The following is a 115,343-nucleotide window of genomic DNA, read 5'->3' as shown; positions in this document are numbered from 1 at the left end:
AATTTACGACTTTATTTTGAAACACGCAAGGAATTCATAGAAAAGTTTTAGAAAAAGTTATCAGATAGTATTGGGGATAGCAAAATCTTTACTTTTTTACCTTTAAAAATCCCATAAAAACCTCAGCGACGAGGAGCAGATACGCAAAATCAAGTTCCTGCCGACCTGCTCAATGACCCAGAGATTGGAAAAGCCGTAGAAGATCTTGAAGTTTCCGGCTTTACAGATGCCGAACTCAGAGCCTACGACAAGTTTTGGGATTCGGTAAGTGTTGAAAGAACCCTTATAATAGCGGAGATATTGATGACAAAAATTACCATATAATCAAGGGTCTATACGCCACCTTTTCATCGTGGCATATAGACCCTTGTCGTTTCCCGTGAGGCGCAATGTGTACCAAACCTGTTAATTATAAGATCTGTACAGGTCGAAATAGTTCATCATTTCTCGCGCTGTGCGAATCGGCAAGCCTCGATGAGTTTCTGCTTCAGCTTGCCACGGCCAGCCATCACATTTTTATTTTGCTTCAACACGCTGCTAGGCCAGCCATTCTCGAAGCAGGTCACACAGAGATACTCCGAGGTCTGGGCATCTTGGTCAACTGCCTTGTCTATCTCCTTCTTAAACTCGTCGTCCAAGTCGTTGATGATGCCATCATGATCCTTGCCGTCCTCGGTCTTCTTGCTCTTCAGTCCTTCCGTGATGGCACCCATCAGTCCGCCCATCACCTCCTTCACGGTCTCCTTTGGTATCACGCTGACCACCTCGCAGGAGATTGTGTAGTTGCCATTCTTCTCTAGGCTGGCATTGATATAAGTGTCGTTGGCGTAGCTATCCTTGGTGGCATCCTCGTGCTCGTGATGCTCGCCCACGGCATATTGGTTTCCGTGCCAGGCGAAGAGCAGTTTCAGCTCCTCCAGGTAGCCCTCCACCAACCCGTCGGTGTTAGCCTGGTTGCCTATCTTCATGAAGTCAAGACCTATCGCCTTCTTCATTGCCTGCATGATGGGCATGGCGGCGATGTCCTTCATGCTCGCCTTGAAGAGAGCCTTTGCCTGCTTCTTGATTTTCGAGAGATTGGTAATCTTGGTGATGCGACCGTATTCATCGGTTTCAAAGTTGACGGTGGTGCCTATCACGCTCTTGGCGGTGCGCTCCGCTACCATAGCCATCATCTTGTCCCGGAAGTTGTCACCCACCGAATCGGCCTTTACGTCCAGGAAGGTGTAGCTCATCTTATAGCCCTTGCTGGTGGAATCGTTTACCACGAGGCGCACCTGGGTGGATACGCCGAGCGTCTTCACTGTGTCCTTGCCGTTCACCTTCCACTCATTCTCATATATCCAGTATTCGCAGGTGTCGCCCTTGCAGAAGTAGGCCACCACATTCACCACCGAGTCTTCGCCAGCTGTGTCCACTTCCAACGTGTCGGAGTTGTTCGATAGCCATTGACTATCAGCGATTTTCTTGTCAATCGATACCGTGTCCTCTACCTTAGGCGACATTTCTCCGCCCTTCACGATGCCATGGTTGGCGAGCAGTCCGCAAGCTATCATGCAGCTCATCACTATCAACGAGATTTTCTTCATAAGTTCATTTTTTATGTTGTTTATTCTTTAAGTTTTTATTCCTCGCTGCAAATTTACGATTTTTTTTCATACCTGCAAGAGTTTTCTTAGAAAATTACGCTAAAAACTGCCGAATAGCTTAAAATGAGCTATTTATGAGTCTTTCACCTCAATAGAGGTAATGATTTGGCAACAGTCCTAAATTCTGCTATCTGCATACGTTTGCTGCCTAACAACTCTTTTCGGCTGCAAAAATACAAAAAAATAATGAATCTAAGAATTTTATTAAACAAAAAATATCAAACAGAGTAATATGTTGCAAAAAGCACGGTCTTACTAGTAGTCTGTAAAGTCTAAAAGTTGAGTAAAACGTCGTTCGTCACATACTGATGATTGATGAAATATCACACGTGCCTTACTAAACTTTTAGACTTTACAATCTACTAGTTGTTTATTTTGCGAAATACGTATTTACAACATTTGTTGTTGTATTTTGCAATTTTAGCAACTTGTCGGTAAATTCTAAAACTTTAAACTTAACAGGGAAAGTTTTTGTACCCTTTCCTTCTGATGGAAAAATAACATAAAATGTTTCTACGTTTTCCTGCTGTATTAAGTATGGCTTCTCTATAGTATGAGTCTGTCCATTAAAGGAGAAACTAGTTGTGTATGTCGTATCTTTGAATATAAGATTCGAAGTATAAGACTTTCCTTTTGGCAATTGCAACTCCCATTTTTTACCTTTTAAGCTGTCGATTTTAAATGATTGTGCATGAACTAATTGCCCATTTAGGAACAATAGAGAAATAAAAAAATATTTAAAAATTAACTTCATATTTATTTAATTACTTTATACCTGTTAATACTATATTATAATCTTGTAAAAAATACCCAGCATTAACTGAGTACATACAAGCAAGCTCAGGGTCCATATAAATAGCAGCACCCGTATTGGAGTTATATCCTACACATAACACATTATGGGCAGAGCTTTCTATTTGGCTATTTACATCAGTCATGACGGGATGCTTGGCATCTATTGCAGACTTATAATTTGTAAATGTTTGAGTTTTAAAGAAATGTGTTACAAAAGGCTCGATATAATCCAAAGAAACACCATCAATCAAAGGATTTGAATTATATGTTTGTGTACTCCATAATTGATGTTACGCAGGCATTAGGTATTTGCTTTGCCATTGTTGTTGGCAAACTACTTTTGACAAAGACATCACCTTTTGTTTTGAATATTTTGTCGGGTTATAAATTATTTGAGTGGAAATCTGTTCTTTCGACACATTGTCTGGCTCGATTAAATCAGTCCCTTCACATGCGACCAAAAAAGTCACAGGAATAAAAAATAACAAATGTTTTATCTTCATATACATTTTCCTTTCCAAATGGTTTCGTCATTCAATTCTTGCACTTGTAGCAACCATTTTTAAACCTACAAGATTCTATATTTTTTTGCAAATTTACAAAAAAATATTTTAAGTGTTGAAAAATTAAAATTATTTATCCTTTTTAACAATCTATCTTTGTTTGTTTTTATACACAACTACTTCTCTTGTCTTGTAATTATTTGGATGCAAAGTATGTTTAATGGTTAAGTTTTTCGAAAGAAGAGCATTTTTTGTTTTGCGTATAATTTACGTTAAATTTTATAGGATTAAAGTACAATGATAACATTTTTACTCTATCTTTGCAAAATAAACATTTAATTTTCAATAGTTATGAAACATTTATATGGTTCTTCTCAAATTTTGGTACATTTATGTATCTAAGTTTGAGGAGACCTTTATCTGCAAAAGAGAAATCGATGCTCTTCCACCCATAATTCGCTTTGCGGTCTTTATCTTGTTGACCGAACCTTCAAGGATTCCATTGTTCAATTTGCTAGCAATAGAATTATTGATGGCGGAATAGTCCTTAATCAGTCCTTTGGCAAACTTTTCCATTTTCTCATTACCACATCCTATGACCATGTTAATCCATTTGTACAAGTTCATTTTGACCTCTCCGCTCAAAATGCCTTGAAATGTTGTTATATAATAGGCTAAATCGGTAACATGCAAGTCCTGCAGAAACAATCTGACAGTCTCCGTCTTGGTTTTCCAGTTGAAGTGAACTATTGAATTCCAAAGGTCATACTCTTCGTTCCTGATAGTTGCCTTTGCAAGAAATGCCTTGTAGGCATCATCGTATGCCTTCCAGTCTTCCTTCCATTTTCCTCTCAGTAGAAAAAGAAGTCTTTTCAGTATTTCTTTCTTCTCTGTAGAATGTAACCCCTTGGTAACCACAGAGTAATCCAATGACTTTTTACAGAGAATCCTATTTGTAATAGATTCTATGGCTTTGTAAGCCCTTAGTTGCGTTGGGTTGAGCAAGTCCTCATATTTGGTGTTCCTTAGCTTTCCCATCTTAAATCCATCAAACCCTGTTTTGTCATGGATTTCACTCAAAGTCAGTCCTTGCCTTGCATAAAGATCCATGAAAGTGTTCCATTCAGTCATTTTCTTGATTCTTCTTGCATCCTTGCACATCGATTCCAAGACTGCATATATGCTGTTATAAAGCCAACCTCTACTTATTTGTGGCTTAATGGGACCAACTAGACCTTGAGTCAGCAACTCCATTCTCTTATGCAAAAACTCCTGCAGAATCTTTGGAAAGACTGCGCTCGTCAAGTCTTCAATGACATGGAATTTGTCTGTGATAGCATGTGCTGATGGGGCTCCTTGCTTGATAGCCTTAATGAAGCATCGTCCCCTATCACGAGTGATAGTATTGACTTTCTTGTATTGTTTCAAGACATTTGCCACAATCGAAGAATCTCTAGAGTCTATCAGTTCCAAAATCTCGCCTGTGTCATGGTCTACGATAACACTGCCATAGGTATGTCTCTTTCTCTTGGCAAAGTCATCTATGCCTATATTCCTGGCAGTCCTGTCTGGAAGTCTTTGGATCTTTTTCAAATGATTTATGCAAGTATTTGGACAGCAAGTGATTCCCATCTTTCTCATGACCTTGGAGGTCGACACAGATGACATATGTATATGAAGCAGGTTCATCAACTCTATGCATCTTACACTGAATCTTGCATATTTGTTTAGCCACTTCGTCTGTTGCTCTACAAATATATGTTTATCAGACTGGCAGTAAAAACGGCGCATGTAAAGGGTGAGAACAAACCGTTTACACCCTAAAGGACACATCGTGACCGTTCTCTTTTGCCAGCCACGGGTATGAGTGGTTTTCTTGCCACAACGGTCGCAGAAGGCATGGGTAGCCGTACTCACGAGAACCATTTTGAGTTCCGTGGAAGAGAAGTCACAACTTGCGATAAAAAAGCCATCTATGGCAGGAAAAATGTCCATAAGAAGTTTTTCTCCGACCGTAGAAGCATTTATATCGGATTTTATTTGGTTGTTTCTTATCTTTTTTATAATTTTGCATCTGTTAGCGATTGTATCCATTGTAAGTCATATTTTATGATCACTTTAAACTTACATATTTTTGGAGACAATCGCTAATTTTTTATATTAAACTTTCTCAAAAATATTGCTCCTTCATATAAAATATGGGGCTTTGTACTAAAATTTGAGAAGAACCATTTATATTTTTTTCTTATAGTGTCATTCTGTTCATCATTACTCAGTTGCACTAATGATGACAGCTTTCTCGCTCATGATTTTGAGACTCAGCAAAATCGTGCTTTGTCTATTTACACCGGAAACTACAACATCTATCAGATTGCTAAAAAGGTGTCATTACCATCGGCTTCCACAACCAAATTAAACTCAGTAATAACAAATTGCTGTAACGACTATCCTGTTATTAAGTGGCTACATAATTATGCAAAAGATAAAAAATACAATTTTTCAGATGTAAATATTACATCTAAAGGCATGAATGGGAATCCTGCTGCCTATGACCATAGTACAAAAATCCTGTCATTTTTAACAAGCAATGCTATAAATAACACAACTTATCCAGAAGAGTTCATACATATGAACCAAGATAATGTGTATTTTGGAGGAATTGGCACATATGAAAAAACTGCCATGCTAAATATAGAGTTCGAATCAAAATTCATTGTAAGCGGCTCCGCGTTTATACCTTGCCCTTTATCGTAAAAGTTCTTACCTTTGCACCATAATTTTAAAAGCAACGAAATTATGAGAGCAACAGAACGTTATGAGAGGGCATGGAATGCCTTCCAGATTCATTTGAATCATAATCCAAAAGCCAGTTTGATTCCTTTTTTAAAGGAACGGCATGTAAACCATCGCTCGATGCATAGATGGATGTCAGAGAAAGGTTATTCTGTTAGGTTAGCCAAACAGCAGATTCGTCTGCTTCAGGCCGAAGCCCGTAAGGAATGTTCCGAAGCAACAGCCAAGGACACTGGGATGATGTTCCTTCCCATGGAAATGCCATCCGATTCCGTCTGCCCGGAAAATTATCTTTTCGGCATAACCTTAACCTTTCCCAATGGAACGATAGTCACCATCAAGAAAGGTAGTGCCAAATCAGTCATGCATCTGATGAAACTTTACGAGAAGGAGGACTTGCTATGTTTGGATTAAACGAAAACACCCAGTATTACGTCTGCCAGCGATATGTCCGAATGAACATGGGCATAAATGGCCTGTACCAGATTGTGAGGACGGAGATGGAGCTGCCGCCACTCGGTGGTGCCGTCTTCATCTTCTTCTCCAAGAACCGCCAGCAGGTAAAAATGCTAAAATGGGATGGCGACGGTTTCTTGCTGTATCAGAAGCGACTGGAGCGAGGAACCTTTGAATTACCATTCTTTGATCCCCAAAGCAAACAATGCAAAATGCCGTACAAGACGCTATCTGCCATCATGAGCGGAATTTGCCTGAAAAGTATGAGATATAGGAAACGGCTTAATCTATAGGCGCATAAGATTATATTTAATGAACTGTGTATCAATAAGATAGAAAAATAAATATCTAAAAATCCTTGCATATCTCGATATTTTTTCGTACCTTTGCACTATGAAAAAGGACGAAATTATAGTACTTTTAAAGAAACAGCTTCAGCTTGCAAACGAACAGCTTCAGCAAGCTAATGCTACGGTGAGTTCATTGACTACACAGGTCAACGAACTCATTGAACGTATAAAGTCATTAGAAGAATTACTCGTCCAGAAAGGAATCGCCATTGACAAAGCGAATCGTCAGAACAAGGCACTCGGCAAGCTCGTTTCAGGCAAGAAGTCCGAACGTCAGGAAAAGAATCCACAAGACTCGATGACCCAGGAGGAATTTGACAAGAAGAAAACAGAGCAGGCCGAAAAGAGAAAGGCACGCAAAAACAACGGAGCCAAGCGTGACATGCATTACGAGATGAAAGAGGTGCATGTTACGATAGATCCAGTCATGGATGCAGAGTTTTTGAAGACGTTGCGTCTCTTCGGAACTCGTACCTGTATACGTTACAGCATGGAACCCATCAAATTCATCAAGACCGTGTATCACATCAACACTTATACTGATGGAAGTATCATGTATCCGGGGAAAACTCCGCCGGCTCTGTTGTTGAATTCTTCCTATTCACCTTCCTTTGCAGCAGGACTCCTGCAGATGCGATACATCTATTCCATGCCGGTAGAGCGAATCATCAAATACTTTGCCGACAATGGGTTTACGTTAAGGAAAGCCACGGCAAACAAACTGATTGCCAGAAGTGCCGATGTACTGGAAAACTTCTATAAGGCTATCTGCCAAGTAGTGTTGCAGCAGGATTATGTCTCGGCAGACGAGACATACCATAAAGTGCTGTTAGCCAAGACAAAGCCTACGGACAAGGGTTCGAAGAAAGGCTACTTCTGGGCTGTAAGTGCGCCTAAACTGGGACTTGTCTTCTTCGTATATGAGGATGGATCACGCTCTGAGCAGGTCATACTTAACATATTCTCTGATTATAAAGGTACCATACAGAGTGATGCATATGCTCCTTACCGGAAACTGGAGTCGGATGCTTATCCTGACATTATGAGAATCGCCTGCCTGCAGCATGTCAAGAGAGATTTCATCGACTGCGGCAAGGAAGACAAGGATGCTCAGGAGGTCGTAGATATCCTCAACAGATTTTATCGAGAAGACAAAAAACATAAGGTTGGGGTAAATGGATGGACCGTTGAAGACCATCTAGCCTATCGGCAGTCATATGCACCGGACATTTTGCAGGATTTATTGGAGAAACTGGAGGAAATATCTTCCAGGAAAGATTTGCTGCCCAAGTCTACCTTGGCGCAGGCGGTCGGCTATGCCCTTAATGAATATAATGCCATTTGTGACATCTTCAAAAGAGGTGATACGGCTCTCGATAACAACTACATTGAGAGAATCCAGAGATACATATCACTATCTTTTACCTTTGCACCTGGAAACAAGTTTAAACGAATTGGTTAACGGGTGTTAAGGTGAACTGTATGTCACTCTAGAATATCACTATTTTTTGATTCAGTCCTTCGCCAAGCCAAATGTTTTCTTGTTTCCATTTAATGCTAAAATGTCAATAATATGGATAAGGAACTTTACTTTGGCGTAGATGTCTCCAAGAAGACTCTCGACCTTGCTTATTATGATGGTGAAACCATCGACTGGAAGAATGCTCATATTAAGGTGAGCAATGATGATGCTGGGTTCAAAAAGATTGGCTCCTGGGTCGCAAAGGTAGGAAAAGACTTCGATACCTTTTTGTTCTGTATGGAATATACTGGACTCTATAACCAAAACTTCAGATTATGGCTGGAATCCAAAGAATATATCTATGGTATGGTGGAACCTCGCAAAATGCATCGCTTCGAGCCAGACTTGGATGATGACCAGCGCTCTCTAGACCGTATCAAGACTGATGAACTGGATGCTTTCAGAATAGCAATCTATTGTGAGCAGAACCACAAGAAGATTCTTCGCAATCCCTCCAAACTTCCTTCACCTGTCTATTTCAAGTTGAAGAGATTGCTGGCAGAGCGTAAGCAGAACACCAAGCAGTCAACTCTCTATAAGCAGCAGCTTCATGATATCAGCGCATACGATACAGACTTATCCGTTGAACGCAAGAAACTCCTGCTGAAGAACATGCAGGAAAACCAGAAAGCAATAGACAAAGAGATTGACAGCTACATGAATGAAGATACAAGCATCAGAAAGAATTACAATCTGCTGACCTCCATTCCTGGCATTGGTCGCATCATAGCGTTGGAAACCATTGTATTGACGGAAAATTTCACTGCAATCAGCAATCCTCGCAAATATGCCTGTTACATAGGAATAGCCCCTTTTAAAAAGGAATCTGGTACCTCAGTAAGAAAGAAAACGGGGGTTTCCAAGAAAGGCTTTTCTGAAGCCAAGGCAGACTTATCCATAGCTGTCCTTTCCGCCATAAGGAACAATCCTTCAATAAGAGACTATTGGATACGCAAGAGAAAGGAAAAATGCGGTGGCATCGTGCTCAATGCCGTCAAGTTCAAGCTGGTCCTTCGTATGTTTGCCGTGATAAAGCGTGGAACACCATATGTGGAGACAGATGCATATAAGAACTAAAATGCAGCAAAAGTGAACTATCGCACTTCTTAGAGCATAACTATTTCCCGACTAAGTCTTTTGTCTGCGTTTTTTTCACTACCTTTGCCGGAGCATCTGAAATGGAAGGAACTCCGGACGGGGGTAGTGAACTATTTTGTCTTAGACAAAGACCTTTCCCTGATCTAGTCTCCCCAGCCTGAAATGCCAGGTCAAGTGCCGTTTAGGGAATTAGCCGTGGAAGCTTTTAAAAGATGTGGCTTACCCTGACATAGAGAGCTCCTTCCTACAAAATGCGGTACAAAGGTATGAAAAATAAATCATTTATCGGCATCGACATCTCAAAAAATGTCATTGACGTATCAATTTTCTGTGAAGAAACCCCAATTAAGGACTTTTCTCACGATGTATTCAACAATTCCCGCAAGGGATTTGGCGAAATGTGCACATGGCTCAAGAAGAATCATGTGGTTCTCTCGAACAGTCTCTTCGGAATGGAGTTCACCGGCAGCTATTCCATGGAGCTGGAGAAGTTTCTTAATACCAGGAACTATCAGTTCTGCATGCTCTCCACCCATGTGGTAAAGCATTATCCCATGGGGCCCAAGGACAAGAGCGACAAGATTGACTCTGCCAAGATTGCAGACTTTCTCTATCGCTATAATGGTACTGAATGTGTCAAGCCTTATAATATGCCTGACAAGACCATGCAGAGACTCAAGGCACTGATGAATGAGCGTAAGTTCCTGGTGGAACAGCGTACATGCTTCATGAACAGAAGACAGCTATGCATCACAAAGGAAGATGCCCAGTTATATGATGGCTACATCAAAAAATTCAGCCGTGACATTGAGAACATCGAGTTGGAAGAACAGAAGTTGCTGGCTACAGACGATAGCCTCTTGTCTACTTACAAGAATCTTCTGACAATACCGGGAATAGGCTTCGTCAATGCCATAAATGTCATTGTCATTACCCGAAACTTTACCGCTTTTGAAACAGCAAGGCAATATGCCAGTTATGTCGGCGTGGCACCGCACTTCCGCACTTCAGGCACCAGTGTGAAATGGCGTCCCCGACCTTCAGCACGCTGTGATGGTCAGGCGAAAGCAGATCTATCCATGGCGGCCACAGTTGTTGTACAATATGATGCAGAGTTACAATCATTTTATAACCGTAAATTAGGAGGTAAGCAAGATTCAGACACAAAACGCAAGGCATTGAATGCCGTTAAGTTCAAACTTGTTCTCAGAATGTTCGCTATAGGTAAGCAGAACAGAAAATGGGAACCGTTGGATTCAAAGAGCAGCAATGAAAAACTTGCAATATCATAAGTCCGAAACAAGTGAACTATAGCAGTCTGTGCTACTGCCATTTAGAGTCTTGTAAAGACACAAACACGGATAACTAATTAGGAATCTAGCCACACGCTATTAAAAGAACGAGTTCCGTGTTGATTTGTAACAGAAAAATCATTTTTGACCATTTCTGCTACCGATATTTTAGTGCCTGTATGTTCCAAAATACCTCTTTTGTATTTATTAACACAAAAAGTTGCTCAAAAATTTGGCTATGTCTTAGGAATCAAGAAGAAACTCAATGTTCTTTGGTTCGCACGAAGGAGCAAGCCGGGCGGCTATCCTATATTCTATCGCAATCTCATGCAGGCTGAATGGCATTAATCTGTTTGAATACATATGCGACGTAATAGAAAAGACTGTAGAATGGCAACCCAATACCCCATTAGAAAAATATAGAGACTTACTTCCTGACCGATGGAAAAAGCAGCAACAGCATTAATTTAATCAGCTGTTACTGCTTTTTTTTGAATTATGCAAGGTATAAACGCGGAGCCGCTTACAATTCATTCAAGATGTTATTCATGCGCCTTATGGAACACAGTTAGTTGGTTCTGGCAATAAGTATTACAATTCATATATCAATTGGGTGTATTCATTTAATCCAACATCTTCATTTCCAAATTTTACCGCAGTAGAATCTGGTTATAACAATATTTCTTGGTGGCAATTTGCTCAGGACTTCAAGGAAAGTTCTCCTTCTCCTTACAAAGATTACGTTATGAGCAATGTGCTTGTAGCAAAACTTATAGATATTATAGGGAATAATTTTGGCAAAAATACAAAAAGTATCGCTTTGGCTAGTTCAAAAAACAGTACAATCTTACCCCAAAGTTTCAAATATAAAGGAAAAACATTTATAGTAAAAGAGAACATTATCAAAAATGCACAAAACAAAATCTCTTTTGCCAATATTGCTGTATCTAGTACTTTAAAAATCAACAAATGTATCCCTGTAGATTCTATAGTCAGACAAGTATTCTCAAAAGAACGTATAAAGTATCTAGCCGAAAGAAATGAAAAAATCATTTGCTTAACTGTATTTGATGGTCAAAGTGGAAAAATAGAAGAAGTCAGTTTTTCTCTGACTTTTGCACCTGATATTACAGAAAAGGAAATTTTTAATTTAGAGCAAATTATAAAAAATCAACTTTTTTCTTTTGAAGATACAAATACTCAAGAACATTATAGATTTGTACAAGCTATAGATTTTACATTGCTGAACAAATGATATAAACCTGTTGACGATTTCTTACTCGCCAACAGGTTTAAATTTAAATCACGCATACGTAGGGACGATTGCTGGATAAAAAACATTCAAATATATCTGTATAGGCGTTTAGAGCTTACAAAAACTTCACATAGAATATCAAACTGGTTGATTTTCAACAGAAGTGTTACAAGTGATACCTAAGACTTTTAGTGGTTTTTATGAAATAGCTGCACTATTTATTGCAAGATACACTCATTCTCAATGTTTTAGGTAGTGTGTACTAAATACCCATGCAGACAAATATATTTTGCTGCGTTGGCTCTTCTTAAATTTTATTACATTTATGTATATAGGTTTTGGGAGACATTTACCGCTATACATAAAATGGAGTTCTGGAGACTATCAAATGGTTCTTATCATTAATTAGAGAAAGATTTTGTACTAAAATTTGAGAAGAACCTTGCGCGTTTGTTCCTTGCTCCTTGCCATAAGATACAAATCTGATTATAATCGAAAATGATGATTTCTTCTATCTTTTGAGATATTCCATTGCTCCTTGAACCATTCTATAATAGGCTGTCTATTGATATACAAAAACAGTTGGTTCGGCTTGGTAGAATCAGAAAACACCTTGATTTCCGCATTCTCCACATTGAACTTTCTTCTGTGTTCCTCGGAATAGAGTGAACCGCTAAAGTTGAGTGCCTTTCCGGTCAGAAGCACTCCGATTTGCTCGACTGTGAATCCTATCTTCCTGCACAGGTCTTCCATTTGCAAGCGTGCCTCCAACATCGGGAACCAACGCTTGGCTTTGCGGATGATGTCGTTGAGCATCGTTACCTCCGTGGAGTGCTTGCTCTCCAAATTCGCGACCTCCGATTGGTGCTTCCGCTGCATCTCGTCAAGTTGTTTGCTGTGACTGTCCTCCGTTCGCTGAATTTTCTCATGGAGTTCGTCAATGTATTGCTCTCGGTCTGTCACAAGCTCGCACAACTTTCGGTTGTGTTGCTCCACCTCCTTCAATTTTCCACTACCCAAAAGAGAACCAATCTTCGACACAAAGGCAGTCTTGGCTTCCGTCTTGGCTGCCTGTAGCTTCTCCGTGTTGATTTCACTCTTGGTCTGTTTGAGCAATCGCTCCGCTTCCTCCACATCGGATTGCAGCAGTTTCATGCAGTTTTGGAGTCTCTCCGTCTCTCGTTTGATGTTGCGGTAATACTGTGTCGTGGTGGTATGTCTCGCATCTGATCCACGGACACCTCGCTTCAAGCCATACTTGCCCATGGCTTCAGCGTAGCTGTCGTGATAGCCAATCATTTTGTCTCGGTTGAGCACATCATCGGCAAACAGTCTCACGGCATTGGCTTTCTTGCGGTATGTCCGCTTGCCCTCTTCCGTAGGTTTGCTTCTTGCCTTTCTCCGCTCGCCTATCACTATTGGAACGATGGAGGCATGGAGGTGTGGCGTGTGCTCGTCCATGTGCAGAACAACCGAAACAACATTTTCCTTGCCAAACGTGTCTTGTAACCATTTCAAGCTGTCGTTGCACCAATCATCAAGCTGCCCATTGGCTGCGATGTTCATCATGTCCTCGTGCGTTCCAGACAGCATGGTTCTTATCACCCTCACCTGGTCGTTGGTTATCTTACGCTTGATGCCTGCCGTCTTGATGCGGTGGGCGATGGCTCTGTTGCCCTTGGCATCCCAGATAGCCTTGGTAACGCTCTGCTTGCAACTGAACTGTGCGATAGTTCCGTTGATTGTCACACGTCCCATGATAGGGACAATTCCGTTTCTCTCCTTGCTTCCATTTACATAGAAGACTGTCTTGAAAGTGCATCTCATAATTCTTACTTTTTTGTTCGGTGCAAAATTAAACTATGAGAGTTGCATGGCAAAGCCAAAACCTACGCAGAATGGGGAAATATGAACCGCCACCGTTAAAAATGCTTATTAGGGCGTTTCCATTGGGTAATGATTTGAAAGCGTTTCTACTTCTCTAATCTGCTTTTTCCTCATTTCCTTGTCACTGACAACTAAAGCCAAAGACTGCCACAACCACTTGAAACTCAAAACAAATGCTCTATTTTGCTATTTTTTGCCTTTTTAGGCGTTCTTTTCTTTTAAAAATTGAGAAAATGGGCAAGTTGTCAATAGAATCAGGAGAAGGATAGAACTGGAGAACGGGAGTATTGCAAGGAGCTACCGTAAAAAGATAAGGGATATCGTGAAACGCGACGTAAGGGATAGGAAAACAGTATCTTTTTACCGGCGATAATGACTCAGTTCCTCAGAACTCAGTTCCTCAGTTTTGTTCTAGGGGGTATACTTGATGGTTACAAATTGTAAGTAATTATATTTTATTATATATATAATATATATTATATATATAATAAACTTCTAAATTAAGATAAAAGTGAAGGGTCAGAGAAAAACTGAGGAACTGAGTTCTGAGGAACTGAGGGAGATTTCTTATGCCATTTTGTATCTTTCTATTTTATTGTAAACAAAGTATTTAAGTGCGCAACTCTATGTTTTCCTCTCTGAAAAAGTATGAGTCGCGGGGCGCAAAACGGCAAGTTAGATTGTTTAACAGGTTTCGGATTGAAAGTGTGCTGAAAATCGCGCCTTATCACACGCTGAAATTTGGTGGCATCGGGAAATTGCAGTATCTTTGCATCGTCGTTCGAAGAAAGGCTGCACTCGACAAAGCGTAACCCACAAAGTTAACAATTTATTAACCCTTTAAAAAATTAAGATTATGGAAGTAAAAGGAACATTGAAATATCGTAAAGTACAGCGCACACCTCAGACTGGTGAAAACGCAGGTAAGAAGAAGTGGTATGCGGCTGCGGTAACTGACCGCGAAGTGGACTTCGAGGGATTCGTATCGCATATCTCTGACAACGGCTCGCCTTACTCACGAGGTACCATCCACGGTGTGCTGATGGATGCACTCGACCATCTGCAGGAGCTGATTCTCGACGGCAAGAGCGTGCGTCTCTCTGACCTCGGATTGTTCTCCATCGGTATGAGCTCCAAGGCGGAGGATACCAAGGAGAAGGTGACGGCTGCCAGCGTGGAGGGCGTGCACCTGATTGTGAGAAACACGAAGAGCTGGAGCAATACTGAGCTGCGCAAGAAGTGCAAGATTCAGGAGTACGGCGGCAATATCGGCACCGACGGAGAGGGCACCACAGGCGGTGGTACTACCGGTGGCGGCACTGAACAGGGCGGCGGCGACGGCACCAGCCAAGGCGGTGGTACGCAGGGCGGCGGCGACGGGCTTGAATAAAGCCCTCGCCTGAGGGCGGCAAGTAGAAAGCTAGCGTATCCCCCTCGCCAAGTTAATATTAACATATAACACTTAACATTAAAAAATAATAATAAAGATGATGAAAGCAAATACCTGGAAAACGATTTTGCAGATTGCAATCTCCTTCCTCACAGCCATCGCTACTACGCTCGGAGTTACCAGCTGTAGCGTGTAAAAAAAAGATGTTTTTAAATTCTGATTCGACATAGCAAAGCCCCCGGTGCATCACGCATCGGGGGCTTTTTTTACTTTTTTACCTTTAAAAGCCTTTTTCCTTAAAAACTCCTTAAACTTTGCTTCTCTCTGCAATATTTTTAGTAACTTTGCACCCAAAAGTTAGTATAGAATATGAAAATAGGAATTATCGTTGCGATGGACAAGGAGTTCGCGCAACTCAAAACATTATTGACCGAATCGCAGGTTGAGAGAAAAAACTATAAGGACTTCGTTATCGGAAAGATAGGCAATAACGAGGTGGTGATGCAGCAATGCGGCATCGGTAAGGTGAACAGTACCATAGGTGCCGTAGAAATGATTGACAACTATCACCCTGACCTCGTCATCTCTTCAGGCGTGGCTGGAGGCGCTGATATCAACCTCAACGTGACTGAGGTGGTGGTGGCAACCAACTGCGTTTACCATGATGCCTATTGCGGCGAGGAATGCGAATTCGGACAGATTCTAGGCATGCCTGCTTTCTTCAAAACACCTAAGGAATATGTGGAGAAGGCACTCGCCATCAACAACCTGCCGGGCAACAGGCACCCGAAGATCCACGCCGGACAGATTGTGAGCGGCGAATGGTTTGTAGACAGCAAGGAGAAGATGCGCTCTATCCTGGAACACTTCCCTCAGGCGATGGCGGTGGATATGGAGAGCTGCTCTATCGCCCAGACCTGCCACATCTACAAGACGCCTTTCATCTCCTTCCGCATCATCAGCGATGTACCGCTGAAAGATACCAAGGCACAGCAGTATTTCGACTTCTGGGCTAAAATGGCTGAAGGCTCTTTCAATGTTACCAAGGCTTTCCTCGAAAGTCTGTAAACTGTAAATTATCAATTATCAAGATGAATAAGATTCCAAGTTTTACAATCAATCACAATAAGCTGCTCCGCGGCATCTACGTGAGCCGTAAGGACGAAGTAGGCGGAGAAGTCATCACAACATTCGATATCCGCATGAAGGTGCCTAACCAGGAGCCTTGTCTGCACAACGGTGCCATCCATACCATCGAACACCTGGCTGCCACCTATCTGCGCAACGACGAGGAGTGGAAGGACCGCATCATCTACTGGGGACCGATGGGATGCCTCACGGGCAACTATCTCCTTATCAAGGGCGACCTGGAGAGCAAGGACATCGTGGAACTGATGAAGCGCACCTTTAAGTTTATCGCCGATTTCGAGGGTGAGATTCCAGGACAGGCGGCAAAGGACTGCGGCAACTACCTGCTCCACGACCTGCCTATGGCGAAATATGAAGCCAGAAAATATCTGGATGAGGTGCTCTGCTGCATCAGGGAAGAAAACCTCATCTACCCTACCCAGGATTAGAAACAAAAAATATGGCAAGCTTACCACTTAAGCTTGCCATATTTTTCTTTATACCAAAGTTGCCAGCCATTGACCAGATTCTGCCATACTACATAGGCACCCGGTGCTACGGCAGCAAGAGGATTCAGGAAGGTGAGGGTGAGCCAGATGCCCACTACCGTATTCTTCTGTCCCAACGCCTGACCGGCACTGATACTCGCACCGAAATGCCTGCCTACCGCCTTGCCGATGGCAAACTGGAGGAGACATACCAGCAGCGGTACAAAGAGCAGCAGAAGCATCGTTACGCCCGATACCTCGGCATGGAGCATGTTGCGAACCGTTTCGCCCATCAGTATCGTGAGGTTGAAACACCACATATAAAAGCCTAAATCCTTTACATTCTTCACCTTATCCACCCATTTTGGCAGGAACCTGCGGCTCAGCAAGGCAAGCAGCAGAGGCACCACCAGCACGGTAGTGACATTGCGGAACACCATCGCACTCATCATGAGGAACGATACGTCTGCCCCTTTCTCTACCATCGGGAAAAGACTCGGAATGATGACCATCGTAAAAATGTTGGCGATGACCGTATAAGTGGTCAGCGAACCGATACTGCCGCCCAACTTCTCCGTAACCACAGCCACGGCGGCTGCCGTAGGACAGATGAAGCAGATGAAGGCACCCTCGAGAATCAGTTTGGTACTGTAATCTGAACCGAACTCAAAGATGAGCACCACCATCATCAATGCCAGCGAGGTACGGATGAGCTGGAGGATGAAATGCCACGCCTTAGGCTTCATCTCCTTGATTTCTATCTTACAGAAAGTAACATAGAGCAGTGAGAACAGCACTACCGGCATCAGACTTACCAACCTCGGACCACAATAATCGCCAATGGGCACCAGGAAGGGCACATTGGCGAATATCAGGTAGCCCAATGCTCCCATAACCAGGGAGCAGGGCAATGAAAACTTTCTAAAAAATCTCCACAAAAACATATCTGTTTAGTCTTTGTTGCTGCGCTTGCGCTTCAGGTGATCGAGCTCGATCTTGCGCATACGCATGTTCTTTGGAGTTACCTCTACGTACTCGTCCTCACGGATATACTCCAGGCACTCCTCAAGACTCATCACGGTCTTAGGAATGACGCGAGCCTTATCGTCAGAACCGGAAGCACGCACGTTGGTAAGCTGCTTAGCCTTGGTTACGTTGACTACCAGGTCGTTGTCGTGAACATGTTCACCTACAACCTCGCCTCCGTAAACCTCCTCACCCGGGTCGATGAAGAACTTACCGCGATCCTGCAGCTTATCGATGGCGTAAGCAAAGGCAGTACCGGTTTCGAGCGCAATCATGCTACCGTTAGAACGGCGGCTGATTTCACCCTTGTATGGCTGATACTCCTTGAAGCGGTGAGCCATGATAGCCTCGCCCTGAGAAGCGGTAAGCACGTTGGTACGCAGACCGATGATACCACGTGATGGGATATCGAACTCGATGTCTACACGCTCGCCCATGTTCAGCATTGAGGTCATATCACCCTTGCGGCGGGTTACCATATCAATCATCTTAGAAGCAAACTCCTCTGGTACGTTGATGGTCAACTCCTCTACAGGCTCGCACTTCACACCGTCAATCTCCTTGTAGATAACCTGAGGCTGACCTACCTGGAGCTCATAGCCCTCGCGGCGCATGGTCTCGATGAGTACAGAGAGATGGAGCACACCACGGCCTGATACAATCCACTTATCGGTAGAATCCTCGTAAGGCTGTACGCGGAGAGCGAGGTTCTTCTCGAGCTCCTTGTTCAAGCGCTCCTGGATGTGGCGTGATGTACAGAACTTGCCTTCCTTACCGAAGAATGGTGAATCGTTGATGGTGAAGAGCATACTCATGGTAGGCTCATCGACAGCGATTGGAGGCAGTGGCTCAGGATTCTCGAAGTCGCAGATGGTATCACCAATCTCAAACTTCTCCAAGCCGACAACGGCACAGATATCGCCTGAATCTACATGATCGGTCTTCTTATGACCCATACCCTCGAAGGTGTGGAGCTCCTTGATCTTGGTCTTCTCCTGGGTTCCGTCGCGGTGGCAGATGGTAACGTTCATGCCGTCCTTCAATGTACCGCGGTGTACACGACCTACGGCGATACGACCTGTATAAGAGCTGTAATCGAGAGATGTGATAAGGAGCTGAGGAGTACCCTCGAGCTGCTTAGGAGCTGGGATAACCTCAATAATCTTATCGAGCAGATAATCGATATTGTCTGTTGGATGATTATAGTCCTCGCCCATCCAGCCGTTCTTGGCAGAACCGTAAACTACAGGGAAGTCGAGCTGGTCTTCTGTAGCATCGAGGTCGCACATCAGGTCGAACACCATCTCGTACACCTCTTCAGGGCGACAGTTAGGCTTATCTACCTTATTAACAACAACGATAGGCTTCAGTCCGAGCTGCAATGCCTTCTGGAGCACGAAACGGGTCTGAGGCATTGGACCCTCGAAAGCATCGACGAGGAGGAGGCATCCGTCTGCCATGTTGAGCACGCGCTCAACCTCACCACCGAAGTCAGAGTGTCCAGGAGTATCGAGGATATTAATCTTAGTACCTTTCCAGTTGATAGATACATTCTTTGAGAGAATGGTTATACCACGCTCGCGCTCCAAGTCGTTGGAATCGAGCACTTCGCCGCTGTTATCCTGGCCGTCGCGGAACAGCTTACCGGCGAGCATCATCTTGTCAACCAATGTAGTCTTACCATGGTCAACGTGTGCAATAACTGCAATGTTTCTAATGTCTTGCATTTTAATTTTTACCTTAAATACTTAAATTTGGGTGCAAAATTACAAAAAAATCCCGAAATGTTTGCATAATTCGGCAAAAAGTTGTATCTTTGCACCGCATTTTTAATGAAACCGCCGTGAGGAAGGTCATCAGATGCACAAAATTAAACATATTCATATTTTATTAAATTAAGTTTTTACAGCTATGTATTTAGACAAAGCAAAAAAAGAAGAGATCTTTAGCAAGTACGGAAAGTCTAACTCTGATACTGGTTCAGCTGAGAGCCAGATAGCATTGTTCTCATACCGTATTGCTCATTTGACGGAACATGTTAAGAAGAACCGTAAAGATTATACTACAACACGTGCGTTGACACAGCTTGTAGGAAAGCGTCGTGCATTGCTCGATTACTTGTATGATCGCGACATCAATCGCTATCGTGCTATCATCAAGGCCCTCGGTCTTCGTAAGTAATCAGCTTAGGCAGACACATTGCTTAACAGAACAGAATCCCATCGTTCGCAAGAGCGATGGGATTTTTCTTGCTTACTCATAAATAAAAAAAGAATATGATTCATTTCTTAGAACAGCACTTTGTAGAACTTGTAACCATAACCAGCATCATCTATCTGACGCTGGCAACCATCCTGTTGCTCTACCAGACACCTGATACGGCCGTTTACAAAACTTTCCGCAGATCTAAAAGACTGATGGCAGGCGGAATGATGCTCATCAGCCTGAATATATGGATCTGGATAGCTTCATTTACAGGAAGCTGGACGGAATATAACAACTGGGTTCCCTGTTTCGACATCATCCTCTTCTATCTGATGGGCATCTGCTTCAGCTTCTCGCTCAGCAGTCTGCTCGACCCTCATTATATCTCCCGGAAGCGCTGCAGGACGATAGCCGTAAAGTTCACAATGACGGCTTTCTTCGCCCTTATCGCCATGACAGATGCGCTGAAGGCATACCAGATACCCCTGCTGCTTATCGCCCTGATAGGACTGCTGGAGATGCTCATAGGGCATATCTACTACTTCAACAAGTGCTATCTGAGAAGCAACGCCCTCTTCGAAAACTACTTCTCGAACGAGAAGAGCCATTTCATCAGATGGCTCAAGGTGAGCCACTGGCTCTTCTACGGCATGCTGATACTGGGCGTGATATCCATCCGTACGGGTGCCCTGTTCAACTGGCTGGTGCAATTCTATGTGGTGGGCATGAACCTCTATATTCTGGTAAACATCATCAACTATGCCTCAGAATACGAGACGCTGATGAAGGCAGACTGCGATAAGACGGAAGAAGAAAAGAGCGGAGAAGCCAGTCCGAAGAAAGCCTACATCGAAACGCTGCGCCCTAGAGTAACGGAATGGATTCAGGAGAAATCGTATCTGAAGGACCAGTTCACGATAGATGATCTTGCCACCAGGCTGTATACCAACAAGACCTACCTCTCCTCCTTCATCAAGGAAGAATTCGGCATGAACTTCAGCAGTTGGATAGCGAGTCTGCGCCTGGAAGAAGCCAAGAAAATGATGAGCGAGCATCCTGATGCCAAGCTGAAGGATATCGCCTACAACGTAGGTTTCTCCTCGCTGCCCTACTTTTCGAGCGTCTTTGCCAAATCAGAAGGTGTTACGCCATCTGCCTGGATGAAAGAAATCAGCAGGAATAAAGAAAGATAAGAAACAGGAAACGGGCTGGGAGCGAAAAAGCTCCTAACCCGTTTTTGTATACTTACTAAAATTAAATTACTTAAGTATCTCCTTCAGCGGTTTCATCACGAATTCACGCTCCTCCATCAACGGATGGGGAACCTTGAAATCGGGCTCATCTATCACCAAGTCATCTATCATCAGGATATCAATGTCGATGATGCGGTCCTGGTATTCGCCATCCACCGACTTCATAGTGCGCCCCATTTCGCGCTCTATGCGCTGCGTAGCCTCCAGCACCTGGCGCGGAGCCATCGTGGTGAGAACCAGCACACAGGCATTGATGTAGTCGTTGGGCGATGAATAACCCCAAGGCTTGGTTTCGTAAAGAGCAGACTGGCGCTCTACCACACCAATCTGCTCTCCTATCTTTTCTATTACCTCGCGAATGTTGCGCTTTCGGTTGCCCAAATTCGTACCGAGACTTAAATATACCTGATACATACTTATTCACACTTTTATAAAATTGTGGATAACTAAGCTAAAACCCAGAATATCAACAACTTCTATGTACATATAAACTGTTTATACCACTGTTTAATCTGGAAGCATCAACAAAGAATCACCATAGCAGCCAAACATATAGCCATTCTTCACAGCCATCTTGTATGCCTCGTAAACCAGGTCGTAACCGCCAAAGGCTGCAGTACTCATCATCAGGGTTGACTCCGGATGATAGAAATTGGCTACGGCACAGTCAGCAAGACCGAAATCGTATGGAGGGAAGATGAACTTGTTGGTCCATCCATCGAAAGCCTTCATCATACCATCGGTACCTACAGCCGTTTCTGTTGCCTTCATCACACTGGTACCGATAGCGCAGACGCGATGGCCGGCAAGCTTGGTCTTGTTAACCAGATCGCATGCCTCCTGGCTAATCATCATCTGCTCAGAATCCATCTTGTGCTTGGTAAGGTCCTCCACCTCAATATCGTGGAAGTTGCCCAAACCGCAATGCAGGGTGATATAAGCCTCGTTGATACCGTTGATTTCCATACGCTTCATCAGCTCGCGTGAGAAGTGAAGACCTGTAGCAGGAGCAGTAACAGCACCCTCTACCTCAGCGAAAACACACTGGAAATCGTCCATATCATCCTCTGTAGCATGATGATCCTCACGGGCATCGATAACGTAGCGTGGGAGCGGAGCCTCGCCCAGAGCGAAGAGCGAACGCTTGAAGACATCATGACTGCCATCCTCATCATAGAGGAAACGGAGGGTACGGCCACGGCTGGTGGTATTGTCGATAACCTCGGCAACCATCTCGTTGACATCATCGAAGAAAAGCTTATTGCCGATACGGATCTTGCGGGCAGGCTCTACCAATACGTCCCAAAGACGCATCTCAGGATTGAGCTCGCGGAGCAGGAACACCTCTATCTTGGCATCGGTCTTCTCCTTGGTACCGTAAAGACGGGCTGGGAAAACCTTGGTATTATTGAAGATGAAGGTATCGCCCTCTTCGAAGTAATTCACGATATCCTTGAACTGCAGGAATACTGGATTGCCATCGGCATCAACCATATCCTTGCCGTTTTCATCTTTCTTGTACATCTCGATGGTTTCACTCTTCTTGTGGAGAACCATGAGTCGGGACTCGTCGCGGCGAGTAATCTCGAATGTACGTTCACCACTAGCCGTTTTTACCACGTGCTTTGCCTTATGTGGATAAAGTGCCACCTGATCTTTTGGCAACTTAAAGTTAAATTGTGATAGCTTCATGTTATATTATTTATTACTTGGATGACTGAAGGCTGTCTTCGAGAGGCTGCTCATCAAGCCATTCCTGGAAATGTTCAAAACTGATGCAGTTTTCTACTGCGAAACTTCCTGCCTTGGTACGGCGGAGGGCGGTAAGATAGGCACCGCTATCCAGAGCTCTGCCGATATCACGGGCGAGGGACCGGATATAGGTTCCTTTGCCACAAACCACACGGATGCTGGCGGTCTTCTGCTCATCGTTATAATCGGTGAGTTCTATCTCGTCTACGCGCACGGTCTTCGGTTTGAGCTGTACCTCCTCGCCTGCGCGGCGCAAGGCATAAGCGCGGTCGCCATTCACCTTTACGGCGCTGTAGGTAGGCGGAACCTGCTGAATCTCGCCCACAAACTGTTTGAGCGTTTCCTCCACCAGCTGGCGGGTGATATGCTCCGTAGGATAGGTGTGATTCACGCTGTGTTCCATATCATAGCTGGCGGTGGTAGCACCGAGCTGCAGGGTAGCTGTATACTCCTTGGTATGGGTCTGCAGCTGTTCTATCTGCTTGGTACATTTGCCGGTGCAGAGCACCAGCACGCCAGTAGCAAGGGGATCGAGCGTACCGGCATGTCCTATCTTCACCTTAAAACCGAGCTTCTTGCTGAGCAGATAGCGCACATGCGCCAGGGCTCCGAAACTCGACATGCGATAAGGCTTGTCGATGGCAATAATTTCTCCTTTTCTGAAATCCATATTTTATGTTTAGTCAACCATCTGCATATCTACACCGCAAAGGCTGCAGATGATAATGATAAGTCCTACTACGATACGGTACCAGCCGAAAGCTGCAAAACCGTACTTGGTGACATAATTGATGAAAAACTTGATGGCGAGAATGGCAACGATGAATGCTACCACTGAGCCTAATATCAATGTGAACAGGTTGTTGCCCTGGGTGAGCAATGAGCCGCCGCCATGGCTGATGAGCTTATAAACCTCGAGACAGGTGGCGCCAAACATGGTTGGCACTGCCAGGAAGAATGAGAACTCGGCTGCTGCCTTGCGGGTAAGACGCTGGGACATACCACCTACGATGGTTGACATGGAGCGCGATACACCAGGAATCATCGCTATACACTGGATGAAACCGATAATCAGGGCACGCTTGTAAGTAAGCTTGGTCTGTTCGCTGCCTTTATTGAATATCTTATCGCAGAAGAGCATGAAAATACCGCCGATGACAAGCATCCAGCCCACCAGCTGTACATTGCCAAGGTTTGACTCGATGAAATCATTGAAGGCAAGACCCAACACCACGGCAGGCACGGTACCTACAACCAGACGGGCATAGAAATCGAACATCGCCTTCAAATAGGTCTTCTCACCGGTCTTCACAGCCTCTGGATAGAAGAATCTCTTCCAATACAGACAGATGACAGAAAGGATGGCGCCAAACTGGATGATGACAGTAAAGGCGTTGACAAACTTATCCTGGATATCTACACCCAGCAAATTTTCTGCTATAATCATGTGGCCCGTACTGGATACAGGCAAGAACTCGGTCAGTCCCTCTACGATAGAGATAATGATAGTCTGAATAAAATCCATCTAATACTAATAATAATATGTATATTAATTATAAATTATTCATTGTCTTTCGGCTTGTGTATCACCGCATAGATGATTGAAAGGAAACCTATCAATGTTACGGTTGGTGCTACAACGATACGACGAGTGCTGAAAATATCAGTATCGAAGGTATGCTCGTTAGAACCGGCACCACTCATCAGCAGAAAACCGATGATGACAATCGCCATTCCGATGCCTAACAAGATAAAGTTCATCTTGTCGAATGCTAAATTCTTCTTATCCATTTTTTTAATGTTGAATGTTGAGTGTTGAATGTTGAATGTTGAATGTTGATAGCAAGATTGCTATAAACTATTAACTTTTAACTATTAACTAAATCTTATAAAGGTCTCCTGCCTTCATCTTCAGGAACTTATTGACTGAGATGCAGGCGCAGAAGGCGGTGATGATGAGTCCGAAGAGGAAGACCGAACCACCGGTGATGGCAAGTTCCTGCCAACCCAGGACGTTCATCAGTTCAGGTTCGTGGAGGGACCATGCATAGAGACTACCGCCCAGGAAACCGTCTGCCAGCAGGGCTGAAACAACGCCCACAAGCATTGCCTTGCGAAGGAACGGACGGCGGATAAAGCCCCAGGATGCACCTACCAGCTTCATCGTATGGATGGAGAAGCGGCGGGCATAGATGCCCAGACGAACCGTATTATTGATCAGCGAGAACGAGATAAAGGTAAGCAAGGCGGCAACAATCAGCAATCCGATACTGATCTTTGCCAACGAATTGTTCACCTGCTCTATCAGGTCGTGCTGATAAGTAACCTCAGTAACACGTGGGTATGCCTTCAGTTCCTTGGCAATCCACTTCAGAGAATCATTATTCGCGTAATCAGCCTTCGTCGTAATCTCTATGGAAGGCTGGAAAGGGTTGACACCGGCAAACTCGCTCGGGTTGGTGCCCAAATCACGGGTAGCCTCTTTCAGTGCCTCTTCCTTGGTGATATAAGTCAGCGTATTGACGTAAGGTCTTGCATTCAGACGCTTGCACATCTGCAATCCCTCCGGATTAGTCATATCCTGTTCGAGCATCACCTGCACCACGAGATTCTCCTTCACATAGGAAGAGAGATTGCGTCCCATGAGGACAGAGAAGATAACCAATCCCAACAAAATGAGCACCATAGCGGTACTGATACACAAAGTAATGACCTGCAATCCACGATGATTGCTAGGCTTATATTGTTTCTTTCTCATTTTAAAAACCTTTACTAACTTAAATCTAAAAGGGCACAATGACCCAAATTGTCTGCAAAGATACGCATAAACGAAGAGATTACAAAATAAAATTGCATTTATTTACATTTATTCAATTAATTAATGGGAGAAAGCAAATGAAAGAACAGGAGAAAGAATCTGATAAACCCGAGATAAAAACTATGAAAACCTAAATGTATTTGTTGATTGAACTAGCAGAAATCTTCGTTCATAGACATTGAACGGACATTCAAAACTTATGAACGGACATTCAAAGTCTATGAACGGACATTCAAAGTCTATGAACAGAGATTTCAACCAGATAAAGCAACTGTTCTTATCAGATTATCTCCATTATCCAATTAAGTAGAGAAGCAAAAAGGGCCAACCTCACGGCCAGCCCTTCACATAATAAGTAAAATTCAAATAGGTATGACTTGAATTTACTAAATGAAAATTTACTATTCGGGATGGTAAATCCCTTTATGTACATTCATTACATCTTAGTGATGACACCCTTCTCTGAACTCTCCAGGAACTGGATGATGTTCTGAATCTCCGGTCCATCTGGCACCTGATCCTTGATCTGGTTGATGGCATCGAAGAGGGATGTCTGACCATGGAATACCAAACGGTAGGCATTCGCAATGTGCTTGCGAACCTTCTCGGTAAGCTCGGCTGCTTCCATGATGATGGTGTTAGGACCTGCATACTTCACAGGCTTTCCACCGGCAATGATATAAGGAGGAATATCCTTAGAGAAGGTAGTACCTGCCTGAATCATCGCCAAGTCGCCTACTCTAGTCTTGGCGTTCTCTACTACAGATGTTGAGTAGATGACACCGTTACCAATCACGCAGTCGCCTGCAATCTTGGTACCATAACCGAATACGCAACCATCTCCGATTACGGTATCGTGAGAGATATGGGCACCTTCCATCAGGAAGTTGTTGTTGCCCAGAATGGTCTTGCCGCCCTTATGGGTACCACGGTTGATAACCACGTTCTCACGGATGGTATTGTTATCGCCGATTACTACCTCACTCTCCTCACCTGTAAAGTGGAAGTCCTGTGGGAGCGCAGCGATAACGGCTGCCTGAAACACCTTATTATTATTACCCATGCGAGTACCGTTCATGATGCTCACGAATGGATAGATGGTACAGTTGTCGCCGATGACCACATCGTCCTCAATATAGGCGAATGGATATATCTTGCAGTTGTCTCCAATCTTAGCCTTTGGAGAAACCTCTGCCTTTGGACTTATTATACTAGCCATAACTATAAACTATTAATTATTAACTATAAACTACTTAGCTCCTCCACCCAATGCATAGTAGAGATTTACTACTGCCTGCATCTTGTTGAAGTCATCAGCTACCTTAGAAAGCTGTACATTGAGGAGTGAAGACTGTGCCTGGATGATTTCAAGGTAAGAGCTGCCTGCAATACCCATCAATTCCTTGGTAGATTCTACATTCTTCTCGAGTACATCGATTCGCTTCTGCTCTATCTTGCTCTTCTCATCAGAGTAGTTGTAGAGAACAAGCGCATTGCTCACCTCGCTACCAGCCTTCAGCACGGTATTCTGCCAGGTATTGTAAGCCTGCTCATACTGCATCTTAGCCACCTTCAGACCAGCGATGATTCGGCCGTTCTGGAAGATTGGCTGAGTAAGAGAACCTACAGCTGAGAGCAACCACTTGCCAGGGTTCACGATGCCCATACCACCTGAATTGGTGAAGGCACCTGTACCAGAGATGGTGATAGATGGATAGAACTTGCTGCGGGCGGTCTCTACGCCATAGAAGCACTGGGCAAGATTCATCTCGGCAGCGTGGACATCGGCACGGTTGTTGAGCAACTGGATGCCTACACCTGTTGAGAAATTAGATGGAAGACTTTGGTTATCCAACTTGCCACGGGCGATGCTATGTGCCTGGTCGCCGATGAGAAGACTCAGAGAGTTCTCTGTCTCACGAATCTGGCGCAACAGATCGGTCTTCTGGGTCAATACTGAATAGTAGTTTGACTCAGCTGACTGGATGGCTGGTGTACGGTAACCCATCTTGAGATCATGCATCTTCTGCATCGTCTCCCAAGTTTCCTTGGTCAGACCTTCCATATTGTTAACCAGCTCCACCTGCTTGTCGAGCATCAGCAATGTATAATACATATTGGCGATGTTGGCGATGAGGTTGGTCTTGACAGATACCTGATAGTCCTGCAACTGGAGCAGCGCCATCTGGGCACTGCGCTTCTGAGAGAGCAGATTGCCGAAGAGGTCTACCATCCAGCTGGCTGTAACAGGCATCGTGTAAGTCTTGGTAGCAGCGTTGCCGTCCCATGAAGCGATGGTTCCCTGAGGAGTGAAAGCCAGAGAAGGCACGAAAGCCAACTTGGCACACTTCAACTGCTCTTCAGCCATCTTCACGTTCAAAGCCGCATTGAGGAGGTTGACATTGTTTTCCAATCCCTTCTCGATGAGCGACTGAAGCTGAGGGTCGGTAAAGACACTGCGCCAAGGGATATTGGCGAAGGTAGTAGTATCCTTTACAGCCAAAGTATCTGTATCAGAAGCTACATCGCGAACGATGCCGCTGGTCTTCACATCCGGACGCTCATACTTTCCGTAGAGAGTCTTGCAGCTGCTCAGAGAGAGCGCTGCGAGACCCAATATGATGATATTTAAATTCTTTTTCATTGTTTCCTTTGAAGTTACATTGCGTTATTACTTCTTCTCGATACCCTTCATTTCGTGAGCGGCGTTGGCATACTGCTCCAATTCGGCAGCTACCTCCTCGTTCATCTCGTCCTCGAACTTCATTGGGGTCAACTTCTCCTGCAACCACTGGAAGACTGCGAAGAGAGCAGGAACCACGAAGATCTGACAGATAGTACCAATCAACATACCACCTACTGCGGCAGCACCCAGGGTCTGGTTACCATTCTTACCTACACCAGATGCGAACATCAGAGGCAACAGACCGATAACCATCGCCAGAGAGGTCATCAGGATAGGACGGAGACGGGCACCGGCACCTAAGATAGCAGAGTACTTGATAGCCATACCCGTACGACGACGCTCGAGGGCGAACTGTACGATAAGGATGGCGTTCTTTGCCAACAGACCGATCAACATAATCAACGAAATCTGCATGTAGATATCGTTAGAGTGGCCAAAGATATTGGTGAAGATGAACGAACCTGCCAAACCGAATGGGATAGACAATACTACAGACAATGGCAAGATGTAACTCTCGTACTGGGCACTCAAGATGAGGTAAACGAATACGATACAGAGTGCGAAAATCAAACCTGTAGAGTTGCTGGATTCAGCCTCAGAACGGGTCAAACCAGAGTACTCATAACCATAGCCTTCTGGCAATGTCTGCTTGGCAACCTCAGCAATCGCCTTCATACCGTCACCGGTAGAGTAACCGCTGTTAGGCGTTACAGATACATCCATAGAGGTAAACAGGTTGAAACGTGTGATGTTAGATGGACCATAAACCTTCTTCAAGTTCACGAACTCGCTTACTGGAGACATGGTGCCATCAGCACAACGAACGTAAATCTTACTCAGATCATCTGGACGCATACGGCTCTCAGGACCAGCCTGAATCATCACACGGTAGAGCTTACCGTAGGCATTGAAGTTAGATGCGTAGAGACCACCGAGGTAACCCTGCATGACAGACAATACTGAAGATGGAGAGATACCAGCCTGCTTGGTCTTGGCTACATCTACATCTACCATATACTGAGGATAGTTAGGGTTGTACTGAGTCTGAGCGGTCTGAATCTCAGGACGCTTGTTCAACTCAGCCAGGAACTTCTTCACATTGTCATAGAACTTGTTCAAGTCACCACCAGTCTTATCCTGCATAGTCATGGTGATACCATTCTGTACAGAGAAACCAGAAATCATAGGTGGAGCGAAGGCAAGAACCTGTGCATCCTTGATGGCAGCAGTCTGCTTGTAAATCATACCCAACACAGAAGTGTATTCCATTGGGTTGACAAACAATGCCTCAATACCGCCACCGGTACAAGCCTCCTTGATACGGTGGAAGAATCCACCCGGACGCTCCTCGAATGGCTTCAGCTTCACGATGATGGTACCCTGGTTAGAACCGGCACCGCCGATAAAGCTATAACCCATGATGGCGTTACGGGTTGCGATGGCTGGGTTGTTAGCCAGCATCTTATCTACCTGCTTAACCACCTCGGCAGTGCGTTCCTGAGAAGTACCAGGAGCTGTAGAGATACAAGCGAAGATAGTACCGGTATCCTCATCAGGCACCAGACCCGTCTTGGTAGTACCCATCAGGGCAACCAGACCTACGATGCTGACAGCCACGAGGCTACCAGCGATGATGCCATGATTGATAACCCACTTGACACCACCTTTATATTTATTGGTAATCTTATCAAACTGATAGTTGAATCCAGCGTGGAATCGGTCGATGAAAGACGTCTTCTTCTCGTGACCCTCCTCGTGTGGCTTCAGCAACACGGCACAGAGTGCAGGAGACAAAGTCAACGCATTGATAGCCGAAATAACGATAGATACCGCCATGGTTACACCGAACTCACGGTAGAAGTAACCGGAAGTACCACCGATGAATGATACAGGAACGAACACGGCAGACATCACCAATGTAATAGAGATGATGGCGCTGGAAATTTCGTTCATCGCATCGATAGATGCAGTAAGAGCACTCTTATAACCCTGGTCGAGCTTGGCGTGAACCGCCTCGACCACCACGATGGCATCATCGACCACAATCGCGATAGCCAGCAGTAGGGCGGACAGCGTAAGCAGGTTGATGGAGAATCCGAAGATCCAGAGGAAGAGGAACGTACCGACCAGAGCCACAGGCACAGCAATCATAGGAATCAGCGTAGAACGGAAGTCCTGCAAGAAGATATACACTACGATGAACACCAGTACCAGGGTGATGATCAGGGTGAAGATAACCTCCTCGATAGATGCGAACAAGAACTCGGTAACATCCATCAGGATGACATTCTTCAACCCAGGAGGATAGCTCTTCTCCAGTTCATCCAACGTCTTCTTTACATCGCTTGCAATCTGGGTAGCGTTGGATCCGGCAATCTGCTGAACCATACCCATCACGGCAGGCTGACCATCATTGAGCAGGTTTACATTGTACTGCAAACCACCCAACTCAATCTTGGCAACTTCGCCCAAACGGAGCGTCTGACCGGAAGTATTACTCTTGATAAGAATGTTCTCATACTCCAATGGAGTCTTCAAACGACCCTTGTAACGCAAGGTATATTCATACTGCATATCAGTGCTCTCACCAAAGCTACCAGGGGCAGCCTCGATATTCTGCTCTGCCAAAGCCTGAGAAATATCAGAAGGAACCAGTCCGAACTCCTTCATCTTCTCTGGCTTCAACCAGATACGCATAGAGTAGTTACGGGTAGAAGGGCTCTGTACATCACCCACACCATTGATACGCTTCAACTGAGGAATGACGTTGATCAGGGCGTAGTTGGTAACAAACTGGTCGTCGTAACGGCCGTCGTCTGTGGTCAGAGCGAACATCATGACGTTAGAACTCTGACGCTTGGTTACGGTGACACCCACCCTGGTAACCTCGGCTGGCAACAGAGACTGCGCCTGAGATACACGGTTCTGTACATTGACCGCAGCCATATCTGGGTCAGAGCCCTGCTTGAAGTAAACGGTGATGCTGGCATAACCAGAGTTAGACGCAGAAGAGGTCATGTAGGTCATGTTCTCCACACCGTTGATACTCTCCTCCAGAGGAGCGATGACAGAGTTCAACACCGTCTGGGCATCAGCACCCTGATAGGTAGTAGATACCGAGATGGTAGGCGGCGCGATATTCGGATACTGCTCGATAGGCAGCGATACCAAGCCGATAATACCCAGCAAAACGAAGAAGATGGAAACCACCGTCGAAAGTACTGGGCGCTTTATAAAGTTTGTAAATGACATAATTTACTATTTTTCTTTATACCTTAATATATATTACTTCTTGCCGCCCATAGCAGTAGCAAATGCGTGAGCATTGTCCTGAGACTCACTCAACTTGGCAGCCTCTGCAATCTTCTGGTTGTAACGTTCCAGAGTGATAGGCTTGATCTGCTGACCATCGGTCAACTTAGTGATACCCTTCAATACGATGCGGTCGCCTACATGGAGACCAGAAGTTACGATATAGTTCTTGCCATCATCCTGTGGATTTACCTTGATCTCAGAATACTTCACCTTGTTATCCTTGGTTACGATATAAACGAAGATCTTATCCTGCACCTGAGAGCAAGCCTCCTGAGGAATGACGATAGCACTGTTCTGATCGTTAGGAACCACGATAGAACCTGCACCACCACTCTTCAGCAACTTCTCTGGGTTAGCGAAGTGAGCGATGAGAGAGATAGAACCGGAAGTAGCATCGATGACACCACTCATCTTAACCACCTTACCCGGGTGATTATAGATAGAACCGTCTGCCAACTGCAACTTGACAGCTGGGAACGCTGCGATGGCTGCCTGAATGCTACCATTGGTCTTAGACATGCTCAGAATCTGAGACTCAGAGAGTGAGAAGAATACCTCCATAGTGCTGATATTGGAAACGGTAGTAAGAGCCTGACCAGAAGCACTTACCAGAGCACCTACCTTGAAAGGAAGACTACCTACTACACCAGCAGAAGGACTGGTAACGGTACACCAAGCCAACTGCTCGCGAGCTGAAGCCAATGCTGCCTCTGCCTGAGCTACCTGAGCCTTAGCTGTTGCATAGCTGTTAGCTGCTGTAGAGAGTTCGTATTCACCGATAATCTTGCTATCATACAACTTCTTGTTGTTCTGATAAGTCAACTTAGCTGTATTTGCCTGTGCCTTAGCTGTATTTACAGCAGCAGCAGCAGAACGGACAGCAGCCTGATAGGTCTCGCTATCAATAGAGAACAAAGCCTGACCTGCTGAAACAGTCTGTCCCTCGTGTACAAAAACCTTAGTGATAAAACCAGAAACCTTAGGACGTACCTCTACATCCTGGATACCCTTGATGGTAGCAGGATAGGTAGTCTGCAATGCGGCGCTGGAAGTACCGATAGTAGCCACAGCGAACTCATCGTCGCCGAAGTTAGGCAGACCGCCCTTCTTACTTCCACCACATGATGTCAACGCAGCAAGAACACAAACTGCTGCAACAAACAAAACGCTTTTAATTTTCATACCTATTTTTATATTATAAATTTATTATTTAATCTTTTATCTTCTCTTATTCAAAAGTTCTTTCCGTCCTCTAACGAAAACTTTTGTATGCCTTTAAGTTTTAAAAGCGCTGCAAAAGTACTAATAATAAATGAATAACGGCTCGCAAGGAGCCGTTATTTAACAAAAATTATTCTCTATTTTGAGTTTTCTGCATTTACCAATCCCATCTCCTGAGCCTTCTTCATCAGAAGTTCCATCAACGGTTCACGCTCATTAGCCACCTTATTATCCAATACAGCATCCTTGAGATACTGCTTCAGGGTGCCTACCTCGCGGCAAGGGGTAAGATGGAACATCTCCATAATTTCATTACCATCGATGCATGGCTGGAGAAGTCGCTTATAATCACGTTCCTGCAGATCGACCAGTTTCTCGCGCACCATCTTGAAATTATCCAGGAAGCGCTGCTTGCGTACCTGGTTCTTGCTGGTGATATCAGCCTCGCAGAGCGTCATCAGGTCGTTGATGTCATCACCGGCATCATTCAGCAGACGGCGAACGGCACTGTCTGTAACCTCCTCATCAGCAATCACAATCGGACGCATGTGGAGTTCTACCAGCTTCTGCACATATTTCATCTTCGCATCCATCGGAAGTTTCATACGGCGGAAGATACCTGGAATCATCTTTGCACCTATTATATTATGGCTGTGGAATGTCCAGCCGATGTTGTTATCCCAGCGCTTGCTCTTCGGTTTGCCGATATCGTGGAAGAGAGCAGCCCAGCGGAGCCAGAGGTTATCAGAATGCTTGCAGACATTCTCGAGCACCTCCATCGTATGGTCGTAATTATTCTTATGAGCCCTGCCGTTTCGCGTTTCTACCTTGTCCATCGCCACCAGTTCTGGCAGAATGAGATCGAGCAAACCTGTATCTTTCAGGTAATAGAAACCGCAGCTTGGGTGCTTGGAGAGCATAATCTTGTTCATCTCGTCGCAGATGCGCTCAGCACTGATAATCTTCAGGCGCTCAGCATTACGTGAGAGCGCATCATAGGTCTCCTCCTCAATCTGGAAATTGAGTTGGGTAGCGAAACGCACACAACGCATCATACGCAGCGGGTCGTCAGAAAAAGTGATATCCGGGTCGAGCGGAGTGGCAATAATGCCATCTTCCATATCGTAGACACCATCAAAAGGATCTACGAGTTCTCCAAAACGGTCTTTGTTCAGGCAGATAGCCATCGCATTGATGGTGAAGTCGCGGCGGTTCTGGTCATCCTCCAGCGTTCCATCTTCCACAATAGGCTTTCTGGAATCGCGCTGATAGCTCTCCTTACGGGCGCCGACAAACTCCACTTCAGTATCCTGATATTTCACTTGTGCAGTTCCGAAATTACGGAACACAGAGAGATGCGCCTTTCTTCCGAGCATCTTCTTCAAGGCAGAAGCTACCTCTATACCGCTACCAACCACAACGACATCAATATCATTGGAAGGTCGCTCCAGGAAGAGGTCACGCACATATCCACCTACTACATAACACTCCACAGACAGCCCATCTGCTGCCTCTGAAATCTTATGAAATATATCCTTATCCAGTATCTGTGCCAGTTCGGCATTGGTCAAATTTCTCATACTCTTTTTACTTTCGGGGTGCAAAGTTACTGCAAATCGAAGACAATACAAAATAAAAAAAGATTTTTTTTGTTTTTATTGTTGAGATGCAGCGTAACTTATCAAAAGTTACTGCAAATCGAGCGAAAAACAAAATAAATCGCGATTTATTTTTTCTTCCGAGTGCAGCGTAACTTATCAAAAGTTACTGCAATTTAAGCGAAAAACAAAATAAATATTTGGCTATTTCACAATAAATGCGTAAATTTGCACCGAATTTCGAAATTATTATGGCAGATTTATTGAAAACAGAACAGCAGTTTAAGGATGTCATGAGTGAATGCAGGACATTATTTGAGAAGAAGCTTCATGATTATGGAGCCTCTTGGAGAATCTTGCGCCCTTCTTCTCTGACAGACCAGCTCTATATCAAAGCGAAGCGCATCCGCTCGCTCGAAATCAAGAAAGAATCTTTGGTTGGCGAAGGTATCCGTCCGGAATTCATCGCCCTTATCAATTATGGTATCATAGGACTCATCCAGCTCGAAAAGCCTTTCGTGGATGAGGTGGATATGACACCCGAAGAGGCTATGAAACTATACGACCTCCATGCAAAGGAGGCACTGGAGCTGATGCTCAGGAAGAACCATGACTATGATGAGGCATGGCGCTCGATGAGAGTCAGCAGTTATACCGACTTCATACTGACCAAGATTCAGCGCGTAAAGGAAATTGAAGACATCGCCGGCGCTACCCTCGTTTCTGAAGGTATTGATGCCAACTATATGGACATCATCAACTATGCCGTCTTCGGTGCCATCAAAATGAGCGAGAAGTAAAAATATAAAATGATGAAGAATAAGGCAACTCACATATTAGCAAAGATAGCGGTCAATATCGGGCGACTGCTGATGGCTATAACCTTCATTTTCTCAGGATTTGTGAAGGGAATTGATCCATTAGGCACGCAATATAAGATAACCGACTATCTGGAGGCGCTGCACATCGACTGGATGTTCCCCGACTGGAGCACCCTGGTGATGTCGGTATTACTAGCCACTGCAGAGTTTGCCATCGGTATCTTCCTCCTCTTCGCCATCCGACGGAGACTGATGAGCAAGATCACCCTTGCCGTGATGAGCGTGATGACGCTGATTACCCTGTGGATCGTTATCGCAGACCCAGTAAAGGATTGCGGATGCTTCGGTGATGCCGTAGTGCTCACCAATATGGAGACATTCATCAAGAACATCATCCTCCTGATATTCGCCGTCCTGCTTTGGAGAAAGCCGCTGGAGATGCAGAGACTCATCTCGAGACAGACCCAGTGGGTGGTGATCAACTACACCTTCCTCTTCTCCATCGTGATGAGTATCTGGAGTCTGTGGTATCTTCCGCAATTCGACTTCCGTCCTTATCATATAGGTGTCAACATCGCCAAGGGCATGGAGATACCGAAAGGAGCCAAGCAACCCAAGTTTGATACCACCTTCATCCTGGAGAAGAACGGAGAGCGGAAGGAGTTTACGATAGACAACTATCCCGACTCTACCTGGACCTTCATCGACAGCAAGACGGTTCAGACCGAAGAAGGTTACGTACCTCCAATCCACGACTTCAGCATAGCTGATGCCAAGACGGGAGAAGACATTACCCAGGAAGTGATTCACGATAAAGGCTATACCTTCCTCCTGGTTTCGCCACATCTTGAATTTGCCGATGACAGCAACTTCGGCAATATCGATGAGATTTACGAATATGCCAATGACCATGACTACCGTTTTCTCTGCCTCACGGCAAGTACGGAGAAAGCCATCAAGCACTGGCAGGACATAACAGGAGCGGAATATCCCTTCTATGTCACAGACGAGACTACGCTGAAAACGGTAATCCGCAGCAACCCAGGTCTTCTTCTGCTGAAGAACGGAACCATCATCCAGAAATGGAGCCACAACGATTTGCCTGACATGGCAGAGATTGGTGACAAGCCACTGGAGAAGACCGAGATAGGCAAGATGCCGGAAGTAAGTGCCGCCAAGAAGATAGCCGGCATCATCTCCTGGTTCATCATTCCACTGGTACTCCTCACCATTGCCGACCGGCTCTGGGCTTGGGGCGCCTGGATCAGAAAGAAAGAGAATTCGAACAGAATATTATCAACTTTTAAAAAGAAAAGAAAAATGAGAAAGAAAATTGTAGCAGGTAACTGGAAAATGAACATGAACCTGCAGGACGGTGTTGCTCTCGCCAAGGAGATCAACGAGGCATTGGTAGCAGACAAACCAAACTGCGACGTAGTAATCTGTACTCCATTCATCCACTTGGCTTCAGTAGCTCAGGTTTTGGATTCAGAGATTGTAGGTCTTGGTGCAGAGAACTGCGCAGACAAGGCTAAGGGTGCTTTCACTGGTGAGGTTTCAGCAGAGATGGTAAAGAGCACAGGTGCTCAGTATGTTATCCTCGGCCACTCAGAGCGTCGTCAGTACTATGGCGAGACAGCAGAGATCTTGAAGGAGAAGGTAGAGTTGGCTTTGGCTAACGGTTTGAAGGTTATCTTCTGCTGCGGTGAGACTCTCGAGGAGCGTGAGGCTGAGAAGCAGAACGAGGTAGTAAAGGCTGAGTTGGAAGGTTCAGTATTCCACTTGAGCGCTGACGCTTGGAAGAACATCATCCTTGCTTACGAGCCAATCTGGGCTATCGGTACAGGTAAGACTGCTACTTCTGACCAGGCTGAAGAGATGTTGGCATACATCCGCTCTATCGTAGCAGAGAAGTATGGCAACGAGGCTGCTGAGGAGACTTCAATCCTCTACGGTGGTAGCTGCAAGGCTAGCAACGCTCCTGAGCTCTTCGCTAAGCCAAACATCGACGGTGGTTTGATCGGTGGTGCTTCTTTGAAGGCTGCTGACTTCAAGGGTATCATCGACGCTTGGAAGAAGTAATCTCATAAGGATATTACATTTCCCGAAGGGATGCCTTCTCGTGAAGCGCATCCCTTCATTCTTCATTACACCTTATTATATATAGAGATCCAAAAATAAGGTGCTGTTTTAAAACAAGATGACAAAAAAATAAAAGGAATAGTCATGAAACAATTCGTCACATTATTGATTATGATCCTCTGCTCAACATTCACAGCTAATGCGCAGAACTACCTGGACCATCTCAAAAAGAAGGAACCGGGAAAGGGTGTTGTAACCGTGAACCAAAGTAAGGCGATTGATGAACTGGTAAACGGCAAACAAGTGATTCCACAAGACGACAAGACTAAGACTACCCCACAGAAAAAAGAAAAAGAGCCTGAAACTCAGCACAAGCAGGGTCCTGATTCCCTGAAAAAGGCTGAGCCACAGCATCGTGAGGCAACCCGAGAGAATGCCCACGTGAACAATGCCCAAAAGGCAGAGAACAAAAACGAAGAAAAAGAGACACCTGTAGTGGATATGCGCAAGAAAGTGATGCGCAAAAGCTATAAGGTTACAGGATATAGAGTACAGGCTTTTGCTGGCGGCAATTCACGTAACGACCGTCTGAAAGCAGAACGGACAGGCAACCAGCTAAAAGTTCATTTCCCAGAACAGCCGGTTTATGTTCATTTCTACTCACCAAGATGGATTTGCCGAATGGGCAACTTCCGCAGCTTAGCTGAAGCCCAGAAGATACTCGCCAAGGTTCGCTCCCTGGGATACAGACAAGCATGCCTTGTAAAGGGACTGATTACGGTACAGTACTAGTTAATAGTTTATAGTTGATAGTTAACAGTTTACAGCATTGATGCCGTAGGTCTAACTATAAACTATTAATTGTAAATTATTAACTATTTATTAAGAATTATAAAATAAATAAGATGAATACAGAAACAGAATTTCGCGAGGGATTGGACGAACTCGCAGAACACTATACTGAAGTATTAAAGCTCTTGGGAGAAGACCCTGAACGTGAAGGACTTGTAAAAACGCCGATGCGAGTAGCCAAGGCTATGCAGATACTGACTCGTGGCTATACACAGGATGCACACAAGGTATTGACCGATGCCCTCTTCGAAGAGAAATACAACCAGATGGTCATCGTGAAAGATATTGATTTCTTCTCGATGTGCGAGCACCACATGCTTCCTTTCTATGGCAAGGTGCATGTAGCTTATATCCCAAACGGAAAGATTACCGGTCTGAGCAAGATAGCCCGTGTGGTTGATATCTATAGCCACCGTCTCCAGGTACAGGAGCGTCTTACCCAGCAGATTAAAGACTGCATTCAGGAAACATTGAATCCTCAGGGTGTGATGGTTGTGATAGAAGCCAAGCACATGTGCATGCAAATGCGAGGTGTAGAGAAACAGAATTCTATTACCACCACCAGCGACTACAGCGGAGTTTTCAATTCACTGAACACCCGCCAGGAGTTTATGAGTCTGCTGAGAGGAGAAACGAAGAGAATTTAAATATAATGATTAGTTATTAGTGATAATCGTTAGAGTCCATAAGTAATCACTAATCAATACTAAATAATCAATAATCACTACTAAATAATCAATAAACACAATGTTAAGGTTTATATCATGGAATGTAAATGGCCTGCGCGCTTGCGTAGGCAAGGACTTCGAGAACCAGTTTAAGGAACTCGATGCCGACTTCTTCTGCCTGCAGGAAACAAAGATGCAGGAGGGACAGCTCGACCTTCTGTTTGAGGGCTACGAGAGTTATTGGAACTACGCTGAGAAAAAAGGATACTCTGGTACAGCCATTTATACCAAGCACAAGCCTTTGAGCGTAAGCTATGGCATGGGCATAGAGGAACATGATCATGAAGGCAGAATCATCACGCTGGAATATGACCAGTTCTATCTCGTTACCTGCTACACCCCAAATTCTCAGACAGAACTCAAGCGCCTGGATTATCGCATGACTTGGGAAGACGATTTCCGCAAGTTTCTGAAATCTCTTGATGCCAAGAAACCAGTCGTCATCTGCGGCGATCTGAATGTAGCACACGAAGAGATAGATATCAAAAATCCGAAGACCAACCGCCGCAATGCCGGTTTCACCGATGAGGAGCGCGAAAAGATGACCGTTCTTCTGAATGATGGCTTCACCGACAGCTTCCGTTATCTCCACCCTGATGAGGTTACCTATTCGTGGTGGTCATACCGTTTCAAGGCCCGCGAGAAGAATGCTGGTTGGCGTATCGACTACTTCCTAGTATCCGACCGTATCAAGGAACAGATTACAGAAGCTAAAATTCATACTGAAATCATGGGCAGCGACCATTGTCCGGTAGAAGTAGATTTAACGTTCTAATCCTACCTTTCATCCAACATCAATAAGAATAATCAGAAGAGGGTGTGTCATAAGTTTATGATTCACCCTCTTCTTGTCGTTGGTAAATATAGGTCATTAAAAAAGGGGATGCACCTTCCTCACGGAAGCCATCCCCATATTGGTCATATCAACATAAAATTTTAATTTATATAAGAGAGATTTTCTTCTAATTCAATGAAGTAACAAAACTAGATAGTTGCTTATTTCTGATTACATGAACTGCTTCAACTCAGAGAGATTTCTCTTCTCAGAAGAACCGTCCTTATAAGTTACCATAAAGTAATCGTGAACAGACTTGCCATTCTTGAACTGAACGACAGCTACACCGCCTTCACGGAGCTGGAGTGTGAAGTAGCCTTCGCGCTTGCCATTAACATACTTGCCATGCCACTTCTCCTTACCATTCTTATAATAGGTAGTAACCTCACCATTAAAGATAGTATTGCGATCGTTGCCGAGGTCGATAAAGCTATAACCACCTTCAGCACGGAGATTACCGTTCATGTAGAAGTCCTGGAAAACGTCCTTCTTGTTAAGGCCTGAACCAGTAGTCATCAGCAGTCTGTAATAACTAGCCTGATCTGCACTGGTTACATTACTCATATTTTCTGCATAGAAAATAGTGTCAGCTACAACTGTTGCATTCTCTACGTGCTTACGACCGAAAGCTGCTATGGTCATCAAAGCCATCAATGAGAATAATATCATTCGTTTCATATCGTTTATTTTTAGGATGTTATTTTTATTGTCATTGTTTCTTTTTCTGGTGCAAAGATACAACGATTTCCGAAAAGTTCATAATTCCTTAACGCTATTTTATCTTATTTTTTGGTCAAGTTATACTTTTCGCTTTAGAACGCACACAATCTTACAATTTGCAATTTCATAGCCTAAAATTTCGCATATTGCACGAACGCTCACCTTACAAAACGCCATTTTTATGGAGTCAAGTTTACAAAATGTAACTAAATTGATATACATCAAGAAGATGGGAGCACAAGTTTTTTGGCATTTTGAGAAACTTTTTCAGGATATTTCTCGCCTATCTTCTTTTATTTTTGTATTTTTGCACGAAAATATATAATATAAGGTACGCGCATGAGAAAAATTCTTTATTTCATGATCGCCCTCACCGTTTTCAGCTTTGCATCATGCAAGGATACCGAAGGCTCTATCGGCGACCCTATCAGATCCAACGGACAAGACCGTGACACAGATATCATTACAGGCGATGATTATGTCTATCATCTGCCTGTCATCTTCCATGTCTTCTACAATAACACCACGCAATACATCAAATATACCCGCCTCAAGGAGATTCTCTCCAACGTGAACGAACTTTATCAGGGTGATGTTTACAACTATCAGATGGATACCATCCCGAGCGAGAACCTGCATATCCTGTTCGAACTGGCTGAAAAGGATGAGAGCGGCAAGAGGCTCAGTACACCAGGTGTGGAATATATCAAGGTTCCAGAACCGGAGTTCGACTGCGAGAGTTTCATGAAGGACAAGAAGTATGTACAGTACTGCTGGGACCAGAACAACTACATCAATGTGATGGTATATGCCTTCAAGAAGACCGATGAGAACAGCACCACGCTGGGCATCAGTCATCTGCCTTATCAGGTAGGCGGCTATCCACAGATAGACGGTTTGAGCAATGGCAAGAACTACCCGCTGAGCAAACCGGGCAAATTTCCATATTGCGTTTCGCTCAATTCAATCTATGTGGGAAAGAAGAATGAAGGATCCCGGTATACAGAAGACAAGTATAACAGGAAATATAAATCCAATACAGCGGATCCGAATGCTACACTGGCTCACGAATTGGGTCATTATCTGGGTCTCTTCCACAGTTTCTCAGAAAAGACTGTGAAAGGCAAATCAGAGGCTGCCAATGATGATGACGACTCTGACTATTGCGATGATACGCCTAGCTACAACCGAATAGCATACGGCAAATGGCTGACAGAATATATCAGTAATGCACAAGCCATCAAGAAGGATTCTCTCACCTTGAGAGATGTGGCCAAACGCACCAACAGCAAGGGTGAAGAATGGCAGTCAGACAATCTGATGGACTACTTCTTCTGTTACAGCATGCGATTCACCCCAGAACAGGCAAACCGCATCCGTCAGGTTCTGTATTATTCGCCTCTGATACCGGGTCCGAAGAAGATTCGTCCGAGAACCCGTGCATGGGATGAGATGCCGGAAACAGAAGATGACCTCCCAATCCGATATGCCAAAGAGCAGGCTGTCTGCATCAAGGACATCCGGTTACTGAAGGCTGAGAAATAGAAAAATCAGAAAAAAGAGTATTAAAAGAAACAGAAACAAGAAGAAAATGAAATATACAATCAAGGCTCCACGCCAACTCAATGCAAGTATCAACTTGCCAGCTTCCAAGAGTATCAGCAACCGTGCATTGGTAATCAATGCCATGGCGGAATGCAAGTTGCAGCCCCGCAACCTGAGCGATTGCGATGATACAGAAGTCATCATTGCGGCACTGCGCGATATGCCTGATGTCATCAACATCAAGGCTGCCGGTACTGCCATGCGCTTTATGACCGCCTATCTTTCTGCTACACCGGGCGAGCATACCATCACAGGTACCGAGCGCATGCAGAACCGCCCTATTGCTATCCTGGTAGATGCCCTGCGTTACCTCGGAGCTGATATACAGTATGAAAAGAAAGAGGGCTATCCTCCACTCCACATCGTTGGTAAGCCACTGGAAGGTGGACATCTCGAAGTGGTGGGAAACATCAGTTCGCAGTATATCTCGGCACTGCTGATGATTGGTCCGATTCTGAAAAACGGTCTGGAACTGAAACTGACGGGCGAGATAGCATCACGTCCTTACATCGACCTCACGCTGTGGACGATGCAGAACTTCGGAGCCAGTGCCGAATGGACCGATGTGGATACCATCACCGTAAAGCCACAGCCTTACAGCTGCGTAGCCGACTACACCATCGAGAATGACTGGAGCGCTTCTTCTTACTGGTATGAAATGATGGCGCTGAACGGAAACCCTGATTCTGAGGTAAGACTCGAAGGCTTGTTCGACAATTCCAAACAGGGCGATTCTGTCGTGAAATACATCTTCAGTCTGCTGGGCGTGAAATCAGAATTTGAGAACCGTGATGTTCTTTCTCCTGTCAAGTTGAAAGTCCAGCGTTGTCTCTTGCCTCGTTTCGACTACGATTTCAGCGGTTCTCCAGACCTTGCACAGACCATCGTTGTAGCCTGCTGTGCCCTGGGCGTAAAGTTTAAGTTCACCGGTCTTGCCAGTCTCAAGATCAAGGAGACCGACCGCATCGAGGCATTGAAGAAGGAGCTGAAGAAGGTGGGTTACGTGATTTATGACGAGAACGATAACACGCTGATTTGGGATGGCGAGACCTGCGAGCCTAGTTTCGAGCCTATCGATACCTACGAGGACCATCGCATGGCACTAGCCTTCGCCCCTCTTGCCTTCAAGTTCCCTCAGATAGAAATCAACAATCCAGAGGTGGTGAGCAAATCCTATCCTCATTATTGGGAAGACCTGAAGAAAGTTGGGTTTGAGATAGTTGAAAGTTAATAGTTAATAGTTAACAGTTTATGCTATATTTAGTTTTGGCCCTGGTGGTCCTAGGCTTGATAAGCGCCATTTTCGGCATCATCTCTCATCGCAAGGGAGAGGATGAAGAACCGCTGCAGGAAGGAGTTTCGTGCAATACCTGCAACGGAGAGAACTCCAAATGCGAACAGGAATGCTTGATGGAAGCCGCCACCAAGGAAATAGAATACTACGATGACGAAGAACTAGACCGGTTTGCAGGAAGAGCTGCCGACGACTATACCGATGAGGAGGTAGAGGAGTTCTCGGAAGTGCTCTATACGATGCAACCGGAAGAGGTGGCGGGATGGAACCGAAGTCTGATACTGAGAGGCATCAACCTGCCCAACCAGATTAAAGACGAAGTCATCAGTTTTTTAAGTTAAACATGCAATGCGCAAAGTTTAAAGTTCAAAGTTTTAAGTTCAAAGTAAAGACATGGATATACTGCAATATACATTTTTTCAGAACGCGCTGATTGGCGCCCTACTGGCAAGCATCCTGTGCGGCTTTGTAGGCACCTACATCGTCACACGCCGGCTGGTTTTCATCAGCGGTGGCATTACGCATGCCTCTTTTGGCGGCATCGGTATCGGCGTATTTGCAGGCATCAACCCCATACTCTCTGCCATGGTATTCGCCATTTTGAGTGCCTTCGGCGTGCAATGGGTATCACGGAAGAAAGATGTGCGCAAAGACTCTGCCATCGCCATGTTCTGGACCCTGGGCATGAGCGTGGGCATCATCTGCTGCTTCCTTACTCCGGGATTCATGCCCGACCTGCCCTCTTTCCTCTTCGGAAGTATACTTGCCATCGACAGCACAGACCTCTGGCTTCTGGCAGGTCTCACCCTGTTTGTAGCATTGCTGTTCATCTTTCTGTTGCGTCCTATCCAGACCATCGCATTCGACAGCACCTTTGCCAAATCGCAACATCTGCCGGTTACAGCGATAGAATATATGATGATGACGCTCATCGCCATGACCATCGTGGCAACCATCAAGATGGTGGGCATCGTACTTGCCATCAGTCTGCTCACCATACCACAGATGACAGCCAACCTCTTCACCTACAGCTACAAGCGCATGATAGGAGCCAGCATCGTGATAGGCTGCATCGACTGCATCGTAGGCCTCTATGCCAGTTATCTACTCAATGTGCCATCAGGTGCAACCATCATCTTCGTCAGCATCATCCTGTTTGCAGCAGCAAGGATACTGGCAGCCAGAAAGCACTAAGGCTTTCACACGCCCTAAAAGAAAAATTTTAAATAAAGAAGAAACTTATGTTGAAGCATTTCCCATTCAGAAACCTCTTGCCAGCTATGGTTGTCCTTGCCTTTGCAATGACCATAGCAGGATGCTCTACGCAGAAGAATACGGCGAAGAGCAGATGGTGGCATGCCTTCAACGCCCGATACAACACCTATTATAATGGTACCGTAGCCTATATAGAAGGCTCGCTCGAAAAGGAAAACGGGAATAAGGATAATTACTCTGAAATGATTCCTTATTATACTGTGGGCAACAAGAACAGCCGCGAACTGGGCAAGTCGAACTACGACCGCGCCATCGAGAAATGTGAGAAAGCCATTCACCAGCATAGCATCAAGCGCCGCCCGGTATGGGACAAGAAACGCCGCAAGACAGCCAAAGACCTGGAATGGCTGCAGCGCCGTGAATATAATCCTTTCCTCTGGAAGGCATGGATGCTGATGGGCCGTTCCCAGTTTTTTGAAGGCGATTTCCAGTCGGCAGCAGCTACATTCGCCTATATGAGCCGTCTCTACGCCACCCAACCCGGCATTTACGGCAAGGCACGTGCCTGGCTCGCCAAGAGTTATCTCGAATCGGGATGGATATACGATGCCGAAGATGTAATCCGTAATATCGAGCGCGATTCCATCCACTGGCGTGCCCAGAAGGAATGGGACAAGACCTATGCCCTCTACTATCTGAAGACCGGACGCTATCAGGAGGCCGTTCCGTATCTCCGCAAAGCCATCGGCTATGAGATGCGACGCAAGCAGAAAGCCCGCCTCTGGTATCTGATGGGACAGGTAGAAGCACTACAGGGACATACCCAGAATGCCTACCGTGCCTTCAAGCATGTCATCCGTCTCAATCCGCCTTACGAACTGGAGTTCAATGCCCGCATCTCCATGACCGAGGTACTGGCAACCAACAACTCCCGGAAGATGGTATCTAAATTGAAGCGAATGGCAGCGAGCGACAAGAACCAGGAATATCTCGACCAGGTTTATTATGCCATCGGCAACATACATCTCAACCAGGGCGATACCCTTCAGGCTATTGCAGCATACGAAAAGGGTGCCGCGAAATCAAGCCGAAACGGAGTAGAGAAAGGTGTATTGCTGCTGCATCTGGGCAATGTATACTGGCAATGCCACCGTTATGGCGATGCCAAGCGATGCTATGATGCTGCCATCGGACTCCTGGACCAGGACCGCAAAGACTACAAACAGCTCTCCGACCGTTCGAAGGTTCTCGATGAACTGGTGCCTTATACCGACGCCATCTATTTGCAGGACTCCCTGCAATCGCTTGCCCGCATGAGCGAAACAGAACGGAATGTCGCCATTGACAAGGTGATAGATGCCCTGAAAAAGCAGGAAAAGGAAGAAAAGAGAAAACTGGCAGAACAGCAGGGCAACTCCGACTTCGGCAGAAACAACGGCAATGGTTATAATAGCAGAAATAACAGGAATCAGGGAAACAGCAATGCCTCATCCGGCTTCGGAAACGGAGCCATGGGCAACGGCGGTTTCGGCAACACCAATACCTGGTATTTCTACTCCCAATCTGCCGTAGCCCAAGGCAAACAGCAGTTTGAACGCCTCTGGGGTAAGAGAAAGAACATAGACAACTGGCAGCGGAGCAACCAGACCGTAGTAGCCGATGCCAAAGGTGTAGAAGAAATGACTGATGAACAGCGCGATTCACTCCTCAACGAGGCACAGAAAAAAGACCTTGAGAAGGAGAAAGAGAAGAACCTGAGTGCAGAAGAAGATCCGCATCAGCGTGCCTACTATCTCGCTCAGATTCCGCTCACCGAAGAGAAGATGGCAGAAAGCAATCAGATTCTGGACGACGGACTGCTGCATGCCGGCATCATTCTGAAAGACAAACTCAATGATCTGGACGAAAGCGAACGCATGCTGCAGCGACTGGTAAAGAAGAACGCAGCATACGAACATCTCGATGATGCCTACTATCACCTCTACCTGCTCTACAACATCAGGAAGCAGCCAGCCATCGCCAGCCGCTATCTCGACCTGTTGAAAGCGAATTATCCGGAGAGCCAATGGACCGCCCTACTCACCTCTCCTTATTATGAAGAAGATGCGAAGATGGGCATTCATCTCGAAGATTCGCTCTATGCTGCCACCTACGACGCCTTCAAGGCTAACCTATATAATAAGGTGGTACACAACAGGGCTATCTCTGACAAGCGCTATCCTGAAGGAGCCAACCGCGACAAGTTCCTCTTTATCGGCGGACTCACCCAGCTCCACGAGGGTAATATCCAGGCATGTCTCGATGATATGCAGCAGGTGGTAGAGAAATATCCGAACAGCCGACTCAGCGAAATGGCGGGAATGATTCTCAACGGAGTGAAAGCCGGCAGACAGCTCAAGGGCGGCACATTCGACCTGAGCAATGTATGGTCGCGCCGCAACGCCGTACTCAATGATGACGTCAAATCCAAAGCAAAAGTATTCAGCATTGAGCGCAACGAGCCGTTCGTCTTCATGCTCGCCTACGTTCCTGATTCTGTGAACGAGAACCAGTTGCTCTTCGAGATGGCGAAATATAATTTCACCTCCTATCTCGTGCGTAATTTCGACCTCGTCATTGACGAGCAGAATGATCTGCACCGCATGCAGGTAAAGGGCTTCCGCAATTACGACGAAGCACGCCAGTATGCCAACGACATCTACCAGCATCAGGCCATCACCCAGCTTCTCTCAAAGGGAGCCCGAGGCATCGTAATCAGCGAACCAAACCTCCTGCTGCTGGGCACCAGTCTGAGCTACGACGACTATACCCTCTTCTATACCCAGCATCTGGCACCGCTGAAAATCAGCAAGGACCCACTGCTTGAAGAACCGGAGGAAATCATCCAGCAGGAAAAGACTGATGATTCTGAAGAAAATGAAGAAGAAACCGGAACTGCCGAAAGCGGAACAACCGGAACCCAGGGAACCGATGCGGATATAAAGGAAGAAAAAGCGCCAAAGACAGCTTACGACAACGACGACAGTCTGGATTTGGACAGCGAAGAATATGATTTAGATGGATTTTAGTGGAATGCCGAAGAAATCATGGAAGATACCTTCGTATGGCTCTGGAACAACCGAAGCACGCTGGAAGAGGCAGACAGCGTAAAGCCGCTCTGAGCCGCAAGGGCTACTGAGGTATGGGCACAGCACAGGCTCAGACATATCATGAATGAACTGAAAATATGTCTCATACGGGTTTGGTTTAAAACTGCTTTTAGTTATTTCTACAAAGAACAGAAGAAGGTAACTAGGAAGGGTACAGAAAAGTCGACACAGAAACCATGGAAGATGGAAACGATGATGAAACTCTCGCCCGAATATCGGGTGATGATAGGCAACGTTGTATCCATGGTCGTAGCTCCACCTACACTGATAGGTGCCAGTTTGCCGAAGTATTTTGCCAACAGCGGAGCACACAGCAGGGTGAGAATCTCGCGGCAGATGTTGGCAAGAAGGGCGATGGTTCCCAGTTCGGCGCCCCTGGATTCGGTGATGAAGATACTCGAAAGAGAGTAATATCCGAATCCTGAACCTATAGCCAGACAATCGGTAAACTGGCGGTGGCTCAAGATGAGAGATACGGCGGCACAACCTGCCAGCGTACCCAAAATGGTCATCACAGGGAGCATCATCAGACGGGGATTCACCTTCTTGAAACTCTTCAGCACAGAGGTATCGCAACCGATGCTGATACCTACGCAGAACATCAGGCAGCAGAGTGCATAATAGCTCACGTCGCTATCCAGAAGACCTGCCGGAATCACATCACACAAGCCTACGATGATACCCAGAACAAAGAAGCTTACGATAATCAAACTGCCTTTCATGCCTTGCCTCCTTTCCCGGTTTCAGCGTGAGCCGACGATTTAGCCTGCTTTGCTGTAACATACTTCCACAATGCCCAAGCAAAGAGCGCACTACCCAGACAGCCTCCCAAGGTCAGGGCTATCGCCTCAAGTCCCAGGGTCTGAAGACCGCTGATGATACGAGGGTTAGAACCTACCTCGATACCGAGCAGGAACAGGAGTACCCATATCAGCGCCGTGATGATACGGCCGATAAAACTCATTTTCTTGTTGCGGAGCAGATAGCCGGTACCTATTCCGCATAGCATAATCATTACTATCTTGAGCATTGTTTCTTGTTTTTCTTCTTTTTATTGTTCGTTTTTATGAATTACCTTACCATAAAAAACGGATTCCCGATCGTATTATTGCTTAATAGACAAACTTTTTAAGTAATTGCGTCTGATCATAATGCTTACGTTTAGTTATACAAATAAGTTTTAATTAACCTATGTTTTTAGGTTTTGTCACAAGGTAATACAAACGTTTTCATAAAAAGTACCAAAGAATCTTCATCATTAACTCTCTTTAACACGAAGTCGTGTTCCTCATTCCATTTTTCTTTGTACTTTAGCACCCCGAAAAGAAAAAGGATATAAAATATGAGCAACGGACTATTACTTTGGATAGACGACGAGATAGAACTTCTCAAGGCACACATCATCTTTCTGGAAAAGAAAGGATACGAGGTGCAGACGGTAAGCAACGGCCCTGATGCCATTGAACTTTGCCGCCAGCAAACCTTCGACCTCATCCTGCTCGATGAAATGATGCCGGGACTCAGCGGACTGGAAACCCTGCTACGCATCAAGGACATCCAGCCTTCCACACCGGTAGTGATGTGCACCAAGAGCGAAGAAGAAAACATCATGGACCAGGCAATCGGTTCAAAGATAGCCGACTATCTGATCAAACCCGTAAACCCGAACCAGATTCTGCTCTCGCTCAAGAAGAACATTCACCGCAAAGACATCGTGGCGGAGGTGACGCAGAACGGATACCAGCAGGACTACCAGCAGATAGCCATGCAGATGATGGAATGCAGAAGTGCGGAAGACTGGATGGAGATTTACAGGCGACTGGTAAGCTGGGAACTGAAGCTGAGCGATACGGCAAGTCCGATGGCAGAGATGCTGGGCATGCAGAAGGAAGAGGCTAACCAGGGTTTCGCCAAATACATAGCCAAGAACTATCTTGACTGGGTGAGTCCCGACAACAGAGACCGCCATCTGATGAGTCCCGACATCTTCAAGCGCAAGATATTCCCGCTGCTCGATGAGGGCAAGAAGGTGTTTCTGATTGTGATAGATAACTTCCGCTATGACCAGTGGCGCATGCTGGCTGAAGACATCGGCGACCAGTTCGACATCGACGAGCAGCTCTACATGAGCATCCTTCCTACCGCCACGCAATATGCGCGCAACACCATCTTCAGCGGCCTGATGCCGAACAAGATAGCCGAAATGTTCCCTGACCTCTGGGTAGATGAGGACGAGGAGGAAGGCAAGAACCTCAACGAGGCGCCGCTGATACAGACCCAGATAGAGCGATTCAGAAAGCACTATACCTTCAGTTATCACAAGGTGAACGATTCGCAGGGTGCCGACCGCTTTCTGGAGCATTACAACGAATGCCGGAACTACGACCTGAACGTGCTGGTGATTAACTTCATCGACATGCTCTCTCACGCGCGTACCGAATCTAAGATGGTGCGCGAGCTTGCCAACAACGAGAGTGCCTACCGCAGCATCACGCAGAGCTGGCTCCGCCATTCAGTTCTCTCCGAGCTCTTCAAGCTCCTTTCGCAGAGCGATTATCAGGTAGTGCTCACCACCGACCACGGCAGCATCAGGGCATCGAAACCAATCAAGATTGTAGGCGACCGCAATACGAACACCAACCTGCGCTACAAGCTGGGCAAGAATCTGGCTTACCAGAGCAAGGAAGTTTTCACCATCAAGGAGCCTCAGCGTGCCCAATTGCCGGCACCTAACCTGAGTACCTCGTATGTATTTGCCACGGGCGACAGTTTCTTCGCCTATCCAAATAATTACAACTATTATGTGCAATACTACAAGGATACCTTCCAGCACGGCGGCATCTCGATGGAGGAAATGCTCATACCGCTCATCACGCTGACACCTAGAAAAAGGTAATGATTGTCAGTTAACAGTTAATAGTTGATAGTTAACAGTTTATAGAAAACATATATGAAGATAAAAATTGACTCATTAGACACGATCCATGAAGCAGCCAAGGAATTTCTGCAGAACATGGGCGACGGCAAGGTCTTTGCCTTCTATGGCAAGATGGGAGCCGGAAAGACAACATTTGTAAAAGCCATTTGCGAAGAACTGGGCGTAGAAGATGTCATCACATCTCCTACCTTCGCCCTCGTAAACGAATATACAGCGGGCGACGGCTCACCTGTCTACCACTTCGATTTCTACCGCATCAAGAAACTCGATGAGGTTTACGATATGGGCTACGAAGATTATTTCTACAGCGGCAACCTCTGTTTCCTGGAGTGGCCGGAACTGATAGAAGACCTGCTGCCGGAAGACTGCACCAAAGTGACTATCACCGTCGAAGAAGACGGAACAAGAAGCGTAGAATGGTAAGTCACCGACAGCCCCGAAAATGCGTCCCGACGTAGACTTTACTACGTCCCGACGCAGTTCTCATTACGTCCCGACGTAGCAAAGTCTGCGTCGAGACGTATTTTTATCCCCCTCGTGGCGCAGTTTGAAAGGCAGGAAAAAGAACAAAAAAAGCATCTGGCTGAGAATATGTTTTCTCAAGCCAGATGCTTTTATCATTTCCTATCCGGGCTGATTACAGGAGAGCCTGGAACTTCTCGGTGAGGGTTGCCTTAGAGGCTGCGCCAACAAACTTATCTACCAGCTGGCCACCCTTGAAGAAGAGGATGGTAGGGATATTACGAACACCAAACTCCATAGCGATGTCGTCGTTCTCCTCTACATCACACTTGCCTACTACCAACTTGCCGTCAAACTCCTCAGCAAGTTCTGATACGATAGGAGCAATCTGGCGGCAAGGACCGCACCATGTTGCCCACAAATCTACTACCAATGGCAGTTCGCCATTCTTGTAGCTCTCGAAATTCTCGGTTGTAATTGTTACTTCCATTTTTCTATACTTTTATATATTAAAACTAAAATTATCTCTAATTGATCTGATAGCTCATCTTAGGATGCTGCTCGATATACTGGATGAGGGCATGGCCTACACCCACCGTATGCTCACGGGCACGCATCAGCAGATAGGTATTGCTGTCAACATCATGTATCTGGAAAAAGAGCTGCGCCTTGCCCTCGTCATTCTCCAGAATAGTCTGCAGGTCGCTAACCATCGTTTCATCTATCGCATCGCTCTCCACATTGATGGTAAAGCGGTCGATGCGGTTCTCCTTGACCGTCTGCAGATACTCTACATTGCCTATCTGGAAATCGAGATAGTTGGCATTGCCGTAACGGGAAACGCACTTGGCGGTAATGTAGATGGTGCTGCCTTCAACCATGATGCCGCGCCACTTGCCCCAGTCCTCGCCAAAGAGAGCCAGCTCGCCTGAACCCTCAAAGTCTTCAAGCGTAACAAAACCGCACGGCTTGCCCGTCTTGGTAAACTTCGACTTCACACCCGTGATGATGCCGCCCAGCACCACATCCTCCTTCTTTGCCAGTTCCTGCTTGTCGCCCAGTTCGGAACAATGGGTATTGCAGAGAGAATTGAGGATGATGCTGTACTCATCGAGCGGATGGGCAGAAAGATAGATGCCCACAAGCTCGCGCTCACGGTTCAGACGTTCGATGGTGCTCCAGCTCTCAGCATCAGGAATAGGCGGCGTAGCTATCTCTATCGCCTCGGTACCGCCAAAGAGTGAGTTGGCAGCCTCGTGCTGTTCCTGCTGGAAGAGCTGACCATAGCGCACCAGCGTATCGAGGAAGGTTTCGCCCTTGTTGTTCTTGCCGAAGAACTGCTCGCGACGGATGCCGAAGCTGTCGAAACCGCCACTCAGCGCCAAGGTTTCGAAAGCCTTGCGGTTCACGCTGGAGTAATCTACACGCTCGGCAAAATCGAAGATGCTCTTATAAGGTCCGTTCTTCAGTCGCTCTGCCACGATGGCATCGGCTGCCGGAGCACCCATACCCTTGATGGCTGAAAGACCGAAACGTATCTCTCCATGCTCGTTCACACCGAACACGCGGTAACTCTCGTTCACATCCGGACCCAAGGTCTTGATGCCCATCGACTGGCACTCCTCCATCAGCTTGGTGATTTCGGTAATCTGTGCAAAGCGTCGGGTCATCAGCGCCGCCATATATTCGGCAGGATAGTGCGCCTTGAGATAGGCAGTCTGGTAGGCTACCCACGAATAACAGGTGGCATGAGACTTGTTAAAGGCGTAGGAAGCAAATTTCTCCCAGTCGCCCCATATCTTCTCCAGCACCTTCGGGTCGTGGCCGTTCTCCTGTCCCTGCTTGATGAACTTAGGCTTCATCGCATCTACGATAGCCTTTTTCTTCTTACCCATCGCCTTACGCAGCGCATCAGACTCACCTCGGGTGAAGCTCGCCAACTGACGGGAAAGAAGCATCACCTGCTCCTGATAGACCGTGATGCCGTAGGTATCCTTCAGATACTTCTCCATACACGGGATATCGTAGGTAATCTCCTGCTTGCCGTTCTTGCGGGCAATGAAATCAGGGATGTAATCCATAGGTCCCGGACGGTAGAGGGCATTCATGGCGATGAGGTCCTCGAACACCGTAGGCTTCAGCTCACGGAGATACTTCTGCATACCCGGCGACTCGAACTGGAAGGTTCCGATGGTCTGACCGCGCTGATAGAGCTGATAGGTCAGCTCGTCATCGATAGGGATGGTATCGAGGTCAACGACATCGCCCGTAGTCTGCTTGACAACCTTGCATGCCTCCTTCATCTCGGAGAGGGTCTTCAAGCCCAGGAAGTCCATCTTAATCAGACCGGTGGTCTCGATGACATGGCCGTCGTACTGCGTTACCGCCGTCTTCAGTCCCGGGAAATCAGGGTCATCAGCAGTAGATACAGGCACCCAGTTGCTGATAGGGTCGCGGCAGATGATGAATCCGCAGGCATGGATACCCGTGCCTCGGATGGTTCCCTCGAGCATCTTGGCATACTTGATGGTATTGCTCTCGCGCGGATCGTTGGAGAACTCTGCCTCGCGCAGCTCTGGGGTATATTTGATGGCATTGGTCAGGTTCATCTTGGCACCGTCAGGCAAACGGTCTGGGATAGCCTTGCAGAGTGCATTCGCCTTATCCAACGGCAACTTCTCTACACGCGCCACGTCCTTGATGGAGTTCTTCGTGGCCATGGAACCGTAGGTAATGATATGGGCACAGTTCTCATGACCGTACTTATCCATTACCCATCTCAGCACCTTGCCTCGGCCGTCATCATCAAAGTCGGTATCAATATCCGGAAGGTTCACACGGTCTGGATTCAGGAAACGCTCAAACAGGAGGTCGTACTTCAATGGGTCAATCTTGGTAATGCCCAAGCAGTAAGCCACCACCGAACCTGCCGCAGATCCACGTCCCGGGCCCACCATCACGCCGAGTTCCTCGCGCGCCGCCCTGATGAAGTCTGACACAATGAGGAAGTAGCCCGGGAAACCCATGGTCTTCATCACGTGGAGCTCGAAGTTTACATGCTCGTCTACATTCTCGGGCAGCGGGTCGCCATAAAGCTTTTTAGCTCCCTCGTAGGCAAGGTGGCGCAGATATTCTGCCTCAAACTTGATACGGTATATCTTATCGTAACCACCCAATCGGTCGATTACCTTCTGACCTTCCTCTGGTGGCAGCGGGTTCTTGCCGTTCTCATCAGAGGTAAACTCCTTGTAGAGATCTTCTTCTGATACCTTCTGTCGCAACTGCTCCTCGGTACCGAAACTCTCCGGAATCGGGAAGAAAGGCATGATAGGACCATGGTCGATGCTGTAAATCTCCACCTTATCCAATACTTCGAGGGTATTGGAAAGCGCTTCGGGGATATCCGAGAACACCTCGTTCATCTCCTGGCGGGTCTTGAACCATTCCTGCTTGGAATAGCGCATACGGTTAGGGTCGTCGAGATCCTTGCCGGTAGCGATACAGAGCAGATGGTCGTGAGCCTCGGCAGTCTCCTTATCCTCGAAGTGGCAGTCGTTGGTGCACACCAGTTTGATGTTAAACTCCCTTGCCATCTTGATAAGTTCCTTGTTGGCACGCTGCTGCAACTCGTAAGCCTCGCGGTTGGCAAGCAGACTTGGATCATCGGGCACTTTATGTCGCTGGAGCTCGAGATAGTAATCATCGCCAAAGAGGTTGTGGTACCACTGGCAAGCCTCGCGGGCTCCTTCCAGGTCACCATGCAGAATCTTGGATGGCACCTCGCCTGCAATACATGCCGAACAGACGATGAGGTCTTCATGATACTTCTCCAGATCGGCACGGTCGGTTCGTGGGCGCATGTAGTAACCATCCACCCACGAATTGCTCACCAGCTTGATGAGGTTCTTGTATCCATTATAATTCTTGGCAAGTACAATGAGGTGATAACCGCTCATATCGCCCTTATCCTTCTCTCGGTCGGCTTTGGTTCGGCGTGCCACATACATCTCGCAGCCTATGATAGGCTTGAAAGGTTCGAGTCCCTCCTTCTTGCGGTCTTTATTAATCTTGCCGCAATAGTCGGTGAGTTCCTTGATGCCGAACATCACACCGTGGTCGGTTACCGCCATACCCTTCATGCCGTCCTTGATGGCCTTATCTACCAGATGCGGTATCTTCGACTGGCCGTCGAGGATGGAGTATTGGGTGTGTACATGCAAATGAACAAAATCTTCCATTATCTGTTTAAAATTCGAATTTTGACAACAAAGTTACGGCGAAATATTGAAAAAGCCAAAAGAAATATGCGAAAATATTGAAAAAGGTAAAAGAAACCCACAAAAAATTTGCAAAAGTGATAAAAATGACGTACCTTTGCACCAATAAAAACTTAATCCTACCATATGGGACAGAAAATAAAGAAATTAAAGAAGATAAGATTGCACCGCGAAGGTACCGATCAGCTGGTTACCGGAGCGATAGCGTTAGTAGCCATTGCGGCTATATTGTGGACAACCTTAGACAACAAGATTCCGTTCTGGGCTTTTGTTGTTGTGTTCGGTACGGTATATGGTATCGTGCTCAACTTCTACCGTTGCCCTATCAGATACCTCAACGTAGAGGATACTTCGAAACTGGTAGTAGCACCAGCCGACGGAAAGATTGTGGTGATAGAAGAGGTGGAGAATGCTCCCTACTTCGGTGACCGCCGCCTGATGATTTCCATCTTCATGAGCCTCTGGAATGTTCATGCCAACTGGTTCCCGGTAGACGGAAAGGTGAAATTCGTGAAGCATGTGGACGGCAACTACCACAAGGCATGGCTGCCTAAGGCTAGCGAGGAAAACGAGCATGCCGACGTGATGATTACCACACCTGAGGGAGTGGATGTACTCTGCCGACAGATTGCCGGTGCAGTGGCACGCCGCATCGTAACCTATGCCAAGGAAGGGGAAGAATGCTTCATCGACGAGCACCTGGGATTCATCAAGCTGGGTTCACGCGTGGATGTCTACCTGCCTGTAGGTACAGAAGTATGCGTAAAGATGGGACAGTCAACTACTGGCGACCAGACCATCATCGCCAAATTGAAATAACATATTGACAGATAGAGGGCAAGCCGGAACATACTTCCGGCTTTCACTCTATCATAATATACTGTAAAGAAATGAGTATCAAGAAACATATTCCAAACACGATAACCTGCTGCAACCTGGTTTCGGGCTGCATCGCAACATCGTTTGCCTTCGGCGGGAACCCAAAGATGGCATTGTTATGGATTATCATCGGAGCCGTATTCGACTTCTTTGACGGCATGAGCGCCCGCCTGCTGCACGTTTCATCGCCAATAGGCAAGGAGCTGGATTCGCTGGCAGATGACGTAACCTTCGGTGTGGCTCCTGCCACCATCGTATTCTCACAACTCTTTGTGATGGAATATCCGGGTTTTCTGGAGCCTTTGCGCCCATGGCTGCCTTACGCAGCCTTCATCATCGCAGCCTTCTCGGCATTGCGACTGGCTAAGTTTAATCTTGATGAGCGCCAGACTACCTCTTTCATCGGTGTTCCTACACCAGCCAACGCCCTGTTCTGGGGTTCGCTGATTGTGTTCAATCCAAGCTGGCTCGAAGGATATTCATGGTCGGTATTCATCATTCTGGCTCTGATTCTCATCACCAGCTATCTGCTGGTTTGCGAGATGCCTCTTTTCGCCTTGAAGTTCAAACAGTGGGGTTTCAAGGGCAATGAGGTAAAATATGGCTTTGCCGCGCTCACCCTCATCATCCTCGCTACTTCGGTAGCACTCGATGGTCTGACCGGTTTCCTCACCGGCTGGTGGCTTGTCATCGTGGCATACGTCATCATCTCGGCGATTATTTATCTGAAGAAGACGAAATAGAAGAAATCCCCTTTATTGGGATATTTAGGTATTTATGTAGATTATTAATTGAAAAATGCGGCTAGATGTGAATCCAGTCGCATTTGTTTTTTCTTCCTGTTGAGAGAAGTTTAGTTGTGTACGAGCGTACCGATCTCCTCACCATCCATCACCTTCTTGAGGTTACCTACAACATCCATATTGAACACGTAGATAGGAAGGTTGTTTTCCTTACACATGGTGGTAGCAGTCAAATCCATGACCTTCAAGCCCTTGGTGTAAATCTCATCATAGGTAATGTCCTTGAACTTGGTAGCTGTAGGATCCTTCTCTGGGTCGGCGGTATAGATGCCGTCTACACGGGTACCCTTGAGCATCACGTCAGCCTCGATTTCGATACCGCGGAGAGAAGAACCGGTATCGGTAGTGAAGTATGGACTGCCTGTACCTGCAGAGAAGATGCAGATATAGCCTGCCTCCATCGCCTCTATCGCCTTCCACTTGGTGTAGAATTCGCCGATAGGCTCCATGCGGATGGCAGTAAGCACCTTGTTCTTAACGCCCAAGGCTCCGAGTGCGCTGCTCAATGCCAGGGAATTGATAACGGTAGCACACATACCCATCTGGTCGCCCTTGACACGGTCGAAACCCTTCTGGCTTCCACTCAAACCGCGGAAGATGTTACCACCACCAATCACTATGCCTATCTGAACGCCCATCTCATGGACCTCCTTTATCTGCTTAGCATAATCACTCAGGCGCTCTGGGTCGATGCCGAAGCTCTGCTTGCCCATCAGACTCTCGCCGCTCAATTTCAAAAGAATTCTTTTAAACTTTGCCATTTTATTTTAATTTACAATTTACAGTTAACAGTTTATAGAGCGTAGCCTCCTATAAACTATTAACTAGAAACTAGAAACTATTAACTATTAACCAGGAACTTGATTTCTCCGAACGCATACGAGCGTATTACTCCCTTCTTGTCATGAAGGATGAGATGACCATCGTCCTCCACCTCTACGAAGGCGCCCTCGAACTTACCGTCCTTATCCTCATACCAGTGATAGCCCTTGCGACGGTAGAGAGAAAGATGATAGATGCCCGACACATCCATATAGTCGGCACGACGCAGAAGTTCATAGTATTTGCAGAAAGCCTCAATCACCTTCTGCAGCACCTCTTCCCTATCCACCTCATGGCCTAGAATCTGAGCCAGAGATACAGGGTTGGGCGCATCGCTGTGGAACTCAGTCTGATTGACATCAATGCCGATACCGAAGATGCAGCGCTTGATGCCCTTGGAGTCGATGGCAGTCTCTATCAGCGTGCCACTGATTTTCTTGTCATACCAGTACACATCATTCGGCCATTTCAGCGTAATGCCGTCCGTATAGGAATCAAGAGCGTCCTTCACGGCGAGCGCACCAGCCTCGGAAAGGAGGAACTGCTGGCGCAAAGGTACCCACTTAGGACACATCATCATACTGAAGAGGAGGTTCTTGCCCGGCTCACTCTCCCAGGTATGCACGCCCTGTCCCCTGCCCGATGTCTGATAATCAGCAACGGCAATGGTCAGCGCATCTTCATCGTAAGTATCCAAATTCTTCAGGAAGGCATTCGTGGAATCCACTTCCTTTAATCGTATAATCTTCTTTTCCATGTCTATATAATAATGTATAGCGAATCACAACGGGTTATCCAATCAGCAACGGGTTGAAGGCATCCACAAGATGCTCGATGCGTTTCACCTGATGCCCTACCCCTACCACGGTAACAATATCAAAGCGAAGTTCTTTTTCCACCTTCTGTTCCTTGACGTAAGTATTGGCGGCTATTGCCAGATTACGCATCTTCCTGGCATCTACGGCTTCCTCGGGCTGCTGGTATTCTTCACCCGAACGGGTCTTGACCTCTACCACAACCAGCGTCTTACCATCCGGCGAAACGGCAAGGATATCCAGATCCCGCTTGCCGGCTTTCCAGTCTCTGTCGATGACGACATAGCCTTCATTCTCGAGATAGAGCGTAGCCTCGTCTTCTCCCCATTTGCCTAATTCATTATGCTCTGCCATAGCCTATTTTCTTTATTTTGCACCAAAAGATGCTTTTACCTTGCAAAAATAACAAAAAAAGTCCACACTTCAAACTTTTTTATGTAATTTTGCACGAAAAACAATGGAAGATATCAAGAATAAAGACGAAGCATACATGCGCCGTGCCCTGATGGAGGCTCAGGCGGCATTCGATGAAGACGAGATTCCGGTAGGCGCCATCATCGTTTGTAAGGACCGGATCATATCGCGAGCCCACAATCTTACGGAGATGCTGACCGATGTTACGGCTCATGCCGAAATGCAGGCCATCACTTCGGGAGCCAACATGCTGGGAGGAAAATACCTGAAAGACTGTACCCTCTACGTTACGGTAGAACCCTGCGTGATGTGCGCCGGAGCGCTGGGATGGGCACAGATCAGCCGCGTGGTATATGGTGCCAGCGACGAGAAAAGGGGGTATACAAAATATGCGCCCGATGCACTGCATCCTAAGACGACAGTTACATCGGGCGTATTGGAAGATGAGTGCCGCGCACTCATGCAGGATTTCTTTCAGAGAAAGAGATAATTACTTAACAAGCACTACAAGATACTTGCTGGTGCTCCAGAAAATCTGTGGATTGGTGATGCGGAGCGTATACTGCTTGTTGGCATCACGTACCAATGCATAAGAGCTGGATGGGTGGGTAGTGAGCAACTTAGCCGACTTTGACATCAACTTGATTTCAGAAATGTTGCGGATATCAACCTTGGTGAAATAACTCTTGTTGAAATTACCGGTCATTACCTTACCACCTTCCATGATATGCTGCTCCTTCAACTCCTTCTTGGTACCGAATACGTACCAGGCAGTGTTGAGCTGCTTGTCCTGTGCATTGATTGTCTCTGTCTTCTGGCTGCTTTCAGTAGTAAGACGAGAGGTCTTGGTATTCAGATTGTTGATAGTCTCGTCGAGCGCTGCAATATGAATATCCTTCTTATCTAACTCCTCGCGAAGCGCCTGGAGTTCCTTATCCTTCTGTGCAATCTGCTCCTGAAGGTTTGCGATGGTCTTCTTCAACTGGTCAGCCTGCAAAGAGCTGTTAGCCATCTGCTTCTGCAGTTTAGCCAGGAGTTCGCGGTTCTGCTGCATACGGGTAGCGATGAACTGAACATCCTCCTTTAGCTGCTGTCTCTTACTGGCACCCTCACCGTTCTTCAGGAGAGTTACTCTGTGCTCAGCCTCACTGATCTGGTTCAGACCATCCTGGATTTCATTCAATGTACCCATCATATCGTTAATTTCGCTATCCTTCTGAGCGATGATACTGTTTAGCGAATCATTCTGCTGATTTGCCAAATCCTGGGTGTTGTTCTTGCCGTTGTTGCAACTGGTCAAGCAAAAAGCAGCTAAACATGCCGCAAATAATAGCTTTTTCATAATCATTTTTCTTTTTAATGTTTGATTTAAAAAATTATCTTTTCGCGTAAAACGCGTCGCTTCCTATACTTTATTCATTACTTTCTTCATCCCTGCGAGCCCCGTTTTTCTTCTGCCGGCGCTCTTCACGCTTCTTTTCCTTCATCTCCTCCTTGAGCTGTTTGGGATCTTTTCCTGCCAATACAATGACAAATTCGCCCCTTGGTTCTGTCTCCTCAAAATGAGCGATGACCTCGGCAAGCGTACCCCTCACACTCTCCTCGTGGAGTTTGGATATTTCACGACAACAGCTCACCAGTCTGTCATCCCCGAAAACCTCGGCAAACTGCTGCAAGGTTTTCACCACACGATAAGGCGACTCATAGAAAATCATGGTGCGCACCTCATCCTTCAATGATTCAAGATAGGTCTGTCTGCCCTTTTTCTGCGGAATGAATCCTTCGAAGCAGAAACGGTCACATGGCAACCCCGAAGAAACGATGGCCGGTATGCATGCCGTAGGTCCAGGCAAAGTCTGCACCGTGATACCTGCCTTGGCTGCCTCGCGGGCGAGGTAAAAACCAGGATCGCTGATACCCGGTGTTCCGGCATCGCTGATCAAGGCAATGGTTTCGCCACCCTTCAGTCGCTCTACGATGGCAGAAGATGTGCCATGTTCGTTAAACTTATGGTGAGCCACTAATCGATTTCTGATATCGAAATGCTTCAGCAGGACACTCGATGTTCGAGTGTCCTCAGCGAGTACCAAATCCGCTTCTTTCAGTATGCGAATGGCTCGCATTGTCATGTCCTCCATGTTACCAACTGGAGTCGGAACGATGTATAATGTGCCCATACTGACTGCAAATGTAGTTAATTAATCTTTCATAGCAAAAAAAAAACGCGTTTCTTTGCATTTTTTAAAACCTTATTATTAATTTTGCCCCCGAAATGACAGAAAATCTAATTGGGGAGGCGCACCGTCCCGGAAGAATTGAAGTGGTGTGCGGATCGATGTTCTCCGGAAAAACAGAGGAATTGATCCGAAGAATGAAGCGTGCGAAGTTCGCCAAGCAGAAGGTGGAAATCTTTAAGCCGGCGCTTGACACTCGTTACTCCGAGGAAGATGTAGTGAGCCATGATCAGAACTCTATCCGGTCTACTCCTATTGAGTCCTCTGGATCGATACTGCTATTGGCTTCTGATATCGACGTGGTGGGTATCGATGAAGCCCAGTTCCTGGACAATGGACTCGTGGAGGTATGCAACGAACTCGCCAACCGTGGCGTGAGAGTCATCGTGGCAGGACTGGATATGGACTTCAAGGGAGTTCCCTTCGGTCCGATTCCTGCTCTCTGTGCCATCGCCGACGAGGTGACCAAGGTTCATGCCATCTGCGTAAAGTGCGGATCGGTCGCCTATGTGAGCCACCGGTTGATCAATAACGACAAACGGGTGCTTCTGGGCGAGAAAGATGAATACGAGCCGCTCTGCAGAGAATGCTACCAGAAGGCGATTCTTAATGAAAAATTATAACAAAAGGAACAGTTATGGGAAAGGAGATTACATTTGATAAATTTATAAGATGGGCGGGTGTTACCCTCATCGTACTGGCCGTGCTCTACATGACCAATTATCTGAGCAGCGTACTGCTGCCATTTTTCATTGCATGGTTTTTCGCTTACCTGCTCTATCCGGTCGTGAAGTTTATCGAAAACAAACTCCACATCAGAATACGTGCGCTGTCTATCCTCATCGCCATGGGAACGGCTATCGCTGTTATAGGAGGCGTGCTGTGGCTCATCATCCCTCCGATGATTGACCAGTTTGACAAACTCGGTGAGGTGTTGACACGATGGCTGCATCAGACGACTCATACCAACAACCTGACGGCGCTGATCAAAGACTGGCTGCAGGCCAACCAGGAACAGATAGAGCTTTTTCTGAAAAGCAAGGACTTCAGCGATGCCATCAAGACCACCATGCCTAAGGTCTTCTCGGTAGTCAGCCAGACGGCCACGGTACTGATGAGTATCGTGGCATCGATGATTACCTTATTATATATGTTCTTCATCCTGCTCGATTATGAGACGCTGACAGCCAACTGGGTGAGAATCTTCCCTAAGAAGAACCGTCCGTTCTGGAGTGCGCTGATGAAGGATGTGGAGCGCGAGCTCAACAACTATATCCGTGGTCAGGGACTGGTAGCGCTCTGTATGGGCATCATGTTCTGCATCGGTTTTACCATCATCGGTTTCCCGATGGCGATAGGTCTGGGTATTCTCATCGGCATCATGGACCTGGTTCCGTATCTCCATACCTTCGCCCTCATCCCTACGGCATTCCTTGCCATGCTGAAGGCTGCCGACACAGGTCAGAACTTCTGGCTGGTATTCGGTCTGGCAGTTCTGGTGTTCTGTGTGGTGCAGGTCATCACCGACATGGTAGTTACCCCGAAGATCATGGGTAAGGCGATGGGATTGAATCCAGCCATTCTCCTCTTGAGTCTCTCGGTTTGGGGTGCACTTCTGGGCTTCCTGGGATTGATTGTAGCCCTTCCGCTCACAACGCTCATCATAGCCTACTGGCAGCGGTATGTAACGAAGGAGAAGCCGCAATATCATGAAGAAACGGGCGAAAATGTCCCGATTTCAGATAAAAATGAAGAAAATCAGTAAAAATATGGCAAAATATTTGGTTATTTCAGATTTTTGCCGTACCTTTGCACTCGCTTTTGAAACATAAAGCAGAAGATTGACTCGCTAGCTCAGCTGGTAGAGCACAACACTTTTAATGTTGGGGTCATGGGTTCGAGCCCCATGCGAGTCACAGATCTTCAAGAAAAAGGCTTTCCATTACGGAAAGCCTTTTTTTGTTATATCCTATTACCGGATACTGCAGAAATTCCTTTTTAAAACATTTCAGCCTTAGCCTCTACCCTCTTCTCAACATCATCCGGAAGCTGAGGGAAGAAATCATAGCCGGTGATACGCTCCACTTCATCCACTGAATTTACGAATTCCGTCTTCTTTCTGCCTTTCTGCGACTGGTTACGGCAGATAAAGCCGATGGCTTGCGGATTCTTGCCCGTATGAAGAACCACCTTGAAGAAGGCATCAGGCACTACCACCTTGTTCTTACCCAACTTGCGATGCTCCTTATCCAGAAATATCGGTCCGCAGACAATATAAACCTTACCATACTGCTTCGCCCAGTTGCGGCACTGCTGCTCTATCGTGTTCCATACCCCCGCATTCAGACTGTGGTTCTGCGGACACATATTGGTCATCAGGAAACATTCATCCATCGCCTGCTGACTCCATTTGTTGTCACCAGCCGGACACATGTGTCCCCTGTCCAAACCACTGTTGTAATAATCCGCCAAAGTACCCACGGGTGCCGGCATCTCCTCATCATCAGCAAACTTACCGCGCGGCAACTTACCAGATGCATGCTCCCCTGTCAGCACCCAGGCTACCCAATTCGGCTGTCGCGTATCATGATTATAAGATACCGTATAAGCCAACCGATGCTTGATGGTTTCAGATACCTTTAACTTAGATACCGGAATCTCCAGCCCCTGCGCCTCCAGATTCGCATCCTCTCCAGCAGTTTCCTGCTTATTCTCTGCAGACGGTTCATCGCCCGCAGCATCAGCAGCCTCCTGCTTGTTCTCCTTCACAACAAGTGCCTGATCTTCTGTTGCCAGCGAAGAAACCTTCGGCAAGACAGAAAACGCCACTACTGCGGCTATCGCCAACAGCCAAATCTTAAATGTACCTACTTTCTTTTTCATATCAGATTCATCATTAATTCATTTTCCATGAGACTCTGAGTCTACACGATTCATTCCGCTTTTAGGTGAATAATCCCTAAAATCTCCACAAAAGTAGTATTTTTATGCGAAAAAGAGAAAGAAAATCATAAATTTCTTGCGTATTTCAAAATAAAAAACTAACTTTGCATAGCTATGTAAGACAAACCTAGACTTAATACAGTAAAAAGCTCAAACAACTAAGAACTGAAAGTCAGAGGTTACGATACATTGGCAAAAGTGCTCTATGAAATGGACAAATGAAGAGCATTAACAGAGATTAACTAAAAGTGATGCAAGTTTCCCGCCTTTTCTTGTTTTATACAAGAACTGAAGTGCCTCGGGCAACTATATCGAGGTGCATTTAGGCTGAGAAATATGAGAAAATAAGAATCAAAACATAATAGCAAAATGAAAAAAATCAAATTATTCTCAATTGTAGCTGCCTTCGTTGCAGCTTTCGCATTCACTTCTTGTAATACAGGCGATGATAACAACAGCTATTATCAGCCGCTCACACAAGCAGAAAAGGATCTTTGCTATCTCAAGACAGCAGGTGTCCACAATGGTAAACTCGCTTATATGAGCGATGAGCATGTTACTGAAAAAGGTACAAAGGAATACATCGACACCTTAGACGTTGCTACAGAAATCTATGGAAATGGCAAAGACACTGTAATGACTGTTCGCAACTTCCCTGTAAAGATTCTCGCCCGTTACATTCCTGAAAATGCTGACACGAAAGACCTGAAGGAAGCATTGAAGAAATATGAGATGCCGGTTAACTTCAAGAGTGTTGTAACCTACTATACAGTTACACCAGTCCTTCAATTCTTGCTCTATCCAGAAACAATGACAGTAAATTTGGAGTATGGTGGTGCAACTCATAAGGTCAATTTCTATGTTTATGCTAATGCATATTACATTTACAATTCAGGACTGGTTGACAGTAAGACCAGCAAGTTGGAAGCTTATTTTGCTCTTTATGGTTACGAAGTTGATCCAAAGGATGAGAAGAATCCAAAGCCTATAGTTTTCAGCTATAATATAGCAGGAAAACCATATACTGGAGCACAGATTAAGTTCTTCGAGCCACAAAGTTCAGAGCAAAAGAAATAAAGAAGTTAGAAACTTACAATATATATGTTAATACTCTCTTAAAAATTAAACAAAAAAAGAAAACTATTAGAGGCGCAGTCTTCGTGAGAAGGTTGCGCCTTGTTGCATTTATACAAAGAATGCTTTTATTACTTACTGAACTTCCTGATATGCGAAGTTCAGTTATTTGATCAATAATGATGTTAATTTCATTCAAATATTTGGCGTTATCAAGATTTTGAAGTATATTTGCATCCAAAGAATTTAAAACTACTTTAGCAACCAGATCTTATTCCAACAAAGATTAAGGATATTGTTAAATTTAAAATAATTAAGGATTATGAGTGAAAGTGAGATTGAGGGCTTTATCAACAAAGTTGAATCAGGCTTAGTTGAAGCTCAGCATGATATGTTGGTAGAAAAGGTTTTATCATTCTTTTAACTAGAGTCGCCCTTTGCGGCATGGATTTTTTAAACAGATGATTATGAAGCAGGTAGAAGAAAGATACATCAGCTTGCTGACCGACTTCGGTTTCAAGCGAATTTTTGGAACAGCAATGAACAAGGATTTGCTCATTTGCTTCCTCAACAGCTTGTTTAATGGCAGACAGGTTGTGAAGGACGTATCGTATCTGAATCCAGAGCATGTGGGAGATGTCTATACCGACCGCAGAGCCATCTTCGATGTATATTGCGAGGGCGAAAACGGCGAGAAGTTCATCGTAGAAATGCAGAATGCCTACCAGACGTATTTCAAGGATCGCGCCCTTTTCTACTCAACCTTCCCTATCCGTGAACAGGCACCAAAGGGGAATGAATGGGATTTCAAGCTCAATCATGTCTATACCGTAGCCCTGCTCAACTTCAGCATGAACGAGGATGCATTCGACAAGGAGAAAATCCGCCATCATGTGCAGTTGTGCGACACCGCTACCCACAAAGTATTTTACGAAAAGCTCGAATATATTTATGTAGAGATTTCCAAGTTCAACAAACCCCTGGAAGAACTGGATACGCTCTACGAGAAGTGGCTCTATGCTCTGAAGAACCTCTATAAACTTACCCAGCGCCCTAAAGAACTGTGCGACAAAGTTTTCGACCGCCTCTTCGAGGAAGCCGAGATAGCCAAGTTTACTCCGCAGGAAATGAGGGAGTACGAGACCAGCAAGATGGCATATCGCGACATCAAGAATTCCGTAGACACTGCTAAGCGTGAAGGTATAGCTGAAGGTATGGAAAAGGGCATGAAGGAAGGTATGGAAAAAGGTAGAGCAGAAGGCAAACATGAGGCCAACACAGAAACAGCACAACGATTGCTGGCAATGGGACTTTCTGCCGAACAGGTTGCCAAAGCTACCCAGCTGTCTTTGGAAATCATTAAGAATCTGAGCAATTCATAAAAAACAGAAAGCGGAGATGTAGATTACGAATGTCACCATATAATCAAGGGTCTATATGCCACGATGAACCATCTATTTTAAAATTCTATAGCGCAAAGTTACGGTTTTATTTTCATATCTGCAAGAGATTTCTGGGAAAAGTTGCTGAAAAAGTTAGAGAATGGTGAGTGTTGAATGTTGAATGTTGAGTGTTGAGTGTTGACTGAAAGAAATATGACGACAAAGAAAAAGGGCGCATCCGGATTGGATGCGCCCTAACTTGTTAAATAAATTCGGAGGGATTCTGCTCTTGAAAAACCCTCTTAATGGAAGAGAATCAGGAAGCATCCAGGAGGTACTGGAGCTTCGTGGCATCAAAACACGGACAGGCTTTCTGAACGCCAGGCAAATCGCGATGACCCAGGATGGTCCGGATGCCCGGAAAACGGTGGTGAAGATCCAGGATAAGATGCTTCATCGCCTCCTTCTGCTTAGGAGTGCGGGTGTCGCTGATGCAGCCCGATGGCGAAAGACCACCCTCGTAACAGATGCCTATGCTGTGCGCATTGTAACCGAGGGCATGAGAGCCCATACGCTCTACCGGGCGACAGGCATGAACCACTCCATCCAGCGTGATGTAGAAATGGTAGCCGATGTCAGTCCAGCCGTTGTTATGCACATGGTCGTAGCGCAGCATCTTCATCGTATAACGGTGATCGCAGCGGCTACCGCTGCAATGCACCACTATCATATCGATGTCTCTCATAGGCATCACTCTAAAGTCCACCTGCCGAAACGCCCAACGCCCCGAGGAGAGCTGTCAGTACGGTTACTGCAAACTTGAGAATCTCATTCCATTTCTGCTTGTTCTTTTCTGTCATAATCTATTCTGTTTTAAAAGGTTAATTATTCTAATCCGTCTCCTGTGTCACCGTTGCCAGCGCTACCCGTGCCGCCGGTCTGCTCGCCTGAGGTGTTGCCACCCGTGGTATCGCCGCCTGAAGAAGCATTGTCCTTGGCAGGCTTTTTCTTAGCCTCCTCGATGTCGAGGGTCTTGGCACCCTCCTTCTCAGCCTTGAGGGCAGCCTTCTGTACGGCACGTGATGCAACCTGCTCAAACTCCATACCTACGAAGATGTTGGCAAGATCGCTGCCCGGGATAAACTGGATGTTCACACCCTTGATGTTGATGTCGCTCTTAAATTCGGCTGCAGTTGCAGCACCCTCACTGGTAAGCTGGAGGCGGAACTTGCCCAACTCGCCGAAATCAATCTGGTTGCCTCGCTGCAACTCGATGATCATGTTCTCCTGCATACTGACCAGAACGGCTGTTACATCCGCATAGGATACAGTGGTCTGCATAGCGATCAACTTCGCAAACTTCTTGAGCGAAATAGACTCGTTCATCTGAGCACGTGCGTAGAACTTAGGAACTCCTGCTTTGTCGCCAAATTTTGACGCAAGCTTTACTAAACTGTAATTAATTGCCATAATACATAAAATTTTAAAATTGTGAATAATCATGTTGTGCACCGGTCTCTTCCCGAATGCTGATACAAAGATACAACATCGGCGGAGCCCCACTTGTCCACTTTGGTACGATAAGTACCTGTTGTGCACTATTTGGCTCAATTACGTATACTTTTGCATGCAAGCGTATGCAGCAGAATACTGATATGGTTCAGTCAGCTACCCCAGATGGTTCTGTCAGCGAGTCAAGACGTCTCGATAAATCGACGGATACGACTCCGTTAGCCTACGTTGTCGAATCCTTAACCCGACGCAGTCGAATCCTTAACCTTGTCCAGCCGTCTGCGTAACCCAGTGCAGCCATATCCTTAACCCAGTTCACCCACATCAGTTGGTAAACGGAAACACATCGTTTGTTTACCTCATTTGAGTGTTCAATGACTACCAGGGAGAATTAGCCTTTCGGAGGGTACCATGAGGGCCAATAATAGGTACCATCAGGGCCAATTATGTGTTTTCTGATATGCCCAAATGACTACCAGGGAGAATCTTAAGAATACAATACACTGAATATCAGACAGTTATGTGCAGATTTTTCTTTCCTATACTATACCAAGTATATTATATATATACATTTACATCAATTACACTATACGTAATACGGGAGGAAAAAGATTTTTTTTTCAACAAATCAGCTATTAAAATGCATTTTTTCTCTTCAAAAAATTGCATAAGTCTGAAATTAATATTACTTTTGCATCATAAAAAATATAAAGCTTATGAATTATTCCCAACGTATGTACAGCAAGACCGAGCTGGGTCTGCCCTACTTTCCCGACACAACCGACGGGGCGACAGCGCGCCGTCATATCATGGTATGGATTAAGCGTTGCGAAGCCGGGGGCATAAAGAAAGACCGCCAGGCGTTTCTTTCTACACCTGGCGGTCTTGATATTTCACAGAATAAGAACTTAGTTTTTCTTCCAAAGCTTGGTCATATCCTCCAGTGTCTTACCCTTGGTCTCAGGAACGAGCTTCCATACAAAGATGGCAGCGAGGATACAGATAACACCATACAGGCCATAGGTGAACCAATAGCCCAGGCTGTTAGCCATCGGAACGAAAGAGGTAGAAACAATCCAGTTGAAAATCCACTGGAAGGCTACGGCAATCGCTACGGCAGCACCACGAATGGTATTAGGGAATACCTCGGCAATAAGTACCCAGCAGATTGGTCCCCAAGAGAACATGAATGATGCTGAATAAACCATGATGGATACCATGCACAACAACTGCAGATTAGGATTACCGAAGGTGATGGCTACACCGATGGCACCCAATGCCATGCCCAGAGAACCGGTAATGAGCAAAGGCTTACGTCCCAACTTCTCTACCGTAAAGATGGCTACACAGGTGAAACCGAGGTTCACGATACCATTGAATACGGTCAATACCATCGGATTGTCAAAGCCCATAGCCTCATAGATACGAGGAGCATAATAGAGCACGGCATTGATACCTACAGCCTGCTGGAATACAGAAAGCATCACACCTACGAAGATACAGAGCACACCGTAAGTAAGCAGTTTCTCCTTCTTCTCTGTAACCGTATTCTTGATGTCATCCAAAATCTTCTTAGCCTCCTCAGCACCATTGATGCGAGCCAGGATACGCTCAGCCTTCGCATCCTGACCAACCATGGCAAGATAACGGGGAGTCTCAGGAACAAAGCAGATAAGCAGAGCAAACAAACCCGCAGGAACCATCTCAGAACCAAACATATAGCGCCATCCGGTTTCAATAGCCCAGGCAGCCTCGCCACCATTCAGAATCTGGTTCATACCATTGCCCACACTCTGGATAGCAGGAGCAATATGATCGCCAAGAATGAAGAAGTTGACGAAATAAACCACCAGCTGACCGAAGATGATGGCAAACTGGTTCCAGCTGACCAACATACCACGGATGTTACTAGGCGCAATCTCACCGATATACATCGGACATACAGCAGATGCCAGACCCACACCGATACCGCCAATCACACGATAGAGGTTGAACACGATGAGAAGCGTAAGATTAGGTTCGCCCTTTGGCAACACCAAAGACTCAGGACACATAGATCCCCATGCAGAGATGAAGAACATCACACCCGCAAAGATCAGCGAACGCTTACGGCCCCAGTTAGAAGCCAGCACACCCGAAAGCGCCGAACCGATGATACAACCAATCAGAGCACTGGAAGAAGTGAATCCATGCCAGAAATCGGTATAAGTGAAATCCTCAGCACCCATGAAGAATGCCTGCAAACCCTTCTCGGCTCCCGAGATTACCGCGGTATCATAACCGAAAAGCAAGCCGCCCAAAACGGCTACCATCACAATTGAAATAAGATAGGCTCTAGAGCCTGTTTGTTTTTGTTCCATTATTTTTTTAGGTTTAAATTTTAATCACTTTTCTGTAGAATAGCGTAGCATTTACCGGCAGGAAATCTTCTTTTTCATGCCAAAAATCAATCTCCACCTAATAATATACGTTTTTTCTTTATAAATATTACGTTCAACATGCGGTTTTCCCCTATTTTTTTTGTAAATTTGCACCAAAATAAGAAGAAACATAGAATTTAGGTAATATGAACATAGCAGATTTTCTACATCAGCAGGGCGATAAGCGAGGCTTTTCGTTCGAGGTTTTACCTCCGCTGAAAGGTAACGGAACAGCAGCACTCTTCCGTACCATCGATGCGCTGAGCGAGTTTGGTCCTCGCTTTATCAACATCACTACGCACCATAGCGAGTATGTATACAAGGAACTGGAAAACGGTCTCCTCACTCGCCAGCGTGTGCGCCGCCGCCCGGGCACCGTGGCCATCGCAGGCGCTATACAGAATAAGTACGACATACCTGTCATCCCTCATATTATCTGCAGCGGTGCTACGAAGGAAGACATCGAGTACGAACTGCTCGACCTCCAGTTTCTGGGCATCAGCAACATTCTCGTTCTGCGAGGAGACAAGGCGAAAGAAGACCGGCAGTTTACACCAACCGAGAACGGTCATACCCATGCCACCGACCTCCTGAAGCAGGTGAATCAGTTTAACGATGGTTTCTTCTTTGACGGCACACCCATCAAGCACCCGGGCGACAAGTTCTGCTGCGGTGTAGCCTGCTATCCGGAGAAACATGAAGAGGCGCCAAACCTCGAAATGGATATGCAGCATCTGCTGGAGAAACAACAGTTGGGCGCAGCGTATGCCGTTACCCAGCTCTTCTACGACAACGAGAAGTTCTATGCTTTCGTTGAAAAGGCTCGGCAGATAGGCGTAACCATTCCTATCATTCCTGCCATCAAGCCTTTCGCCAAGTTGAGCCAGCTCACAGTAGTGCCGAAAACCTTCCACTGCGATATTCCTGAAGAACTCGCACAGGAGGTATTGAAATGTAAAACTGACGAAGATGCCAAGCAGCTCGGTATCGAGTGGACTACCGCTCAGGTGCAAGATCTCTTCGAACATGGTTACAAAAATGTTCACTTCTTCACCGTATCGGCTGTAGACAGCGTCAAGCAAATAGCAAAAATACTGTTTTAAATGCAAAGAAATGAAGTTATAGGTCAGCAAGAAGTATGGAACCGGCTCATGGAGATGGTTCAGGAGAACCGTTTGCCCCATGCGCTGATGTTCTGCGGCCCGCAGGGTTGCGGCAAACTGGCGATGGCACTGGCTTTTGCCAGCTATCTTCTGGGCGATTCACCGATGCTCAGGAAATGGGAACATCCGGATCTCCACTTCACCTTTCCTACCATCAAGACCGCCAATATGGGCAGCGAACACAAACCGGTGAGCCTCGACTTCATCAAGGAATGGAGAGAGCTGCTGCTTTCTAAAGGTCCCTACATCCAGATTAGCGACTGGATGCTGAAGATGGGCAAGACGGATGCCGACTATAACAAACAGGCTATCATCACTGCCGAAGAAACCGATGCCATCTCTCACGAGCTGATGATGATGTCGAGTCAGGGCGGATATAAGATAAGTCTGATATGGCTCCCGGAACGTATGAACATACAGAGTGCCAACAAGATACTGAAACTGCTGGAGGAGCCGCCACGCCAGACGGTGTTCCTGCTGGTAAGCGAGAATCCGGAACTGCTGCTCGAAACCATCAGAAGTCGTACACAGCGTATCGACTTCAAGAAGATAGAAACCGCTGAGATGGAAAAAGCGCTGACGGAACGGAGAGCGCTGGAGCCAGACATGGCACACCGCATAGCCCGTATCGCCAACGGCAACTGGAACCTCGCACTCGAAGAACTGGATGCAGGAAATGAAAACCGGCAGCATCTCGACATGTTCATCATGCTGATGCGACTGGCTTACATGCGCAAGATAGGTGACCTCAAGAAGTGGACCGATGTGATTGCCACCTTCGGAAGAGAAAAGCAGAAACGCATGCTCGACTACTTCATGCACATGCTCAGAGAAAGTTTCATGTACAACTTCCGGAATCCAGAACTGAGCTACATGACGCAGGATGAGGAGAACTTTGCCAAGAACTTTGCCCGCTTCATCAACGAGGCAAACATCATTGACATCTCCAACCTCTTCGAAGACAGCAAGCGCATGATTTCGCAAAATGCCAATGCCAAAATCGTTTTCTTCGATATGGCGCTCAAAATCATCGTACTCCTGCTAAGGAAGTGAAGAGTGAAGAATTCAAATGAATAACGGGGCAGATGCCTGGTCATTATTCATTGTACATTATAAATTAGACATTATAAATTAGACGATCGTGGATTACAAAAATATGAAATTCAGGATGTGTAACGGCTGCGACCGTGGTCTGTGCGCTAAGGGCGTAGGAAGACAGAACAGACAGCTCAACACATACGACTGGCTTGCCGATGTACCCGGCAATGCAGAAAGTACTGACCTCGTGGAGGTACAGTTCAAGAATACCCGTAAGGGATATTACCACAATGTGAATAACCTCGACCTGAAGAAGGGCGATATAGTGGCGGTAGAGGCTAACCCGGGTCACGACATCGGTGTGGTTACGCTGACCGGAAGACTGGTAAAACTTCAGATTAAGAAGGCAAACCTCAAGTCGCAGGATGATATCAAGCGTATCTACCGTATCGCCAAACAGGTGGATCTTGACAAATGCAAGGAGGCTAAGAGCCGTGAACACGGCACCATGATCCAGAGCCGCCAGATAGCCAAAGATCTCGGACTGAAGATGAAAATAGGTGATGTAGAATATCAGGGAGACGGCAACAAGGCTATCTTCTATTACATCGCTGACGAACGTGTGGACTTCCGCCAGCTCATCAAGGTTCTTGCCGATACCTTCCATGTGCGCATTGAGATGAAACAGATCGGTGCGAGACAGGAAGCAGGCCGCATCGGTGGAACGGGTCCTTGCGGCAGAGAACTCTGCTGCGCTACCTGGATGAAGAACTTCATCAGCGTTAGCACCAATGCAGCACGCTACCAGGACATCTCTCTGAATCCTCAGAAACTTGCCGGTATGTGCGCCAAACTGAAGTGCTGTCTCAACTACGAGGTAGACAGCTATGTAGAGGCTAGCAGAAAGTTGCCTCCTAAGGATGCCGTACTGCAGACTGCCGACGGTGATTTCCATCAGTTCAAGGTGGATATCCTGGCAGGTCTTATCACCTACTCTTCTGACAAGAACCTTGCTTCCAACCTCGAAACCATCAGCATCGAGCGTGCCAAGGCTATCATCGAAATGAACCGTCAGGGCGAGAAGCCATTGAGTCTGCTGGAAGACGGTAAGGCAAAACCTGTAGCCAAGCCAACCGACCTGCTTGCCGAAGCTGATTTGAGCCGCTTTGACAAGGCTAAGAAAAAGAAGAAGAAGAAGAACAATAAGAACAAGGGACCTCGCCAGCAGGAGGGAGACAACAAGTCGCAGAAGAACGAGAACCGCGCGCAGAATGGCGACAACAAACCTCAGAAGAATGAAGGCAAGTCAAACAACCAGCGCCGCGACAACCGTAATCAGGGCAATCATCCTAAGGGTGACAACCGCCAGCCAAGAAACGACAGACGACCTAACAAGGGAAACAAACCACAGGGTGGAAACAAGCCGCAAGGTAACAACACCCCTCAGAATGGCAACGCCCCACAAGGCAATAACGCCCCACAAGAATAAAGAATAGGAGCTAGAAAAAGATGAAAAAGACTGTTTATTTCATCGTTTTGACAGCGATTGTTCACATTCTCTCTGCCTGCAGCGGTTCGACCGTATACGATGAGTATGCCCATACACCGATTGCAGGATGGGAGAAGAACGACACCCTATCATTCGAAGTATCACCTCTACTCGAGCCCGGGCATTACAAACAAAGCCTAGGACTTCGCATTACAGGTGCCTACCCGTTCATGGGACTTACGCTCATCGTAGAACAGACGGTTTATCACCGAAACAGAAAGATACCTGGCGAATGCAAGATAGATACGGTCAACTGCCAGCTGATTGACAACAACGGCGTGAGCAAAGGACAGGGTATCAGCTACTATCAGTATAACTTCCCTATCAACATCTATCAGATGCATCAGGGCGATTCCATACACGTAGCCATCAGACATGATATGAAAAGAGAAATCCTGCCCGGTGTGAGTGACATCGGCATCAAGATTTCAAAGATACAATAAAAAAAGAGTGAACAGATTCATCAACAATCTGTTCACTCTTTTTTTTAACTTCTCACTAAGTTCCTTCCCGCATCAATTCTTAAGAAGATGAAAAGAAGGATGGTGAATCCCCATAACGAACTGCCACCATAACTGAAGAACGGCAGCGGAATACCGATAACCGGTGTTAAACCCAACACCATTCCCACATTAATAAACAGATGGAAGAGGAATACCGACAGGACACAATAGCCGTAGATACGCCCGAATTTATAAGGTTGCCGCTCAGCCAGATGCATCAACCGCAATATCAAAGCCAGGAAAAGCAGCAGCACGCCTGCCGAACCGAGGAAACCTTCCTCCTCGCCTACCGTACAGAAGATAAAGTCTGTATCCTGCTCAGGCACGAACTTCAGTTTGGTCTGCGTTCCATTGAGGAAACCTTTGCCCTGAAGTCCGCCGGAACCAATGGCAATCTCACTCTGATGCACGTTATATCCCGCACCTGCCAAATCTTCATCCAGTCCCAGCAGTACGTTGATACGCACTCTCTGATGAGGTTCCATCACATGATTCAACACATAATCGGCAGAATAGAAGAAAGCGATACTTCCCAACGAAAAGATTGAGATGAGGAAGTAATTCCGGAACCGGGTTCTCAGTCCCTGATAAACCAGGAATCCGATGAGCATAGCACACAGGAAGAGTTGGATCCACACAATGTCGAACGGAATGACATAGGTAGAAAAGAGCACGAAGAGCAGCGTAATGCCTACCGAATAGGCAAGGATCATCAGTGCCTGTTTCCTATCGCCCGTATAGGAGTTCACCATGCCAGCCGTAAAAATCTGCACCAGCAGAAGCACTACAAACTTACCCACAGAAGTATAGGTATCCCACATCATCACGTTCTCATACTTCACACCCACTACGAAGTAAGCCACCATCGACACGCCGGTAAAGAGAATGGCACCCGGCATTCCTTCGCGGTAAAGCATGAGGAAGAATGAAAGATAAACCAGGGCAGAACCCGTTTCGCGCTGACCTACAATACAGAGCATCGGCAGAACGATAATGCCTACGGCTGCCATGAAATGCTTCAGGTTCTGCATACTGAAACCATAGCTTGACATAAACTTGGCTACCGCCAGAGCCGTAGCAAACTTACCAAACTCAGCCGGTTGCAGTCGGAGCGGTCCCAACACCAGCCAGGAGTGGGAACCCTTGATGCTATGCGGATTGAATATCGTAGCAAAGAGCAAGAGTATCAGGACGCCATAGATGACATACGAGAAGGTATCGTAAAACCGGTCATCAAGCAGCAGGATTACCAATCCCAGTGCTATGGATGTGCCAATCCATATAATCTGCATACCCGAGCGGGCACCCAGACTGAATATCTCGTTGTCACCATAGTTATAGCTGGCTCCACAGACGCTCACCCATCCGAAGATGAGGAGTACCAGATAAATACCTATCGTCCACCAGTCAAGTGAAGCAAGCACACTAGGTTGTTTATTATCGATCATAATCTATAAACTATTAACTGAAAACTATCTACTGCTTAATCCGTAGGCGATTCTACGGGCCTGCATCTCTGCAGCCCTATGCTCAGAATCAGGAGATAACTTACCCTTGAGATACTGTTCCATCATCAGACCACCGATAGGCACACCATAGTCAGCACCCCAACCACCATTCTCTACATACACGGCAATGGCAATCTTCGGGTTGTTCATCGGAGCAAAGCCCATGAATACAGAGTGGTCATGGCCACGGTTCTGTGCCGTACCCGTCTTGCCGCAAGGTTCGAAATCGTAGCGGCCGAGCATCTTACAGGTTCCCTTCAGCGCCGAACTTCTCATACCGGCTACCACATAGTCGTAAGCCCGGCGGGAAGCCTTGGTATAATGGCGTCGGGTATAGAGCGTATCAAGCGGTTCGCCCTTTACCTTTCTCACTACATGAGGCACATAATAGTATCCCCTGTTGGCAATGGTAGCACCCAGGTTAGCTATCTGCAACGGCGTGAGGTTAACCTCACCCTGACCGATAGAAATACTGATTACCGTCAGTCCGTTCCATGAACCATTATAAGCCTTATCATAGAACTGTGCATTCGGAATCAGACCGCGTTTCTCGCCAGGCAAGTCGATGCCCAACTTATATCCGAATCCCATGCTCACCATATAATCTTTCCATACGGTCATCGCATTCTGTACGCTGCCATACTTCTTGCGGTTACCTATCATATAGTAAAGACCCCAACAGAAGTAACCGTTACAAGAGGTACTGATGGCATCAACCAGTGCAATAGGCGACGGGTGACCATGACAGCCCACATGCAGACCCTTATAAGAGAAACCATGATTACATGGGAATGCTGTTCCCGGTGTGATGATACCTTCAGTAAGATAGGTCAGCGCCTGGCTGGTCTTAAAGGTAGAACCCGGAGGATACTGACCCTGAATACTACGGTTCAGGAGCGGTTTCCAAGGATTATGCGAGAGCCACTTGTGCATCTTACCGCGGTTTCTACCCACCAGACGTCTTGGATCGTAAGAAGGAGAAGAAACCATAGCCAGCACATCGCCCGTTCTAGGATCGATGGCAACGATACTGCCGATTTTACCCTGGAGCAGACGTTCGCCCAAGGCTTGCAACTTGACATCCAATCCCAGCGTCAAGTCCTTTCCTGCCACAGGCTTCCGGTCGAGTTTACCATTCTGATAGCTACCCTGTATTCTTCCGTGGGCATCTCTCAGCATGATCTTCACACCCTTCTCACCACGCAGCTGCTTCTCATAAAACTTCTCGATACCCAGTTTTCCGATATAGTCACCAGCCTGATAGTAGTCATCATCTTCAATATCGCTTTGCGAAACCTCACCCACATCACCCAGCACATGGGCAGCATAAGGATAGGTATATTCTCTGACGGTACGTTTCTGGACATAGAAACCGGGGAATCGGAACATCTTCTCCTGGAACACACTGAAATCCCGGTCGCTCAACTGTCCCATAAAAAGCTGCTGGGTATAGCGCGAATAGCCCGGATTTTTAGAGCGGTCCTTGATATCGTTCATTCGCTTGATAAAAAACTCTTTCGTGATACCCAGCGAATTACAGAAATCCATCGTATCAAGCCTGCCGCTCTCCTCGTTCATGACCACCATCAGGTCGTAAGACGGCTGATTATATACCAGCAGCTTACCATTACGGTCGTAAATGGCACCACGGGCGGGAAACTCAATATGCTTCAAGAAGGCATTACTGTCGGCATTCTTCTTGTAGTCGTCACTCATAATCTGAAGCGTAAACAGACGAATCATGTAAATGACCACAATAGCTGTGGCCACTCCACCGATAACGAATCTACGTTTTTCAAGATTGTAATCCAACATACCTTATTATATATAGCAAACTAAAAATCGTGTTCTTTTCTCTCTCATCACTTATCCGGAATCTTACTTTCTGAAACTTTCTGTCGCCATCACCAATATATAAGTGATAACCGTACTTCCGCCTATACATTCCAACCAGTGAACCCAATTAAAGAAATTGAATGTTTCAAGTGTAAAGAACAATAGATTATAAACGAGAATGATGAAGAATACGTACCAGCAATATGCACCTACGCCGATAGAACGCATGGACGGTTCCAGATCGTCGGCGCTGTCACGCGGTACGAAAAGTTCAAACAAATAAGGTTGTAGCAGTCCTACGGCAGTCATCGAAGCTGCTGCAACACCTGGCGTATTGGCAAATACGTCCACACAAAGCCCCATCATAAAGCACCACAATAACACCGCCCATTTAGGATGGTTGCGGCGGAAATGCAGTACCATAATGATATACAGCAAGGGGGTGGCACAATTGAATAGATGAATATGATTAAACACCAATCCCTGTACCAGCACGAGCACCACAAAGGTAGCTAGTCTTTTCACTAAATCTATACTCATTGCTTTTTATATCCTCTTACTATACGTCATTATTGATTATTGTCTCCATTTGTTTCGATGCTATCCTGTGCTGCACGCATAATCTCCAATCGCTCTTTCATGGCGGCATCTTCAATTACACATACATCACGCAGACGGGCAAAATCGGTAGAGAGGCGAAGTTGTACGCGATACGACAGGCCATCGGCGGAGTTGAACACGTGCAATATCCTACCTACTCTCACTCCAGGAGGAAATACAGCAGAATAGCCACTCGTTACCACATAGTCACCCAATTTAAAGTGAGCATGACGTGGCACCTCTTCCAGATAGGCAAGGTCAGACACACCACCCTTCCAGCGCAGATAGCCAAAATAGCCTCTATTCTGAATCATACAACTGATGTTCGACTTCGTGTTCAATACCGGAATCACGATAGCGTAATGTTCTGCCACCAGATACACGATACCCACAACACCCGTACCGCTGATTACACCCATATCCTTGTGGATGCCATCCGCGCTACCCTTGTCAATTGTCATCAGGTTGCCGGGTTTATCGACACTATTCGCCACTACCTTAGCCGGAATCAGACGATAGTTTCTCAGCAATGCAAACTGGTCACGATGGTAGATGCTGCTATCCTTGGTCACGCTCACGAGACTGTCAGAAAGTTTCTGCACCTCCTGTTCGAGATACGCATTGCGCTGTGTCAGTTCCTGATTCACCTTGGTAAGTGAGAAGAATGTTTCCACATTCGCATCCCATTCATACAACTTACCCGTTACGGCATTAGCCGAGGAGAACCAGGCACTGCCCTGATAGCTGTTATACTGAAACAACAGCACCATACTCACCACCTCAAGAATCAGGAAGACAAACCAATGGTTGTATTTCGCTAAAAACTCTAAAAGGTTGCGCATACTTTATTCTTACTATTAGAATAAGTTCTGATTATCTCATCAAGAATGAGAAACGGTCTACATTCTTCAACGCAATACCAGCACCCTTGGCAACACTGTGCAATGGATCTTCTGCAATGTGGAATGGGATATTGATCTTATCCTGCAAACGCTTGTCGAGACCGCGGAGCAAAGCACCACCACCAGAGAGCCAGATACCATTCTTCACGATATCGGCATAGAGCTCAGGAGGTGTGTTCTCCAATGCTGAGAGCACAGCGTTCTCAATCTTTGCCACGGTCTTATCCAGACAGTGAGCAATCTCCTGGTAGCATACAGGCACCTCCATAGGCAACGCTGTAATACGGTTAGGACCATGTACGATGAAGTCCTCTGGAGCCTCATCACCCAGATCGGTCAGAGCTGAACCCACATGAATCTTGATACGCTCAGCCATACGCTCAGAAACCTTCACGTTGTGCTGACGGCTCATATATTCCTGGATATCGGCAGTAAGGTCGTCACCGGCTGTACGGATTGAGTTGTTCGATACGATACCACCCAATGAGATGACAGCGATTTCGGTAGAACCACCACCTATATCAACAATCATATTACCCTCTGGAGCCTCAACATCGATACCGATACCGATAGCGGCTGCCATTGGCTCAAAAATCAAATATACATCACGCCCGTCGGCATGCTCGGCAGAGTCGCGCACAGCACGAAGCTCAACCTCGGTAGAACCAGAAGGTACACCGATAACCATACGGAGTGAAGGAGAGAAGAGACGGCTACCAGTATGAACCATCTTAATCAATCCACGCATCATCTGCTCACAGGCAGTAAAGTCGGCAATCACACCATCACGCAATGGTCTGATAGTACGGATATTATCATGAGTCTTCTCGTACATCATCTTAGCCTTCTCGCCCACAGCAATCATCTTGTCGGTGCGGCGGTCAAGGGCTACAACAGAAGGTTCATCCACTACAATCTTATCATCACTGATAATGATGGTATTGGCTGTTCCCAAGTCCATTGCGATTTCCTGAATAAATGAAAAAAATCCCATTTCGTTTCTAAAATCTATATTATTTTAAGCTTAAAATTTTCTTTTTATTTAAGGAGTTAAGGAGTTAAAGGAGCATAGAAGCCACGGCAACAGTCTGTCATATACCGGGGAGGAATCCCCGCAGACACTTGTCCTGACTTCTTCCACTTCTTAACTCCTTAACTACTTTATTTTTCCGAGAGTTTACTTAGCAAACCATGCATGGATTGCAGTATCGTAGTGAGAGCTTACACCGAATGCACGCTCTGCAAACATCTTGCGGTCTTCGATATCAGTCTCAGCACCCTTCTTCTTCAGGATATCGAGCAATACGCCGTATTCAGTCTTGCTAGGAACGATCACCACGTCCTTGAAGTTTTTGGCACCTGCACGAATCAAAGAGATACCGCCAATATCGATTTTCTCGATGATATCAGCATCGCTAGCACCGCTAGCTACAGTCTGCTCGAAAGGATACAAGTCTACGATGACGAGATCGATAGAAGGGATTTCGTATTCCTTCATCTGCTCCTGGTCACCCTCGTTGTCACGGCGAGCCAAGATACCTCCAAATATTTTAGGATGAAGAGTCTTTACGCGGCCACCCAAGATAGATGGATAGGTAGTGACCTCCTCAACTTTCTCGCATTCATAACCCAAAGATTCGATAAACTTCTGGGTACCACCAGTACTCAGGAATTTTACACCCTCTTCATTCAACTTGGCGAGCAATTCGTCCAAGCCATCCTTGTGGAAGACAGACACCAACGCTGTCTTGATTTTCTTTGTTTCAGCCATTGAACTTATAAATTATAATTTATGATGGTGCAAAGGTACGAAGATTATTTTGATTACACAACATTTCCCCCCATAAAATAGCATTATTTAAAGGATATTTAAAAGATAATTGAGAGAAATCAAGAAATAAGCAATCTGAGCGAATTCTAATCCTATCATTTCTTCGCGTACTGAACTTTCGCCAGTAAGCCCCACATGTCCTGAAAGGAACCTGGGCCTTCAGCCCGTACTCAAACCGCCTTCTTCTGTCATTCTGTCCGGAAATATATCTTATTTCTATCTTTTATCTATTCAAAACAAGACAGATTGTCAGTAAACCATTGATTTTCAACGAATAGGCATAAGTTTCGCTAAAGGATGGGAGGAACGCACCGGGAGGTTTCCGAAGAGGAGATTCCGGAGCTCATCCGAATAACACAAATAAGAATATATAATATAAGAAAGGAGATATTAATATGACATTCGACAAATTTACAATCAAGGCGCAGGAGGCAGTACAGGAAGCCGTAAACATTGCGCAGCGAAATGGTCAGCAAACCATCGAACCGGTACATCTGCTTAGCGGTATTCTTGAAAAGGCTACTGATGTGACCAACTACATCTTCCAGAAGTTGGGCATGAACGGACAGCAAATCGCCATGCTCTTGCGTCAGGAGATGCAACATCTGCCTCGTGTGCAAGGCGGCGGTCAGCCGTACCTCAGCAACGAGACTAACCAGATACTGATGAATGCCGAGGATACCGCCAAGAAAATGGGCGACGAGTTCGTTAGCGTAGAACCTATCCTGTTGGCTATCGTACAGGGCAATTCTACTGCTGCACGTATTCTGAAGGATGCTGGTGCAAATGCCAAAGATATGCTCGCTGCCATCCAGGCACTGAGACAGGGACAGAACGTAAAATCACAAAGCGCAGATGATAACTATCAGAGTTTGGAGAAATATGCGAAAAACCTTGTAGAACAGGCTAGAAGCGGCAAGCTGGACCCAGTTATCGGACGTGATGAGGAAATAAGAAGAGTACTCCAGATTCTGTCACGAAGAACCAAGAACAACCCTATTCTGATAGGTGAACCTGGTACAGGTAAGACCGCTATCGTAGAAGGTCTTGCCGAGCGTATCGTACGTGGCGATGTACCGGAGAATCTGAAGAACAAGCAACTCTATTCTCTCGATATGGGTGCGCTGGTAGCCGGTGCCAAATATAAGGGTGAGTTCGAGGAGCGTCTGAAGAGCGTCATCAAAGAGGTAACCAACGCCAACGGCCAGATTATCCTCTTCATCGATGAGATTCACACGCTGGTAGGTGCTGGCGGTGGCGAGGGTGCCATGGATGCTGCCAACATTCTGAAGCCAGCCCTGGCTCGTGGTGAACTGAGAGCCATCGGTGCTACTACCCTCAACGAGTATCAGAAGTACTTCGAGAAGGATAAGGCGCTGGAACGCCGTTTCCAGACCGTCATGGTCAATGAGCCTGACGAGGTAGACGCCATCAGTATCCTCCGTGGTATCAAGGAGCGCTACGAGAACCATCATAAGGTACGTATTCAGGATGATGCCTGCATCGCAGCCGTCAAGTTATCAGAGAGATACATCTCTGACAGATTCCTCCCTGATAAGGCTATCGACCTGATGGATGAGGCAGCAGCCAAACTGAGAATGGAGCGTGACTCTGTACCAGAAGAACTGGATGAGATTACCCGCCACTTGAAGCAGTTGGAGATTGAGCGTGAGGCCATCAAGCGCGAGAATGACCAGCCTAAGATTCAGCAGCTGGATAAGGAAATTGCAGAATTGAAGGATCAGGAGCATGACTTCCGTGCTAAATGGGAAGGCGAAAAAGCGCTCGTCAACAAGATTCAGCAGGATAAGCAGGAGATAGAAAACCTGAAGTTTGAGGCTGAACGCATGGAGCGCGAAGGCAATTACGAACGCGTAGCTGAAATCCGCTACTCTAAACTGAAGGCGCTCGAGGATGACATCAAGAAGATTCAGGGGCAGCTGAAGAGTACACAGGGTGGCGCAGCGATGGTCAGAGAGGAGGTTACTGCTGATGATATCGCTGAGGTTGTAAGCCGCTGGACCGGAATACCAGTAAGCCGTATGATGCAGAGCGAGCGTGAGAAACTGCTCCATCTGGAGGAAGAACTCCACAAGAGAGTCATCGGACAGGACGAGGCTATCACCGCTGTAAGTGATGCCGTTCGCCGCAGCCGTGCCGGTTTGCAGGATCCTAAGCGTCCTATCGCCAGCTTTATCTTCCTCGGTACTACCGGTGTAGGTAAGACGGAACTTGCCAAGGCGCTGGCTGAGTATCTGTTCAATGACGAGTCGATGATGACCCGAATTGATATGAGTGAATATCAGGAGAAGTTTAGCGTAACCCGTCTGATCGGTGCGCCTCCAGGGTATGTAGGCTACGATGAAGGTGGTCAGTTGACCGAGGCTGTACGCCGCAAACCATATAGTGTGGTACTCTTCGATGAGATAGAGAAGGCGCATCCTGACGTATTCAATACCCTGTTGCAGGTATTGGACGATGGTCGGTTGACTGACAACAAGGGTCGTGTAGTCAACTTCAAGAACACCATCATCATCATGACTTCCAACGCAAGCCGTGAGATGTTGCGCAAGACCTTCCGTCCTGAGTTCCTGAACCGTATTGATGATATCATTACCTTCAAGCCGTTGACCCAGGAGCAGATTGCCGAGGTTGTAGAACTTCAGATGAAGCGAGTAAAGAAGATGTTGGAGCCTCAGGGCTTTGAACTTCGCTGGACTCCTGCAGCTATCCAGTATCTGGCAAAGGTAGGATACGACCCAGAGTTTGGTGCCCGTCCTGTAAAGCGCGCTATCCAGGATTATGTCTTGAACGACTTGAGTAAGAAGATTCTTGCAGAAGAGGTTAGCAGAGAGAAGCCAATTACCATCGATCATACAGATGCAGATGGATTGGTCTTCAAGAACCAATAATTCCAGCAGATAATCTATCCGCAGGATACAGGTTTTAATCATAAAGATAATGGGTGACAGATATCAAATCTGCCACCCATTTTTTATTTTACAGAACTTTAGCAAGTTATTTCTGTTTTATATCAAACTGATAAGATCCAGAGGCGAGCTCCAAATGATGGAGTTCCTTATCAGCACTTACGTATCTGACTCCCGATGCCTTTTTCAACGGCTTACCATTCTCTGAAATGAAAGAGACAGCAGGGGCAGGCAAGTAGAGAGAGGCTGTCGTATTGGCAGGAACCGTAAACTCATAACGGATACCGGAATCAGTATATTGCCAACGGCTTCTGATTCTGCCATACATTGAATCGTAATAACCCTCAGCATGAGTAATGCCACGCGTAGGGTCAACCTCCGGCTTCAGGATGAAATGCTTGAAACCAGGCGATTTCTCATCACGGCAGATACCGAGAGAGTAATTGTACATCCACGATGCTACAGCTCCAAAAGAATAGTGATTGAACGAATTCATACTGTTGTTCTCACCAAATCCATCCTTTACTGTATAAGAGTTCAAACGCTCCCAAATCGTCGTGGCTCCATTCTTTACAGGATAAAGCCAGGAAGGATAACCCTCGTACTGCAGCAAACGGTAAGCCTCCTCGGACATACCATTATCCGAAAGTGCCTTACTGATCCAAGCGGTACCGATAAAACCCGTCAGGAGCGAATAAGCAGGATAACCGGCCATCGGAGTCTTGATGGCTGCAGCGAGATGAGCCGCCATCTTCTTCTGTAAGTCACCATCTACCACATGGAATGCCAAAGGAAGAGCATAAGATGTCTGGGTATCAATCAACTGTCCCTTGCGCTCAGCATCATACCACGAACAGATGGTCTTACCTGTAGCCTCATCAACGAATGTTTTCCTGAAGAAAGCCCTGCGCTCGTTCGCCAACCGGGTCAGCCATGCCGCATCCTCAGTCTTGCCCAAAGCCTTTGCCATCTGAGAAAGAATATCCAGATCGAATATGAAATAACATTCCCATACGAGCGACTTATCATCTTTTTCATAAGACGGACTGAGCCAATCGCCCAAATCGCCCCACTGATGATGCTGTACGATAAGTCCTGTTTTCTTATCCACATACTCATCCAGCACAAACTGGATATAGCGTTTCATCGATGCGTAATGTTCAGCCAACATAGCCTTGTCGCCATATTGCTGGTAGAGCTCCCAAGGCAAGGTTACACCGGCACTTGCCCATAACAAGCCACCGAAGCCACAATTGGTTGGAGCTACATCTGGATACTGTCCCTTAGCACTCTGCAAATCACGGACAGAGATAAGATAGCGGCGCAAGAACTGGGAAGCATCGGTAATATATGTAGCAGAACGCCCGAATACGGAAATATCACCCATCCAACCCAGACGTTCATTACGCTGAGGACAATCGGTTGGAACAGACATGAAATTAGAACGCGTAGACCATACCGAATTGAGCCACAAGCGGTTGATATCAGAACGGGAGGTAGAATATTGCGAAGCCTGCTCATTCATCGAACTCACTACGATCGCCTTTATCTGGTCTGGCGCTACCGGAGCATCAACACCCGTAATCTCAAGATATCTGAATCCATGAAGGGTATATCTAGGCGAGAAAGTCTCTTCACCTCCCCTGGCTACATAAACATCCTGCGAAGTTGCCACACGCAGATTCTCGGTCATGATCATGCCTACATGATCATGATAGGCTGGCAAATCAGGATATTTGATTTCGGCTGTACGGATCTTTACTTCCGTGCCAGGTTTCAAACCTGAGAAATGTACCAGCGGAACACCCGCCATATTCTGTCCGAGATCATAGACATAAACACCCTTGCGCGGTTCTACACAATTGAGAGCCGTCAGGGTATCAACAGGCATGATTGCCTCTGCCATATCAGGAAGAAGCTGGAAATCCTCAGAAGTCTTGAAATCTGATTCCTTCACTTCTACAGCAGTCTGCCAATTTCTGTCATCGAAATGAGGCATCGCCCATCCTTTGCAGTCTTGTTCCTTGCGTGCATCATATACCTCACCCATAAAGAAACTGCCATATCTTACAGCGCCATCATCATAGCTTTTCCAGGTTGCAGGATCGGTAACGATGGTTTGCTGTGAACCATCCTCGTAGGTTATCTGCAACTTTGCCATTAACGACTGCCTGTCGCCATAGAAATTCCAATTTCCGGTTACATAGGTGGCACCACCACTCCACCATCCTTCGGAAAGGACGGCTCCGATAGCATGCTCACCCGACTGCTGAAGCAAAGAAGTTACATCGAAGGTCTGGTAAGTATGAGTATGGTTATACTCTGTAGTACCAGGGTTGAAATAAGCTTTACTTACTGCCTTACCATCTATATAGATGTCGTAGATTCCGCGGGCAGTAGCATAAAGACGGGCTTTTCTGACTTTTTTGCCGGAGGTAGCGAACTCTGTACGAAGCATAGGCGCAGTATTCTCCTTAAAGGCAAAGATGCCAAGCGCACCTTCTTTCTTTCCATCTACAGAGAGCTGATTGGCAGAGAGTTGGTTGGCAGAGAGCTGGCTGGCAGAGAGTTGCTGTAAAGGAGCAGCTACCACATTCTGAGGCGATTTAAAGTTTCTTACCTCAATATGACTGAAAGTAGCCTTCTGACCTTTAGCCACGTAATATCCCCAATCGACTAGCATCGGATAGGCAATATAGTTATTACCCTGTTCTCCGGTAGGATTCAGAATCAGACTTCCTACAGAATGTTGTTTGCCATCAGTATCGATTTCCACCTTTTCACCAACAATTTCCTTTCCATCCAGGAAGAGAGTTGCCGCACCGGTATCCATCGAAATATCTATCTGATGGGCAGCATACTGGTTCTGCCTGTTGATAACCGCAGTAGGAATATCGTAGGAAACCAAAGGTGCGGCATCCGTCTCGCCAACCTTGTAGCCCCGACGATAGAAATTGATACGGGCAGGCTTCGACTTTCTGAGAGGCGCAATATCAAGTTCTACGCGGATATAAGAAGAATCCTTCGCATTGGATACCCCTAAGAGATTCTTATTGCGATCCATCAGTCGGGGATCGTTGGCACCGAAGATGAAGGAAGCTGCTGTTGACTTCGATTTCTTATCGAGTTGCAGTTCGTAATGAAGTCGGAAGGTTGGGAAATAAGGGGCATAGAACATCACGGGAGCATTGCCTCTTCCTATCCATTTAGCACCTTCCCAAGCCAGATATGTTCCTTTTCCGGCTGTCGCGACAGGATGGTTATAGTCTGTACCCAGCACCAAGGCTGTTTCAAAAGCAGAAGAAGCCTGCAGCTCTTCGTTTTTCTGATTCCAGACTGTAAGATGCCACTGGTAGCGGGTAGAAGGGCGAAGCGATTCGCCAGCATACTGTATGCCTAGCGATTCGGTACTTTTCACCTTACCCGTATTCCAGACTTCCTTACCCGTTTCATCAATAACAGATATCCGGTAAGCACTCTGCAGATTTCCTCTACTTTTGTCATCAACCTCCATCTGCCAGGCAAACCGAGGATGCATGACACCTACTGCCAGTGGAGTATTCCGATATTCCACTTTCAGATTCTTCAGCCATGTGGCTGCATGTAATCCAGATGGCAGCATCATACTGACCATCCATATTCCGATAAATTTCATACGCTTTTTACTTTGAACCTTGAACTTTCTAATTAGCAAAGACAGCTGTTTTTATTTTTCACTTCATCCCTACTCCTTTATTTTCCCTGCCTTCTTCACAATTTCATCAGCCACCTGCGGACCATTATTCTGCCAGACATTATTAGGACCGCAGGCGTTTTTCAGGAATTTCTCTTCTGGCGTCCAGTTATCTTTCAGGAGAATATTAGAAGAACCCTCATCAGTATAGAGATAGAAATAATGATGAGGATCGTGTACGTAGGAAGGATGGAAGATATCCCGCACTACATTCTCTGAAATAACCGTGTTTGGCTGGTTGCCAAGTGTGTAGATGCCAGCGCAATCGTACATATGGGCAGCATAGCGCTCGATAAGATTGGCATGAATGCGATTATCATGCATCACAACCAAATCGCGATTCCAACCCCATCCCATACTGATAGCCGAATAACTGACATCATGAATATAATTATGTTCGATGTTCATGCGGCTGACGTAACCCAAAGCGATAGCACAGGTACCCCACTCCTCGTTTGTAACATCAGAGAACTCGCAGTTCCTGACATGCAGTCCGCTGCACACCTCACGCAAATCCTGCGGACGATAAGGCAGATGCGTCTCCAGACCGGCAGGCGAAAAGCTGCCACATACCAATCCATTCATCGCTATATCTTCGAAGGTGCTGCTAAGTACTGCTCCATCCCGGCAACCCTCAACAAAATCGAGACCATCGCCACCCAGATGTCCAAAAGAGCATGAATCGAAAACCGCTCTGCTTGCATAGCGCAATTCAACAGCAGCAGCGGGTCTGCCAAGCCAATCCTGATTATCTAGTTTATGGTTGTTCACACGGTCGATACTAGGGCGCAGTTTGTAACCTTCGGTAATGAACATTCCCGCCTGCAAAGGTACATGTCCCTTGTAAGAAGGGCGGTTCCATGTTGTAACTTCAAAGTTTACATTTCTGAAAGTAACAGCATCCACCATTTTTTCTCTGGTTCCCTCGAATTTCACCAACGTTTCCAAAGCCGGCGCCGCAACATCCATACGCTCCCCTTTCCTAGGCATATAATACAGTTTATGCGTACGGATATCATGATACCATTCGCCCGGTTTATCCAGAAGAGGCAGCGCATTCGAGATAAAGAAAGGAGAATTGTGCTCACAATTATACATAGGTGAAGGCCAAGGACGTTCAAACTGAATCTTAGCCTCAGGATCGTGGAAAGATATGGCAGCAGAATCGCCCTGAATACGGATGTTTCTGATGCGCAGATAACTTACCTCCCACATCTGATGCAGCGTCATCTCTGCATATCTTGCATCCGGTCGGATGATGCTGTTACCCGCCTTATCCTTAGCACCCGTCAGAAGCTGACGAACAGCAGAAGCCGGAACCCAGATGACGCGTTTCTTCTTGTCTACCCATCTGATGCGCGGCATCTGATTGAAATCACTCACGCCACGTGCCCTATCAGCCCGCGAGTGATTCACCCAGAGATGTCGGAAATTCATAGGACATCCATTGAAATCAGGCACATCAGCCACCAAATATCTGCCCTGTTTCTTCCATCCGGTAACAGGTACGGCTCCTGTAAGTACCGTACCTGCCGAATGCTTTACCGAAGGCGTTCCCTCAAAACAGAGATGACTGTCTTCCGGACGGAGCACCAGAGGTTCATAGAGTCGGTATTGCCCCGCCTGCATTTTAACTACTACCGAATCTGCCTGTCTCAATCTTCTCATCTCGCGAGCCTTGCGAACCGCATCAGCGAGAGAAGAATCTGGTGATACTTGCACATAGCCTATCTTCTTATTTTCTGCAGAGAGAGCGAGGCTGAAGCCCAGCATTCCCAGCAATAGGATTCTTCTTAATTTCATAACTAAAAAAAATTATTTTCTAACTGAAAGCCAAACCGACATTTCCACATCACTACCCCGATTATCCCAGGCATAATAAGGAATGAGCGTAACATTTACTTTTTTCTGGGCAGGAGCAAGTGTACGGTAAAGCTGGTTCTTCTGCCAGGATGCTGCAGTTCCCTTTTCAGCAAGCAGCGCCTCCCCCTGGAGCGCAACAAACTCGTGACCGTCGATCGTCTTTTTTACTTCAGTCCATTGGATATCAGCAGGAATCACGATATCATTCACGCTTACCCTACCATACTTATCTTTGCAGGAAGCAGGAACAGAAGAAGCATCGATATCCACATTTTCCAAACAATAGACAATAGGTCCGCGCATCACGGCTATCTGGTTCTTATTCTCTTCAACCAAAGGGTTAGCCTCCACCAGACGAGGTTTCATATCAAATGTTCGTTCTACGAGGGTTCCCTTCTTCCAACCAGTCTGTCTGCCTTTTGAATCAGTAGCAGAAATCGCCTCATATCTACCCTCTCCCGGCACGCGGAGCATCAAGGTTCTGATATTCTTAGCCTTGTTGATGCGAATGGAAACCTTGCCATCATAAGGATAACCTGAAGTCATCTCCATATCAACATCCTTTGTTTTCAGATGATTATCACCATACATGTTCACCCACAAAGTATCCCCTTTCACGGCATAAGCATACTCCTGCGCTTCGCAAAGTGCACGAAGGGTGTTAGGTGGACAGCAGAAGCAACTGATATACTTCTGGCGGGTTTTCGGCCAGCGCATCACATAAGGGAAATCGCCCGTACGGCGCAGGGCCTGAGTATAGAAATATCGGGTACCATCGAGCGAAATGCCCGGCAAGACTCCATTCAGGAGTTCGTTTTCTACCATATCCATATAGCGGGCATCAGCTGTGGTTTCGAGCATACGCCAGGATAAGAAGATATTACCAATCTGCGCACAGGTTTCATTATGCGAAGTCTCGTTTGGCAACTGATATGCTCTGCCGTATGCCTGGTGAATCTGCTGAATGCTAGGCTGATCGTAAGTGGTTCCATCAGGTGACACACCATCATAGAGGGCACCGCATCCACCTGTGATATAAATCTTGCGATAGGTGATATCATCCCAGATACTGGACAGATTCTTCATGAGTTGCTTCTCGCCTGTTTCGGCATAGAGATCAGCTACACCCGCATAGAGATAGTTGGCTCTCACCGCATGCCCCATCGCCTCATATTGCTCACGGAAAGGATGGCGATCCTGATTGTGATCTTCACCATTCTTCACTTCATCACGAATGGCTATCAATCCCTCTGCCAGTTCCAGATAACGCTTGTCACCGGTAGCACGGTACATCTCTGAAGCTGCCATATAATGAGAAGGACAGATTGCATTGCGCGCCAACTCATCGCGCTGGTTCTTCAGAAAATCATAGAGAAAATCGGCTGCCTTGAGTGCACAGTTGAAGAGAGTCTTCTTGCCTGTGGCACGCCAATGTACGATACCGGCAGTCATCAGATGTCCCAGATTATAGGTTTCGAAGTTGAGACGGCTGGCAAAGGCTCCTTTCTCATCTTTTCCTCCTACTGTGATACCGATTTCGGCTTCATCTTTCCGGTCTTTGAGAGCATGCGTATCGATGCCCTTATGGCGCTCATCTATCACCACAGGGGTATGGATATAACCATCGGCACGCTGTGCCTTAGCTACTTCGGCAATAAAGCAATCCATCAGGGCATCTAGTTTCTGATCATGGGTTACTGCATAAACCGAAGCACATGCCTCAAGCCATTTATACATATCGCCATCATGAAAAGGAGGTCCCCAATGTTCGCCTTCAGCATCGCCCGCCGCAATCTCGAAATTACGGAAGCCGTGCGATACCTCGGGTGTATCCCAGGTTTTCCACATATCCCAAAGCGAGGTTTCTGAAAAGACCTTGAATCGGCCACCCCAAAAACCGCCTGTCCAACGGGTACTTCCCAAAGGCATATTTACCATTCGGGCTTCCTTGCTGTGGCTCATATCTACCAGTCCATTGTGCTGTGCCATGACTGGGGAGGTAAAGGCAGAAAAAGCAAGAAGACCTGCCATCATCCACTTTCTGCTGTAGTTTGCTGTCATCATTATTGTTATTCGTTTAGTTTTTAATTTAGTTTTAAGACGAAAAAAGGGATGATTTTGTAATCACCCCTTTTTATTTATTATGTATTGTTTCTGCGGATTCATTACCGGCGATGAACAGCATTCTAATTGATGATAATACCGCCATTTGGCTGAATCACAACCTTTGCCTTACCATTCTTGCCTACTTTCAAGGTCTTCTTTACCGAAGTGTAGAACTTCTCACCCTGTTTCTTTGGCTGATCGGTAAGATATTCCACAGTCTTGCCAGCGAACATAGGCAGATTGAGGGTCAGGGTGAGCGGCTTGTCTGTAGCATTCAAACCACCGACAATCCATTTTCCGTTATTGATTGCTGCACCAGAGCCGTTCTCTTGAGACGCCTTACGGGCTACAACCGCATACTTCGTAGGATATCCTGCGATAAACTTCACATCGTCCCATGCTGTAGGCAAGCCCTTCAACCAGTCCAATTCCCATTGAGGAACATCCTGAAGATTGTTAGGATAGAGACAAACACAGTTTACGCTGCTCTGATTGGTGATAGCGGTTGCCATCTCGAAGACATTACTTGTATAGCGCTGATGACGGCTCTTGTTATCTCTTGAAAGATATTTGTTCATCATCACGCCACCCCAGTCGAAGCTGGCTACAGCATTTCTTGAGAACGGATGCATCGTCATCTCGAAAGCCTCCTTTTTGGCATGATAATCGGTGAAATATACATTCTCAGAAGCCAATGCTGCCTCGCTGGAAACATAGTTAGGATACATGCGCTCCCAACCTCTAGGCATGGTACAACCGTGGAAGATCACCTCCAGACCATAATCGTTGGCATCGCTCAGAATATCTTCGTAGAGTTTCATCGTCTCCTGCTTGTCACCACCGAAGAAATCAACTTTGATTCCCACAATACCTATCTTCTTCATCCAAGCCATCTCCTTCTTGCGGGCGATGGAATTGTTCATAATCTGACGTGGAGTCTGTGGAGCATCATTCTCGAAACCATTCGAATTATACCAGAGCATCAGACTAACCTGCTTGCTCTTGGCATACTGAGCCAATTTCTCAATCTTGTCACGACCGATGCGCTGGTCCCACCAGTTGTCTACGAGGATAGCCTCATAGCCCTGAGCCGCAGCAACATCTATCATCTTCACCTGGTCATCATAGTTGATACTCTCATCCTGCCAGATCAGCCAGCTCCAGGTATAGCGTGAAGGCTTATACTGCTGAGTTGGCTCATACAGAGGTTCTACCACATCGTAAGGGATGGTAGTTTCTACTATAGGAGCCAATGTGGTGCCAACGGTAATGGTACGCCATGGTGTTTCGCCCGGCAAAGGTATACCGGCATATTCTGAACCGATTCCGTTGTTTTCACCTTTCTGAGGGAAAGCTACCGTATATCCCTTCGCTGCATCATAATCAGAAAGTCTGCTGGCTGGATATGCACTCGATACTCCTGTTTCGCTGACCAATGCCCAACCGTCATTACCCACCTTGAAGAGACAAGGGAAGGTATAGCCCACACCAAACTGCGACTTCTTTGTCATCGGAGCATTCGGAGTATATTCTTCTTCGTAAGATGGTTTGGTTCGTTCCCAACCAGTCATCGGACCGATTTGAGGGCAGAGGAAAGTGGTGGTCTGCTCAGGGAAATTGAAACCGCTCACCTCATTATATATAATCACCGACTTAGGGTTATTCTTCTTCGGACGGATCATCTCATATTTGTAGGCAACATCGTTGTTGCTTACATGGAGATGCAAGGTCATGGAATCCTTCTTGGCATTGAGGAATCCGATGGTAGCCTCATAAACATCCTTTTCGATGTGGCTTTTCTTGATACGGGTCATGTCGTAAGAAAGATGCTTCTCTGTTCCTTTCATCGCACCCATGGTAAGATGCTGGGAGAAGTCGCCATAGTTGGCTACCAGTCCCAAGGCAGAAGGTTTAAGCATCTGCTTGCCATTCAGCTCTACCGAATAGAAAGCCTTTCCGTCTACACATTCCACCTTGACCGCCAATCTGCCGTCAGGTGAACTTACTTTATAATTGTTGGCTTTCGCACAAACCGTGCCGAGCAACAAAATACTAGCAATACAAACTTTTTGCTTCATTTTCATTTTATTGTTAGGTTGATTTATAATCTTCTCTATGATGCTACAGCAGTATAGCCGGCATACTACTCCAGTTACTGCTGCATACAACAAAACCGCATGCAAAGATAAGTTATTTTGCAGAGAAAAGAGTATACTTTTTGTTCAAAAAGCATCCATTTTCGTAAAATCTAACGAAAAAGAGACAAAAACGAGGAAAAATAAATGGTAAGAAAAGCCTTTAGATGAGAAGAAAACAAAAAGCCCCGACATCGCGTCGAGGCCTTTGAAGTTTTTGAATGTTTCAGCAGTTTGTGTTTTTTATGTAGTTATGATTTTATCGTTTTTGAAAATCAATTCTTTTTCTGGGTGCAAAATTAAGACAAATATTGATATAAATCAAATAAATCTCGATTTTTTATGCAAAAAACCACGTAAACGTTTACAATTTTTGCACACCAAAAAGACCATTTGTGAGCTGTTGTGGCTAAAATACAGCTGTGCATTTTGTGTCTTTTGAATATTTTCTGCCACATTAATAAAAAAGTTAAAATATTGATGCTATATTTTGTTTTCTCTGTATTTTACACTATCTTTGCACTATCTTTTCACATTATTATATAGATAAAGAAAATAGATGAAAGAATTTGTAATATCAGAAGTCAAGGCGGAAACCGCTGTACTCGTGGGTCTGATTACCAAGACACAGGACGAAGCCAAGACAAAAGAATATCTCGACGAGCTGGAATTTCTTGCCGATACTGCGGGGGCTGTCACCGTAAAGCGATTCACGCAGAAGGTGGTTTCTCCTAACCAGACCACCTATGTGGGTAAGGGTAAACTCGAAGAAATCAAAGAATATATCAAAAACGAAGAAGAGGAAGATAGAGAAGTAGGTATGGTCATCTTTGATGATGAGCTTTCTGCCAAACAGATCCGTAACATCGAACAGGAACTGCAGGTGAAGATTCTGGACCGCACCTCACTCATCCTCGATATCTTCGCCATGCGTGCGCAAACCGCTGCGGCTAAAACCCAGGTAGAGTTGGCGCAATACCGCTATATGCTCCCTCGTCTGCAAAGACTCTGGACTCACCTGGAACGACAGGGTGGTGGTTCAGGATCGGGTGGCGGTAAGGGATCTGTTGGTCTGCGTGGACCGGGTGAGACCCAGCTCGAGATGGACCGCCGTATCATCCTCGGCAGAATGAGTCTCCTCAAAGAGCGACTGGCAGAAATCGACAAGCAGAAGACTACACAGCGAAAAAACAGAGGCAGAATGGTGCGCGTGGCACTGGTGGGCTATACCAACGTAGGTAAATCTACCATCATGAATCTGCTCAGCAAGAGCGAGGTGTTTGCAGAGAACAAACTCTTTGCCACCCTCGACACCACCGTACGCAAGGTGGTGGTAGACAACCTGCCGTTCCTCCTTGCCGATACCGTAGGATTCATCCGCAAATTGCCAACCGACCTGGTCGATTCATTCAAGAGTACCCTTGACGAGACACGCGAGGCTGACCTCCTTCTGCACGTAGTAGACATCTCACATCCCGACTTCGAAGAGCAGATCCAGGTAGTAGAGAATACGCTCAAGGAACTGGATTGCGCCGATAAGCCATCGATGATTATCTTCAACAAGATAGACAATTACTCATGGGTAGAAAAAGAGGAAGACGACCTCACACCGATGGAGAAAGAGAACATCCCGCTGGAAGACCTGAAGAAGACCTGGATGGCAAAACTCAATGAGGACTGCCTCTTCATCTCGGCAAAGAACAAGGAGAACATCGACGAATTCCGAGAGATACTCTACAAGAAAGTAAGAGAGTTGCACGTACAGAAGTATCCATACAACGACTTCCTGTACCAGGATTATGAGTAAGAACATAAATATCAATAACAAGTAAGTTATGAATGATTACAGACCTTTAACCACCGAGGAAATCGAGGTGCTTAAACATAACGACTGCTGGGCCGAAGACTGGACCTCAGTCAATGTATCAGAAGATTTCAAGCCCAACTTCATGCACCGCGTGATGCTCTATGGCGAAATAAACATCGGATCCTTCAACAAGAACGTGGAGGTGAGCCAGGGCTTCGTAAAGCATTCGGGCATCAACAATGCCACCTTGCGCAATGTAACCATAGGCGACGACTGTCTGATAGAAAACGTAGGCAATTTCATCAACAACTATACCATTGGCGATGATTGCTACATCTCAAACATCTCGACCATGGAAACAACCGAGGGAGCTACTTACGGCGAAGGAAATCTTGTGAGCGTACTCAACGAGGTGGGCGAAGGCAACGTAATCCTCTTCAGCGATCTGAACAGCCAGCTGGCAGCCTTCATGGTGAAGTATTTCCCTGACAAGGAAATGAAGGAGAAAATACGCCAGCTCATCAAGACCGACATCGACAACAAGATGCCGGATCGGGGCCAGATTGGCAACAATGTGAAGATCATCAATACCAAGGAGATTACCAACTGCGTAATCAATGATTACTGCGAAGTGAACGGTGCTTCCCGTCTGAGCGACTGTACGCTATTGGGCTCTGTGCATGGCAACGTATATATCGGCACAGGCGTTATTACAGAAAACAGCATCATCGCTGAAGGCGCCAGCGTCATCAACAGCGTAAAGATACAGGATTGCTTCGTAGGCGAAGCCTGCCAGCTGTCTAACGGCTTTACCGCATCAGCCTCCGTATTCTTCGCCAACTCCTATATGAGCAATGGCGAGGCTTGTGCAGCCTTCTGCGGTCCTTTCACCGCTTCTCATCATAAGAGCAGTCTGCTTATCGGAGGCATGTTCTCTTTCTATAACGCCGGTTCTGCCACCAACTTCAGCAACCATGCCTACAAGATGGGACCTATGCACTGGGGCATTCTGGAGCGCGGTTCCAAGACAGCCAGCGGTGCTTATCTCCTGATGCCAGCCACTCTGGGTTCCTTCTCAGTATGCTTCGGCAAGCTGATGCATCACCCTAACACCCGCAACCTGCCTTTCGCCTACCTCATTGCCGATGGCGACAAGATGTTCCTCATCCCGGGCAGAAACATCACTACCGTAGGTCTGTACCGCGATATCAAGAAATGGCCTAAGCGTGACCTCCGTGCTATGGAGAACCGCAAGAGCATCGTCAACTTCGACTGGCTTTCACCTTATTCTGTTGGCGAGATTCTGAAGGGTAAGAAGATTCTTGAAAACCTGCGCGAGGTAACGGGCGATAATGTTTCGCAGTATCTCTATCACGAATATATCATACCGGCCTCATCGCTCCACAAGGGCATCAAATATTATGATATCGCCCTCCGCATCTACATGGGTGCCGTATTGAAGCGTGTACTGAAGCGCGACCCAGCCATCACCCCTCCAGCCACCCATGTCGGCGTGGGCGATTGGGATGATCTTTCGGGACTCCTACTCCCGGTTTCTGAAGAAGAAGGCATCGTTAGGGATGTGAAGGAAGGAACTATCGAGAATATAGAACAGTTGCTCGACCGATTTGAAGAAATCAATGCCAACTATCGCGACTACCAGTGGGCATGGACCTACCAGATGATCTGCGATTACTACGGCATCAGTGACATCACACTCGAAGATGCCAACCGCATACACGAAGATTATATCAAGGCACGCCGCTCATGGATAGCAGAAATCCGAAAGGATGCTGAGAAAGAATTTGCCATGGGCGATGTGGAGGAAGAGGTTTTCCGCAACTTCGTCGACAGCCTCGACCAGGAAATAGAATACGAGAATTAATTAGACTTGAATATTTCAACAGTTTAAAATAACAAAAAACATTATGGCAAAAACTCCAGATTTTAAGTATGCTCCAATGTTCCAGATTGGAGAGGACAAGACAGAGTATCGCCTTATCTCTAAGGAAGGCGTAAGTACAGCAGAGTTCGAGGGTAAGACTATCCTCAAGGTTTCTAAGGAAGCTCTTACTTTGCTGGCACAGCAGGGTTTCCACGACGTAGAGTTCAAGCTCCGTCGTGAGCACAACCTCCAGGTAGCTAAGATTCTCAGCGACCCAGAGGCTTCTGAGAACGACAAGTACGTAGCTCTCCAGTTCCTTCGCAATGCAGAGACTGCCGTGAAGGGCATCCTCCCATTCTGCCAGGATACAGGTACTGCTATCATCCACGGTGAGAAAGGCCAGCGCGTATGGACCGACTTCGAGGATGAAGAGGCTTTGAGCCTGGGTGTTTACAACACCTTTACACAGGACAACCTCCGTTATTCTCAGAACGCTCCTCTCAACATGTATGATGAGGTGAACACCCGTTGCAACCTTCCTGCTCAGATTGATATCGAGGCTACAGAGGGCGACGAGTACCGCTTCGTGATGGTAGCTAAGGGTGGTGGCTCTGCCAACAAGACCTACTTCTACCCAATGACCAAGGCTACTATCCAGAACGAGGGCACATTGCTCCCATTCCTCGTAGAGAAGATGAAGAGTCTGGGTACAGCAGCATGTCCTCCTTACCACATCGCCTTCGTTATCGGTGGTACTTCAGCTGAGAAGAACCTCCTCACCGTGAAGTTGGCTTCTATCAAGTACTACGATGAGTTGCCTACAACAGGTGATGAGACGGGGCGTGCTTTCCGTGACATCGACTTGGAGAACAAGCTCCTCGAAGAGGCTCACAAGATTGGCTTGGGTGCACAGTTCGGCGGTAAGTATCTCGCTCACGATATCCGCGTGATCCGTTTGCCACGTCATGGTGCAAGCTGCCCTATCGGTATGGGTGTAAGCTGCTCTGCCGACCGTAACATCAAGGCTAAGATCAACAAGGACGGTATCTGGTTGGAGAAGATGGATGAGAACCCAACAGAGTTGATTCCTGAGGAGCTCCGTAACCCAGGTGAGGGTACCAAGGGTATCGAGATTGACCTCGACAAGGGTATCGACGCAGTTCGTGCTGAGTTGAGCAAGTATCCTGTAAGCACCCGTGTTAACTTGAAGGGTACCATCATCGTGGCTCGTGACATCGCTCACGCTAAGCTCAAGGCTCGTCTGGATGCAGGCGAGGAGATGCCTGAGTACTTCAAGAACCACCCTATCCTCTATGCTGGTCCAGCCAAGACTCCAGAGGGTTATCCATGTGGCTCTATGGGACCTACCACAGCCAACCGTATGGACCCATACGTAGATGAGTTCCAGGATCATGGCGCTAGCCTTGTAATGATTGCCAAGGGTAACCGTGGCGATATTGTTACAGAGGCTTGCAAGAAGCATGGTGGTTTCTACCTCGGTACTATCGGTGGTGTAGCTGCCGTTCTCTCTAAGAGTTCTATCAAGAGCATCGAGTGCGTAGAGTACCCAGAGCTCGGTATGGAGGCTATCTGGAAGATTACCGTAGAGGACTTCCCTGCATTCATCCTCGTAGATGATAAGGGCAACGACTTCTTCAAGCAGTTGAAGCCTTGGATTCCTTGCAAGGAATGCCAGAAGTAAATGATACAGAAATCATGATAATGAAAAAAGCTCAGGGCAGATAGCCCTGAGCTTTCTTTTTATACTTACGCTACACCCATGCTTTACACACAGCATGCAGCCTTGTTAACCGGACTTCCATAAAAACACATCATCACAGCCGTATCTGCTCCTGGCATCTGTCTGCCACCTCCTTTCTATGCGTAACACAGATAATAGTCTTATCGGAATACGAAGTAAAGAGGCGGTCGAAAAGAAGCTTCTCGGTTTCGGCATCCAGCGATGAGCTGATTTCATCCAACAACAGAATGTGCCTTCGCGCAAAAGACTGCGGGCTATAGCAATGCGCTGTGCCTGATCGCCACTCAAACGGGTGGCATGCTCTCCTATCTTCGTATCCATACCTGCCGGCAAACTGAACACGAAATCGGCACAGGCTACATGAAGGGCTTCGGTAAGCTGCTCATCGGTAGCCACGGGATTGGCAAGAAGAAGATTATCGCGAATAGTTCCGCTCATCAGCGTATTACCCTGCTCTATATACACGATATGCGAACGCATGGCATAGAGGAGCATCAGCGAGGTGTCAACGGTTGCCTTGAGGAATCCGGAAGCCGACTTCTGGCTGAAGGTGCCAGCAGGAACCAGAAGACTGGAATGCTGATAATCATGACCTGTAACCAATATCGATTTCATATCAGTCATTGCCAACAGGAACGCCTTCTGCTTCTCTCCCAGACTACCACTGATAATGAGCTGTCCCTCCTCATCCTGTCTGCATTCCTCCTTGAAACCGGCAGGTTTCCTCAGTTCTTCCCCGCTTTCGTTCAAGGTAAGAGAGAAGGAGGTCAGGGCAGCAGATGCGACCTGTTCTTCGCATTCAAACGCCTAATAAGCCTCCAATAAAACAGCCATCATCTCCTGAGAGGAATCAGGACAAGAAAGGCTGAACCCGACATGGGCTACCTGATAATGCTTTATAATAGATTCCATTATTCTGTAATTTCAGTTATGCTCCCTATAAGGAACGGTTCAAGTTTTTCATTACTGCAACAAAGGCTCAGAGGCCTCATTGTCTGCAATTTCGCAACAAAAATACGATTTTTATCTGAGAAAGCCAAATCTTTCTCTATCTTTCTTCAAATTACAGAAGTTTTGCAGATGGAAATCGGCGCACAAAAAAAAGAGATGAAGCAAAATCTACGTTGCTTCATCTCTTTTTATATAATCTCATATTCAGTATCTTACTGCATATCGTAAACCACCTGCATGAGCTTCTTGCCCAGTTCATCAGCCTGCTCCATGGTAGAGGCCTCGCTATATACGCGGATGATAGGCTCGGTATTACTCTTGCGGAGATGAACCCACTTGTCAGGGAAATCGAGCTTGACGCCATCGATATCTGTTACGGTGACATCCTTCTCCTTACCATACATCTCCTTAACCTTCACGAGGATAGCATCTACATCGGTAGATGGAGTCAGGTCGATGCGGTTCTTGGCGATGAAATAGTTAGGGAAGCTGGCACGGAGCTCGCTCACCTTGCAGCCCTTGTGAGCCAGACTGCTCAGGAAGAGGGCGATACCAACGAGGGCATCACGACCGTAATGGCTCTCTGGATAGATAACTCCACCATTGCCTTCACCACCGATAACAGCGTTAACATCCTTCATCTTGGTAGTTACATTCACCTCGCCTACAGCAGCTGCGGTGTACTTGCCACCATGCTTCTCCGTAACATCACGGAGGGCACGGGTAGATGAAAGGTTGCTGACGGTATTGCCTGGAGTCTTGCCCAACACGTAATCTGCCACACTTACCAAGGTATACTCTTCGCCAAACATCTTGCCATCTTCGCAGATGAAAGCCAAACGGTCAACATCAGGGTCTACAACGATACCCATATCGTAACCACTCTTCTTCAACTCATCCATGATACCACCGAGGTTCTTCTCCAATGGCTCCGGATTATGAGCGAAATCGCCTGTAGGCTCACCATTGAGAAAAGTATATGCTACACCGAGCGCATCGAGCAACTCTGGAAGTATAACGCCACCAACTGAGTTGATGGAATCTACACAAACCTTGAAGTGGGCATTCTTGATTGCTTCGACATCTACGAGCTTCAAAGCAAGTACAGAGTCGATATGGCGCTTGTTGAAGGTATTGTCTTCAGTATATTTTCCGAGATGATCCACATCCGCATAGTCGAAGTCTTCCTTCTCTGCGATACCCAGCACCTCGTTACCATTAGCTGCTGTGAGGAACTCACCCTTCTCGTTGAGGAGCTTGAGGGCATTCCACTGGCGTGGGTTGTGAGAAGCTGTGATGATGATACCGCCGGCGGCACCACTCATGGTAACAGCAAGTTCAGTGGTAGGAGTAGTAGCCAGACCGATGTTCAGCACATCGTAGCCCATACCCATGAGGGTTCCACAAACCACATTCTTTACCATCTCGCCAGAGATGCGCGCATCACGGCCTACAACGATGGTATTACTCTCTGAAGCACCGCTACGGCGAATGAAGGTAGCGTATGCTGAAGTGAACTTAACGATATCGAGCGGATTCAAAGTATCGCCCGCTGGACCGCCGATAGTACCGCGGATACCAGAAATTGACTTAATCAGTGTCATAAATATATCTTTCTCTGTTTATGTTTATCTTCCTTTCTGCAGGGTCATGTCGTAGACACATGCCTGCACACTGCCCGATGCCGATGTGGTACCGTAAGAGTGAGGTACGAGCAAACGGATATGAGCGATGCGTTCATCATCAGTCTTCGGTCTGCCTATCTTAATCCAGGTGAATGGTATGAGCCAACCGCTAGGCACGGTAGAACTTACACTGCCATAATTGGATGAATTATATGTATTGGCCATCAGACTGGCTGAAGGATCAACGAAAGAACCGGTGAATGTACCGGAAGTATTGGTAACGCTTATCTTATCTACATAATAGGAATAAGCAGGAACTTTGTTTGAAAGCGTGAGACACTTATCGCTCATTTCAGCAGCATACGAAAGATTATACTCATCAAAGCGGACCAATACATCTACCGATGTACCTTTCTTGATATAGTCGCCACATCCCTGGTCAATCACCTGCATGTAGATACCGTTACTGTTGAAAAGTACCCATTCGTTGTTGTTCTTTGCTGTATCCGTCAGTTTTTCATTATTTTTCCAACGTCTGTTGAACTCATCCTCGGAGATAACCTTAATATTTTCCTTACGCAAGAAAGAGCTGATAGAATCGAGCTCTCTATCGCGCATGTCCTTATAAGTCTCACTATCATTGCATGCGGCAAACGATAAAACAGCCGCAAAAGCAATCATTGCAAACAAAAATTTCTTCATTCTTCTTTTTTAAATCTGATTTATTGGGCAAAGGTACAAAAAAGATAAGACAACACCGAGAGGAATAGGTTGATTTTATTATTATTTATCACTTATTATCATCCTATTGCCTCAAAACGGGGTTGTTTTCTGTCTTTTTCGTCATTTCTAAGGAAAAAACGGCTACTTCAGCATATCGGCGTATGCCAGGATAGCCTTCAGTGCTATCTGCTCTGCCTCCTGTATGCTGCAAAGCAATTTGCCGCCAGAAGCATTGCGATGACCGCCACCATTGAAGAACTCAGCTGCCATCTTATTGCATGGGAAATCGTCTACCGAACGGAGACTTACCAATACGCGATTGTCTATATCTGTATCTTCACGAAGAGAAATGGAGAGTTTGTGTCCCTTGATGGTAAGAGGTACGTTCACCAGTCCTTCCAGGTCGCCCTTGATAAAGTCATACTTCTTCAACTCTTTACGGGTCACGGTATAGAAACTGGCATGAAGGCCCTCTATTACCTGCAACTTTTCATTCATCAGATAGCCACGGAACCGGACTGCCGGAATGCGGGCATTATTGAAGACATTGCGGTAAATCTTATCCTTGTCGATGTTCTTGGTAAGCAGCAAGCAGATGATGTAATAGATATAAGGCTGGGTAGAATTATAGGTGAAACCGCCCGTATCGGTCATCATGCCGCAATAGATGCAGGTAGCCCAGGTCTGATCCATCTGTGGGAAACCTCCCAACTGCCAGACTACACGGAATACCAGGTCGCTGGCACTGCTGGCATGTGGCTGCGAAACCAGCAGCTTAGCCTCAAGATTAGGAGCCAGATGGTGGTCGATGATGACACGCAGAGTCTTGCAACCCAACAATACATGATCCATCTCATCAAGACGTCCCTCACTGCTAAAGTCAACACAGCATACCAGGTCGGCTTCATCGAAAGCTCGCTGCACCAGTTCAGGCTGTCTGTCATATCGCAGGATACCGGCAGCTCCAGGCAACCAGGAAATAGAATCCGGTATCATATCCGGCACACAAATGTCAACTTTCTTGCCCAAAGAACGAAGATAACCAGCCCATCCCAAAGAAGAGCCGACGGCATCACCGTCTGGCGACTTATGTGCACAGACGACAATACGATGAGAAGCCGCTATCGTCTCTCGGAGAATAGCGGCTTCCTGATCTGTCAATATATTAATGTTTATATCCATCACATTAAATTAGAAGAGCTTGTTAGGATAAACACCCTCATTGATAAGATGCTGGATCTTATCAACAACACTCTGGCGGTCGGCTGCATAAGTTACACCAAACCACTTGCTGGTAGTATCGAGCACCTTAACGGTAGCTGTACCCTCATTGATGAGCTTGTTGACCATCAATGGGATGAAGAACTCAGCCTTCTTGTTTTCCATATTCTTAGGATCACTCAAGAACTCCTTGAAGTACTCCTCACTATGCTGGAAGTAATCAGGTGTGAAGCCCCAAACGTTCATGGAAACAGGAGTATTGTCGCCAACAGCAACCCACTCGCCCTGCTCGTCCTTGTAAGATACCTTACTGTCGATACGCATGATCTCGGTACGCTCTACACAGGTTGTCAAGTTCTCATCAGCATCCTTAGAGCAGATGCCGCGAGCTACGGTACCATTCTCACTCAAGGTATTACCTACACGGAAACCTACCATGGCGTAACGGTTCTTGCTGCCCTCTGGAAGTTCAGAGAGGAACTTGCCGATTACCATGAAGCAATCGCGGTTGTAGAAGTCATCGCAGTTGATTACGCAGAAAGGTTCCTTGATGATATCCTTTGCCATCAGGACAGCATGGTTTGTACCCCATGGTTTCTCACGACCTTCAGGAACTGAGAATCCCTCTGGGAGATCATCCAATGCCTGGAAGCAAAGTTCTGCAGGAATATGCCCCTCATACTTTGAAAGAATCTTCTCACGGAACTGATCTTCGAAGTCCTTGCGAATAACGAATACGATCTTTCCGAAACCAGCCTGAATAGCATCATATATGCTGTAGTCCATGATAGTCTCACCATTAGGCCCCAGACCATCAAGCTGTTTCAAACCACCATAACGGCTACCCATACCGGCAGCCAAAAGCAATAACGTAGGTTTCATTTTGTCTATACTTTTATTTATTAATAGTTGATAGTTATAAAAAAAATAACGATGCAAAAGTAACAAAAAAAATGCAGTTAACCGCACGTTTTCCTACTTTTTTTTGATTAATATCAATTTTTGTTCTTTTATGCACTATCTGTAACACATATCAGACTTATTTCCGGACACATCTCCCAGGCAAAACCTAGAAAGGATAACCCACAGCGAAATGCAGACTCTGGGCATCCTTGAACCGACGGATGTTATAGATGCCATTCTTGCCGGTATCGTAAGGAACATGCAGACCGATACCCCAGTCGACACGTATCACAAACATACCCATGTCATAACGCACACCGACACCGGTGCCTACCGCCAGCTGCCGGAAAAACTTGTCTACATCAAACTTGCCGAGCGAACTGTACTCATGGTTGCGTAAGGTCCACACATTACCTGCATCCAGGAAAAGGGCTCCATAGAGATTGCCCCATACCTTCTGACGGTATTCCAGATTCATCAGATACTTGATGTCGCCCGTCTGGTCGATATACGAATACTTGCTGTTGGTAGGCTGGTATCTGCCCGGTCCGATACTCCGCACATTAAAGGCTCGCACACTGTTGGCACCACCGATATAGAACTGCTCATAATAAGGAGCATTCTCGGCATTGCCATAACTCCAGATAATGCCGGCATTGACATGTCCCACCAGCGTACCATCCTGGGTGATACGCCAATATTTCACGAAATCTGTCTCCAGTTTCAGGAACTGAGCAAACGGATTCTTGAACATCTTCTTGTCTTTCTCGTTCCATCCCTTTCCGGCCGCCATGTAACCGAGCGAAAGAATATTGGCTGCCTCGCTGATGGTGGTTGACCAGGTGATAGGATGGCGGTAACGGCGCGGACTGCGATAAGTATAGGTGTAACTCATCTTAGGCACAAACTGGTCGCGCATCGATATCTGAAGATAAGGATGCAGGGCGAGGATGCTATCGAAAGCGGCTGTACGGCTGTTCATAAACTCATAAGAGAGAATCAGCGGACTGAAAGAATGCTGATGCTGGTAAGAGGTTGACCACGCATAGGTTAACTCGCCCGCTGCCACATGACGTCGGAAATAGCTGGCTCTGTTCAGCACATTCATCGAAGCCTTGATGGTAGTAGTTGGCACACCCCGATATTTGGTAGGCATATGCCCGGCACGGTATCTGCGCTCATTCTGCTCCATCGTTCTGAACATATTCCAAGGCGTGATGATGCGAGGGAACTCTACGGAAACATCCGATCCGTATTCATAGGAATTGATGCGGGTTGAACCTCCGCCAGCCTGACTGACGGTTTGCCACTCATGCGAACCATGCAGGTTGACAGTAAGTTTTTCGCCTCCATGAAAAGCATTGCGCTTGGTAAGACCCACTACCAGCTCCGGTCCTACTCTACCGGTCGTTTTGCCGCGGGCATTTGCCTCGACATAGAAATCGTATGGCTTGTCGAATACCAGATCGATATTGGCATCCAAAGTATCACGATATACTACATGGCCTAAACTGTCTAGGGTCTGCACCGAACGGGGAGAGAACTGGATGCTGGAATAGCTGAAGAGTCCCATCTTCTGAAGTCCAGTCTTGGCACGCTCCTCGGTACGTACCCGATACAGTTCACGGGGACGCAGGCGCAGACTCTGCAAAACGATGCCCGGACGTATCGGCATCTTTCTTCCATTATAATGGAAACTCAGATAGCTGCGCACAAAGGAATCCTTCAACTCCTCCATATACTGCTTTCTGAAATTAACATGAATCTTTCCGATATACCACTGGCGGGTAGCCCTATCATCCACGCTGTCTGCCATCATCAGCCGCAACTGCACCTTGCCGGGCACATTCACGGTATCGGCAAGATAAGAAGCATAACTGTTCTGATAGAAATAATAGCCCCTGTTGCGGAACAGACGGGTGATACGCTGACGTTCCGATTCCATGTTGGCGACATTGAAAGGACTCCCCTTCCGTATGAGCGCCTTGTTCATGGAAGCATCTATAAACTGCTTGCTCTTGGCTGGGAAGTTGAGATAAGCCATAGAATCAAGCGTCCAGAGATGACCGAAGTCTACCTGATAGGCGACCTTCGCCTTCTTCGGATTGCTCTGTGTCAGCACATCATAAGTCACCTTACCGTTAAAATAGCCATATTTATCGAGCTGATGCTCGGCTACCTGGGCACGGAGTTGCGGATTCACATTCGCCATCAGCTTAGGTTTGGAACCGAATACTTTGGTTATCCACTTAGCCAGTGCTCCATCCGACTGAGAGAAAGCATTCCATATCCACAGGCGCACAGGGAACGGAGTGCGGTAATAGCTGCTTCCGAACAAAGCACCGTTCGGAGCCGAAGCCAGGGCATACTCCATCTCGGTGATGGTAGAATCAGCATAAGCTCCCTTCTCGTAGTTCTTATACTCAATAGGTACCAGACCCGTAAACAGCTGCTCGTCTTCTTTCAGCGCACTGGTTGAAGAGCAACCCGTTATGAGCTGCCCCGACAACATCAGCAATGCTGCCACATATATAATAAGGTATAACCTGTTCTGCTGTTTCATATCGCTCATTACTTTTCGTTAAGTTTCAATGGGTCAAAGTCCTTTGTTTTGGCTTTCTCCATCGTATCCTTCTTTTCGTTCGTACTCTTCTTCACCGCAGGATTCTTCTCCATTGAGGCTGCAGGAATCTGCTGCTTATCAGTCTTGAAACGGAAGATATCCTTGAAATGTTGCAGTTTTCTCTGCCACTTGAAACCAATACCATACTCACCAATCAAGCCTTCGAGCCAATCGTAGGTATTATTGTTGTAGAAGGCACGGATATACTGGCTCGCACCTTCGTTGAGACGGTACTGCAATTCGATATTGTTGAAGAATACATCATCATTGTTGGCTGCATTCTCCATTTCTGCACCGGTAGAAACCTTGCCGCCCACACTGAAACTCAAGCGGTTGTTGAAGAACCGCTTGGCAAACTTAAAGTTGTAATCGGTGTGCATGGCACCCGCTGCATTGGTGGAGTTATCTACCGACATACCGACATCTACCCCCACAGAACGCATCGCTGAACCTGCAATATTATTGATCTCTGAGTTGAGGAATGAGCTCAAGGCACTGTTCATGGAGAACGAATTGGTATTTCCGTTGGCAAGATACATGCCCGAAGCCAGCATCGTAATGGCTATCTTACCCCGCTCTTCAATACTCATCGTGTTCAGTTCATCCTGCAAGGTGGCATCGTTTGGTGAGGAAACGATAAACTGGATGCCTGGCTTATTCAATGTCTGCGAGAGTTTTACGCCACAAATGAAATCCACCGAGCGGCCGGTTCCCTGTCCCTCGTTTACCGTTGTCCTGACATTCTCTGTTGCCGTGATGTTCAGGGTCGGGTTGAACGGATCGCCGTTAAACTCTATGTAGCTGCCGTCCTGGATATCAAACGTCTTGAGCGGAATGATAGGCAGCGAATATTTCATCTTGTCATTGTTCAGGGTATACTTGCCCGTGATGCCGATGCCATCAACCGAATTGTAAGTCATCGTCAGATCACCACCGCCCATCAGGTCGATGTAGTTGGTTTGGTCGGCATTCAATGCACAGAGGATATGAGCCGACTCGTCTATCGACATGCCCAACATCATGTTCAATCCTTCCAGTGCCGGACGCTCGACAACGACAGGCTTGCCACTCTTGAAATTCGTAAACTTCACCAGCTCATCGAGCTGCGTATCAGTAGTCAGTTCCGATTCTTTCAGCACATACGTCATATCCGTATTGCCGAGAACATCCAGCTTACCTTGCATCTTCAGATTGCTTACCGGTCCGCGCATCGCTCCAAAGAAGTTGACATACGCCTTGCCGAAAGCCTCGGAACGGGCATTCTCCTTGGCATCAATCAGCAGGAAGTTCTGTGCTCGCATCCGGATATCGAGCATCATCTTCTCTATATTCGTAAAGTCGAGACTGCCCTGGATATTGAGCGGACTCTCATTGTTGGCATACATCATGAAGTTTTCGAAGAGCAACTTGCTGTCTATGATACGGACAGGATCGTTGGCAAAACGCATCGTGATGCCATACGGCACACTGACGAGATAAGCCGAATCCAGATATACTTCGCCCTCTACATCCAACTGGCTCAAGGCTCCCTTCAAACTCAGTTTTCCTTCGCCATATCCCTTCAGACCCATAATCTGGTCAGGAACGAAACCGTTGACAAAATGCAGAGGCAACTTCTCCATACCCACTTCGGCATCGAGATAACCGTTTCCTTCCGATTTGTAAGTACCCTTTACGGTAGCTACTTCTTCACCCTCATAATTGAGGAAACCATCTACATAATGAGAACCGTCGCTCTTTGGCATGTAAACGAATTCAGTACCGACATCTCCCATCGGACACTTTTCGTAAACCATATTGTCGATGTTCAGATTAGAAGAAACCGAGAGTTCATCCTTGGTCTGGATAATATGGAAGTCGCCGTCAAGAATACCCGAGATGTCAGGCATATAAGGAATCACGCTGAGCACTTTATCCAGATTAAACTGGCTCATGCTCACCGTAAGATCCTGCAGCGCTTCTTCGTTTTCATCATTGCTATATATACGGATACCCATGCCGTTGGCTGCCTTCAGAATCAGATTGGCAGAAACACGGTCGTCATTGCCCAACATCAGATAGTTGTCATCGTTGGCAGTAAACTTTTTGTACCCCAGGACAGGATGGGTATCGATGAGCGAAATCTTCACGCCGTTTTCCAGCAACAGCGCCTCCAGCCCCACATCTACACCCAATCTGTTTTTGGCATCATAGATGCGGGCATCGATATTGGAACCTTTCTCCTGCAGTTCGCCCTCTACCTGTGCCCGGAACACATACTGAGGATTATGCTTGTTGTTCTGAACACGTGCTGCATAGCGGATGGTATCGCCCTCAGTCTTCACCAAGGTACGGATCGTATCCAACTGCATGCCACTCGCTACCAGTGAATCGATGTTGAGATAACCATTGACACCTGTTACAGGCGACATGGTCATCTTCATATCCACCGTCTTGAAATCATAACCGCAGTAAGCGATGAAACGGGAAATGAAATTGTCCTTTCCTGTGGTAAGATAAACATGACCGAAAGGGAACTGACTGCGCATCTTCACCTGATCGATATGATGGTTCCTAAGCTGATGAGCCAATTCTTTCTGCAATCCGGCAAAACGGCTCATCAACTGCTTATAGCCTCCGTGTACATCCATGTTGAGATGGAAGTCGCCGCAATTGATGACTGCGTGCGTGGTATCTCTGCGGGTAAAGACATCAGCGTCAACACCCACCGGACGATAATTCTTCTCTGCCGTACGAACCGTAATATCACTCATCGAAGCCATGATGTCGTGACTGTCCTTCAGGTCGGACCTGATATCCATGTGACCGCAGAGCGACAGGCGCATCGGTGCCTTCGTTACCTCTAATGAATAAAGATTCACATCGCGGACATCTGCCACCAGGGTAGCCTCCAGTTTCTTGGAATTCGTAAGTGCATCAAGGCTGACGAGCCCCGTAAGATACTGGCTCTTGCTGTCGATATCGGCATGCACCTTTCCATTGGCAACGTGAGCCACTGCCAATACATGATCCAGTTTGTATTTGCCATACTGAATCTGGTTTACCTGTGCCTTAGCCTGCAATCGGGTACGAGGAGAGAGGAAATCAGTTCCCACTCCCTTCGCCTGCAATGAGCCGGTGAAAGAATGCAAATCCTGTTTTGGAAGAAAATGCTTTGCCTGGATGTTGTGCGCCTGAATCTTAGCTTGATAAGCCAGACGGTTCATATCGATACTGCCGTCTTTCCGGGTCTTCGCATCTATCTTGGCATCTACCCTCATTCTGCCACGACCTTCGGTAATGGCGAGTCGGGTAGCATATCTGGAGCCGTCTGCCTGAATGTTACCACGAATTCCGATACCGCTAGGCACACGTATCTCCTGCATCAGAGAAGGGGCAAACATGGCGGTAACGAAATCCAGATGATAGGTACGGGCGTTCAGATCTACATTTGCCTTCAGACGGTTCAAATCCGTCAGGTTACCCACTTTTCCATCAGCACTCAGTTCGAAGGCTGTAGGCAGCGACAGTTTCAAACCCGAGAAAGATGCCTGCTGCATATTTCCCTTGAACGAACCTTCTATCTTCATCGGATAGAATGGCCATTTCTTCTTCATGGCGCTTGGGAAGGCATCGCCTGCAAAGAGGAACAGGTCTGAACGGCCCAAAGCTCCCTTCAGCTGTGCCATCAACTTGCCAGGTTTCACCTCATCAAAGGCATTCATATCCATATCCACCGTTGCCTGCAATTGGGAGTATGGGGTACGGAGACAGATATCAGGCAACTGCAGTTTCACGGAATCCATCACGAATCTGCCATAGAGCTGGTCTACCTGCAAACCGCTTTTCTCCTTAAACTGAGCTTCACGAATCTTGACATCTATCTTCGAATCGCAATAATAGAAAGAGTCTGCCTTCAAAGTCATGGCCGACAGGGCGATATGGTTAAAGTCCATGCCCGATACCGGACGGATATAGTTCTGGTCATAGTTCACCTTGCCCTTCTTCCAGTCAAGATGACCTATCTGATAAAGTCCTTTATAAAGGTCGAGATAGGTAGTCTGCGCCACCGCATCTCCAAAATAAGCATTCACCTGGAGGGTATCTCCAGGCATGTGTAATACGAAATCAGTGTTCTTCAGTTTCAGTTTTTCGATATTCACCTTCCAGAAATTGGTACTAGGCGTAGTATCCGGCGGCACAGTATCGCTCAGTTCTACCGAGAGTCGGGCATCAGCCAACAGGGCATGATTCACCCTGACCTTCTCCTTTACGAGATCAATGCCATGAGCCTTCAGGCGCAGATAACCTACATTGCCCTTGATTCTGGCTTCGTGAATAAAATTAGTGGTATTCACCTTCATCTGGGTGAAATTGAGTTCATCCACCATGACTTGACTTTCGAAAAGAGGCAACAATTGTACGTCTACCACCATCTTCTGGATGTCGGCAACGGTATCTCTCTTATTTTTTAAAGCCAAGTTTGGGGAATTCTTGAGTGAGTCGATTGGCTGAAGTACCTTTACGCCTTCCACTCCTAGTTTCAGAGGGAAGACGAGGCGTACTTGCTTTACCGAAATATCCATACCAGTCGACTCAGAGGCATAAGCAGCCACTTGCTTTACCGCCCAATTCTGAACAGGTGGCAGATAAAGCAGAATGGATAACAAAAAGATGAGCGCCAATGGAGTCAACACCGTGATTCCTGCCCATTTCGCATACCTCTTCATAAGCATGGATTTTTGAGTTAGGGTGCAATAGCTCGCCAAAGATTATCATCCGGCAGCGGAGCCTCTGCTACTATTGTTTCTTTAGACACAGGATGAACAAATTCTACTCTGTGTGAAAGGAGAGAAATACTGCCATCTGCATTGCTACGTGGAGAACCGTATTTCAGGTCTCCCTTGATAGGACATCCCATCTTGGCAAGCTGGCATCTTATCTGATGATGGCGACCCGTCATCAAGTTTACCTCCAAAAGTGTATAATGGTCTGTATGACCTATCACCTTATACTTCAATATCGCTTTCTTCGAGTTTTTCACCTCATGGTCGTAAGCATAGCTCTTATTCTGCTTTTCATTTCTTACAATCCAATGGGTGAGCGTAGCCTCAGGTTCCTTTGGCATGTTCTTCACGATTGCCCAATAGGTTTTGTGAACTTCGCCATCCCTGAACATATTATTCAGACGACTCAATGCCTTAGAAGTCTTGGCAAATACGACCAAACCCGAAACAGGACGGTCAAGGCGATGCACCACACCGAGAAATACATTTCCCGGCTTGTGATACTTCTCCTTGATGTACTGTTTCACAGTCTCCGAGAGAGGTTCGTCGCCGGTCTTGTCGCCCTGCACGATTTCACCACTTCTCTTAGAGACTATGATTATATGGTTGTCTTCGTAAACTACCTGCATGTTTTATCAACAAAACGTTGCCGAGAGATTACATGTTCATACCACCGTCGATCTGAATAACCTGACCGCTAACATAGCTAGACAAGTCGGAAGCGAGGAAGAGGCAAACATTTGCGATATCCTCTGTCTGACCACCACGACGCAATGGAATCTTCTGCATCCAGTCCTTGCGGATTTCCTCAGGCAACTGTGCAGTCATTGCAGTCTCGATGAAACCAGGAGCTACAGCATTGGCGCGTACGCCCTTAGGCCCCAACTCCTGAGCGATAGACTTAGCCAAAGCAATCATACCAGCCTTAGAAGCTGCATAGTTGCACTGACCTGCATTACCATGAACACCTACTACAGAAGCCATGTTGATGATAGAACCACCACGCTGACGAAGCATGATTGGAGAGCAAGCATGAATGAAGTTGAAGGCTGACTTCAAGTTTACATTCAAAACAGCATCCCACTGAGCCTCGCTCATACGGAGCATCAAACCGTCCTTAGTGATACCTGCATTGTTAACCAGGATATCGATAGAACCGAAGTCCTCATGAATCTGCTTAACTGTCTTCTGTGTCTCCTCGAAATCTGCTGCATTACCAGCATAAGCACGACAGGTTACACCAAGAGCCTCAATCTCCTTACGAGTAGCTTCCAAACCGGCAGCCATATCGTCGTTGAGTACGAGGTCTGTAAATGCGATGTTAGCGCCCTCAGAGGCGAACTTCATAGCGACAGCCTTACCGATGCCGCGAGCAGCACCTGTTACAAGGGCTGTTTTACCACTTAATAATCCCATTTCTTTCTTATTTAATTAATTATCAATTAGTTACGTATTTACCATTTTCTTTTATCTAGAGTTTCAAGCCCGACTTTCCCAAGGCACCATAAACCACCTTGGCAACCAGAGGTTTGCTCGACTCCACATTCATGCCATGGCCCAAACGTCCATAGATAAATGGAACCTCGAGACCTTTGATACAATAGTGAGTAATATCGGCCACCAAATCGATGTTATCAATATCAAACTCACCATCTTCTCTTCCTTCGGCATAAATTCTTCTGAGAATCTCTATTTCGTCTTCATCGAAGTTTTTTCTCGCCTTCTCAACCATCCAGATGTTTCGGAAGAACTCAGCACGGAGGTTACCGTTTCTTACAACCGTTTCCTTGATCATACTGAGGTGAGTATAGATAAGCTCGATGATTTTATCCTGTGGACGCATCTTGCAATTAGCAACCTCGTCCAACTTGTCCGAAAGACGCTCCAACTCTGATTCTATCACAGCGTAATAGACATCCTCCTTCCTACTGAAATAAGTATAAAGCGTACGTCTTCCCTTACCAGAAGCTACAGCAATATCATTCATCGTAGTATTTGCTATACCATTCTTGGCAAAGAGTTGTCGTGCGACATCTACCAGTTTTTGTCTTGTTTTGGATACTGACATATTGAAGCCCTTCCTTTTTTATTAATTGCACATAAAAATATTATTGTGCAAAAGTAGCACTTTAATTCGAATTAAACAAATATTTAATGTTAAATTAATAAATTAGGGCACAAAAAAATCGGATAAGATGTTGTTGACCAACTTCTTACCCGATCATTGTTGCGGCGGCAGGACTCGAACATGCGACCTCCAGGTTATGAGCCTGGCGAGCTACCAACTGCTCCACACCGCGATATAATCAACTCATTTCTGAATTGCGAGTGCAAAGGTACGACTTTTTTCCGACCCCGCCAAACATTTTGTCAGAAATCTGCATATATTTAACAGTTATTAAACAGAATAGCAACAAAACGTACATAAAAGAGGCGAAAACGAGTAAAAAGCAAGCCCGATTGCTCTTTTTCAGAACAATCGGGCCTTATGGAAAAAGAATTACTTTTTCAAAAGTTTCATTACCTTCTCGAAATATCTCTGAGTACGCTTCTTACTGTAATGATTACCGCCATTCCATGAACGGATTGCGCGCTCGATACTATTAAGAGGATTGTAGACACTC

The 115,343-nt window shown here is 46.3% G+C and carries 96 protein-coding genes, 2 tRNA genes and 2 pseudogenes (1 of these 100 running past the window's edge); 43 read left to right on the top strand and 57 right to left on the bottom strand.

Features of this window, described 5'->3' with window-relative positions; translation table 11 throughout:
* Positions 1 to 440 precede the first annotated feature (440 nt).
* From KUA48_RS11930 to KUA48_RS11910, 5 genes are all read right to left on the bottom strand, one after another.
* The gene (locus tag KUA48_RS11930) at positions 441 to 1,589 is read right to left on the bottom strand and encodes a hypothetical protein (RefSeq protein ID WP_218433661.1); all 1,149 of its coding nucleotides are present in this window, start codon (positions 1,587 to 1,589) and stop codon (positions 441 to 443) included.
* A 430-nt stretch (positions 1,590 to 2,019) separates the two neighbouring features.
* Complete coding sequence (locus KUA48_RS11925; protein ID WP_106812876.1) at positions 2,020 to 2,403, bottom strand: hypothetical protein; 384 nt, start codon at positions 2,401 to 2,403, stop codon at positions 2,020 to 2,022.
* A gap of 10 nt (positions 2,404 to 2,413) precedes the next feature.
* The gene (locus KUA48_RS11920) at positions 2,414 to 2,695 is read right to left on the bottom strand and encodes a C39 family peptidase (protein WP_153139705.1); all 282 of its coding nucleotides are present in this window, start codon (positions 2,693 to 2,695) and stop codon (positions 2,414 to 2,416) included.
* A gap of 39 nt (positions 2,696 to 2,734) precedes the next feature.
* Positions 2,735 to 2,947, bottom strand: coding sequence for a hypothetical protein (locus KUA48_RS11915; RefSeq protein ID WP_218433660.1), 213 nt, complete (start codon positions 2,945 to 2,947; stop codon positions 2,735 to 2,737).
* A gap of 390 nt (positions 2,948 to 3,337) precedes the next feature.
* The gene (locus KUA48_RS11910) at positions 3,338 to 4,873 is read right to left on the bottom strand and encodes an ISL3 family transposase (RefSeq protein ID WP_264949399.1); all 1,536 of its coding nucleotides are present in this window, start codon (positions 4,871 to 4,873) and stop codon (positions 3,338 to 3,340) included.
* Positions 4,874 to 5,329: 456 nt separating this feature from the next.
* On the opposite strand from KUA48_RS11910, the gene KUA48_RS11905 reads away from it, so the two are divergent.
* The 8 genes and pseudogenes from KUA48_RS11905 (at position 5,330) to KUA48_RS11870 (ending at position 11,713) form a co-directional block, all read left to right on the top strand.
* Positions 5,330 to 5,701 carry a hypothetical protein gene (locus tag KUA48_RS11905; protein ID WP_218433806.1) on the top strand — a complete coding sequence of 124 codons (372 nt, stop codon included), beginning with the start codon at positions 5,330 to 5,332 and terminating at the stop codon, positions 5,699 to 5,701.
* Positions 5,702 to 5,743: 42 nt separating this feature from the next.
* Positions 5,744 to 6,154 (top strand): hypothetical protein, encoded by a 411-nt coding sequence (locus tag KUA48_RS11900; RefSeq protein WP_144021577.1) that lies wholly within the window; start codon positions 5,744 to 5,746, stop codon positions 6,152 to 6,154.
* Complete coding sequence (tnpB, locus tag KUA48_RS11895; RefSeq protein ID WP_117588063.1) at positions 6,142 to 6,489, top strand: IS66 family insertion sequence element accessory protein TnpB; 348 nt, start codon at positions 6,142 to 6,144, stop codon at positions 6,487 to 6,489. Before KUA48_RS11900 ends, tnpB begins: the two co-directional genes overlap by 13 nt.
* Before the next feature lie 100 nt (positions 6,490 to 6,589).
* Positions 6,590 to 8,008, top strand: a complete 1,419-nt coding sequence (locus tag KUA48_RS11890; RefSeq protein ID WP_369503260.1) for a transposase — start codon at positions 6,590 to 6,592, stop codon at positions 8,006 to 8,008.
* Between the two features lie 111 nt (positions 8,009 to 8,119).
* Positions 8,120 to 9,145: an IS110 family transposase gene (locus KUA48_RS11885; protein WP_218433791.1), complete on the top strand. Its 1,026-nt coding sequence runs from the start codon at positions 8,120 to 8,122 to the stop codon at positions 9,143 to 9,145.
* Between the two features lie 287 nt (positions 9,146 to 9,432).
* The gene (locus KUA48_RS11880; protein WP_181993552.1) at positions 9,433 to 10,458 is read left to right on the top strand and encodes an IS110 family transposase; all 1,026 of its coding nucleotides are present in this window, start codon (positions 9,433 to 9,435) and stop codon (positions 10,456 to 10,458) included.
* Positions 10,459 to 10,708: 250 nt separating this feature from the next.
* Positions 10,709 to 10,924, top strand: a pseudogene (locus KUA48_RS11875) (IS66 family transposase); the annotation flags it as partial.
* A 147-nt stretch (positions 10,925 to 11,071) separates the two neighbouring features.
* On the top strand, positions 11,072 to 11,713 hold the full coding sequence (locus tag KUA48_RS11870; protein ID WP_217756418.1) for a hypothetical protein: 642 nt from the start codon (positions 11,072 to 11,074) through the stop codon (positions 11,711 to 11,713).
* Positions 11,714 to 12,199: 486 nt separating this feature from the next.
* Here the strand turns inward: KUA48_RS11870 and mobV are convergent, their stop codons facing one another.
* Entirely contained in the window at positions 12,200 to 13,540 is a 1,341-nt protein-coding gene (gene mobV / locus KUA48_RS11865) for a MobV family relaxase (RefSeq protein ID WP_218432902.1), read from the bottom strand.
* Positions 13,541 to 14,456: 916 nt separating this feature from the next.
* On the opposite strand from mobV, the gene KUA48_RS11860 reads away from it, so the two are divergent.
* The 4 genes from KUA48_RS11860 (at position 14,457) to KUA48_RS11845 (ending at position 16,567) form a co-directional block, all read left to right on the top strand.
* Complete coding sequence (locus KUA48_RS11860) at positions 14,457 to 14,990, top strand: HU family DNA-binding protein (protein ID WP_218432900.1); 534 nt, start codon at positions 14,457 to 14,459, stop codon at positions 14,988 to 14,990.
* 97 nt (positions 14,991 to 15,087) lie between these two features.
* Positions 15,088 to 15,186, top strand: a complete 99-nt coding sequence (locus tag KUA48_RS11855) for a smalltalk protein (protein ID WP_228112395.1) — start codon at positions 15,088 to 15,090, stop codon at positions 15,184 to 15,186.
* 173 nt (positions 15,187 to 15,359) lie between these two features.
* Entirely contained in the window at positions 15,360 to 16,058 is a 699-nt protein-coding gene (locus KUA48_RS11850; RefSeq protein ID WP_118151660.1) for a 5'-methylthioadenosine/adenosylhomocysteine nucleosidase, read from the top strand.
* A gap of 23 nt (positions 16,059 to 16,081) precedes the next feature.
* Complete coding sequence (locus KUA48_RS11845; RefSeq protein ID WP_117587516.1) at positions 16,082 to 16,567, top strand: S-ribosylhomocysteine lyase; 486 nt, start codon at positions 16,082 to 16,084, stop codon at positions 16,565 to 16,567.
* 20 nt (positions 16,568 to 16,587) lie between these two features.
* On the opposite strand, the gene KUA48_RS11840 is transcribed toward KUA48_RS11845, so the two are convergent.
* Both KUA48_RS11840 and typA read right to left on the bottom strand, forming a co-directional pair.
* Entirely contained in the window at positions 16,588 to 17,499 is a 912-nt protein-coding gene (locus tag KUA48_RS11840) for a transporter (RefSeq protein WP_371833697.1), read from the bottom strand.
* Positions 17,500 to 17,556: 57 nt separating this feature from the next.
* Entirely contained in the window at positions 17,557 to 19,359 is a 1,803-nt protein-coding gene (gene typA, locus KUA48_RS11835; protein ID WP_022122064.1) for a translational GTPase TypA, read from the bottom strand.
* 184 nt (positions 19,360 to 19,543) lie between these two features.
* Between typA and rpsO the strand changes: the two genes are divergently transcribed.
* The gene (rpsO, locus tag KUA48_RS11830; RefSeq protein ID WP_022122065.1) at positions 19,544 to 19,813 is read left to right on the top strand and encodes a 30S ribosomal protein S15; all 270 of its coding nucleotides are present in this window, start codon (positions 19,544 to 19,546) and stop codon (positions 19,811 to 19,813) included.
* Between the two features lie 95 nt (positions 19,814 to 19,908).
* Positions 19,909 to 21,030 carry a helix-turn-helix transcriptional regulator gene (locus KUA48_RS11825; RefSeq protein ID WP_218432898.1) on the top strand — a complete coding sequence of 374 codons (1,122 nt, stop codon included), beginning with the start codon at positions 19,909 to 19,911 and terminating at the stop codon, positions 21,028 to 21,030.
* Positions 21,031 to 21,096: 66 nt separating this feature from the next.
* On the opposite strand, the gene folK is transcribed toward KUA48_RS11825, so the two are convergent.
* From folK to KUA48_RS11770, 11 genes are all read right to left on the bottom strand, one after another.
* Complete coding sequence (gene folK, locus KUA48_RS11820) at positions 21,097 to 21,504, bottom strand: 2-amino-4-hydroxy-6-hydroxymethyldihydropteridine diphosphokinase (protein WP_022122067.1); 408 nt, start codon at positions 21,502 to 21,504, stop codon at positions 21,097 to 21,099.
* Positions 21,505 to 21,597: 93 nt separating this feature from the next.
* Positions 21,598 to 22,782, bottom strand: coding sequence for a tRNA preQ1(34) S-adenosylmethionine ribosyltransferase-isomerase QueA (gene queA, locus KUA48_RS11815; protein ID WP_218432897.1), 1,185 nt, complete (start codon positions 22,780 to 22,782; stop codon positions 21,598 to 21,600).
* Between the two features lie 13 nt (positions 22,783 to 22,795).
* Positions 22,796 to 23,512, bottom strand: coding sequence for a tRNA pseudouridine(55) synthase TruB (truB, locus tag KUA48_RS11810; RefSeq protein WP_218432896.1), 717 nt, complete (start codon positions 23,510 to 23,512; stop codon positions 22,796 to 22,798).
* 9 nt (positions 23,513 to 23,521) lie between these two features.
* Positions 23,522 to 24,367 carry an undecaprenyl-diphosphate phosphatase gene (locus KUA48_RS11805; protein ID WP_218432895.1) on the bottom strand — a complete coding sequence of 282 codons (846 nt, stop codon included), beginning with the start codon at positions 24,365 to 24,367 and terminating at the stop codon, positions 23,522 to 23,524.
* Positions 24,368 to 24,402: 35 nt separating this feature from the next.
* A complete protein-coding gene (locus tag KUA48_RS11800) occupies positions 24,403 to 24,633 on the bottom strand; it encodes a DUF3098 domain-containing protein (protein WP_218432894.1) in 231 nt (76 codons plus the stop codon).
* 88 nt (positions 24,634 to 24,721) lie between these two features.
* Positions 24,722 to 25,600: an ABC transporter permease gene (locus KUA48_RS11795; protein WP_218432893.1), complete on the bottom strand. Its 879-nt coding sequence runs from the start codon at positions 25,598 to 25,600 to the stop codon at positions 24,722 to 24,724.
* Positions 25,601 to 26,096: 496 nt separating this feature from the next.
* Positions 26,097 to 26,879: an acyl-ACP--UDP-N-acetylglucosamine O-acyltransferase gene (gene lpxA / locus KUA48_RS11790; RefSeq protein WP_218432892.1), complete on the bottom strand. Its 783-nt coding sequence runs from the start codon at positions 26,877 to 26,879 to the stop codon at positions 26,097 to 26,099.
* A gap of 30 nt (positions 26,880 to 26,909) precedes the next feature.
* A complete protein-coding gene (locus tag KUA48_RS11785) occupies positions 26,910 to 28,304 on the bottom strand; it encodes an efflux transporter outer membrane subunit (RefSeq protein ID WP_218432889.1) in 1,395 nt (464 codons plus the stop codon).
* A gap of 27 nt (positions 28,305 to 28,331) precedes the next feature.
* The gene (locus tag KUA48_RS11780; protein WP_218432888.1) at positions 28,332 to 31,598 is read right to left on the bottom strand and encodes an efflux RND transporter permease subunit; all 3,267 of its coding nucleotides are present in this window, start codon (positions 31,596 to 31,598) and stop codon (positions 28,332 to 28,334) included.
* A 33-nt stretch (positions 31,599 to 31,631) separates the two neighbouring features.
* Complete coding sequence (locus KUA48_RS11775; RefSeq protein ID WP_218432887.1) at positions 31,632 to 32,843, bottom strand: efflux RND transporter periplasmic adaptor subunit; 1,212 nt, start codon at positions 32,841 to 32,843, stop codon at positions 31,632 to 31,634.
* 176 nt (positions 32,844 to 33,019) lie between these two features.
* Positions 33,020 to 34,462 carry a CCA tRNA nucleotidyltransferase gene (locus KUA48_RS11770; protein WP_117727313.1) on the bottom strand — a complete coding sequence of 481 codons (1,443 nt, stop codon included), beginning with the start codon at positions 34,460 to 34,462 and terminating at the stop codon, positions 33,020 to 33,022.
* Positions 34,463 to 34,731: 269 nt separating this feature from the next.
* On the opposite strand from KUA48_RS11770, the gene KUA48_RS11765 reads away from it, so the two are divergent.
* The 5 genes from KUA48_RS11765 to KUA48_RS11745 all read left to right on the top strand — a co-directional run bounded on the left by KUA48_RS11765 (position 34,732) and on the right by KUA48_RS11745 (position 39,738).
* Positions 34,732 to 35,280, top strand: coding sequence for a DUF1599 domain-containing protein (locus tag KUA48_RS11765; RefSeq protein ID WP_228112588.1), 549 nt, complete (start codon positions 34,732 to 34,734; stop codon positions 35,278 to 35,280).
* A gap of 9 nt (positions 35,281 to 35,289) precedes the next feature.
* Entirely contained in the window at positions 35,290 to 37,383 is a 2,094-nt protein-coding gene (locus tag KUA48_RS11760; protein WP_218432886.1) for a BT_3928 family protein, read from the top strand.
* Positions 37,384 to 37,527: 144 nt separating this feature from the next.
* Entirely contained in the window at positions 37,528 to 38,175 is a 648-nt protein-coding gene (locus tag KUA48_RS11755; RefSeq protein WP_153072366.1) for an SPOR domain-containing protein, read from the top strand.
* Positions 38,176 to 38,288: 113 nt separating this feature from the next.
* Positions 38,289 to 38,882 carry a GTP cyclohydrolase I FolE gene (gene folE / locus KUA48_RS11750; protein WP_119227323.1) on the top strand — a complete coding sequence of 198 codons (594 nt, stop codon included), beginning with the start codon at positions 38,289 to 38,291 and terminating at the stop codon, positions 38,880 to 38,882.
* Between the two features lie 100 nt (positions 38,883 to 38,982).
* Positions 38,983 to 39,738 carry an exodeoxyribonuclease III gene (locus KUA48_RS11745; RefSeq protein ID WP_153072367.1) on the top strand — a complete coding sequence of 252 codons (756 nt, stop codon included), beginning with the start codon at positions 38,983 to 38,985 and terminating at the stop codon, positions 39,736 to 39,738.
* A gap of 231 nt (positions 39,739 to 39,969) precedes the next feature.
* On the opposite strand, the gene KUA48_RS11740 is transcribed toward KUA48_RS11745, so the two are convergent.
* A complete protein-coding gene (locus KUA48_RS11740; protein ID WP_119227338.1) occupies positions 39,970 to 40,476 on the bottom strand; it encodes a VCBS domain-containing protein in 507 nt (168 codons plus the stop codon).
* Between the two features lie 381 nt (positions 40,477 to 40,857).
* Here KUA48_RS11740 and KUA48_RS11735 point away from each other — a divergent pair, with 381 nt between their 5' ends.
* Genes KUA48_RS11735 through KUA48_RS11715 form a run of 5 tightly spaced genes read left to right on the top strand, consistent with a single transcriptional unit; the run spans position 40,858 to position 47,700 of the window.
* A complete protein-coding gene (locus tag KUA48_RS11735) occupies positions 40,858 to 42,063 on the top strand; it encodes a zinc-dependent metalloproteinase lipoprotein (RefSeq protein ID WP_218432884.1) in 1,206 nt (401 codons plus the stop codon).
* Positions 42,064 to 42,109: 46 nt separating this feature from the next.
* Positions 42,110 to 43,354 carry a 3-phosphoshikimate 1-carboxyvinyltransferase gene (locus KUA48_RS11730; protein ID WP_218432883.1) on the top strand — a complete coding sequence of 415 codons (1,245 nt, stop codon included), beginning with the start codon at positions 42,110 to 42,112 and terminating at the stop codon, positions 43,352 to 43,354.
* Between the two features lie 20 nt (positions 43,355 to 43,374).
* The gene (locus KUA48_RS11725; RefSeq protein ID WP_218432881.1) at positions 43,375 to 43,758 is read left to right on the top strand and encodes a hypothetical protein; all 384 of its coding nucleotides are present in this window, start codon (positions 43,375 to 43,377) and stop codon (positions 43,756 to 43,758) included.
* A gap of 52 nt (positions 43,759 to 43,810) precedes the next feature.
* Positions 43,811 to 44,611, top strand: a complete 801-nt coding sequence (locus KUA48_RS11720) for a metal ABC transporter permease (protein WP_218432880.1) — start codon at positions 43,811 to 43,813, stop codon at positions 44,609 to 44,611.
* A 47-nt stretch (positions 44,612 to 44,658) separates the two neighbouring features.
* Positions 44,659 to 47,700: a lipopolysaccharide assembly protein LapB gene (locus KUA48_RS11715; protein ID WP_218432879.1), complete on the top strand. Its 3,042-nt coding sequence runs from the start codon at positions 44,659 to 44,661 to the stop codon at positions 47,698 to 47,700.
* Here the strand turns inward: KUA48_RS11715 and KUA48_RS11710 are convergent.
* Genes KUA48_RS11710 through KUA48_RS11700 form a run of 3 tightly spaced genes read right to left on the bottom strand, consistent with a single transcriptional unit; the run spans position 47,697 to position 48,811 of the window.
* Positions 47,697 to 47,867, bottom strand: a complete 171-nt coding sequence (locus KUA48_RS11710) for a hypothetical protein (protein WP_153072372.1) — start codon at positions 47,865 to 47,867, stop codon at positions 47,697 to 47,699. The two genes, KUA48_RS11715 and KUA48_RS11710, sit on opposite strands and share 4 nt — an antisense overlap.
* A gap of 33 nt (positions 47,868 to 47,900) precedes the next feature.
* Positions 47,901 to 48,503: a lysine exporter LysO family protein gene (locus tag KUA48_RS11705; protein ID WP_153079720.1), complete on the bottom strand. Its 603-nt coding sequence runs from the start codon at positions 48,501 to 48,503 to the stop codon at positions 47,901 to 47,903.
* Positions 48,500 to 48,811 (bottom strand): LysO family transporter, encoded by a 312-nt coding sequence (locus KUA48_RS11700; protein ID WP_153072374.1) that lies wholly within the window; start codon positions 48,809 to 48,811, stop codon positions 48,500 to 48,502. Before KUA48_RS11700 ends, KUA48_RS11705 begins: the two co-directional genes overlap by 4 nt.
* A gap of 312 nt (positions 48,812 to 49,123) precedes the next feature.
* Between KUA48_RS11700 and KUA48_RS11695 the strand changes: the two genes are divergently transcribed.
* Both KUA48_RS11695 and tsaE read left to right on the top strand, forming a co-directional pair.
* The gene (locus KUA48_RS11695; protein WP_218432877.1) at positions 49,124 to 50,677 is read left to right on the top strand and encodes a bifunctional response regulator/alkaline phosphatase family protein; all 1,554 of its coding nucleotides are present in this window, start codon (positions 49,124 to 49,126) and stop codon (positions 50,675 to 50,677) included.
* Positions 50,678 to 50,731: 54 nt separating this feature from the next.
* Positions 50,732 to 51,142, top strand: a complete 411-nt coding sequence (gene tsaE, locus KUA48_RS11690; RefSeq protein ID WP_144153657.1) for a tRNA (adenosine(37)-N6)-threonylcarbamoyltransferase complex ATPase subunit type 1 TsaE — start codon at positions 50,732 to 50,734, stop codon at positions 51,140 to 51,142.
* A 214-nt stretch (positions 51,143 to 51,356) separates the two neighbouring features.
* Here the strand turns inward: tsaE and trxA are convergent, their stop codons facing one another.
* Positions 51,357 to 51,671: a thioredoxin gene (gene trxA / locus KUA48_RS11685; RefSeq protein WP_118066009.1), complete on the bottom strand. Its 315-nt coding sequence runs from the start codon at positions 51,669 to 51,671 to the stop codon at positions 51,357 to 51,359.
* A 37-nt stretch (positions 51,672 to 51,708) separates the two neighbouring features.
* On the bottom strand, positions 51,709 to 55,419 hold the full coding sequence (gene dnaE / locus KUA48_RS11680) for a DNA polymerase III subunit alpha (RefSeq protein WP_153086878.1): 3,711 nt from the start codon (positions 55,417 to 55,419) through the stop codon (positions 51,709 to 51,711).
* Between the two features lie 165 nt (positions 55,420 to 55,584).
* On the opposite strand from dnaE, the gene KUA48_RS11675 reads away from it, so the two are divergent.
* Both KUA48_RS11675 and pssA read left to right on the top strand, forming a co-directional pair.
* Complete coding sequence (locus KUA48_RS11675) at positions 55,585 to 56,277, top strand: phosphatidylserine decarboxylase family protein (RefSeq protein ID WP_117727847.1); 693 nt, start codon at positions 55,585 to 55,587, stop codon at positions 56,275 to 56,277.
* 71 nt (positions 56,278 to 56,348) lie between these two features.
* Positions 56,349 to 57,080: a CDP-diacylglycerol--serine O-phosphatidyltransferase gene (pssA, locus tag KUA48_RS11670; protein ID WP_022122099.1), complete on the top strand. Its 732-nt coding sequence runs from the start codon at positions 56,349 to 56,351 to the stop codon at positions 57,078 to 57,080.
* 110 nt (positions 57,081 to 57,190) lie between these two features.
* Here the strand turns inward: pssA and pyrH are convergent, their stop codons facing one another.
* The 3 genes from pyrH to KUA48_RS11655 all read right to left on the bottom strand — a co-directional run bounded on the left by pyrH (position 57,191) and on the right by KUA48_RS11655 (position 59,131).
* Positions 57,191 to 57,901, bottom strand: coding sequence for a UMP kinase (gene pyrH, locus KUA48_RS11665; protein ID WP_006847854.1), 711 nt, complete (start codon positions 57,899 to 57,901; stop codon positions 57,191 to 57,193).
* 80 nt (positions 57,902 to 57,981) lie between these two features.
* Positions 57,982 to 58,719 (bottom strand): biotin--[acetyl-CoA-carboxylase] ligase, encoded by a 738-nt coding sequence (locus tag KUA48_RS11660; protein WP_217756168.1) that lies wholly within the window; start codon positions 58,717 to 58,719, stop codon positions 57,982 to 57,984.
* A 34-nt stretch (positions 58,720 to 58,753) separates the two neighbouring features.
* Complete coding sequence (locus KUA48_RS11655) at positions 58,754 to 59,131, bottom strand: YraN family protein (protein WP_022122101.1); 378 nt, start codon at positions 59,129 to 59,131, stop codon at positions 58,754 to 58,756.
* Between the two features lie 103 nt (positions 59,132 to 59,234).
* Here KUA48_RS11655 and KUA48_RS11650 point away from each other — a divergent pair, with 103 nt between their 5' ends.
* On the top strand, positions 59,235 to 59,681 hold the full coding sequence (locus tag KUA48_RS11650; RefSeq protein WP_117587405.1) for a nucleoside deaminase: 447 nt from the start codon (positions 59,235 to 59,237) through the stop codon (positions 59,679 to 59,681).
* Here KUA48_RS11650 and KUA48_RS11645 read toward each other — a convergent pair whose 3' ends face one another.
* Positions 59,682 to 60,533 carry a hypothetical protein gene (locus KUA48_RS11645; protein WP_153079724.1) on the bottom strand — a complete coding sequence of 284 codons (852 nt, stop codon included), beginning with the start codon at positions 60,531 to 60,533 and terminating at the stop codon, positions 59,682 to 59,684.
* A 70-nt stretch (positions 60,534 to 60,603) separates the two neighbouring features.
* A complete protein-coding gene (rsmI, locus tag KUA48_RS11640; protein ID WP_218432874.1) occupies positions 60,604 to 61,368 on the bottom strand; it encodes a 16S rRNA (cytidine(1402)-2'-O)-methyltransferase in 765 nt (254 codons plus the stop codon).
* 95 nt (positions 61,369 to 61,463) lie between these two features.
* On the opposite strand from rsmI, the gene KUA48_RS11635 reads away from it, so the two are divergent.
* From KUA48_RS11635 to KUA48_RS11625, 3 genes are all read left to right on the top strand, one after another.
* Positions 61,464 to 62,048 carry a thymidine kinase gene (locus KUA48_RS11635; protein ID WP_117587407.1) on the top strand — a complete coding sequence of 195 codons (585 nt, stop codon included), beginning with the start codon at positions 61,464 to 61,466 and terminating at the stop codon, positions 62,046 to 62,048.
* Between the two features lie 14 nt (positions 62,049 to 62,062).
* Complete coding sequence (locus tag KUA48_RS11630; protein WP_117587408.1) at positions 62,063 to 63,190, top strand: AI-2E family transporter; 1,128 nt, start codon at positions 62,063 to 62,065, stop codon at positions 63,188 to 63,190.
* 78 nt (positions 63,191 to 63,268) lie between these two features.
* Positions 63,269 to 63,341, top strand: a tRNA-Lys gene (locus KUA48_RS11625).
* 82 nt (positions 63,342 to 63,423) lie between these two features.
* Here the strand turns inward: KUA48_RS11625 and KUA48_RS11620 are convergent.
* Complete coding sequence (locus KUA48_RS11620; protein ID WP_218432873.1) at positions 63,424 to 64,308, bottom strand: DNA/RNA non-specific endonuclease; 885 nt, start codon at positions 64,306 to 64,308, stop codon at positions 63,424 to 63,426.
* A gap of 429 nt (positions 64,309 to 64,737) precedes the next feature.
* Here KUA48_RS11620 and KUA48_RS11615 point away from each other — a divergent pair, with 429 nt between their 5' ends.
* Positions 64,738 to 65,445, top strand: a complete 708-nt coding sequence (locus KUA48_RS11615) for a DUF4840 domain-containing protein (protein WP_218432872.1) — start codon at positions 64,738 to 64,740, stop codon at positions 65,443 to 65,445.
* Between the two features lie 458 nt (positions 65,446 to 65,903).
* A complete protein-coding gene (locus KUA48_RS11610; RefSeq protein WP_153089298.1) occupies positions 65,904 to 66,824 on the top strand; it encodes an Rpn family recombination-promoting nuclease/putative transposase in 921 nt (306 codons plus the stop codon).
* A 316-nt stretch (positions 66,825 to 67,140) separates the two neighbouring features.
* Here the strand turns inward: KUA48_RS11610 and KUA48_RS11605 are convergent, their stop codons facing one another.
* From KUA48_RS11605 to KUA48_RS11595, 3 genes are read right to left on the bottom strand one after another with little or no spacing between them, the layout of a single operon-like run.
* Positions 67,141 to 67,569: an N-acetylmuramoyl-L-alanine amidase gene (locus KUA48_RS11605; protein WP_118253922.1), complete on the bottom strand. Its 429-nt coding sequence runs from the start codon at positions 67,567 to 67,569 to the stop codon at positions 67,141 to 67,143.
* Positions 67,570 to 67,579: 10 nt separating this feature from the next.
* The gene (locus tag KUA48_RS11600; RefSeq protein WP_022120813.1) at positions 67,580 to 67,684 is read right to left on the bottom strand and encodes a smalltalk protein; all 105 of its coding nucleotides are present in this window, start codon (positions 67,682 to 67,684) and stop codon (positions 67,580 to 67,582) included.
* Positions 67,685 to 67,709: 25 nt separating this feature from the next.
* Complete coding sequence (locus KUA48_RS11595) at positions 67,710 to 68,294, bottom strand: HU family DNA-binding protein (RefSeq protein ID WP_256624451.1); 585 nt, start codon at positions 68,292 to 68,294, stop codon at positions 67,710 to 67,712.
* 758 nt (positions 68,295 to 69,052) lie between these two features.
* Between KUA48_RS11595 and KUA48_RS11590 the strand changes: the two are divergent.
* Positions 69,053 to 69,157: pseudogene (locus KUA48_RS11590) on the top strand (DUF4248 domain-containing protein); the annotation flags it as partial.
* Between the two features lie 87 nt (positions 69,158 to 69,244).
* On the opposite strand, the gene xylE reads toward KUA48_RS11590, so the two are convergent.
* Positions 69,245 to 70,696 (bottom strand): D-xylose transporter XylE, encoded by a 1,452-nt coding sequence (gene xylE, locus KUA48_RS11585; RefSeq protein WP_117693998.1) that lies wholly within the window; start codon positions 70,694 to 70,696, stop codon positions 69,245 to 69,247.
* 206 nt (positions 70,697 to 70,902) lie between these two features.
* Between xylE and KUA48_RS11580 the strand changes: the two genes are divergently transcribed.
* The 4 genes from KUA48_RS11580 to KUA48_RS11565 all read left to right on the top strand — a co-directional run bounded on the left by KUA48_RS11580 (position 70,903) and on the right by KUA48_RS11565 (position 74,949).
* Positions 70,903 to 71,859, top strand: a complete 957-nt coding sequence (locus KUA48_RS11580; RefSeq protein ID WP_117587740.1) for a methylenetetrahydrofolate reductase — start codon at positions 70,903 to 70,905, stop codon at positions 71,857 to 71,859.
* Positions 71,860 to 72,972, top strand: coding sequence for a DNA polymerase III subunit delta (locus tag KUA48_RS11575; RefSeq protein ID WP_117694004.1), 1,113 nt, complete (start codon positions 71,860 to 71,862; stop codon positions 72,970 to 72,972).
* Positions 72,973 to 73,060: 88 nt separating this feature from the next.
* Positions 73,061 to 74,446 (top strand): regulatory iron-sulfur-containing complex subunit RicT, encoded by a 1,386-nt coding sequence (gene ricT / locus KUA48_RS11570; RefSeq protein WP_118255629.1) that lies wholly within the window; start codon positions 73,061 to 73,063, stop codon positions 74,444 to 74,446.
* Between the two features lie 20 nt (positions 74,447 to 74,466).
* Positions 74,467 to 74,949: a gliding motility lipoprotein GldH gene (locus KUA48_RS11565; RefSeq protein ID WP_022120428.1), complete on the top strand. Its 483-nt coding sequence runs from the start codon at positions 74,467 to 74,469 to the stop codon at positions 74,947 to 74,949.
* Positions 74,950 to 74,993: 44 nt separating this feature from the next.
* Here the strand turns inward: KUA48_RS11565 and rodA are convergent, their stop codons facing one another.
* The 6 genes from rodA to KUA48_RS11535 form a co-directional block, all read right to left on the bottom strand.
* Entirely contained in the window at positions 74,994 to 76,457 is a 1,464-nt protein-coding gene (gene rodA / locus KUA48_RS11560) for a rod shape-determining protein RodA (RefSeq protein WP_117587738.1), read from the bottom strand.
* Positions 76,458 to 76,481: 24 nt separating this feature from the next.
* Positions 76,482 to 78,332 (bottom strand): penicillin-binding protein 2, encoded by a 1,851-nt coding sequence (mrdA, locus tag KUA48_RS11555; protein ID WP_153072388.1) that lies wholly within the window; start codon positions 78,330 to 78,332, stop codon positions 76,482 to 76,484.
* A 63-nt stretch (positions 78,333 to 78,395) separates the two neighbouring features.
* On the bottom strand, positions 78,396 to 78,893 hold the full coding sequence (mreD, locus tag KUA48_RS11550; RefSeq protein ID WP_022120425.1) for a rod shape-determining protein MreD: 498 nt from the start codon (positions 78,891 to 78,893) through the stop codon (positions 78,396 to 78,398).
* 29 nt (positions 78,894 to 78,922) lie between these two features.
* Positions 78,923 to 79,795 (bottom strand): rod shape-determining protein MreC, encoded by an 873-nt coding sequence (gene mreC / locus KUA48_RS11545; protein WP_153072389.1) that lies wholly within the window; start codon positions 79,793 to 79,795, stop codon positions 78,923 to 78,925.
* Between the two features lie 31 nt (positions 79,796 to 79,826).
* Positions 79,827 to 80,849, bottom strand: a complete 1,023-nt coding sequence (locus KUA48_RS11540; protein ID WP_006847875.1) for a rod shape-determining protein — start codon at positions 80,847 to 80,849, stop codon at positions 79,827 to 79,829.
* Between the two features lie 183 nt (positions 80,850 to 81,032).
* Entirely contained in the window at positions 81,033 to 81,626 is a 594-nt protein-coding gene (locus KUA48_RS11535) for an IMP cyclohydrolase (protein ID WP_118255632.1), read from the bottom strand.
* Between the two features lie 455 nt (positions 81,627 to 82,081).
* Between KUA48_RS11535 and clpB the strand changes: the two genes are divergently transcribed.
* Positions 82,082 to 84,598, top strand: a complete 2,517-nt coding sequence (clpB, locus tag KUA48_RS11530; protein WP_218432868.1) for an ATP-dependent chaperone ClpB — start codon at positions 82,082 to 82,084, stop codon at positions 84,596 to 84,598.
* 106 nt (positions 84,599 to 84,704) lie between these two features.
* Here clpB and KUA48_RS11525 read toward each other — a convergent pair whose 3' ends face one another.
* The 4 genes from KUA48_RS11525 to KUA48_RS11510 all read right to left on the bottom strand — a co-directional run bounded on the left by KUA48_RS11525 (position 84,705) and on the right by KUA48_RS11510 (position 94,396).
* Positions 84,705 to 88,271 carry an alpha-L-rhamnosidase gene (locus tag KUA48_RS11525; RefSeq protein WP_218432866.1) on the bottom strand — a complete coding sequence of 1,189 codons (3,567 nt, stop codon included), beginning with the start codon at positions 88,269 to 88,271 and terminating at the stop codon, positions 84,705 to 84,707.
* A gap of 69 nt (positions 88,272 to 88,340) precedes the next feature.
* Positions 88,341 to 90,152 carry a right-handed parallel beta-helix repeat-containing protein gene (locus KUA48_RS11520; RefSeq protein WP_118255635.1) on the bottom strand — a complete coding sequence of 604 codons (1,812 nt, stop codon included), beginning with the start codon at positions 90,150 to 90,152 and terminating at the stop codon, positions 88,341 to 88,343.
* 12 nt (positions 90,153 to 90,164) lie between these two features.
* Positions 90,165 to 92,276, bottom strand: a complete 2,112-nt coding sequence (locus KUA48_RS11515; protein ID WP_153072393.1) for a beta-L-arabinofuranosidase domain-containing protein — start codon at positions 92,274 to 92,276, stop codon at positions 90,165 to 90,167.
* Positions 92,277 to 92,398: 122 nt separating this feature from the next.
* Positions 92,399 to 94,396 (bottom strand): glycoside hydrolase family 97 protein, encoded by a 1,998-nt coding sequence (locus KUA48_RS11510; RefSeq protein WP_153094801.1) that lies wholly within the window; start codon positions 94,394 to 94,396, stop codon positions 92,399 to 92,401.
* 616 nt (positions 94,397 to 95,012) lie between these two features.
* Here KUA48_RS11510 and hflX point away from each other — a divergent pair.
* From hflX to KUA48_RS11495, 3 genes are read left to right on the top strand one after another with little or no spacing between them, the layout of a single operon-like run.
* Positions 95,013 to 96,260 (top strand): GTPase HflX, encoded by a 1,248-nt coding sequence (hflX, locus tag KUA48_RS11505; protein ID WP_022120421.1) that lies wholly within the window; start codon positions 95,013 to 95,015, stop codon positions 96,258 to 96,260.
* A gap of 28 nt (positions 96,261 to 96,288) precedes the next feature.
* Positions 96,289 to 98,145 (top strand): DUF4954 family protein, encoded by a 1,857-nt coding sequence (locus tag KUA48_RS11500; protein ID WP_218432864.1) that lies wholly within the window; start codon positions 96,289 to 96,291, stop codon positions 98,143 to 98,145.
* A 43-nt stretch (positions 98,146 to 98,188) separates the two neighbouring features.
* Positions 98,189 to 99,847, top strand: a complete 1,659-nt coding sequence (locus KUA48_RS11495) for a fumarate hydratase (protein ID WP_153072397.1) — start codon at positions 98,189 to 98,191, stop codon at positions 99,845 to 99,847.
* A 105-nt stretch (positions 99,848 to 99,952) separates the two neighbouring features.
* On the opposite strand, the gene KUA48_RS11490 is transcribed toward KUA48_RS11495, so the two are convergent.
* The 12 genes from KUA48_RS11490 to KUA48_RS11435 all read right to left on the bottom strand — a co-directional run.
* On the bottom strand, positions 99,953 to 100,657 hold the full coding sequence (locus KUA48_RS11490; protein ID WP_218432862.1) for an ATP-binding cassette domain-containing protein: 705 nt from the start codon (positions 100,655 to 100,657) through the stop codon (positions 99,953 to 99,955).
* A 413-nt stretch (positions 100,658 to 101,070) separates the two neighbouring features.
* Entirely contained in the window at positions 101,071 to 102,462 is a 1,392-nt protein-coding gene (gene glmM, locus KUA48_RS11485; RefSeq protein ID WP_153072398.1) for a phosphoglucosamine mutase, read from the bottom strand.
* Between the two features lie 24 nt (positions 102,463 to 102,486).
* Positions 102,487 to 103,185, bottom strand: coding sequence for a DUF4827 domain-containing protein (locus KUA48_RS11480; RefSeq protein WP_153080043.1), 699 nt, complete (start codon positions 103,183 to 103,185; stop codon positions 102,487 to 102,489).
* A gap of 162 nt (positions 103,186 to 103,347) precedes the next feature.
* Positions 103,348 to 104,382, bottom strand: coding sequence for a bifunctional oligoribonuclease/PAP phosphatase NrnA (locus tag KUA48_RS11475; RefSeq protein WP_371833709.1), 1,035 nt, complete (start codon positions 104,380 to 104,382; stop codon positions 103,348 to 103,350).
* A 15-nt stretch (positions 104,383 to 104,397) separates the two neighbouring features.
* Complete coding sequence (locus KUA48_RS11470; protein ID WP_118254429.1) at positions 104,398 to 105,309, bottom strand: nucleotidyltransferase; 912 nt, start codon at positions 105,307 to 105,309, stop codon at positions 104,398 to 104,400.
* A gap of 187 nt (positions 105,310 to 105,496) precedes the next feature.
* Positions 105,497 to 107,902, bottom strand: a complete 2,406-nt coding sequence (locus KUA48_RS11465) for a BamA/TamA family outer membrane protein (protein WP_218432860.1) — start codon at positions 107,900 to 107,902, stop codon at positions 105,497 to 105,499.
* Complete coding sequence (locus tag KUA48_RS11460; RefSeq protein ID WP_218432858.1) at positions 107,902 to 112,662, bottom strand: translocation/assembly module TamB domain-containing protein; 4,761 nt, start codon at positions 112,660 to 112,662, stop codon at positions 107,902 to 107,904. The genes KUA48_RS11465 and KUA48_RS11460 overlap by 1 nt, the downstream gene beginning before the upstream one ends.
* Positions 112,663 to 112,679: 17 nt before the next feature.
* Positions 112,680 to 113,348, bottom strand: coding sequence for an RluA family pseudouridine synthase (locus KUA48_RS11455; RefSeq protein WP_022120326.1), 669 nt, complete (start codon positions 113,346 to 113,348; stop codon positions 112,680 to 112,682).
* A gap of 28 nt (positions 113,349 to 113,376) precedes the next feature.
* Positions 113,377 to 114,135, bottom strand: a complete 759-nt coding sequence (gene fabG / locus KUA48_RS11450; protein ID WP_006847901.1) for a 3-oxoacyl-[acyl-carrier-protein] reductase — start codon at positions 114,133 to 114,135, stop codon at positions 113,377 to 113,379.
* A 55-nt stretch (positions 114,136 to 114,190) separates the two neighbouring features.
* On the bottom strand, positions 114,191 to 114,787 hold the full coding sequence (locus KUA48_RS11445) for a TetR/AcrR family transcriptional regulator (protein ID WP_006847902.1): 597 nt from the start codon (positions 114,785 to 114,787) through the stop codon (positions 114,191 to 114,193).
* Positions 114,788 to 114,946: 159 nt separating this feature from the next.
* Positions 114,947 to 115,019: transfer RNA gene (locus KUA48_RS11440), tRNA-Met, on the bottom strand.
* Positions 115,020 to 115,219: 200 nt separating this feature from the next.
* Positions 115,220 to 115,343 carry the 3' portion of a lytic transglycosylase domain-containing protein gene (locus KUA48_RS11435; protein ID WP_022120324.1) on the bottom strand. 317 nt of this gene lie beyond the right edge of the window, so the window shows 124 of its 441 coding nt (coding positions 318–441); the start codon falls outside the window, past its right edge; it ends in the stop codon at positions 115,220 to 115,222.

The sequence above is a fragment of the Segatella copri genome (assembly GCF_019249795.2).
Taxonomy (GTDB): Bacteria; Bacteroidota; Bacteroidia; order Bacteroidales; family Bacteroidaceae; genus Prevotella; species Prevotella copri_B.
This window is presented reverse-complemented; position numbering and strand designations above follow the sequence as displayed.

What these genes read in the sequence shown, in the direction of transcription:
- pssA (WP_022122099.1), top strand. Translation starts at nt 56,349, where the DNA reads ATGAGTATCAAGAAACATATTCCAAACACGATAACCTGCTGCAACCTG.
- rodA (WP_117587738.1), bottom strand. Translation starts at nt 76,457, where the DNA reads ATGATCGATAATAAACAACCTAGTGTGCTTGCTTCACTTGACTGGTGG.
- queA (WP_218432897.1), bottom strand. Translation starts at nt 22,782, where the DNA reads ATGAAGCTATCACAATTTAACTTTAAGTTGCCAAAAGATCAGGTGGCA.
- KUA48_RS11635 (WP_117587407.1), top strand. Translation starts at nt 61,464, where the DNA reads ATGACAGAAAATCTAATTGGGGAGGCGCACCGTCCCGGAAGAATTGAA.
- KUA48_RS11825 (WP_218432898.1), top strand. Translation starts at nt 19,909, where the DNA reads ATGATTCATTTCTTAGAACAGCACTTTGTAGAACTTGTAACCATAACC.
- KUA48_RS11470 (WP_118254429.1), bottom strand. Translation starts at nt 105,309, where the DNA reads ATGAAACCTACGTTATTGCTTTTGGCTGCCGGTATGGGTAGCCGTTAT.
- KUA48_RS11775 (WP_218432887.1), bottom strand. Translation starts at nt 32,843, where the DNA reads ATGAAAATTAAAAGCGTTTTGTTTGTTGCAGCAGTTTGTGTTCTTGCT.
- rpsO (WP_022122065.1), top strand. Translation starts at nt 19,544, where the DNA reads ATGTATTTAGACAAAGCAAAAAAAGAAGAGATCTTTAGCAAGTACGGA.
- mreD (WP_022120425.1), bottom strand. Translation starts at nt 78,893, where the DNA reads ATGAGTATAGATTTAGTGAAAAGACTAGCTACCTTTGTGGTGCTCGTG.
- KUA48_RS11615 (WP_218432872.1), top strand. Translation starts at nt 64,738, where the DNA reads ATGAAAAAAATCAAATTATTCTCAATTGTAGCTGCCTTCGTTGCAGCT.
- rsmI (WP_218432874.1), bottom strand. Translation starts at nt 61,368, where the DNA reads ATGGGCACATTATACATCGTTCCGACTCCAGTTGGTAACATGGAGGAC.
- KUA48_RS11730 (WP_218432883.1), top strand. Translation starts at nt 42,110, where the DNA reads ATGAAATATACAATCAAGGCTCCACGCCAACTCAATGCAAGTATCAAC.
- pyrH (WP_006847854.1), bottom strand. Translation starts at nt 57,901, where the DNA reads ATGGCAAAGTTTAAAAGAATTCTTTTGAAATTGAGCGGCGAGAGTCTG.
- KUA48_RS11925 (WP_106812876.1), bottom strand. Translation starts at nt 2,403, where the DNA reads ATGAAGTTAATTTTTAAATATTTTTTTATTTCTCTATTGTTCCTAAAT.
- tsaE (WP_144153657.1), top strand. Translation starts at nt 50,732, where the DNA reads ATGAAGATAAAAATTGACTCATTAGACACGATCCATGAAGCAGCCAAG.
- KUA48_RS11720 (WP_218432880.1), top strand. Translation starts at nt 43,811, where the DNA reads ATGGATATACTGCAATATACATTTTTTCAGAACGCGCTGATTGGCGCC.
- KUA48_RS11725 (WP_218432881.1), top strand. Translation starts at nt 43,375, where the DNA reads ATGCTATATTTAGTTTTGGCCCTGGTGGTCCTAGGCTTGATAAGCGCC.
- KUA48_RS11535 (WP_118255632.1), bottom strand. Translation starts at nt 81,626, where the DNA reads ATGGCTGAAACAAAGAAAATCAAGACAGCGTTGGTGTCTGTCTTCCAC.
- KUA48_RS11740 (WP_119227338.1), bottom strand. Translation starts at nt 40,476, where the DNA reads ATGAAACGAATGATATTATTCTCATTGATGGCTTTGATGACCATAGCA.
- KUA48_RS11525 (WP_218432866.1), bottom strand. Translation starts at nt 88,271, where the DNA reads ATGAAATTTATCGGAATATGGATGGTCAGTATGATGCTGCCATCTGGA.
- KUA48_RS11910 (WP_264949399.1), bottom strand. Translation starts at nt 4,873, where the DNA reads ATGGTTCTCGTGAGTACGGCTACCCATGCCTTCTGCGACCGTTGTGGC.
- KUA48_RS11745 (WP_153072367.1), top strand. Translation starts at nt 38,983, where the DNA reads ATGTTAAGGTTTATATCATGGAATGTAAATGGCCTGCGCGCTTGCGTA.
- KUA48_RS11540 (WP_006847875.1), bottom strand. Translation starts at nt 80,849, where the DNA reads ATGGGATTTTTTTCATTTATTCAGGAAATCGCAATGGACTTGGGAACA.
- xylE (WP_117693998.1), bottom strand. Translation starts at nt 70,696, where the DNA reads ATGGAACAAAAACAAACAGGCTCTAGAGCCTATCTTATTTCAATTGTG.
- KUA48_RS11655 (WP_022122101.1), bottom strand. Translation starts at nt 59,131, where the DNA reads ATGGCAGAGCATAATGAATTAGGCAAATGGGGAGAAGACGAGGCTACG.
- KUA48_RS11460 (WP_218432858.1), bottom strand. Translation starts at nt 112,662, where the DNA reads ATGAAGAGGTATGCGAAATGGGCAGGAATCACGGTGTTGACTCCATTG.
- KUA48_RS11600 (WP_022120813.1), bottom strand. Translation starts at nt 67,684, where the DNA reads ATGACAGAAAAGAACAAGCAGAAATGGAATGAGATTCTCAAGTTTGCA.
- KUA48_RS11840 (WP_371833697.1), bottom strand. Translation starts at nt 17,499, where the DNA reads ATGGGAGCATTGGGCTACCTGATATTCGCCAATGTGCCCTTCCTGGTG.
- KUA48_RS11580 (WP_117587740.1), top strand. Translation starts at nt 70,903, where the DNA reads ATGAACATAGCAGATTTTCTACATCAGCAGGGCGATAAGCGAGGCTTT.
- KUA48_RS11610 (WP_153089298.1), top strand. Translation starts at nt 65,904, where the DNA reads ATGATTATGAAGCAGGTAGAAGAAAGATACATCAGCTTGCTGACCGAC.
- fabG (WP_006847901.1), bottom strand. Translation starts at nt 114,135, where the DNA reads ATGGGATTATTAAGTGGTAAAACAGCCCTTGTAACAGGTGCTGCTCGC.
- KUA48_RS11645 (WP_153079724.1), bottom strand. Translation starts at nt 60,533, where the DNA reads ATGAAAAAGCTATTATTTGCGGCATGTTTAGCTGCTTTTTGCTTGACC.
- KUA48_RS11770 (WP_117727313.1), bottom strand. Translation starts at nt 34,462, where the DNA reads ATGAGAAATTTGACCAATGCCGAACTGGCACAGATACTGGATAAGGAT.
- KUA48_RS11915 (WP_218433660.1), bottom strand. Translation starts at nt 2,947, where the DNA reads ATGAAGATAAAACATTTGTTATTTTTTATTCCTGTGACTTTTTTGGTC.
- KUA48_RS11795 (WP_218432893.1), bottom strand. Translation starts at nt 25,600, where the DNA reads ATGAGAAAGAAACAATATAAGCCTAGCAATCATCGTGGATTGCAGGTC.
- KUA48_RS11660 (WP_217756168.1), bottom strand. Translation starts at nt 58,719, where the DNA reads ATGGAAAAGAAGATTATACGATTAAAGGAAGTGGATTCCACGAATGCC.
- glmM (WP_153072398.1), bottom strand. Translation starts at nt 102,462, where the DNA reads ATGACACTGATTAAGTCAATTTCTGGTATCCGCGGTACTATCGGCGGT.
- KUA48_RS11710 (WP_153072372.1), bottom strand. Translation starts at nt 47,867, where the DNA reads ATGAGACATATTTTCAGTTCATTCATGATATGTCTGAGCCTGTGCTGT.
- KUA48_RS11630 (WP_117587408.1), top strand. Translation starts at nt 62,063, where the DNA reads ATGGGAAAGGAGATTACATTTGATAAATTTATAAGATGGGCGGGTGTT.
- KUA48_RS11515 (WP_153072393.1), bottom strand. Translation starts at nt 92,276, where the DNA reads ATGATGACAGCAAACTACAGCAGAAAGTGGATGATGGCAGGTCTTCTT.
- KUA48_RS11715 (WP_218432879.1), top strand. Translation starts at nt 44,659, where the DNA reads ATGTTGAAGCATTTCCCATTCAGAAACCTCTTGCCAGCTATGGTTGTC.
- KUA48_RS11735 (WP_218432884.1), top strand. Translation starts at nt 40,858, where the DNA reads ATGAGAAAAATTCTTTATTTCATGATCGCCCTCACCGTTTTCAGCTTT.
- KUA48_RS11480 (WP_153080043.1), bottom strand. Translation starts at nt 103,185, where the DNA reads ATGAAGAAATTTTTGTTTGCAATGATTGCTTTTGCGGCTGTTTTATCG.
- folE (WP_119227323.1), top strand. Translation starts at nt 38,289, where the DNA reads ATGAATACAGAAACAGAATTTCGCGAGGGATTGGACGAACTCGCAGAA.
- KUA48_RS11595 (WP_256624451.1), bottom strand. Translation starts at nt 68,294, where the DNA reads ATGGCAATTAATTACAGTTTAGTAAAGCTTGCGTCAAAATTTGGCGAC.
- KUA48_RS11455 (WP_022120326.1), bottom strand. Translation starts at nt 113,348, where the DNA reads ATGCAGGTAGTTTACGAAGACAACCATATAATCATAGTCTCTAAGAGA.
- KUA48_RS11520 (WP_118255635.1), bottom strand. Translation starts at nt 90,152, where the DNA reads ATGAAATTAAGAAGAATCCTATTGCTGGGAATGCTGGGCTTCAGCCTC.
- KUA48_RS11445 (WP_006847902.1), bottom strand. Translation starts at nt 114,787, where the DNA reads ATGTCAGTATCCAAAACAAGACAAAAACTGGTAGATGTCGCACGACAA.
- KUA48_RS11860 (WP_218432900.1), top strand. Translation starts at nt 14,457, where the DNA reads ATGGAAGTAAAAGGAACATTGAAATATCGTAAAGTACAGCGCACACCT.
- KUA48_RS11495 (WP_153072397.1), top strand. Translation starts at nt 98,189, where the DNA reads ATGGCAAAAACTCCAGATTTTAAGTATGCTCCAATGTTCCAGATTGGA.
- KUA48_RS11760 (WP_218432886.1), top strand. Translation starts at nt 35,290, where the DNA reads ATGATGAAGAATAAGGCAACTCACATATTAGCAAAGATAGCGGTCAAT.
- dnaE (WP_153086878.1), bottom strand. Translation starts at nt 55,419, where the DNA reads ATGGAAGATTTTGTTCATTTGCATGTACACACCCAATACTCCATCCTC.
- KUA48_RS11565 (WP_022120428.1), top strand. Translation starts at nt 74,467, where the DNA reads ATGAAAAAGACTGTTTATTTCATCGTTTTGACAGCGATTGTTCACATT.
- KUA48_RS11785 (WP_218432889.1), bottom strand. Translation starts at nt 28,304, where the DNA reads ATGAAAAAGAATTTAAATATCATCATATTGGGTCTCGCAGCGCTCTCT.
- KUA48_RS11930 (WP_218433661.1), bottom strand. Translation starts at nt 1,589, where the DNA reads ATGAAGAAAATCTCGTTGATAGTGATGAGCTGCATGATAGCTTGCGGA.
- KUA48_RS11650 (WP_117587405.1), top strand. Translation starts at nt 59,235, where the DNA reads ATGGAAGATATCAAGAATAAAGACGAAGCATACATGCGCCGTGCCCTG.
- trxA (WP_118066009.1), bottom strand. Translation starts at nt 51,671, where the DNA reads ATGGAAGTAACAATTACAACCGAGAATTTCGAGAGCTACAAGAATGGC.
- KUA48_RS11620 (WP_218432873.1), bottom strand. Translation starts at nt 64,308, where the DNA reads ATGAAAAAGAAAGTAGGTACATTTAAGATTTGGCTGTTGGCGATAGCC.
- clpB (WP_218432868.1), top strand. Translation starts at nt 82,082, where the DNA reads ATGACATTCGACAAATTTACAATCAAGGCGCAGGAGGCAGTACAGGAA.
- KUA48_RS11880 (WP_181993552.1), top strand. Translation starts at nt 9,433, where the DNA reads ATGAAAAATAAATCATTTATCGGCATCGACATCTCAAAAAATGTCATT.
- KUA48_RS11695 (WP_218432877.1), top strand. Translation starts at nt 49,124, where the DNA reads ATGAGCAACGGACTATTACTTTGGATAGACGACGAGATAGAACTTCTC.
- KUA48_RS11900 (WP_144021577.1), top strand. Translation starts at nt 5,744, where the DNA reads ATGAGAGCAACAGAACGTTATGAGAGGGCATGGAATGCCTTCCAGATT.
- KUA48_RS11500 (WP_218432864.1), top strand. Translation starts at nt 96,289, where the DNA reads ATGAATGATTACAGACCTTTAACCACCGAGGAAATCGAGGTGCTTAAA.
- KUA48_RS11780 (WP_218432888.1), bottom strand. Translation starts at nt 31,598, where the DNA reads ATGTCATTTACAAACTTTATAAAGCGCCCAGTACTTTCGACGGTGGTT.
- KUA48_RS11805 (WP_218432895.1), bottom strand. Translation starts at nt 24,367, where the DNA reads ATGGATTTTATTCAGACTATCATTATCTCTATCGTAGAGGGACTGACC.
- KUA48_RS11845 (WP_117587516.1), top strand. Translation starts at nt 16,082, where the DNA reads ATGAATAAGATTCCAAGTTTTACAATCAATCACAATAAGCTGCTCCGC.
- truB (WP_218432896.1), bottom strand. Translation starts at nt 23,512, where the DNA reads ATGGATTTCAGAAAAGGAGAAATTATTGCCATCGACAAGCCTTATCGC.
- lpxA (WP_218432892.1), bottom strand. Translation starts at nt 26,879, where the DNA reads ATGGCTAGTATAATAAGTCCAAAGGCAGAGGTTTCTCCAAAGGCTAAG.
- hflX (WP_022120421.1), top strand. Translation starts at nt 95,013, where the DNA reads ATGAAAGAATTTGTAATATCAGAAGTCAAGGCGGAAACCGCTGTACTC.
- KUA48_RS11850 (WP_118151660.1), top strand. Translation starts at nt 15,360, where the DNA reads ATGAAAATAGGAATTATCGTTGCGATGGACAAGGAGTTCGCGCAACTC.
- KUA48_RS11885 (WP_218433791.1), top strand. Translation starts at nt 8,120, where the DNA reads ATGGATAAGGAACTTTACTTTGGCGTAGATGTCTCCAAGAAGACTCTC.
- KUA48_RS11855 (WP_228112395.1), top strand. Translation starts at nt 15,088, where the DNA reads ATGATGAAAGCAAATACCTGGAAAACGATTTTGCAGATTGCAATCTCC.
- KUA48_RS11510 (WP_153094801.1), bottom strand. Translation starts at nt 94,396, where the DNA reads ATGAAGCAAAAAGTTTGTATTGCTAGTATTTTGTTGCTCGGCACGGTT.
- typA (WP_022122064.1), bottom strand. Translation starts at nt 19,359, where the DNA reads ATGCAAGACATTAGAAACATTGCAGTTATTGCACACGTTGACCATGGT.
- KUA48_RS11675 (WP_117727847.1), top strand. Translation starts at nt 55,585, where the DNA reads ATGGGACAGAAAATAAAGAAATTAAAGAAGATAAGATTGCACCGCGAA.
- KUA48_RS11605 (WP_118253922.1), bottom strand. Translation starts at nt 67,569, where the DNA reads ATGAGAGACATCGATATGATAGTGGTGCATTGCAGCGGTAGCCGCTGC.
- mobV (WP_218432902.1), bottom strand. Translation starts at nt 13,540, where the DNA reads ATGAGATGCACTTTCAAGACAGTCTTCTATGTAAATGGAAGCAAGGAG.
- folK (WP_022122067.1), bottom strand. Translation starts at nt 21,504, where the DNA reads ATGTATCAGGTATATTTAAGTCTCGGTACGAATTTGGGCAACCGAAAG.
- KUA48_RS11890 (WP_369503260.1), top strand. Translation starts at nt 6,590, where the DNA reads ATGAAAAAGGACGAAATTATAGTACTTTTAAAGAAACAGCTTCAGCTT.
- KUA48_RS11800 (WP_218432894.1), bottom strand. Translation starts at nt 24,633, where the DNA reads ATGGATAAGAAGAATTTAGCATTCGACAAGATGAACTTTATCTTGTTA.
- mrdA (WP_153072388.1), bottom strand. Translation starts at nt 78,332, where the DNA reads ATGTTGGATTACAATCTTGAAAAACGTAGATTCGTTATCGGTGGAGTG.
- KUA48_RS11700 (WP_153072374.1), bottom strand. Translation starts at nt 48,811, where the DNA reads ATGCTCAAGATAGTAATGATTATGCTATGCGGAATAGGTACCGGCTAT.
- KUA48_RS11705 (WP_153079720.1), bottom strand. Translation starts at nt 48,503, where the DNA reads ATGAAAGGCAGTTTGATTATCGTAAGCTTCTTTGTTCTGGGTATCATC.
- KUA48_RS11465 (WP_218432860.1), bottom strand. Translation starts at nt 107,902, where the DNA reads ATGAGCGATATGAAACAGCAGAACAGGTTATACCTTATTATATATGTG.
- KUA48_RS11755 (WP_153072366.1), top strand. Translation starts at nt 37,528, where the DNA reads ATGAAACAATTCGTCACATTATTGATTATGATCCTCTGCTCAACATTC.
- KUA48_RS11765 (WP_228112588.1), top strand. Translation starts at nt 34,732, where the DNA reads ATGGCAGATTTATTGAAAACAGAACAGCAGTTTAAGGATGTCATGAGT.
- mreC (WP_153072389.1), bottom strand. Translation starts at nt 79,795, where the DNA reads ATGCGCAACCTTTTAGAGTTTTTAGCGAAATACAACCATTGGTTTGTC.
- tnpB (WP_117588063.1), top strand. Translation starts at nt 6,142, where the DNA reads ATGTTTGGATTAAACGAAAACACCCAGTATTACGTCTGCCAGCGATAT.
- KUA48_RS11575 (WP_117694004.1), top strand. Translation starts at nt 71,860, where the DNA reads ATGCAAAGAAATGAAGTTATAGGTCAGCAAGAAGTATGGAACCGGCTC.